This is a genomic window from Phocaeicola sp. RTP21359st1_B8_RTP21360_211022 (genome assembly GCF_040911965.1).
Classification (GTDB): domain Bacteria; phylum Bacteroidota; class Bacteroidia; order Bacteroidales; family Bacteroidaceae; genus Phocaeicola; species Phocaeicola vulgatus.
On record NZ_JBDFXP010000001.1, the window covers coordinates 1 to 115,343 of the forward strand.

The following is a 115,343-nucleotide window of genomic DNA, read 5'->3' on the forward strand; positions in this document are numbered from 1 at the left end:
ATCCTTTTTCAACATGCGCTGTTTGCGAAGTCCGGTAGCTATCTTAACGGCATTCTTCTTCAGGCAAAATCCTATCTTATCCTTAATCTCTTGTGTGAGCCGGCGAGGACGGCGTCTGGAACTGTCATACCTAGGCTGGATGGTAAGCAAATCACTCAAAGCCTCTTCTGGATTGTCCGTGCGGATGGCTGATTCGTACTTTGAAAGAATATTGTCAACGGTATGACGGCTGACATGAAGTTCACGAGAGATACGCCGTTTGCTATAACCGCATACTCTATACATGTGTATTATTGATTGTCTTTCTACCATAGTCTTCATTTTACCTTTGCATTTGGATTATACAAAGGTCATTATACTTATCCTATGGTGGCGCAATTTTCAACTGGAATATTGGCGCACTTTTCAATTAGTATCTACATGAATATAGCTCCCGAATCCTGATACTGGGCGAGGGCAATACTTTTGATATTCAGACGGAAAAGTTTTGCCTGTATACGTTCCCACTCCCAGCGTTTTTGTTGCTCACAGGCACAGAGTTTTATTTCCTGCATACCGGTGACCAATTGTACCACGCTACTCTGATTGGCAGACTGCTGAGCAAAACGCTTGTGGTCCAGTTCCGCCCGTTTCTTCAGGAACAACCATACATAGATAATATAGACAAGACTCCCTATGATGAAAATCAGGAAGATAGTACCGCTATAAAGAGCCAGTACAATCCCAAATATCAATATGTTGAACATAGAGAAGAGAATGTTCAGGCTGCTACCTGTCAAAAAGCTTTGAATACGGGCATGGTCATTGATGCGCTGAAGAATATCCCCTGTCATTTTAGTATCGAAATACCCCATGGGCAGTTTCATCAGTTTGCTCAGAAAGTCGGAGATGAGGGAAATGTTGATTCGTATTCCCAAGTGCAGCAAAATCCAGCCACGGATAAAGTTTACGGTAGAGCTGCTGAAAGTCAGCATCAGTTGTGCCAATAAAACCAGATATACGTAATTTAGGTTTTGGTTACTGATGCCAAAGTCCACTATGGATTGAGTAAGGAAAGGCAGTAATAGCTGGATAAGGCTACCCAGCAACAGACCAAGTAACAATTGCCCCAATAATTGTTTGTATGGGCGCAGATAAGAAAACAGAAATCCCAATCCCTGATAATCTATCGTGTCTTCTTCTTCCACCGCATAGAAATCCGGTGTGGGTTCCAGCAATAAAGCAATACCTGTCGCCTTTCCTTCTTTTTTATTGCTCTGCCAGCAATTACAAAATTCCTCTTGGGTATATTTCACTTTTCCGGCTCCCGGATCGGCCACCCACACTTGTCCTTTCGCCATGCGATACACCACCACAAAGTGTTGCTGGTTCCAATGTACAATACAAGGCAAGGGCGCATCCTCCAGCAATTGTTGAAAGGATATTTGCACACCCATGGTACGGAAACCTATCTTTTCGGCTGCTTCACTGATACCCAGCATGGATACTCCCAGACGGGTAATGAATGACTTTTCCCTCAGCCTTTCCAAAGAATAGTGCTTACCATAGAAAGCGGCTATCATGCGGAGGCAGGTAGGACCGCAGTCCATCTGGTCGTGCTGCTGGTAATGAGGAAAACTTTTCATTATTTTATTTCTGATATTGGGCTTTAATTTTATAGGTTCTTATATATTTAATTTCCGGATAATGACGCTTTATATCAGAAAACCGTTTATAAACCGTATGTAATACTCCTCCTCCATTCTTACTATAAAAACTATTATTGTAATAGAAAGCCATGTGTATCAAAGCCTTATTCTTATCATAACACACGATAAGACTCTTATTCTGTAAAGAATCGGGAAGTCCGATTCCTAAGGAAGTATACGGATCACAGAATTTATTTAATAATAAGTCTGCACTACTATTGTCCGTAATAAGCGTAAATTGGCAACATAATGGAGCTGATTTTATTCCGTTAGATTCAAATAGATTTTCAAAAGCGTATGAAATACAGTTTTGATTGTCCTCCTCTGTACTGCGTTCCTCATTACTGACAGAATACAGGATTGTGTCTCCTAAAATAGATACCTTTAAATCTATGGTCACCTTATCAATAGATACAGTATCTACCTTGCCTAAGAAAAAAGAGCTAATACTATCTTTCATCTTAATGCATGTATAGTCTGGTTTTCCAATCTTGTAGTCTTTAATTCCTACACGCTTGTTTAAAAATAAAGTTGCTCTTCGGTTTATAGAAGAGGCGGAAGCACCCTGTCCAAAACAGCAGATACTTGATAATAAGAGAATTATTATGAAATTTATTTTTCTCATTCTTTTTGTTTTATATTATCAAAAGAAGCATACTCATACCGAGTTGCTTCTTTTGAATAATTAATAAAATCCGTTTGCAATAAAATTTTGTAATTGATAAACTTTGGTACTTTAGGCTTAACAGTGAGCTTGCATCATATCCAAAGCTATTTCTTGCACTTCTTTGGACCATTTAGTGTGATTGTTATTGTAGTTTGTAATTAAGTCGGTACAATAACTACCACCTCCAACTTGCTTCATCTGTTTCTTTTTCAGACTGAATGCCTTCAGATTGTCCAATGTCTTCATAATGATAAGATTTTAGATCATAAATAATTTTGTTGCGATATGTACAGCCCTTATCGCTTGGTTTTTGTTTGCAAACAATATCTTTATAGCACATAGTGCAAATCTTCTATAGTGTAGATTCCGGGCATTTTCCTTTCGTTGATAGTAATAAATGGAGTATGCTGCAAATGAATCTTGTTACAATAAGCCCGTTGTGCCTCTAATACCTGTTCTGCTTGCGGTACAAGTGGATAGTGTATTATCAGTCCGATATCATGATTGTCAAACCATTCTCCAAGCAAATCCATGGCTTGCCGAAATCCGTGTCTGATGTAACAGGAAATAACTGCCAACGCAACTTCTTTATCCTGTCTGTTCCGATCGGAGACAGAAAAAAGCAGACTGACAGAAGTATCCAGCCGTAGCCATTCCTTGTAATGTAGGGCACAATGCTTGCAATGCGGATTTATTATAATTTGTATTTTCCTATCAGCCTGTTTCTCATTATGCAGGACAATAGCAGATTCCGCTTGGGGTATTTCAGTTTCCATAGAGAGCAACGTATCTAGTAAGACGGGATAAGATAGCAGGGCTTCTTTCTGAGTCTTCAACTGTATACTTTGATAATTGGCACTAATCAACTCTTTCAAGGAATACCAAATGCTACAGCAAAGCCCTGCAACAAGCAGCAATAAAACAACCGAGGACGGAGTCAAACCCAATGAATCTGTATGATAAAAACCATATAATATAGCAGCTTGTGCCCAAATAACCATATCCAATAAGGTGCAAAGCATACATAGTTTCTTTGCGATTATAACCTGATAAACTACAGACCATAGGGTGGTTATTAAAGCAATAGCCGTTGACAAGACCCACACCATAAGGCAATCAGCCCCATGGATTGCCGTATAAAGAAATAATGTGGAAAAATAGAGCAACGCCATTTCCCCCAAACTGACTGCTCCCCCTATATTGGCAGCCTTGGAATGGAGACCGTAATTCAAACTGTGTCAATCCTTAACAAGTCTGATTATCTCAAATTTTACTTTCGGATAAATGTCTGAATATCAGATGAATTCAGAGTAGCATTAAACTAAGAAATAATAAACTAAAGGTTTGACACAGTTCTATTTACATAGCCTTGGAATGTAGTATCTCATTACAGTCCACCACAGTACCGATCTTACAAAAGCGTTGCAGAAAATCCTTATCGTATGACTCTTTATAGATGATGCCGATGGCCACAGCCAATCCCACCCATGTCATCAGATTAAAAAGCGTTTCTCCTATATGAGCATGATTTACAAACAAGTATATCATACCTGCCAAAGCAAGAATAATGAGATATCTATATATATAAAGGTAGCTAACAATCTGTTTTATTCTGTAATAAGGTTCTTGCTGAACTGTCTGCAACGGATCTATTATCAACACGGTACCTTTCCATATTGTAAGGAAAAACTCCAGAGAAACAATGCTTTTCTTTCCCTTGTCGGATATCAGCATCACTTCTTTTTCGTTCATATTCTTTACGATACAGAAATGTCCGTTTTGTATAACCGAAATGAAAGGGCACTCCAATTCCTTCAAGTATTCTGCCGGAAGTTGATAAACCTCGTGCACGATATGAAACTCATCTAAAGCGTCACTTATTCCCCGCAAGGTATTTCCCATAGGGGTATCCAGCGACTGCCGGATACTTCCATAGCTTATCTTTACCGACAATTCTTTTAAATATCGGTAAAGTATATAGGTGGTGTGGTCAATTCCTGGCATATTTCTAATCTTTTTTATTCCATAACATCTATTATTATTCACTTCTCTCTTTCAACCTAAAGAGCATGAGCATCAATCCCGCCTCTTCATCTATCTGGTCCGCTATCCTTTTTCCTTCCGGAGTTCCACCCTCGTAAAGTTTCTCCTTCAACTCTTCGCTCCGTATGACTTGTGACATATATTCCCGCCCATTCAGATTGTGATACCCGTTCCATAGGAATCTGATATCAGTATGATATATGTCATCGGTAATCCGGAGAGCACGCCATCCTTTTTTGAGTTTCTTGTCATAGAAACAAATAAGGTCTCCTCCTTGTCGATAGAATACAATATACAAATAATTATTGGTCTCGGCCATAGTATAGATCCGCAGACAGCCCTTGCGGAGAGGGGAAAAGATTTGTGATCCATCCTCATAGGTAAACCGCCAGTCTCCTTTTGCCCATAAATATTCCACTTCATAATGGTTTCCTTTCAAACGATAGATACTGTCATTAAAAAAGTTCCAATAAAGGAGCTGGTTATTATAACTATCGGGAGATGAAGGTGAGTTGGTACGTCCCCAAACCTTATCAGTTGCTACTCTCAGTGATATTTGACCGGAACAGGTATCCAGTGTACCCCATTCGTATTGGGGATAATCCGCCGAGTCAATATTCAAGCCGAAAAGGAAATACAATTTTCCTTGGTCGTATATCATAGACCTAGGCCAGTATCGACGTTTGGAATGTTCCACTTGTTTGGTACCGATATATGTTCCATCAAATAAATAGGTAGACAACCGGAACGTTTCCATCATATACACATAAACTTTTTTCTCTATGGGGTCTACCGCCATACTTGTGAAATCAAGATATTCAGCAGGGCCTTCTCCTATGCGACCTATTTTATTCAGGAATTTTCCTTTAGGGGTGAATCTGGCTATGCCTTCGGTACTATCTATAATAATATTGTCTTCATCCATATAATAGTCTCCGAATCCCCTGAAAAGGAAAGTCGTATCGAATATGATAAAACGGACTTCGTCTACATAGTCTGACAATAACAGTTCCTTTTCTTCAAACGTGGTAGGGTCCAGAATAGTATATTCACCCTTTTCCACATTCGAAGTGCAAGAAAAAAACATGGCAAGCAGACAGAAATGCAGAACTTTCATAACTTTAATAGCAGAATATATGTTTGTAATCCTTACCTACGCCTTGGTCTCTATATACATCTCTCAACCGATCTTGAGCTTCCAGATTATCCCATCCACATACTGCTGCCCCGTTATCTATATCATAACCGTGTCCCCAGTCAGTCATACAATAAAATTCTCTTTGGTTGTCGGCGCACATATAGCCTTTCCCACCTAGGACATTCATTTGTTTCTTGTCCAATTTGAATGCTTCCAATTTTGCTAAGCTTTTCATCATATTAAATGGTTTTGTTGATATTGATGAGCAGTGATTATCGTATAAAATATCCGGTATATTCTGTTCCTTCTAGGTTTACTTTCAGCGTATATATTCCTTCTATCTCATTCTCCAGGTTTATCTGAATATTGTTTATTCCGGCATATATCATGAAATAGACCTGCACGCCCGTTTCTTCATTGACAATGCTGACGGTTACATAAGGAGAGGCATTTGGCAACCAGATACAGATTACAGCATCGGCTTGATATGCTGTTGGTTCAGACATTATTGATAATGGACGAATCTCTACATCGTTTTTTTTCAAATCAATATCTTTTCGCGTTTCCGCCATAACTACACCACTGATGCAGCAAAGCAATAATAATAGTACTTTTCTCATAATCATTGTGTTTTTCGTTTGTACAAATTTAGAGAAAACATCCATTTCCTGTAGCAGTAAAAGCGTTACAAAAACAAGGAAAAGCGTTACAATATGCCTATTACGACTGCCACAATCATCATGTGACAAGGATTCTTATTTACGAAATATCATTTGAAACGTATCTTCAGCCATATTTTTCTTCAATCGGTTCTTACGGATACGAAGTGCACCGCCCGAACTGCTCATGCAATACATAATAGTTCGGGACTTATAATTCTGACTGGACAAAATACAATAATAAACATCCTCCCTGCTCATCTTGGGATAAATCTCAGTAATGCCGGCTATAAATTCCTTGAAAGAGACATCGAGTTCCTGATAGAGTAGTCTTTGTTCGTCCGGCTTTATATAATTACCGGATTTAATTTGTTTCTCTACTTCGTTTAGTTTTTCTTTCCATGGAGAAGCATTAAAAGCATCTGTCCCTCTTTGCAATTTTTCCCTTTTAAAGGCTGTAATTGTTTCCTGTAATGGAATCTCTTTACCCAATTTCTGTTCCAGATAATTACTGATCGTTTGGTTTTGGTCATTTAGAGTTAATATCCTTTTTCTTAAAAGGTATTCCTTGTATTTCTTCTTTAAATATAAGTAGAGACATAAACAGCCTGACAAAAGCATCATAAATATGAAACAGATTATCCAATAAATATTTTCTTCTTTCCTTTTCTCTTCTCCTTTCTGTAGTTCTATGGCATGTTTTATGTGTAGGTTCTGTATTTCTTGGGGTCGTTTTAATATTTCTATAGAATCTCGGTAAAGATTGAATGAATCATTATAGGCGTAAGCATAAAAATGGTTCTGCAATTTCTTTTCTATTTCATATAAGAGATTGTAACAACTGGCTTTGTCATATAAGTCACGAGACTGACAAGCGGCTAACAGTAATCTTTTGGCTGAATCTAGTTCATTCCTATAGTAAAGGAATTTGCTTTTAAGGTATAAACTACCAACAGACTTATTTTTTTCAATGGAAGCCACTATAAGCCGCTCTGCTTTTAGAGTGTCTTTTTTATATAAATAAGTTTGACTCATATCACTTAAAATGGCAGCCTCCCAAAAATCATCATGAATAAGTCTACTGACAACCAATGCTTTTTGATAATATATTAGAGCACTATCATTTTTATCTTCAAATAGATAAGTTCTTGCTATTTCCCGATAAGGGAAAAACAAGAGTGAAGAATCTTTCAACTCCTTAGAAGCCCCCAAACATTTCTGAAACATCTCCATACTGCTGCCATAGAGATTCTGATAACGATATCGCTCTCCCAAGTTGAAATATATCTGCATCCACAATTTATGCGGTTTTCCTTTCGGCATCTTATCCAATGCCTTCAAGTAAGCCTCTATAGCCATTGCATCCTGATTGGCATTCCGATATACGCACCCCAGATAGAAATAACTCTTAGCGGCATTGAGATCTTCATCTTTATCCTCATAGTATCTCACCGCAATCCGTATCAACGAATCATTTGTTATAGAAATCCTATTCTTATCGCAGGCTTGCGAATAAAACAAAGCATAGTCCGCTTGTGCTTTCCCTTTCAAGTCCTCCGGATGGGAAATATGCTGCAATAATGACAGTGCACTATCCGGAAACTCTTCCATACAGTTTTCTGCCTGGTATAATGTTTCATTTACCTTTTGGGACATTTCAACATTACATCCATAAAGGCTAAAAGTAAATAGTAGCATATAAAATGCCCTGTTCATTTTTCTGTTCATCTTATTCTTTCTGCTTGTGTAGCAACAAAGATAGCATTTAATTTTATTGTCTGATATTTTCTTTGGCTTTATTTCTTATATATAGATAATGCTATAGGAAATAATACAAAATGTCTTTGCGTTCACAAAAAGCAACCTTAACAATAATAAATTGTATACCATTATACTCTCATGCCCTCATTGGTATAGTAGCATACTGATTATGAGACACAAACATATAATGATAGCATTTTATACAATCAGGCGTTGCCCTCATGCTCTCATTGGTTATGAAAGATCAACTCAAAATAATCGAACTTTATTATACTGAAGAATCTATTAAAAGTATCATAACTGGGAATAAACCCAAGGTCAGGTGCGACAAAAGATACAATACGTATGCCCTCAAACTTCCGATATTCATTGTTGCTTCACCAGTGTGAAACTACCGTTTCACACTGGTGACAACAGCTCTTCACACAGGTGAAAACCCATCTTCACCTAAGTGAAAATCATATCCTACCGTTCTCCTTACAAGAATTCCAACAGACCTTCATCCTGCATAATGACGCTTTCTGCCAAACTGACTCCGACAGGGAAAACGGATAAACCGTTTCGAGGGGGATACAGGAGGATTCGTCACTATAAATTATTGATTAACAACAATATGCCGTGATGAAACAAAAAAATATTGCAACGCAGAAATATAACTTTTTTATTCATTATAATTGCTCATGTGAACGATTGTAGAAACAGGTAAAAATCGTAAATAGCTGGTAAAGGTATGAATGGTTTCTCAAAATATACTATCTTTGCTTCCCATTACAAACGGATAAACCTCTATAAAGTATGACCTACATGAAAATACTTTTGCTCTTGATGTTCTGTACAGTCCTGCCGATGCAAGCCCAACAGATGAAGAAACTTACTGATTTGAAAGATTTTGAAGCCCGTCTGCTGCAAGAGGCTAAAAATATAGAGTCCATCGAAAGTAATTTCACTCAGATAAAATATCTGGATGTATTCGATGAGAAAATAACCTCGAAAGGAACGTTCTATTATAAAAAGAGCAATAAGATATGCATGGACTACGCCCAGCCCATGAACTACCTTATCGTGATCAACAACAACCAACTGAAAATAGTATCGGACGGAAAGAAAAGCATCATGGACCTTCACTCCAACAAAATGATGAACCAAATGCAGGATATGCTTACCGCCTGCATGGTGGGCGACCTGTCCAACATGTCGCCCGGCTATGCTTTGGAATATTTTGAAGACGCCCATTACTATCTCATTCAAATCAAGCCCGTCAGCAAAGCGATACAGGCATATATCAACCAGATTCAAATTTATTTAGACAAAAAAGACATGTCTGTCCACAAACTACGTTTATCGGAAACCGCAACCAACTATACCGAATACGAATTCTCGGACAAGAAATTCAATTCTTTGAACGATGAGGCAAAGTTTACGATACGCTAGCTGGCTGCTGTTGCTGTTTATACTGCTCTCCTGCTCACACCGGGTGACGGGGGAAGCTACGGCACTGCCTCCCATCCTGCAGGCAGAAGCACAGTCGCAAAAGTACAACCTGCAACTGGATTTCATGAAACACCATTTCAGCGGAATGCTCATTGTCCGCCAAATGCCCGATAACGAAATCCGTATCCTGGGCTCTACCTACTTTGGCCTCAGCCTTTTTGACTTCTCCCTGCACCGCGACACCTTCATAGTGAACAGTTGCATGGAACCGATGAGGAAGAAAAAGATGCTGAAAATACTGGAAACTGATTTCAAAAATCTATTTCTAAAGAGTGAAAAAGCACGTATTAAAAAGAAAAGTAGTACTTTTGAGCAAAGAATCAGTGGCAAAGGATTTGGAAAGACGGTATTCACCTTGTCCGGCTTTGTAAACGGACAGGCGGAGAAAGTACAAATCAAGCATCCGCTGATACGGTTAAGAATCCAATTGGACAAACTGAACATAAACAACCCTTGAAATGCTGCTGGAGAACTTTTATAAAATCATTCATATAAAGGAAAGAGAAGACGGAAAACAGGCAATAGAGATAGAGCTGAATCCCGGCCATGTGCTCTATCAAGGTCATTTCCCCGGACAGCCGGTGGTTCCGGGCGTCTGTACCTTACAGATAATAAAAGAAAGTGCCGAACAGATCGCCAACCAACCTTTGCAGTATGTACAGATTGCTTCTTCCAAATTCCTGTCTGCCATCAATCCGCTTGAAACTCCACTACTGCAACTATTTATCCGACTAGAAGAAACGGAAGAGCATCTTTTCAAGTTGCAGGCAGAAGGCATTTGTAATGGAAAAGAATTTATCAAATTGAAAGCGGTACTGATGGCAAGTAAGTATCAATGAAGCAAGTCCTTCTGTTAAATATCCATAATAGCAAGAACAATAAGTCCATTTATAGTTGTCAACATCTATTAAATATCTTATATTTAGACAATTATAAATCTGACACCTATGAAGACAGGCTGGCAACAGATCGTGCTATACCTTATAGTTCTCACAAGCTATGGATGCCTTTCCAATGAAGACAAATGTATCCGTCAGCTGGTACAGGAGACAGGTATCTGCCTTCCAAACGCATCAGACTCATGTTTCCTAATTATTATTCCCGGCAACGGTTGCGGCAGTTGCATTCAAGGGGCGATGGACCATATCAGGGAAGCAACAGACACTGTGTATGTCTTTATGTGTGATACGGAAAAAGATTTCTTCTTGCTGAGCGGTGGCAAAAAATCAACGGATTTCAACAATCTTTACCTAGATAAAGACAAAGTATCAGCCAGACTGAAAATGGTAACCACTTTTCCTATGGTATACTTCTTAAAAGACGGGAAATATGTAGAACGTTGGCCTTATCAAAGACCTTCGGCAGAGAGCAGGAAACGAATGAGCACTCTGACTGCTGACAAACAGTATATCGACTGGGGAAGTTTCAGACAAGCAGAAATACAGGAAGAGAAAGTGATATTGACCAATATCGGAACAGATACTTTATACATCAGTGCCATAGAGTCATCTTGTGAATGTACCACTGTACAATGGGTGGATTCTCCTGTTACACCCGGCGAGTGTACTACGCTGACAATTCATTTTCGAGCGGAAGAAAAGGGGGAATTTGAAAGATTTATCCATGTTCATTGCAATGTACCGGAATCTCCGATAGAAATTTCCGTAAAAGGAAAAGTACAATAAATCTAACCATTAAAAACGAATGCCTATGAAAACAAAATTCACAATGATGATGGCTGTTATTGCAACATTTGCAATAAGCTTGAACCTCCACTCTTCTAATGAGGAAGTAGTGTTTGGAGCACCTGCCGTGCAAATGCCACGAGGGGGTGAAAAGTACTGTGCTTTTAAGGACGATTGGCCAGACTGTAAAATGGCCATCGAAGGCACAGTGTGTATCAGTGAAGACGGTAAATGCGGTAATGGGGTAGAAATAGGCAGACCCGGTGAGGGCTCAGGAGAAGATGGGAATCATGGTGCTCCTACCAATTAACAACAAACAATTTATGTGGTCGGTTTTTTACTGACCACATAAATTACATACATCATAAAACCGAAAATATTATGAATCGAACACTCCTTTTTATATCACTCTTTTCTATATTTATCCTCGTATCTTGCCAGTCCTCCCCAAAAAACGAAGCTGGCAAACAGAACGAAGTAGAACTGGTAGCAGAAAAACAGCTGGCTTTCCCTTTAGACGAACAGACCTATTACTTAAGCAAATCCATGTTCCAATTCGAAGAAAACGGGAAAGAATACCTTCACTTTGAGAATACACAAAAATCATTATATGACATTGTCATTTTTGATATAGAGAATCAACAGATAGCCAAACGGATACCTCTTCACAAGACAGGTCCCAACGGGCTACCAGCTGTATTCGGCAGTAGACCTTCCCCCGATTCTCAATATATATTAGTTGCACAGAATAATATCAGTCGGCTCAGTTCCATAAACTCTCAAGGGGAAATAATACGAAACTATAATTTCCAAACTCCTGAAGGCAGATTTACACCCTTGTCTTTTGGCAGTTACTACAATGCACCTGCTTTTATCAAAGACTCATGCATATTTCTACGCCAAGAAATTTTAAAACCCGATATGAAAAAGGAAGACTGGCCTAGAACCCATATGTTCGCCTCACAGGATCTGAGAACAGGAGAAGTTAAATGGATTCCTATTTTCTATCCACCCATCTTTAAAGAGGAATATGACAATATCGCAGGAGGATACGGTTTTAGTTATGATTACAACTACAAAGAGAGCCGTTTGGTCTGTGGATTTTTCGGATATGACAGCCTGATGGTTACAGATGACTTGAAACATATCCGATGGTATAACGCCAAAAGCAGATATCTGAAAAGCATGAAGCCCAAACTGGGTAATTCTATGGAAGGCATTAATGCTATTATAAAACTCAATGAAAATCCTAGATATTGGCATATCATGTATGACAAATACCGCAATGTGTACTACCGTTTTGCCGAAATGCCTTACAAACTGGCTCCCAACGAAAGCCCCTATGAAACGCCCAAAGGAAAGGAGTTCTCCGTCATTGTACTGAACGCGGATTTTGAAATCATCGGAGAAACAAAATTCCCCGGAAAGAAATATTTCTATAAAATGAGTTTTGTGGGAAGGGAAGGACTGTATATATCCGAGAACAATCTGGAAAATCCGCAATTCGACGAGAACAAGTTGGTGTTTACCTGCTTTAAAATTAAAAATGTACCTTAACAAGCAATGCCAAAAGAAAACAGTTTGCAACCATGATAAAAACCGGAAATACTATGAACAAAACATATCTTTTTATAACAGCACTTTTTGTTCTGATTTTCATGTCTTGCCAGTCCGCAAAGAAAAACAACACAGAAAGACAGAACGAAGTAGAACTGGTAGCAGAAAAACAGCTGGCCTTCCCTTTAGACGAACAGACCTATTACTTAAGCATATCCATATATCAATTTGAAGAAAACGGGAAGGAATACCTTCACTTTGAAAATACACGAAAATCATTATATGACATCGTCATTTTTGATATCGAAAACAAACAGATAGCCAAACGGATACCTCTTCACAAGACAGGTCCCAACGGATTGCCGGCAGTATATGGAAGCAGGCCTTCCCCCGACTCTAAATACATATTGATCGCACAAAATGATATCAGTCGGCTCAGCTCCATAAACGACAAGGGAGAAGTGATACGAAACTATGATTTCCAAACTCCTGAAGGCAAATTCGCTCCGTTACATTTTGGCAGCTATTACAACACGCCTGCTTTTGTCAAAGACTCATGCCTGTTCATGGAAATGAGTGCCCACAAGCCCAACATGAAGAAAAAAGACTGGTCCGAGACACATATGTTCGCCTCACTGGATTTGAGAACAGGAGAAATTAAATGGATTCCTATTTTCTATCCACCCATCTTTAAAGAGGAATATGACAATATCGCAGGAGGATACGGTTTTAGTTATGATTACAACTACAAAGAAAACCGTTTGGTCTGCGGATTTTTCGGATATGACAGCCTGATGGTTACAGATGACTTGAAACATATCCGATGGTATAACGCCAAGAGCAGATATCTGAAAAGCATGAGACCCAAACTGGAAAATTCTATGGAAGGCATCAATGCCATTATAAAACTCAGAGAAACACCGAAATATTGGCATATCATGTATGACAAATACCGCAATGTGTACTACCGTTTTGCTGAAATGCCTTACAAACTGGCTTCCAACGAAAGCCCCTATGACGAACCCAAAGGAAAGGAGTTCTCCGTCATTGTACTGAACGCGGATTTTGAAATCATCGGAGAAACAAAATTCCCCGGAAAGAAGTATTTCTACAAAATGAGCTTTGTGGGAAAGGAAGGACTGTATATATCCGAAAACAACTTGGCAAATCCGCAATTCGACGAGAACAAGTTGGTGTTTACCTGCTTTAAAATTAAAAATGCATCTCCAAATAAATAATTAACGCCAGAATATCCGCATCCGAAAATATACTATCTTTGTCACCCATTAGAAACCACATAAGTTCAGATACGAAAACATTCATCCCAAACGTATCTGAATAGTTTGACTGAAAAACAAGATGAGTACAAACACAACATCGGTTTGGCGGAAGAAACTAAAGGAACTGGAGATTGTCGTCGTTATTCCCACCTACAACAACGGGAAGACACTGGCGGCAGTCATTGAGGAGGTATGCAGGTATGCAGACGATATCATTGTCGTCAATGACGGCTCTACGGATGATACGGCCAACATTCTGGAACAATATCCGGCTATCCGCACCATTACCCATCCTGTCAATAAAGGAAAAGGAACCGCTTTAAAGCACGGTCTTTCCCAAGCAAAAAAAGAAGGTTTCCGCTATGCCATCACCATCGATTCGGACGGACAGCATTTCGCTTCCGATATTCCCTGTTTTATCGAAGCCATTGAAAAAGAGCCCGACACGCTGCTGGTAGGCGCCCGAAACTTAGCCTCCGACAATATGCCGGGCAAGAATACCTTTGCCAATAAATTCTCTAATTTCTGGTTCAGACTGGAAACCGGGCTGAAACTGGAAGATACACAATCGGGATACCGCCTTTACCCTCTGCGCAAAATGAATGTGCAAAGCTGCTGGTACACCGCCAAATACGAATTTGAGTTGGAAGCCATCGTCTTTGCCGCATGGGGAGATGTAGCGGTGAAGAACATTCCCATCCACGTGTATTATCCCCCGCAAGCAGAACGGGTATCCCATTTCCGGCCGTTCCGGGATTTTACCCGTATCAGTGTGCTGAACACGGTGCTGGTGCTGATTACCTGCCTTTGGATTGTTCCCCGTAACCTGCTCCGCAAACTGTCATGGAGCAACTGCAAGCGATTCTTCACCGACCATGTGCTGAATACACGGGAATCCAACCTGAAGATTGTACTCGCCATCATGCTGGGGATTTTTATGGGTATCGTTCCGTTATGGGGTTATCAGATGCTGATCACCCTCTTTCTTGCGCATCTGTTCAGACTGAATAAAGTGATTGCCCTTGTCGCCGCCAATATCAGTATTCCACCCATGATTCCCCTATTGCTGTACGGCAGTTACCGGACAGGCTGCATGGTACTGGGTAATCCTCCCGATTTGCATCTCGGAGACCTTTCTCTTGAAAATGTCAAATCAGTTTTAGAGCAATATTTAATAGGAAGCATTATCTTTGCAATGGCTTGCAGTCTGCTGTCTGGAGTAATCTCCACCGTGTTGCTGGCTATATGTAGGAGAAAAAACGGATATGACTAAATTCTTTGTTGGATTATATAACTATTTTGAAAGGCATAAAGTCTTGTTTTACCTGTCCCTCAGCGTATGCATCCTCTTTATGGCCCTTTTTGCCGCCCAAGTCAGATTCGAGGAAAACGTAACCAGTTTCTTTCCGGATACCAAGGACTCCCAAAATGCCATCAACGTATTTGAAAATCTGAAGATAAAGGATAAAATTATGATCATGCTGTCCGGCAAGGACGGTGTGGCGGATGCGGATTCCCTGATTGAAGCTGCCGAAACCATTAAACAGGATTTACAGCAACAAGCGGAAGGAACCCTGATTAAAGAGATCTTCTCAAAAGCCGACGAAAACCTGATCAACAGTGTCGGAGATTTTGTTTACGACAACCTGCCCCTGTTCCTTTCCGACGAGGCCTACCAACGGCTGGACACCTTGCTTACCGCCGGAAACATTGCCGCCCTGATGCAGAAGAACTATTCCAACCTGATATCTCCGGCAGGATTCGCCTTGAAGAACTACATTATGCGGGACCCGTTGGGACTGGGCAGCCAGACGCTGAAACATCTGCAAGACTTCCAGTTGGAAGCTAATTACGAACTGATTAATGAACATATCTTCTCACGGGACGGTTCCACCCTGCTGATGTTCATCACCCCGGTATTCAACACCGGAAGCACGGGCAAAAATGACAAACTCATCCGGCTGATTGAAAATGAGCTGCAAAAAGCGGAAAAGGAACATCCCCAATTGGTTGCCGAATATTTCGGAGGTCCTTCCGTAGGAGTGTACAATGCACGACAGATAAAGAAAGATACGCTGGTCACTTCTTCCATCGCGCTGATTATCATCATTGTCTTCATATCTCTGGTATTCAAGCATAAGAAATCCATTCCGCTTATCATCACCCCGGTGCTGTTCGGAGCTTTATTCGCCTTATGCCTCATCTACTTTATCAAAGGCGGCATTTCAGCCATTGCCGTAGGTGCGGGCTCCGCCGTAATGGGCATTGCCTTGAGCTACTCCATACACATGCTGGCGCATCAGAATCATGTATCATCGGTACAACAATTAATCAAAGAAATCGCCTATCCGCTTACCGTAGGCAGTTTTACTACCATCGGCGCCTTTTTCGGCCTCCTCTTTACCAGTTCCAACCTGTTACGGGATTTCGGTCTGTTCGCCTCGCTTGCCTTGATAGGAACCACGCTGTTTTGCCTGGTCTATCTGCCGCATTTCCTGAAAGGGCAGGCGCATGTAAAACAAGGGGCGGTGCTACGCTTTATCGAGAAACTGAACGCTTATCCATACGAAAAGAACAAAGGCTTGGTAGGGGGTATTCTCGTGCTGACCATAATATGTTTATTCACCTCGCAGAACGTGCGTTTCAACGAGGATATGATGAGTCTGAACTATGAGCCTGCCCACTTGAAACAATCGGAAAACAAGCTGGCCGAACTCTTTGACAAGAAAGAAAAGACTGTTCTCTTTGTCAGTACAGGCAAAGATATGGGAGACGCTACCGGACAATACGCCGAAACGAACCGGCTGCTCGCCCAACTGAAAGAAGAAGGAAAAATAAAAGATTACGCCTCTGCCGGACAGTTTCTGATACCGGAAGAGGTGCAGGAAGCACGGTTGAAACAATGGCACAACTACTGGACTCCGGAAAAGAAAGCCCGGTTACGCGAAACCATCCGGACAGAGGCTGCCCGTTATCATTTTCGTGAACATGCATTCGAGCCGTTTTTCCAATGGCTCGACCGTCCGTTCCAGCCTTTGGACTACCAGAATGAAATCACTACCCGGCTTCTGAACGAATGGCAGACTTCCGCCGATTCCCTGACCATGCTGATTACTCAGGTACGGATGAACGAAACCGACAAGGAAGCGGTGTACCCCCTTTTCCAACCAAAAGAGAAGGTGGTTATCTTCGACCGCGGCTATTTCGCCAGCCAATGGGTATCAGCCGTCAATCAGGATTTCTATCTGATTCTTTATATCTCCTCTTTTCTGATTTTCTTTGCCTTATGGATCTCCTACGGACGCATAGAACTGACTCTGATGAGTTTCCTGCCGATGCTGGTCAGCTGGATTATCATTGTGGGGTTAATGGGCATGCTGGGTATTGAATTCAATATCATCAACATCATTCTGTCCACCTTTATTTTTGGAATCGGGGATGATTTCAGCATCTTCATTATGGACGGATTGCAGAATAAGTACCGCACAGGACGGCAGTTGCTGAACTCGCACAAAACAGCCATCTTCTTCTCCGCTTTCACCACCGTGATAGGTATGGGTACGTTGGTCTTCGCACGCCATCCGGCATTGCAGTCCATTTCCCTCATCTCCATTTTGGGAATGATTGCCGTCGTACTGGTAGCCTACACGCTGCAACCCATTCTTTTCCGGTTCTTCATCACAGCACCCGCTTCCAAAGGGTTGCCTCCTTATACATTGACAGGACTGGCAAGAACCGGCGGCCTGTTCCTGCTGTTCTTTATCGGATGCCTGTTCCTGCGCTTGCTGATAGCTGTCATGACCTTGCTTCCTATCCGCAAAGCCTATAAGAAACAAGTACTTTGCCAACTGATACATGTCACCTGCAAAAGCCTGATCCATATAGCCACATTTGTACATAAAGAAAGGATAAACCGGACAGGAGAAACGTTTAAAAAGCCTGCCATCCTGATAGCCAATCATCAGTCTTTCATCGATATACTGGTATTATTGGCACTGACTCCCAAACTGGTCATGGTTACCAATCACTGGGTATGGCACTCTCCTTTCTTCGGAGCCATTATCCGCTATGCCGATTTCTATTACGTAGGAGACGGTTACGAGCTTTACGTGGAACGGATGCGCCAAAAGGTGAAAGAAGGATATTCCATCGCCATTTTCCCCGAAGGAACACGTACCTACGACGGACGGATGAAGCGTTTCCATAAAGGAGCTTTCTATCTGTCGGAAAAACTGCAACTGGATATTATTCCGGTCATCCTTTACGGCAACTGCAAGATCATAGCCAAGGCACAGCCGTTCAATGTACGGAAAGGCATCATGCTGACAGAGATTCTACCGCGTATCCCAGCCAACGATGCTACGTACGGAACCACTTATCAGGAACGTACCAAAAACATCTCCGCGCGGATGAAAAAAGAATATGCCCGTATCTGTCGGGAACAAAGCACAACGGACAATCCCGTCTTCTACGAAAATCTGGTACAGAACTATATCTATAAAGGACCGGTAGAGGAATGGTACATACGCATCAAGGTGAAAATGGAAGATAACTACAGGTTATTCAACCAACTGGTTCCTGTCAAAGGACAGATTACAGATATCGGCTGCGGATTCGGACCGCTTTGCTATATGCTTTCCCAACTTTCCGAGGAACGGGAGATTACAGGGATTGATTATGATGAGGACAAGATAGCAGTAGCGCAACAGGGTTGGCTCCGCACTCCCCACCTGCAATTTGTATACGCCAATGCATTGGAATACCCTTTGCCGGAAAGTGACGCATTCATACTGAATGATATCCTGCATTATATGAACTATGAGCACCAGCGGACCTTATTGCTCAGATGCATGGAGCAGTTGCGCCCGGAAGGAAAGCTGATTGTGCGGGACGGCAATGCCGCCAACACCCGGAAACACCGCCTCACCCGTTTCACGGAACTGCTGTCTACCGGCATTTTCAGTTTCAACAAGACGACAGAACAACTTTGTTTCACATCCGAAGCGCAAATAAGGAGCATCGCGCAAGAAGGTGGGATGCAGCTGGAGATTTTACCTAATGACAGATATACCTCGAATACGATTTATATCTTCCAAAAAAACAAACCGGAACATGAGTAAGTACGATATCATCATCATAGGCAGCGGACTGGGCGGTCTGGAATGCGGAGCCATCTTGAGCAAAGAGGGCTACCACGTCTGTGTGCTGGAGAAGAATGAACTGTTTGGCGGCTGCTTCCAGACTTATCAACGCGGCGGGCACCGGATGGATACCGGCATTCACTATATCGGCAGTCTGGATGAAGGACAAATCATGAATCAGTATTTCCGTTATTTCGGTATCATGGACAAGTTATCCATCAAACGGATGGATGAAGAAGTGTTCGACCGGATTTATTATAAAGACGCTATCTATGATTACGCCATGGGGCATGAACGGTTCATGGAAACCCTGTGCCACTCATTCCCCCATGAACGGGAGAACTTAAAACGGTATGTGGCAGCTATCCGATCGGTGGGAAACCTGATCAGCACAGACCACCTGAAAAAAGGCCGCCTGTCCCAAGAAGGCATGGATTTCTTTGCCACCTCAGCAGCCGGGATGATAGCATCCGTTACCACGAACAGGGATTTACAGAATGTACTTGCCGCAACCTCCCTGCTCTATGGCGGGATCAAAAATAAATCTACCTTCTATGAACACGCCATGATTAACAACTCTTATCTGGAGAGCGCCTATCGTTTCACGGAAGGAAGTATGCAAGTCAGTCTGGAATTAATCCATATCATACGTGCCAACGGCGGCACGGTGCTGAACCGGAAAGAAGTGACCCGTATCCTTGTCAAGGATGAAACCATACAAGGAGTGGAAGTGAACCATGAAGAGATACTGGAAAGTACCTACGTCATATCCAACCTGCATCCGCAACTCACCTTATCCCTGCTGGATAAGAACCATTCCATCAAACCGGCTTTTGTGTCGCGCATCAAGTCACTGGAAAACAGTTACGGGATATTCACGCTCAATCTGATGATGAAAAAAGACTGTTGCCCCTATCAGAACCATAATATATACCTGCACGGCAATGAGGATGTATGGTATGACAAAGAGATGCACAAAGGGAATACCCCCAGTTGCATGATCTCCATGCAAGTACCCCGCGGCAACAGCAAATTCACAGAGGTGGTTTCCATACTGACCCCCATGTATATGGATGAGGTCAGCAAATGGACGGATACGACCCCCGAACACCGTGGCGAGGCATACCGCCAGTTCAAAGAAGAAAAGACGGAACAGATCTTGCAGTTCCTGAGGCGGTTCGGATTTCACTGGAATCATTGCATTGAAAAGATCCATACCACGACTCCGCTGAGCTATCGGGACTATACCGGAACCATAGACGGTTCGGCATACGGCATTGTCAAAAACTACCAGTATCCGCAAATCAGTTTTGTTTCCACACGCACCAAACTGAAGAATCTGTTCCTCACGGGGCAGAATCTGAATGTACACGGCGCTTTGGGCGTGACGCTGACAGCCATGCTCACTTGTTCGGAATTTGTAGGTCAGGAATATTTAGCAAAAAAAGTAGGCAATGCATAAGATTTGGAAGAAAACAATAAAGTACGGGGGGATGGCCCTGTTGATTCTGATAGCGGCGATCATGATAGGCATGAGTTATCTCTATCTATCTGCCGATATGATGACTCCGCAATTTGCGTCTACCCCTGAAACGGATCGTGTGATACGGAAAGACAGCCTCCGGCAGTATGGCGGAAACTACCTGCGGCACAGTGAGAGCGGACTTTGGGAACTGAAAGTCAGCGGACCTGCCTACGAAAGAGGCAAAGCCATCGGCCAACTGACTTCCGACTTACTTTATTTTCAGGAAAAAGTATTTGTGGATCAGATAAAAGAGATAGTCCCCTCTGAAAGTTATCTTAAATTCCTCCGTTTCTTCATTGTCCTTTTCAACCGGAATCTGGGGAAAAATGTGCCGGAAGAGTACCGGGACGAGATTTATGGCATCTCCCTCTCCTGCACCCATGAGTATGATTTCATCGGCACCCCCTACGAGCGTCAGTTGAATTACCACTCCGCCCACGACTTGGGACATGCCATGCAGGACTATATGCTGGTAGGATGCAGTTCATTTGCCTGCTGGGGTGAGAACAGTGCCGATTCTTCCCTTATCATCGGCCGTAATTTCGATTTCTACATGGGTGACGCCTTTGCACGCAACAAGCTCGTTTCGTTTTACCAACCCGAAAACGGATATCGCTTCGCATCCGTGGGATGGGCCGGAATGACCGGTGTCCTTTCCGGCATGAATGAAACGGGGCTGACTGTCACCATCAATGCCGCCAAATCGGATCTGCCTGCCGCATCCGCCACCCCTATTTCCATTCTGACCAGGGAAATATTGCAATATGCTTCTACCATTGAGGAAGCATACGCTATCGCCCGGAAACGGAAAACATTTGTCTCGGAGTCCATACTGGTGGGTTCGGCCAAGGACGGCAGAGCCGCAATTATCGAGAAATCGCCGGAGAAAATAGCCTTATTCACAGGAAACGGGCAGCAGATCATCTGTACCAACCACTACCAGTCGGAAACCTTCGGCCATGACAAACGGAACCTGGAAAACATAGAAACTTCGGACAGCCCCTACCGCTTTGCCCGCTTGCAGGAACTGCTGAAAGAAAACGCACCGATAGATGCCCCCAAAGCCGCCTCTATCCTGCGCAACCGGAAAGGAGTGGGAGAAGCGGAACTGGGCCTTGCCAATGAAATGGCCATCAACCAGTTCATCGCCCATCACTCCGTCATTTTCCAACCCGAGAAAAAACGGATGTGGGTATCCACCGCTCCCTGGCAATGCGGCAAGTACGTGGCATACGACCTGAACAGGATTTTCAGCGACTCCATCGATTTCAACCATGAAATCTATACCGAAAACCTGACAGTGCCTGCGGACTCCTTCCTGCAACAACAGGAATACCAACAGCTGATGACTTACAAAAGACTGGCTCCTGTACTACGGAAGCAGATTAAAAAGAAAGAACGGCTGGACGAACAGACCCTGCATGCCTTCCAACATGCCAACCCTCATTTCTTTTATGTGTACGAGTTGCTGGGAGATTACTATCATGCCACAGGACAGCAGGACAAAGCCCTGCGCAATTGGAAGAAAGCCCTCTTGCTTCCTATCCCCAAGCGAAGTGAATCAGAACGTATAGAACATAAAATAAACAACTAAAATGAATAAGAATCCGGAAATACAATTCCGCTCCCCTGAAGAAATCAAAGCCTATCAGGAAAGCCGGCTGGCTGAGGAACTGCTTTATTTGCAGAATCATTCACGATTCTACCAACGTCTGTTCCAAGCACATCACATCGATATACAACAGATAAAAACCATAGAAGACTTGCAACAAATACCTGTCACGACCAAGACAGACCTGCAACTTCATAATGAAGATTTTATTTGCGTGAGCCGCGATGAAATTATTGACTATGTCACCACTTCGGGAACCTTGGGCGACCCCGTCACTTTCGTATTGACTTCCGAGGACCTTGACCGGCTGGCCTACAACGAATATCTGTCATTCACCACCACCGGATGCAGCAGACAAGACGTACTGCAACTGATGACCACTATCGACAGACGTTTCATGGCGGGTCTAGCCTACTATATGGGAGCCCGTGAGCTGGGCATGGGGGTAGCCCGTGTGGGAAACGGCATTCCCGAACTGCAATGGGACACTATCCGGCGCATCCATCCCACTTGCGGCATGGTAGTCCCTTCCTTTCTGATCAAACTGATTGAATTTGCCGAAAAGAACCATATTGATTACCATCACTGCTCCATGCAGAAATGTGTATGCATAGGCGAAGCACTCCGCAATCCCGATTTCACCCTGAACACACTGGGTAAACGGATACACGAGAAATGGGATTCCCTGCAACTTTACTCCACCTACGCATCTACCGAAATGCAATCCTCGTTTACCGAATGTAATGAATTTCACGGTGGCCACCTCCAGCCGGAACTGATTATCGTAGAGTTTCTGGATGATAACAACCAACCTGTAAAAGAAGGGGAAGCAGGCGAAGTGACCATTACGACTTTGGGAGTAAGAGGAATGCCGCTGCTCCGCTTCAAGACCGGAGATATCTGTTACCATTATACCGAACCTTGTGCCTGCGGACGTAACACCATCCGTCTCAGCTCCATACTGGGCCGTAAAGGACAAATGATAAAATATAAAGGTACGACCCTTTACCCACCCGCTTTATTCGATATTCTGGATAACATCCCCCATATCAAGAATTACATTGTAGAGGTTTATACCAATGAACTGGGAACGGATGAAATACTGATCCGCATCGGAAGTGAAAACCGCAGCGAAGCCTTCGCTAAAGAAATCAAAGACCTGTTCCGTTCCAAAGTACGGGTGGCTCCGAGTATCAATTTTGAATCGGCAGAGTATATCGCGAAAATACAAATGCCGCCCATGAGTCGAAAAATAGTTAAATTTATTGATTTGAGATAATATTTTTCTACCTTTGGCAGCAACAAAACAACACTTAAAAAAGAACTAATATGAAACAGTTACTCGTTTTATTATTCCTTGTAAGCAGCATGGCTTGCTTCGGGCAAAACAAAGACGCATTGAAAGACATCTCTTCCGTGACATTTTATGGCATAGACTTTACCCGTGCCAAAGTGTACGGAGCAAAAGAAGGCCCCATGCAGTTCAAATATACTTTTGATGACATCAACAAGCTTTTCATCACTGAGCCGAAGAAGTATGATATTGGCAAAAGACTGGGTGTCAATGTAGAAGTAACCTCATTGGAGGCAGTAAACGATGCCAACAAGACCATCAATCCCGATGAGATCATGACGACCAACAGCGGATACACCCTGGATGAAAAACAGATAGAAGAAGTCATCAAGACACTTCCTATCCTCTCTCAAGAAGAAAAAACAGGATTGATTATGATTGCCATGCTTTTAAACAAGGCAGATGCAAGAGCGACCTATCAAATTGTATTCTTCAACACGAAAACCCGTGAGATTCTGTATAGTGCACCGACTAACGGCAAAGCACGCGGTTTCGGACTACGCAATTATTGGGCAGGTTCCGTACACAGCGCCATGAAGAAACTAGACTAACATATAATCCCGGTTCACTGTAGGGGTGAAATGCTCCCACCCGATACCACAAAATCAATGTATCCGGATGAACTCAATTCACCCCTACAGCTATAAACCTTTATTAATCAAACCCCTCTACGGTACCAGAATACTACCAGCCATTTCCTGATAAGGATAAGTAAACCAAAAGCAAGAGCCTTCTCCTTCTTCTGACTCCACACCGATAGTTCCACCCATCTGTTCCACCAGACTCTTACAAATAGACAAGCCAAGTCCCGTACCATGAACAAAACTGTTCAGTTTCACAAAACGGTCAAATACTGTTTTTATCTTATTCTTCGGGATTCCCATTCCTGTATCACGAACATAAAACCGCAGATACCCATCTGTCTGCCTATAATATCCTAACGTTATGCTGCCCGAAAAAGTGAACTTCAAAGCGTTATTAATGAAATTGGAAATGACTTGATTCAAACGATTCTTGTCTGCCCATACATGACATCCGGGCAAGCATTCTTCAAACACCAGCTCCACACCGGCCGGCACTTTCATGCGTAAAGAACGGATAATCTCACTGCAAAGCAGATTGACATCCGTATCACTCTTGACAAATTCAAAAGCTCCCGACTCCATCTTCGATAAATCAAGAATATCTGAAATAAGCTGAAGAAGCAACTCCGTATTCTCCTGTACAATAGCCATATACTGCTTGCGGTCCTTCATATCTTCCGTTTCCGTTAAAAGGCTGGAAAACCCCACTATAGCATTCAGCGGAGTGCGGATTTCATGACTCATATTAGCTAGAAAAGCGGATTTCAAACGATCCAGCTCTTCCGCTTTATCTCTTGCCGCTATCAACTTCCGCTCCGTTTCTTTCAGTTCAGTTATGTCATAATTGACACAAACCATATCAATAATCCCGTCTTCCGGACGAAAATCGCGTACCATTACATTGACTCTTGTCCATGTATACGTGCCATCTTCACGTAATATACGCACATCACGCCTCAGATGGCTGGCTTCCCGTATCAATACCTGATCAAAGAAGCGAAGCATCATCCTGCGATCATCCGGATGAAAATGAGAATGCACTTTGATAATCTCATTCAATGGAGTTCCTTCTTTCTCACCTACATTCCGATACCAGCTATTCACAGCATAGCCATCACATTTCAAGGCATTAAAATGGGCATATCCTACTTTGGCATAGTTACCAATCAATGTGAAGAACTCCTCAAAGTCCTGTATTTTGCTATATGCATTTGTTGTTTCCGTATTATCAATATTGATCAACAATATATTTATCAGATTGCCCAAAGCATCATAAAGTGGAGCGAATTTCGAGATCAAACTGATAGTACCGGTACGAGAAGTAGAATAATAGCCGTCCAAACGGTCGAAATCATAATTAAACGACATATCAATAGGTGCTCCTGCTTTCAACTTATCTTTCAATCCCTGCGGCAGCAAAGGATTATCAAATAAATTCAATCCTATCACATCCTCCTTATGCCGGAGACCGAAGATTTCCATCTCCTTGTCATTCAAATCTGTCATAAACCCATCCTTATCATACAACTCGATACCAGCAGGAAGATTCTTATAAATATTCTGCAAATAAGCTTTTTCCAGCCGGGCTTCAGATTCAGAGCGTCTCAATTCCATACAAATACTGATAATATTACCCAAAGAGACAAACCATTGATAATCCTCATTGCACCAATTCCGGTGCTCACGCACCATATCCACCCCTATATACCCCCACACTCCGTCTTTTGAGTTCAAAGGCACCACCATAGTAGATTTCACTCCATATTCCTCTAATCTACGCTTATCCGCCCCGGCTGAATCAGGAAGCAAATTTAATGTAAAAAGAATGATTGGATCACCAGCCAATATCTGTCCTGTCCACCAGGAGGCATAATCAATAGAAGATTCCGACAATAAAACCTTACGTTCTTTTATACCCTCCACTGCTATTTCATAGGTACAGACTTCCGTATGCAATTTCCTGTCCAATTCAAAAATATAAGTACGATCTGCTTGAAATTGGCGCAATACCTCCTTTAAAATCTTATTGATAACCAAGGTAATATCATCAGAATGCAAAAAATCAAGCAATGACTTGGAAATGCCGTTCAAACGAGATAATAAAGAGTTCAACCGGTCTACCGTCTGCTCCTGCATATTCATCCGTTGCCGGGAAATACATTGCAACATACCCATGACGCGGACATGACCTTCTTTGGTAATACGCTTCTCACCGACCTTGGTACTGACCCACATCATCCCATATTTGGAATGTATCGGAAAAACCTGCTCATAAATCTCCATCATCCGGAAAGAGCGAAATTCCTCCAAAATACGCTCCCGATAATTCTCACAAATCAGATTCGCGAAATCTTTAGCAGAAATCTTATTCCCTTCTATTCCTAACAAATCGGCTACAAACTCAGAACAATAGTAAACTCCTTCATCAAAGTCCACCTCCCACCATCCTATGCGTGCCATTGATACAAGCTGCTGCAACCTTGCATCATTCTCTTGAATCTTCCCCATATACAAGCTACCTTTTAATTTATGCACCAAGATAATCATTATCTGTCAATACCAAATACTTAAACATGAAAAAATAAACACCGGCAATAAATAATCAATGCCCGCAATCTATTTTAACGCAGTTCACTTGCAAATAAACAGCGAACTGTGTATTTTCGTAAAAGAACTACATTACAAACCTTACAAATTCGTATAACCATGAAACGTAATATCCTATTATTAATAATTTTGACAGTCATATCCTTAGAAGCATCCGGACAAAAATATACGATTTATGTGGATGACTTCAATAGTGAGATCAAAATACCCAACAGGGCGATCAACCTGATTCGTCTCGCATTTATCGATGGTATCCGCAACACCAACCGCATCAATGTAGTGGACGCCGTTTCGGCTGGAAGTGATCTCAGTCTGAGCCCGCTGGAAGATGCACGCCGCTTCAGAGCAGAGTACCTGTTAAAAGGAAACCTGATACAAAGGGAAGCAACCGATGACGGAAGCTCTCACAGACGTTACCACAGCCGTGAGAACAGTTATAAAGAGAAATTCACCCTGCGCCTTGATTTAATACGGACCAGTGACGGAGTAACTATCAGCACACGCAATTATGAAGAGACAGGCTCAGCATCCGGTAAAGATGCCACCCAATATAGCGCTTTAGAGAATTCATTAATCAATGTGCCATACGAAATGGGACTTTTTGTAGAAAATCACTTCAAAGTATACGGTTCAATACTGAAAGTGGTATCTACCAAAAGAGACAAGGCAAAAACCATTTATATCAACCTGGGATATGATGATCCTATCAAAGAAGGATTACGCTTTGATGTAGTGGAAGATGGCATACTGGAAGGACATAATATAGAAACCAAAATCGGTGAAATACGGATTACCGAAATCATGGGACCGAAAATCTCTTTATGCAAAGTGAACAAAGGGGGTGAAACTATTCTTACTGCATTAAATGAAGGAAAGACCTTGAAACTTATTTCCAGACAGGCCAAACTGTTCGATGAATAACATACCATTCATAATGAATATACAACAACACAACCGCCGACCCGGCATCTGCCAAGGCCCGGCGGTATTACTATATCAAGACAAACCGCTACTTTTCTATAATGGAAGTTAGAGGATGACGGTTCCCCTTTATCTCTCTCAGAAATGCTTTTGCCGAACCAAAATTCAAATATAAATCCAAACGCACCGGCAAATGGTTTTTATCATCAGTTACATAAAAGGTTATTACCTCTTTTTCTTTTCCTTTTTTATACTCTACCAAGGAAAAGACCAAACAACGGTATTTCACACCATTCTCCGCCTTAAAATTCTTCCGGCCACGATAAATCAATGTTTGCTGCTCTACTTTAGTACCTGTAGCCATATCAAACAATATTTTATCGCCGACTTTATAGTCACTTACATCAAATGAACGTGCCCTCATCAATATGCTCAGCATATCAAAGATACACTCATCACTTTGGTCTTTCGATTTCACCGTATCCCGTTCCCTCCTCATACGACGCTGATCGGCAATACATTTCCCGTTTTTATAACTGAACCATACTTCGTCCACCGTATAGCGGTCGCCCTCTTCGGCTCCTTTACGAAAATAAACAGGTTCCAGACGACTGCTGGTAATACAAGTCAATGTATCACGCATCTTAAAAAAGAAATCAACTTGTCTGTTACTGACAGAAATCAAGTTACTACGAAAACAAGGTTTCCCCTGATAAGTAATAGCCTGCATGTCCATTTTTGCCTGTCCGGCAGCAACCCAAATGAATTTCCAGTTAAACTTTAAATCGTACACTAATTCTTCACCTGCCTGGATAGCTTCGTTTTGTGCCGCACATTGCGCTCTGGTTGCCATAATGGCAAACCAGCCGCACAATAATATGAGAATAGTTTTTTTCATCGGCCTAGTTTTCTAGCTCTTTCTTTATTTCTATCTTGCACCTTTTTGGTCTCTTCCGGTTTTTGTTTCTTTATTTCATCCAGCTTTTGCTTGTCTATAGGAATAGCATTCACATCCCAATTCTCTTCAAATTCAAAGTTAGCTTTCATTTCCCAAACTTTCGGGAAATAGAAAACCTCTTCAGGCTGAATCTTCTTATCATAATCTCCCGTATCCCAAACTCCGTTATTATTATGGTCGTTAAACAAACGTATATAATATTTCGTACTCGGATTCAAGAAATAGAAGTCCGCCGTTCCTTCCTCCGTTACCGGTTGTTGGCGCAATACATTTCCATTCGCATCCAACAACTCGGCAACAGCATGGGGAGCAGCTCCTTTTATATTCAACAAGATAGTTCCGTACTCGTCCATTTTTTTCACTTTCACCGTTTGCTGGACTTTGTCCGTATGCAGCCCATAAACACCAATAAACGCCAAAGAATCAATAGTCAACTGATATTCCTGCTCCGGTTGCCAATCTGCCAATATCTGATATTGACGTGGCATCAACGAGTCAGCCATAAAGAAGAAAGGAGCCGGTTGCCACACACTATCCACCTTTACTTCCATATGAATGGCCGCCGTGTCTATGCTTGCCACAGGTTCTTCAAAAGATAGATAGATATTCCTGTATATATCGAATGCTGACGGAGCATCGACGTTCATAGTCAGGAATTTAGTTGGTTTCACCCTGATGGTATCTCCTTTTTTCTCCCTTTTTTTACGTTCCTTCTCCTTTTCCTCATTCGCTTTTTTCTGCAATTTTTCCCGTTGCTCTCTTGTCAGTTTATTAGCCAGATAAATGGTATCGGTTTTGGGAACCAACCGGTTTAGTGTATCCGTATATAAATAATCCAACTGAACCTCCAGCGTATCCATCTGATAAACCAACGAATCCTTGATCCAATAACAAATTGAGTCGTTTCGTGGAGTCGTTTCTATAATAAACGCATCCTTCTCATCAAAGTTCAATCCTTTCAAAACAGGCAACGTATCGGCCGGCGCACTGAAAGATAATATAAAATGATTCTCTTTATCACGCTCGCTCTTGGACAGATACTGGCGGTTATTTATTCCCTTAAATGCTCTTAGAACAATATTATCCGGCAGAAAACGGGTATACCCCACTGTTTTAATCGTATCGATAGTCGCTGTATCCTTCCACAACGTATCCTGACGCACAGCAGCCTCCATGGAAGGAATAATAATAGAATCACAAAAAGCAATCATCTCGGTCTTGGAGTCATACAAATAATTCTGGTTACCATCCATCAAACCAAAGATATGATATTTACCAGGTGCGATACCGCGGATGGTAAAACGCCCTCGGCTATCAGTACGGGATACACGGTCAAACGGTTTCTTGACAAAAGCGCTATCGCTCAGATCTGCATGCAATCCCACCATCATACCTTTGACAGGTTCCAAATCAGCAGCAGCCAATACATTTCCGGAAACTTCCAGTGTATCAATGGCTTCTCCCGTAGAAAAAGAAAAAGCATAATTACCTAGCGGATTACCCTCATTGTTATCCACAATGGCATCCGAAAAATCAATGGTATAAGTGGTATTGGGCTTCAATGAGTCCATGAGGTTAACCAATACTCTTCTGCCGCTTGCCTTAATATCAGGTTGTTCCAATTGAGGAGGAGACACTACCACCTTCTCCGATGTTTTCTCTAATTTGATGAACTCATCAAATTCAATGGCAATCTTCTTATTCTTATTGTTTGTTGCATACGGCTTGGGAGAGCTTCTGATAAACTTGGGCGGCTCCTCATCATACGGACCTCCATCCGGTGTTCCCATGCTTGCGCAGGAATACACCACGATCATCAGCATCAACAAAGCAGGTAATTTATGTTTTTTCCAATTCATGTTCTTATTGGTTCAAGCTTAGCATTTCTTCTATATAATCACGCGTATTGCTCAATCTCGGCACTTTGTGCTGTCCGCCTAATTTGCCTTTTTCTTTCAGCCAATCGTGGAACAGATTAGGTCTCGCCACGATTATTTCCAACGGCTGCAAGGTAATGTTTTTATGGCGTTTAGCTTCGTAATCGGAGTTAATTTGTTGTAAAGAAGTGTCAAGAACCCGACTAAAATTCTCTAAAGAATCCGGCATAACGGCAAATTCTATCAGCCACTGATGACGGCACTTGGCATGTGCATCCATGAAAACAGGAGCAGCAGAATAATCAATAATCTGTGCACCGGTCGCCTCGCAGGCTTTTGCCAACCCTTGTTCCGCATTATCCACCATCAACTCCTCACCAAATGCATTAATAAAGTGCTTGGTACGCCCTGTTATAACAAATTTATAGGGGTGTTTGTTGGTGAACTTCACGGTATCACCAATCATATAACGCCACAATCCGCAGGAAGTACTGATGACCATCGCATAATTTTTATTCAACTCCACATCTGTTAACGGAACAATATGAGGATTTTCAGTACCGACATCTTCCATCGGAATAAATTCATAAAATACCCCATAGTCAATCATCAGTAACATGGAAGGATCACTGAAATCATTTTGTAATCCGAAAAAACCTTCACTGGCATTGTATGTTTCCATATAATGCATCTTGTCGCTACGAATAAGCTGTTTATATTGTTCGCGATAAGGAGTAAAAGCAACCCCTCCATGAAAAAAAACTTCCAAATCAGGCCATACTTCCGCCAAATTATCCGTTCCCTTCACTTCCAGAATATGTTTCAGTACAGCCATCATCCATGACGGCACTCCTGAAAGATTGGTCACATTCTGATTCATTGTGGCACGAGTAATCCTTTCTACTTTTTCCTCGAAATCACTCAGCAACGCAATCTTTTTATCGGGCACCCGAATCAGATTGACCAACGGATTCACATTTTCAATCAATATGGCAGAAAGGTCTCCTACAAGACTTCGTTTCACATTATAGTTTGGTGCATGGCTTCCTCCAAGAATCAGACCTTTTCCAGAGAAAAAACGACTCTCAGGATTTTGTTGGAGATACAGCGCCACTGCATCCATACCACCCGCATAATGAATATCATGAAGTCCCTCCCTGCTGACAGGAATAAACTTACTTTTGTCATTAGTTGTTCCTGAAGATTTGGCAAACCACTGCACTTCTCCACGCCACAGGACATCTTTCTCTCCATGACGCATCCGTTCCACGTATGGCTTGATTTCTTCGTAAGTCTGTATAGGTACACGTTGAAAGTCTTGATATCTCTTTATGTCTTTATAGCCATATTTCAATCCCCACTCCGTATGGGCCGCATCCTTCATCAGCCGGCAAAACACTTTATGTTGGAGCGCCTCAGCCTGAGTTGCATACAAGGCTGTCGCTTTTTGTCTGGGCTTGAATAGCGTACTAATTAATCTGGTAGAATTCATTTGTCTTAGTATACGATTCGTTATATCTTGCAAAAATAGCTTATTTCTATATTATAATGGCTGATAACATTATTTTTTTTATAGTTTTCTACATTACTTTTATTTTTTGTTATCTTTACGGTCGCTTACAACTTAACATCAAAGGCTATGAAGATAGGAATATTGACATCAGGAGGAGACTGTCCAGGAATAAACGCCACAATTAGAGGAGTTTGCAAAACAGCGATAAATCATTACGGTATGGAAGTTTATGGAATTCATAGCGGATTCCGGGGATTGCTGGACAATGACGTAGAACCATTGACAGAAAAATCATTATCGGGCTTGTTAAATCTGGGAGGGACAATACTAGGCACTTCCAGAGAAAAGCCATTCAAGAAACGCCTGTCGGCAGCCTCGGAGGACAAACCGGCTTTGATGTTAAAGAATATCCATGATCTAGGTCTGGACTGTATCGTATGTATCGGCGGAAACGGAACCCAAAAGACCGCAGCCAAACTGGCCCAAGCAGGTGTGAACGTTGTTTCTGTACCTAAAACAATAGATAACGATGTTTGGGGAACAGACGTTTCATTCGGATTCGATTCTGCCGTGACCATTGCTACCGATGCCATTGACCGGCTGCATTCTACAGCCAGTTCACACCAACGTGTCATGGTTATTGAAGTGATGGGACATAAAGCTGGCTGGATTGCACTTTATTCCGGAATGGCGGGAGGCGGTGACGTGATTCTTATTCCGGAACTGTCTTATGATATTCATAATATAGGCAATACCATCATTGAACGCTTGAAAAAAGGGAAGCCCTATTCCATTGTTGTTGTCGCAGAAGGCATCAAAACCATGGACGGCAAAAAAGCCGCCGAATATATAGCCCAAGAAATAGAATATGAAACCGGATTCGAGACCCGTGAAACTGTACTGGGATATATCCAGCGTGGCGGCTCTCCTACTCCCTACGACCGTAATCTGGCCACTCGTATGGGTGGACATGCCACAGAACTGATTGCTTCCGGACAATTCGGACGAATGGTCTCTCTGCAAGGTGCGGAAATTGGCTCCATCCCTCTGAATGAAGTGGCTGGTAAATTAAAACTTGTCAATGAGAACCATGACCTGATTGTACAAGGCAAACGGATGGGAATCTGCTTCGGATAAGAAGCAGATTCAATCCTTTTCCATATACTTGGATGGAGACACTCCGAATTGCTCGGTAAAATGCTTTCGGAGCGTACGTGTATCACTATATCCTACCATTTCGGCTATTTCCTGAATGGAATACCTGTTCTCCATAATAAGGGAGGCAGCCTTGCTCATCCGTACACTCCGAATCATATCAATAGCAGCCAGTTCGCTACGTTGCTTTATTTTTCTATAAAGGGTAGGCTGACTCATATTCAATTGCTCCGCCAACATTTTTACATTAAAGTTCTCATTCGCCAGATTAGCTTCTATGACATGAATAATTTGCTGTATAAAATCATCCGGAGCATTATTCCCATCCGCTTCCGGTTCACTTTCCTGCTGCTTCAACATCAACGTCTTTGTATATATCCTCTTCAGGCGTTCCCGCTGGAGTATCAGGTTCCGGACTTTTGCCTTCAATACCTCCGGATTGAAGGGTTTCATCATATAATCATCCACACCTATTTTTGAAGCCTGCAACACATCCGCATCCTCAGCCTTTGCCGTCAGCATCAAAATAGGGATATGTGCTGTCCGAGGCTGCTCACGCAATTCCCGGCAACAGGTAAACCCATCTTTTACAGGCATCATTATATCAGAAATAATCAAATCCGGAATTTTACTCATTGCCACATCAACCCCCTCTTCACCGTTTGCCGCCTCATATACGGCATAATCTTTACAGAATAAAGAACAGACATAATGCCGGATTTCCTCATTGTCCTCAATAACAAGAAGAGATGTTTTTTTATTCGAAGGCTTGTCTTCCTGCCCTTCCGCCTGCATTACCGGTAACGGAAGAGCATACTCCTCCATCTCCGGAGCACCAACAATCTCATACCGGTCCTCTGCAAAATGTGCATTTCCCTCAGGAATCAATAATGTGAAAGTGCTACCCTTTCCGAGAGTACTGTCCAAATTCACCGTGCCATGATGAAGATCCATCGTATTTTTAACAATACGCAAGCCTATACCTACCTTATTAGAAAACAAAGGTGTATTTTCTCCGGTAATAAATGATTCAAAAATCCTCCCCCGTAACTCTTCCGGTATTCCTTTACCTGTATCCGATATGATTATACTGCAAAATGAATATCCATCTATCTCGATACGGTTCATCTTAAAAATCACCTTTCCATTCGGAGATGTATACTTAAACGCATTAGATAATAAATTACGGATAGCCGAACTTATTTTTTCCACGTCTATCCATAGCAAAAGTGGCTCATTCAGCGATTCAACCGTAAAGTTAATCCCTTCTGTTTCTGCCAGTTCATGAAAAGGATCGGTTATCTGCTTTGCCAATACCACTATATCGACTTTCGAAATCCGGAGTTTAATCATACCTGCTTCAATCTTCTGCACATAAAGCAAATGATCGACCAATGTCTGCAAAGAGGTTCCATTGCGATACATGGCAGCCAGTTTAGTATAGACGGTGTCTGAAGGGCGGACGGTTCCTAACAATTCCTGCAGGGGAGATAAGATTAAAGTTAAAGGTGTACGCAACTCGTGAGCTGCATTCGTAAAGAAATTCTCGCGTTCCATCCGAATCTGCTTCTCCTTGTCACGCTCTACAGTAGCAGCAAATATCTCATGTTCCAAGCGCAACTCGTGCTCCAACCTCTTTTGCCGTAATTTAATACGCTGCATAACCATATAAACTATTATCCCTCCCAGCACCATCATACAGAAGCGGAAAAAGAAAGTTTCACTCCAATGAGGCAAAATCTCTACTCTCAACGAGGTTATTTTACTGTCTCTTTCATCCGGATAAATATTTTTCACCTCAAAAACATATTCCCCGGCAGGAAGGTTAGCATACGAAACTTTTTCCCCTCCGTTGGCCACAAGCCAACCAGGCTGATAAGGACGAAGCCTGTAACTATACTTCTGCTGGCTTTCAGAATAAGAAAGGTTATTGAACGTCAGCGCAAAGTCACGATTCGCATGATTCAACCGGACAAAAGGCGTATAGAAAATACTTTGTGAAAGAATGGTCTGCCCATTGACCTCTCTTCCTATCTCTACAGGTTTATTATTTACCTCCAATCCGGTAATCACGACAGATTCGGAAGTGGTAAACGCTTTAATGTCATCGGGGTTAAAATAAGTAAGATTTTTATTATTTCCCCAAAACAGGACATCCTCCCAATGCAGGACAGAACGGTTACTGCCTGCAATGTAATAATTATAAAACAAATGCTGATGACGGCTATAACGGGAAATACCTGAATTAGAGCCCAACCAGATTTGCCCGTCCGCATCCTCAGTCATGCAACCAATAAAGTTACTGCACAATCCATCCCGGGTAGTATATACATGAGTTATCGCATCCTGTCCGGGAGAGAAAACTGCCAGACCGGCCATGTATCCGACATACAGATTACCATCAGACGAAGCTAATAATGAACGAACGGAATTCTCAGCCATACCATACTTCTTTTCATAGCCGGTCTGCAGTTCTTTTTCATTTATCACTTTACATATACCATAATTCGCAGTGCCCAGCCAAAGCGTATGATCGTCGGTTTCAGCCATAGCACGAATATAAAGAGGAGACAAGTTCTGTAATCCGGATACTTTGAAATGTATCTTCTTACCCCTGTTCGTTTCACGGTCGAATAACCAAAGTCCTTTATGTGTACCAATCCAAAAACGGCCTTTGCTATCAAGAAATAAGGCCCAGACAGATGATTTGTTAAGGTCACCATCTTCCGTGATCAATCGCAATATCTTGAATGAGCGTTCTTTTTTATAATAACAGGTCAATGAACCATCTGAATTCCCAAACCATAAATTCCCTTTCTCATCTTTCAGACTGCACAACACTGTCTGTTGTTTTTTCACATCTTGATCTCCTACTTGAAAGAAGTCTGTTTTTTCCGAAGTACCAAACGCTGTCCGGCTCCGCATAATTCCTTTATGGTATGTTGCCAACCAAAGATAATGATCGTCATCCGCTACAATAGAACAAATCTCATTATGCCTGTCCTGATAAAAACAATTATAAAACTGCATACGCAAATCCGACCAGATAACTCCTCCACCATCCGTACCAATCCACAGAATACCATGTGAATCGTAATAAGCCGCAATCATCCTCGTTTCAAGATTGCGGTACATCAAAGAAGAAGTGTTACTATAAACTTCTGTCAATATCTCGTCCTGATTATTTTTATCTATTGTCATCACCGTATATCCATTCCACGTTACGGCCAGATATTTATTCTCATTTAATCTGATAACACCGAAAACATCTGTATGAGAAAGTCTGTCGGATACCGGAGCCACATGATAAGTCAACTGCTTGATTTTCCCGGTTCGTTCATTGTAATAAATAACCCCATGAGCAATTGTAGAAATCCATATCCGACCATCATCATACAAAACAGAATTTACAGACAGACTACCGGTACGCCCCAGATCAATCACCCGAAAGGAATTCAGGTTTGTCGCATCCAGCAAGATAATTCTACCTTTTTCATCAATCAGACAGATTTTATCCGAAGAATAAGTGATGGCAACCAAAAGATTATCCTGGTTATTCCAGCCTGTATATTTTTCTTAAACCCGGAGCCGAAGCTCACCCTCTTTTGATGCGCACCGCTTCATTAAATGCAGCTCACTCCCGGAAATCACCCAAACCAACGAATCATTCCTCTGCAACATCCCTCGAGATGGAATACCCTGTCCCGAAGAAGAAACCACAGACAAAAACCGTTCTTTTTTCAAATCAAATGCAGAAAAGACACCATTATCCACAAATGCCAGCACCCCGTCAAAAACCTCCTTTAAGTTTGAAATACTAGGATAACTCCTACTCCTTTCAAAATTTGTAATCCGCCTACCGTCATAACGGCTCAACCCGTTTCGGGTTCCAAACCAAACGAAGCCTTCTTTATCCTTATAAACAGCAGATACGGTATTGTCGGCCAATCCGTTTTGCATATTGAGCAGATGCACATCTTTGCTTAAAAAAGCATAGCACACATCCGGCAGCAATATACATACTCCAATTATAACCAGTGATAAGATTTTAAGGTTCATATTTAATTCATTACCTGTAGCAAAGGAATAAAATAAAAAAGAGATAACAACAAAGATTCACCAAAAAATATAGAGATGCATTAAACATGCATGCTGAATGAAATGAACGTGTATTAAGCCACATCACTGATTAACATACATTTGCAATGTATTAACCTAATGTCTAATTAAAAAACAGAGAAGCATGAAAAAAATCTCAATTCTATTTTTGATATTGCTTTGCAACTGTACATTCCTGTACGCCCAGCAATTCAGCATCACCGGTGTAGTCACGGATAAAAAGCTCAAAGAGCCTATTATCGGTGCCAGTGTCATTGTCAAAGGGACAACCAATGGAACGGTGACCGACCTTGATGGAAATTTCACAATCCAAGTTTCAAAAGAAAATGTGTTGGTTATCTCTTTTATCGGATACATCACACAAGAAATTAAAGTCAATGAAAACCAAACTTCGTATAACATTCAAATGTCTGAAGACACACAAACGTTGGATGAGGTTGTCGTAGTCGGTTTCGGTACACAAAGAAAAGCTAATCTGACAGACGCTGTAGCTACAGTAGATACTAAAGTACTCGATTCCCGTCCCGTCACTAACTTAGGCCAATCATTACAAGGTACTGTTCCTGGTTTAAATTTATCTGTTGGAGGCTTAGGAGGACAATTAGGACAAACTATGGATGTGAACATCCGTGGTACAGGTACTATTTCTACAGGTTCTAAAGCTGCTACGTTAGTTTTAATTGACGGTATAGAAGGCAATATGAACAATCTGAATCCGGATGATGTAGAGTCTATCTCCGTATTAAAAGATGCAGCCGCCAGTTCTATTTATGGTTCACGTGCAGCATTCGGCGTGATTTTGATTACTACTAAAAAAGGTAAAGCAGGAAAAGCCAGTATCTCTTATTCCGGAAATGCCCGTTATGCCGGTCCTAACCATTTGCCGAATTTAATGAACTCCTACCAATTCGCTAACTATTTTAACGAAGGTAGTATTAACGGAGGAGGAAAAGCTATTTTTGATGAAGATACCATGGAACGTATCCAGCAATACATGAATGGTGAAATTACAACCAGCACTATTGCCAATGCAAATGGTAACTGGCAATTCCATGAAAAAGCCAATGACAATGTTAACTGGTACAAAACCCACTACAAATGGGCATGGTCTCAAGAGCATAACCTGAATATCAACGGAGGCAGTGATAAAAGCCAATATTATGTATCAACCAACTATCTGGATCAAGACGGTAATCTGCGTTACGGAAATGATTCCTATGAACGTATTTCAACCAATGCAAAATTTAATGCACAACCTTTTAAATGGTTGGATATAGAAGTTAATACTAAATATGTTTATACCAAATTAGACAACCCTCTTTACAGCGACATGAATGGCTTATTCTATCATGATGTGGCACGCCTATGGCCTACAATGCCGTTTAAAGATCCTAACGGCTACTATATGCGCAATGGAAAATTAGGACAACTTACGAATGGAAGTCGTTCCATTACCAGTAATAATAACGTTTATCTGCAAGGACAACTTGTTTTTCATCCTTTGAAAAACTGGAATATATATGCAAATGTAGGGTTACGCTTGATTGATCAAGTACAAAGACAGAATCTGAATAAAGTATATGAACACAATGTAGTCGGAGAAGCATTAGAACTGGCATACGGTGGAGAATACGCAGTAGGACAAACCGGAGCTATGCAATATTGGACTAAAGCCAATCATTTGACAACCAGCTTGTATAGTGATTATTCTTTTTCATTCGACGAACATCAATTCAAAGTAATGGCAGGCGTTAATACAGAAAAATACAACAACCGTTATCTTTCTGTAAAACGTATGGATCTCATTACTGAATCAGTACCCGAAATCGGCACTGCAACAGGCGAAGATAAAATTAATGAAGCCAGTGCTTACACTTGGGCTACAGCGGGTTTCTTTGGACGTATTAACTATGATTATTCCAATAAATATTTTATTGCTGGTAACTTACGCTATGACGGTTCTTCTCGTTTCCTCCGAAAAGACCGTTGGGGACTGTTCGGTTCGTTTTCTTTAGGCTGGAATATGGCGGCCGAAGATTTTTTCCCGGTAGATGAAAATATTATCAACCAATTAAAGCCTCGTGTATCCTGGGGTACACTAGGTAATCAAAATACGAATTCTTATTATCCCATGTATTTATTGCAAACAGTCAAGCCCAATGGAGGAAGCTGGCTAATGGGAGACTCTAAACCAACTGTTGCCGGTATGCCTGGAACAATTAGCAGTTCATTGACTTGGGAAACAGTACAATCCTTAAATATTGGTTTTGATTTAGGAATGTTCAGAAATCGACTTAACATAAATTTCGATTATTTTATCCGTAAGACATTGGATATGGTCGGTCCGGCTTCTGAAGTTGCTTCTATCTATGGCATCGGTATGCCGGCAAGCAATAACACAGACTTACGCACCAAAGGATGGGAAGTAGCCGCCAGTTGGCGTGACAGAATAGGACAAGTTAATTATAATATAGGCTTCAACATGGCAGATTCCCGCTCATTTGTCGACAAGTATCCCAACGAATCCAAATCACTCAACACCTATTATAAAGATCAGGAATTAGGAGCCATTTGGGGATATGTAACTCATGGAATAGCTAAAAGCCAATCGGAAATGGACGAATGGACAAAAGATAACAACCCTTCATGGGGCTCAGGCTGGGGCGAAGGTGATATTATGTTCGAAGACCTTAATGGAGATAAAGTAATCAACGAAGGAGCTAATACAGTAGACGATCCGGGAGACCGCAAAATTATTGGTAACTCCACCCCACGTTTCAGATTTGGCTTAGATTTAGGAGTTGAATGGAAAGGTATCGACTTTAGTATGTTCTGGCAAGGAGTCGCAAAACGCGATTTATGGCTGGATGGTCTCATGTTTTGGGGAATCTCGGGAGGAGAATGGCAATCAACCGGCTTAAAAGAGCATTTGGATTATTATCGCCCAGAAAATACAACTTCTGTATTTGGTCCCAATACCAATGCTTATTTTCCCAAAATGTATATGAGCAAAGATATGAATCAAAAAGTACAAACGCGTTACTTGCAAAACGGCGCCTATGCCCGTTTAAAAAATATCCAACTAGGATATACTTTCCCGACACAAATCATCAACAAACTACATATGCAGAAATTACGTGTATATGTCAGTGCCGAGAATGTATTGACTATCACTAGCCTACCTAGCGGTTTTGACCCAGAAACAACTTATTCAAGTTATTCTGATGGGAATTCCGGAAAAACTTATCCGCTACAAACAACTATATCTTTTGGACTACATGCAACATTCTAAATAATAAAACATATGAAAAAGATTCTATTATATACATTCATAGCCGCTGCAAGTGTTTTTACGACCTCATGCAATGATTATCTGGATTGCGAACCTATCACTTCTGTCAGCACCAATGTCTATCTTTATTCCGAAACAGACCTGGCTGCTTATACTGCCAAATTTTATAATGACAGTGAAGACGAAAAAGATGACGAATATGGCAATATTCTTCCATCTCATGGTTCTGCCACTTATAATTTAGGATTATTCCAAAAAGATAACGGAACAGACGACCAAACCGCAGACTCACCAAGTAAACTTTTCGTAAAAGGACAGTACCATGTCGGTGATGATGACTTATGGCATAAATATTTCCGTAAGATACGTGCAGCTAATTATTTTATTCAAACAGTTACCGAACGATATACCAACAGAGAAATATCCGGTAATGACGCAAATATCAAACACTATATTGGCGAGGTATATTTCTTCCGTGCTTATATTTATCTCACAGCATTGCAGAATCTAGGTGATTTTCCTATTCTGACTGAAATATTACCGGATGATTACAACGCCATACGTGAAGCTTCCAAACGGCGTCCACGCAATGAAGTCGCACGCTTTATCTTATCTGATTTAGATAAAGCCTACGAATATATGCTTCCCACTGCTCCCGTAAGCAATCGGTTAAACAAAGACTGCGCTGCATTAGTAAAAAGTCGCGCTGCCCTGTTTGAAGCAACATGGGAAAAATATCATAAAGGAAGTGCATTTGTTCCTGGTGGTCCCGGATGGCCTGGTGCTTCAATGGATTATTTAAAAGATTTCAGCTTTGACATCGATGCTGAAATTAAATATTTCCTACAGCAAGCAATAGAAGCAGCTGATATCGTAGCTCAAGGACATAGCTTGCACAACAATTATGCCGCACTATTTAATTCTATTGATTTAAGCGGAATAAATGAAATTTTATTATGGCGTAAATATAGTGTCAACTCAGATGCCACTTCTTTCCACTTTGTTGTAAGCTATTTACAACGCAATGGCGGAGGTAACACAGGTTATACGCGCTCCATGGTAGATTCTTATCTGATGGCTGACGGCCTACCTATTTATGCCAGTACCAGTTATCAAGGAGACGATACATACGAACATATCTTTACCGACAGAGACGGACGCATGAGACAGACGATTTTAAAAACCGGAGATCTGTTATCCGACAATCCCAATTTTGCTACTTGGATAAAGAAGAATGATGGATACGGCTACTTTTACCGCCCTGAAATTTTCGAGCCCCAAAAAGAAAATAGTAATCCGACCGGATACTGTCTGCGCAAAGGATTGAATACATCCGGAGATATGCAGTCAACAAAAGAATCCTATACAGGATGCCCAATCTTCCGTGCAGCAGAAGCCTACCTGAATTATATAGAAGCTTACTACGAATTAAACGGTAATCTAGGTGGCAACTGCGATAAATACTGGAAAGCTCTTCGTACACGTGCCGGTATGAGTACAGACTATCAAAAGACCATAAACAATACAGACATAAGTAAAGAAAAGCAAGATTGGGGAAGTTATTCTGCCGGTCAACAAATAAACACAACTCTGTACAACATCCGTCGTGAACGACGTGTCGAGTTGGTATCAGAAGGATTCCGTATGGCAGACTTAAAACGTTGGCGCGCTTTGGATCAAGTAAAAGATGTGCATGTGCAAGGATTTAATTTTTGGGATAGCATGTATCAACTGTATACAAACCCTCAAGCCGAAGACGCTGTAACCCCAATTCCCCAAATAACACTTTTAGAATATGGCGTAACAGACAAGACAGCCAATATTTCAGCAAAATCCGACCCATATGCAGAAGGAAAATATTTATTACCTTATCGTAAAAATGCTGCTAATATTGGTTTCAGTGGACTAAATTGGAATACAAGCAAATACCTGTATCCTATTAGTAACAAGCAATTCCGCCTGACTACCGCTGTTCCGGGTTCTAACGAATATGAAAGTTCTACCATTTATCAGAATCCCGGATGGAGCAGAAATGATGGAACTTTACCTGAAGGTGAATAAGCTTTCAAAACAATAACAAGCATTTATGGGAAGGAAAAGGAAAGTTTCCGAAAAGTTTTCCTACCTTCCCATAACATATTCACATTATATGAATATCTTTGTTTTAATGATGAAGTTTTGCTGATGCTATTTATCAACGCTTAAAATAAGAGCTTTTTAAATTAAGTTTTTGACAATTACACAATAAAACACAATCAGTCAGGAATGATGAAACCTCTATTAACCCTTTGCAGATTATGAAGAAAAGACTTAATATTTTCTTGCTGGCATTCCCTTTGTGTCCAGTATTCCAGATTCAAGCTCAAGAAAAACCTAACCTGGTCTTCATCATGGCAGATCAATGGAGAGGAGATGCTTTAGGTTGTCTCGGAAAAGAACCTGTCAAAACACCTTGCCTGGACCAACTGGCCCGTGAAGGAGTGAATTTCACCAATGCTGTCAGCAGCTATCCCGTATCTTCACCGGCACGAGGCATGTTGATGACAGGCATGTATCCGCATAAGAACAAAGTAACAGGCAATTGCAATTCTGCCAACGCTCCTTATGGAGTAGAACTTCCACAAGATGCACGCTGCTGGAGTGATATACTTAAAGCCAATGGATACCAAACAGGATATATCGGCAAATGGCATCTGGATGCTCCTTATGAACCATACATAGATACTTACAACAACCATGGTGCAGTTGCTTGGAACGAATGGTGTCCAAAAGAACGCCGGCACGGTTTTGACTATTGGACCGCTTATGACACTTACGACTACCATTTAAAACCCATGTACTGGGACACTGATGCTCCCCGGGACAGTTTTTATTATGTCAATCAATGGGGACCGGAGTATGAAGCCGACAAAGCGATTGAGTACCTCAACGGGCATATAGATAAAACGCAGCCATTTGCCTTAGTCGTATCCATGAACCCTCCACACACCGGTTACGAGTTGGTGCCCGATCGATACAAGGAGATGTATAAAAACCTGAATGTAGAGGCATTATGTGCCAACCGTCCCGACATTCCCGCCAAAGGCACTGAAATGGGTGACTATTTCCGAAACAATATCCGCAATTACTATGCCTGCATGACCGGAGTCGATGAAAATATAGGTCGGATAATCAACGAATTGAAACGTTTGGGTTTATTAAAAAATACTATTGTAGTATTCACTTCTGACCACGGCATCTGCATGGGGGCTCATGAACAAGCCGGAAAAGATATCTTTTATGAGGAATCCATGCGAATTCCCGTCCTTATCTCATGGCCGGAAAAAATAAAGCCGAAAACCGACCGAACAACCATGATAGCTTTTGCCGACTTGTATCCGACCCTGCTTTCCATCATGGGCTTTCAGCAACAAATACCGGAAGAAGTACAAACATTCAACCTTGCTTCCGTTCTCCTCTGCGGAAAAGAAAACAACCGCATTGTCCAACCTTATTATTACATACAGTCATCCAATCCGGCAACAGGCTACCGGGGATTACGCACCGCCACACATACGTTTACTATCCATACAACCGATGGAAAGGTAGATAAGATTATTCTATTCGATAGGAGATCAGACCCTTACCAAATGAATAATATAGCTATGCAGCATCCCAAACTGGTAAACCGATTGAAAAGCCAATTAAAAACATGGCTGCAAAAAACAGAAGATCCATTTTTTAATTATTTATAACCCATGAAGATACTATATACATCCCTTCTCTTCCTTATGAACTGTGTACTGAGTGTTGCACAACCGGAAATCATTGTACCCAAACCGCATCAATTGAAATGGCACGAAGCGGAAATGGGAGCCGTATTTCATTATGACCTCCACGTATTCGACGGCATCCGCTACGGACAAGGCAACAACCGTATCAGCCCCATTGAAGATTATAATATATTTAATCCTACCCAACTGGATACTGACCAATGGATTCAGGCAGCTAAAGCCGCAGGCTGCAAATTCGCCGTACTCACAGCCACGCATGAAACCGGCTTCGGATTGTGGCAAAGTGACGTAAACCCATACTGCCTGAAAGCTGTAAAATGGCGTGATGGCAAAGGAGACATTGTCCGCGACTTTGTCAACTCCTGCCGTAAGTATGGTATCCAGCCGGGCATCTATGTAGGCATCCGGTGGAATTCACTTCTGGGTATCCATAATTTCAAGGTAGCCGATGACGGAGAATTTGCCGCCAACCGACAGGCGTGGTATAAACGCTTCTGCGAGAAAATGGTGGAAGAACTTTGTACCCGCTATGGAGATTTATATATGATTTGGTTTGATGGCGGAGCCGATGACCCACGAGGTGACGGTCCTGATGTGGAACCCATCGTCAATAAATACCAACCCAACTGCCTGTTCTACCACAACATAGACCGTGCTGATTTCCGCTGGGGAGGTTCAGAAACCGGCACAGTGGGATACCCCTGCTGGTCCACTTTTCCGGCCCCCTGTTCACATCATAAACGTATTGAAAGCCAAAAAGACCAAATAGCCTTATTAAAACAAGGTGATCCCGAAGGCAAATACTGGGTACCGGCTATGGCAGACAGCCCCCTGCGTGGTGCCAACGGCCGCCACGAATGGTTTTGGGAACCCGATGACGAGAATAATATCTATCCATTGACAACGTTGATGGATATGTACGAAAAATCAGTGGGCCGCAACGCTACGTTAATCATCGGGCTGACCCCCGATCCTGATGGGCTATTGCCGGCAGGTGACGAACAGCGTTTAAAAGAATGGGGAGAAGAAATAAACCGGCGCTTTGGTACACCATTGGCGGAAACCCAAGGCCGGAGGCAACGGCTTACGCTGAATCTGAATGAAAAACAACCGGTCAACTACTGCATCATCCAAGAAGACATTGCCAAAGGCGAAAGAATACGCCAATACAAGATAGAAGCGAAAGTCAACGGAAAATGGCAGACAGTGTGCTCCGGCGAGTCTGTGGGACACAAACGCATTGCACACTTCGAACCGGTAGAAACCACCGCCTTGCGCCTCACCGTAACCCAATCCGTTGCCTTACCCGAAATCAGACATTTCAGTGCCTATAACGTAACCCTCAAATAAAAAATCATGAGAGAATATAAAGCAATATTCATTTGTATCCTGATTTGCAATGTATTTGTTTGTCCGAAATCCTTCGGGCAAACAGATTACACATATGAAAAAGGAAAGTCTTTCAAGAACACAAACGCTTTGTCAATGACAGATACGATTGATTTAACTTCCATTTCTTCTCCCATACCCTATAAGAAATCCATACCCGGACAAACCCAGACTATTGCCTGTCCGGTACGGTTACCCGGGTACGTCCGAGGTATTTTCTTCAGCCGAGACTCCCGTCCGGGAGATTTTGAATGGCCCAACAATACCAACCGGCTCCTACCTTGGGTGTTCAACGATTTAAAAGAATTAACCGACACCCGCTATCCGGGAATACCTTCCAATGCAGCCCCATCTACGTTGGGAGATGCATTACTGCTGGAACTGACAAACGGAGAATACTTGTTTGCCAAAGCCATTGCCGGCCGTAACAGTTTAAGCTGGCTGCAAGTAAACGATAACGGCTCTGTCACCCTATATGTATCCACTTTAGGAAAAGACTATCTGAAACCGGAAGTCCCTCTTCTACTCATCCGACAAGGAAAAGATATTTATTCAACCATTCGGCAAGCCTATCAAGCGCTGATGAAAAATACAGAAGCCGCCGACTTAAAAAGCCGCACAGCCAAGGAATATTTCGAAGCTTTCCGCTATCTCGGTTGGTGTACATGGGAACATTATCATGATGATATAAACGAATCCAAGGTAATAAACGATATGAAAACGATAGAGGCATCCGGTATTCCTATCCGGTATGTACTGATTGACGACGGTCATCTCGCCCACAAGAACAGGCAACTGACCGATTTCATACCGGATAAACAACGTTTCCCGTCGGGATGGAAAAAAATCATGTCATACAAAAAAGAAAATAAAATCAAATGGATCGGACTGTGGTACAGCCTTTCGGGATACTGGATGGGATTATCCCCCGAAAACGGATTTCCACAAGTCGTCCGACAAGCCCTATACCCACACGCCGGCAGCCTTCTGCCAGGAACGGACAGCACCCGCATCCGTTCCTTCTATCGCTACTACGTCAGCACCTTAAAAGAACAAGGATTCGATTTTCTGAAAGTAGATAACCAAGCTTTTACACTACCACTCTACATGGGAGGCCATGAAAGTATCCGCCAGGCAACCGACTGTAACCGAAGCCTAGAAGCCGAGACCCACCGGCAAAATATGGGACTAATGAACTGTATGGCACAGAACGTCATCAATACTGACCATACGTCATACAGTAACAGCACCCGTGTCAGCATAGACTATAAGAAATATGATGAGGATATGGCAAAATCACATCTATTCCAGTCTTATACCAATACCTTGCTACTAGGACAAACCGTATGGCCCGACCATGATATGTTTCATTCCTGCGATACCGTTTGCGGCACCTTGATGGCACGTTCCAAGGCTATTTCCGGAGGTCCGGTCTACCTGTCGGACGCCCCTCGGGACTTTATCAAGGAAAACATTTTCCCCTTAATTGACGAACAAGGCAAACTGTTCCGTCCCGAAGCTCCCGCCGTACCTATGCCAGAATCTATACTGACCAATCCATTATGGAGTGGAAAAGCGTATCGAGTAGCAGCTCCCTCAGGCAACGGAGCAATGACATTAATCTGTTACAACCTGAATGTTTCCCCCCGGCATCAGCAAGTCCAAGCCATTATAAAAAAAGAAGATTATTCTCTTCGGAACAGTTTTGAGAAAATGTCTGCCACCCCCGAAGAACGCGTGCTGCTTTATAATTGGGAATCACAAAAGGCAGAAGAACTATCAGACAGCAGTACATTCGAACTTATCGGATTTACAGACAAACTGTTTCATCTCTGCCCCATACGGAAAGGATGGGCAGTCATTGGCATACAGGAAAAGTATCTGTCCCCGGCCACCGTCCAAACTATCTCTTTAACAGAGAACCGCTTGGTGCTGAACGTACTATGTACAGGTACACTAAAAGTATGGATAGAAAATTCCGGCAAGCAAGAACTGAGAAGTATTTCCATAGATACCCCCAAAAAAATTGTAATCGAAAAATAACTTATAAAACCAGCCGATATGAATAAAAAACTACTTGTATCTTTCGCTCTCGCTTCCTTAACAGGAATCTCGACGCAAGCAAAAGAAAAAATGTCTTCAGAAACAACCCAACAACGTCCCAATATCATCTTATTTATGGTGGACGACATGGGTTGGCAAGATACATCCTTACCTTTCTGGACACAGAAAACACATTATAATGAAGCCTACGAAACTCCCAATATGGAACGTCTGGCCAAGAAAGGGATGATGTTCACACAAGCATACGCCTGCAATATCAGTTCCGCTACCCGTTGCAGTCTGATAACGGGTGCTAACAACACCCGACATCGTGTAACAAACTGGACACTTGAAAAAAACAAAGCTACCGACAGACCAAGCAATACAATACAATTGCCAGACTGGAACTACAACGGAGTCAGCCAAGTAACAGGAACGCCCAATACCTTTGTCGGCACTTCTTTCGTTGAGTTACTCAGACAGAACGGTTATCATACCATCCACTGCGGAAAAGCTCATTTCGGTTCTATTGACACACCGGGAGAGAACCCTACCCATTGGGGGTTTGAAGTAAACATAGCCGGACATGCCGCCGGTGGTCTGGCTACTTATCTGAGCGAACAGAACTACGGGCACACCCGCGATGGGAAGCCCTATTCACTAATGGCCATCCCCGGCTTGGAAGATTATTGGGGAACAGGTATATTTGCAACAGAAGCCCTGACACAAGAAGCTATCAAAGCATTGGACAAAGCAAAAAAGTACAATCAACCTTTTTATCTATATATGGCACATTATGCCATCCACGTTCCTGTTGACAAAGATATGCGCTTCTTCCCCAAGTATATTAAAAAAGGACTTAGTGACAAAGAAGCCGCATATGCATCCTTAATTGAAGGAATGGATAAAAGTCTGGGGGATTTGATGAACTGGTTGGAAAAAAATGATGAAGCAGACAATACCGTTATTATTTTTATGAGTGACAACGGAGGGCTAGCTGCCGAACCCGGATGGCGCGACGGACAAATTCACACTCAAAACGCTCCTCTCAATAGTGGCAAAGGCTCCTTATATGAAGGAGGAATACGCGAACCAATGATTGTAAGCTGGCCCGGAGTAGTCACCCCGGATACTCGTTGTGACAAATATCTTATAATTGAAGATTTTTATCCTACCATACTTGAAATGGCGGGTATCACAAACTATAAGACAGTCAACCCTATAGACGGTATCAGCTTTATGCCCCTGCTGAAAGGTACAGGAGACCCGTCCAAAGGACGCGCACTGGTATGGAATTTCCCTAATATCTGGGGTAATGACGGACCAGGCATCAATCTGGACTGCTCTATCCGCAAAGACGAATGGAAACTGGTCTATTATTATGAAACCGGTAAAAAAGAACTTTTCAACATACCAAATGATATCAGTGAAAAAAATGATGTAGCAAAGCAACATCCCGGCATCGTAAAACGGCTCTCCAAGGAATTAGGGAACTATTTGCGAGCAACAGGAGGACAACGTCCCACATTCAAAGCCACAGGAAAACCCTGCCCATGGCCTGATGAAATCTAATTCCCGTCAGTATATGAAATATGCCCGACTACATTTTCTTGATGTAATCGGGCATATTCCAATGTATTATGTATTCCTGCCGGACATACCCAAAACCACCGGAATAGCTAATTAATAAATTATAAACAATATCGATAAAATCCGCTAAGCGTTTTCCTTAAAAGCCTTTTCTTCCGCTTCACTGATTATCTGCTCGACCACATCCGTTTTCTTAATCTCCTCCAAAGAAAGATCCGGAGTAACGGTCCCACTGTCTGAAGGCTTACTATCAGAAACCGTTACCTCCTCCTGAGGCAACTCACGGGCAGTCTTAGCCGCAAAAATACATTCAATAAAGCCGGAATCATTCTTTATTTTTCCCAAAGCCACACGCGCAGCCATTTGCTGAGACTCTTTTTTAGAATAACCGGTTCCTTTTCCTCCCGAAATACCTTCCACCAGAACTTCACTCTCGAAAGTCGGATTATATCCCTGATCATGTGATTGGGTTATCAGCTCAAAGGTAACCTCAAAACGATTTTTCTGGCTCCATTCTATCAACTTGGATTTAAAGTTTACCTCCTTACGGGAAATCTTCTCCAAATTTATATAAGGCCCAATAATACGATGCTCCATGAAATATTTACAGGCACGATATCCCCTGTCTAGATAAATAGCACCTACCAATGCTTCGAATGCATTGCCGCACATATAGCTGTTATGAGAAGACTGGCGGGCCGTATACTTGATCAGCTTATCCAAACCAATCTCTATAGCCAAACGATTCAATGTTTCACGCTGCACTATTTTAGAGCGGGTATTCGTGAGAAAACCCTCACGCTTTCCTTCAAACCTTTTGTAAACAATATCTGCCACCACAGCATCCAGAATAGCATCCCCCAAGAATTCCAAACGCTCATTATTAAGCAAACGCCCCTTTTCAGACTTCACTGATAAAGATTTGTGAAGCAAAGCCTGTTCGTAGATGCTAATGTCTTTGGGATAGAATCCAAGCATCTTATAAAAACGAAGATAAGACTCCCTATCCTTACGAAAAAGAAGTCTTATCCTATCCTTTATATTGCTAAACACGATTATTCAGCATATTTTTTTACGATTACACATGCATTATGTCCACCAAAACCGAAGGTATTGCTCAATGCAGCGTTTACTGTACGTTTCTGAGCTTCGTTGAACGTGAAGTTCAAGTTATAATCAATGTTTTCATCATTATCACCTTCCTCATGGTTGATAGTGGGCGGAACAATGTCATTCTTCACAGCCAATACACTGGCAATAGCTTCTACCGCACCGGCAGCACCCAACAAGTGTCCTGTCATAGACTTAGTAGAGCTGATATTCAGTTTATAAGCGTGATCTCCAAATACATCCTTGATAGCTTTCACTTCTGAAACATCACCTACAGGAGTTGAAGTTCCATGTACATTGATATAATCAATATCTTCCGGTTTCAATTCCGCATCTTCCAATGCGTTCAACATAACCAGTTTAGCGCCCAATCCTTCCGGATGAGAAGCAGTCAAGTGATAAGCGTCGGCAGAAGCGCCTACACCGGCAAGTTCCGCATAAATCTTGGCACCACGTGCTTTTGCATGTTCCAATTCTTCCAAAATCAGACAGCCTGCGCCTTCACCCATCACAAAGCCATCACGGCTTGCACTAAACGGGCGGGATGCACGTTCCGGATCATCATTACGGGTAGACAAAGCATGCATAGCGTTAAAACCGCCCAAACCAGCTTCAAAAATAGCAGCTTCCGCACCACCTGCCACAATTACATTTGCTTTACCCAAACGGATATAGTTAAATGCATCGGCAATAGCATTTGATGAAGATGCACAGGCAGAAGTTGTTGTGAAGTTAGGACCGTGGAAACCATACATGATAGAGATCTGTCCCGATGCAATATCAGCTATCATTTTGGGGATGAAGAATGGGTTGAATTTCGGTCCGACAGTATCTTTATTCAGTGTATAATTAGCTACTTCCTCTTCAAAAGTATGAATACCTCCGATACCTACACCGTAAATTACACCTATTCTATTCAAATCTTCTTTTTCGAGGTCCATTCCAGAATCCTCCACCGCTTCTTTAGCAGCTGCAATGGCATACTGTGTATACAGATCCATTTTGCGAAGTTCTTTACGGTCAATGTAATCAGTTCCATTGAAATTCTTCACTTCGCATGCAAAATGAGTCTTGAATTTAGACGCATCGAAATGAGTAATAGGTCCTGCCCCGCTTACCCCCTTCACCAGGTTTTCCCATGTTTCTGCAACATTGTTACCTACAGGAGTAAGAGCACCAAGACCTGTTACTACTACTCTTTTTAATTCCATATTATAAAATAAGGATAATTACTTAGCGTTAGCTTCGATATAAGAAACGGCGTCACCTACTGTACCAATTTTCTCAGCCTGATCATCAGGAATAGAAATACCGAATTCTTTTTCGAATTCCATAATCAGCTCTACAGTATCCAGTGAATCTGCGCCCAGATCGTTAGTGAAGCTTGCTTCTGTTGTAACTTCTGATTCTTCTACACCTAATTTATCAACGATAATAGCTTTTACTCTTGATGCAATTTCAGACATAACTTTAATTTTTTAGTTAATAAATTGAATTATTTTATTTTCTTTGCGGTTGCAAAGGAATAAATATTTCTTGGGCTGAGCAAATATTCAGGCAAATAAATGCAGAATTTTGCACATTTTTTTGTTTTATGTGCACCAAAATAGAGAACATCATGAAGAAAATCGCAATTTTAGCTTCAGGAGAAGGCACGAATGCTGAAAGAATTATTCGGTATTTTTTAGAGAAAAGAACAGCTGAAGTAGCATTGGTTATCGTCAACAAAGCACAGGCCGGTGTACTCAAGCGAGCTGAAAGACTGAGTGTTCCGTCACTTATCCTCACAGCCCAAGACTTTGCCGACGGGAAAGCACTGGAAATACTGCACCAATATCATATTGACTTTATTGTACTGGCAGGCTTCCTCTTGAAAGTACCTGATGTCATTTTGCATGATTATCCGAATAAAATAGTAAATATTCATCCGGCCCTCCTTCCCAAGTTCGGTGGTAAAGGTATGTACGGTTCCCGCGTGCACCAAGCTGTCATAGCTTCCCATGAAAAGGAAAGCGGCATCACCATCCATTATATAAATGAACGATATGATGAAGGAAATACCATTTTCCAAGCCACCTGTCCGGTATTGCCCACTGACACGCCAGATACATTGGCAATACGGGTGCACCAGTTGGAATACGAATATTTCCCTCGGGTGATTGAAGCGACTATTCTAGGCAAAAATCTTTCAATCTAATACGAAAAAACTGAAGAGCTTTGCCTATCCGATAATTGACAGTCTGCACCGACACCTCCAGCTTGTCAGCAATTTCTTTATGGGTCAGTTGTTTATACCGACTCATAACATATACTCTTTGCAGTTCTTTAGGAAGAGAATGAAGGGCTTCCATATAGGTATTAAACAACTCCGTGCCATAACAAGAATCCAATGCCGGCAGAGATTTCAACTGTTGGCTCTGATATTCTTCATATACCTGACGGGTAATATGGGAACGGGTGATTGAATTCAAAGCCCTGTTCCTGACACTGGTAAATAAGAAAGATTTCAGCGACAAGTCCTCTACCAGCAACTCACGTTTTTCCCACACATACATCATCAAATCCTGCACTATCTCTTCAGCCTCTTCAAGAGAAACATACGAGGAACAAAACAAACATAGCGGCTTGTAATAAGAAGCATAAACCAGGGAAAATACTTTTTGATCTCCCGACTTCAAGGTTTTAATAATTAAGCGGTTATCATTAAGGTTCATAGGTCATTTTTAATTTAAGGTTACACAAACATAAGTATTTATTTCAAAATAAGAAAACAAGAATGAGATAAAATACAAAAAATATAAGTTTTTGTTTAGTAACCCGGTTATGATATTTGTATTAATAATGTTGACCGACTTAAAGAGAGATTAACAGAAACCTTAATAAATAAACCTTGATAAGTTAACCTTAAACTGAATGCCTATGCGAAAAACTATCAAATCAAACCCATTGGGTAAACATGCCCAATTATCAACAAACCTATTATTTAATCTGAAAACAAAAATCTAATAAAGAACGAACCTCAAAATCTAACCTTATGAGACGAATTTTTACTTTTTTCCTGACATTCCTATTGGGAATGTTTGTAACAGCATTGTATGCACAAACGCATACAGTCAGCGGTACTGTAATAGATAAAGACGCTAACGAACCTCTGATCGGCGCAAACGTATTAATTAAAGGTACAACTATCGGAACAGTGACCGACCTCGACGGAAAGTATACCCTGCAAGCCGGTGACAAAGACATTCTGGTATTCTCCTATTTAAGTATGAAAACCATAGAGGAACCTGTAAACGGACGTACAGTAATTAACGTAAAAATGGCATCGGATACAGAAACACTGGGTGAAGTCGTAGTAACGGCAATGGGTATTAAACGCCAATCCGAAACACTGACCTATTCTGCGCAAACAGTAGGAGGTAAAGACGTTAATGACATCAAGAGCGTCAATATGATTAACTCCCTGCAAGGTAAAAGTGCCGGTATGATGATCACACCGAACTCAACCGGAGCCGGCGGTTCTTCCAAGATTCTGTTCCGTGGCAATAAGTCCATCAGCGGTAACAACCAACCGTTAGTAGTAGTAGACGGAGTTCCTGTCATGATGAATATCACCAACTCACAAGTAGACAGCAACTACGGAGGCCAGCGAGACGGTGGTGACGCCATGTCTACAATCAATCCGGACGACATCGCCCAAATCACTTTGCTGAAAGGTGCATCGGCAGCAGCGCTTTATGGTGCGGTAGCAGCCAATGGCGCCATTATGATTACCACCAAATCAGCACAGTCGGGTAAAGTTTCCGTTAATGTATCCAGCAACACCACGATGGAGAGCCCAATGGTGCTACCCGAATTCCAGACTACTTATGGAATGAGCGACAACGGTACTTTCAGCTGGGGTGAGAAACTAAGCAGCAAAGCTCCAAACTATGCAAAAAAATTCTTCCGTACCGGATTTACAACGAATAACTCCATCTCCTTAAGCGGAGGCAATGAAAATATCCAATCTTATTTTTCCTATGCCAATGTCTATTCACAAGGCATCACTCCCCAGAATGACTACCGAAGCCACAATTTGAATTCAAAAGTAGGTTTCAATATTCTGAAAGACATTCATATTGATTTCACGGCCAAGTTTACCAACCAGCACATCACCAATCAGGCAGCTGCCGGTTACTTATGGAATCCGCTGACCGGTGTTTATCTCTTCCCTAGAGGAGAAGACTGGAATGGCTATAAAGAGAACTTCGAGGTATATGATCCCGCAAGAGGCTGCTATGTCCAAAACTGGACAAATACACAACAACAGCAATTCGGTAATCCATATTGGATGTTGAACAGACAGACCCCTATCACCGACCGTAACCGCTATGAATTCGGCGGAAGCATCAAATGGAACATTACTCCGGATCTGAATATCCAAGGACGTATGCGTTACGAAAGAGGAGAAGAACACTGGGTACACAATGCTTACGCATCCAGCGTAGGAAACCTTTATCCGATGGGACGCATGAAAGACAACCGCTATTTCAGCGACCAACTTTATGGCGATGTTTTAGTAAGCTACAACCATACATTCAATGATTTTTCTCTATCCGCTACCGCAGGTTCCAGTTTTACAAAAACCAAAACCTCTCATGTAGACCTATGGGGCGAGGGTTCCCAGTTCTCACAGCCCGGTTCCGGAAACATTTTTTATCCGAACATCTTTACTCCGAACAACTATTATGGCAATATGTCCACCGTGGGCAAAGATGACAACTGGATGACCCAAAAACGGCTGAACTCAGTATTCGCCACCGCACAACTCGGTTACCGTGAAGGCATATTCCTTGATATATCAGCACGTAATGACTGGTCTTCGGCATTGGCTTTCACAGAAAGCTGTTCATTCTTTTATCCCTCTTTTGGAGGTAGTGTCCTGCTGAACAAATTTGTAGATATGGGTAAGAACATTGATTTGTTCAAATTCCGTGCAAGCTATTCTATCGTAGGTAATGACGTACCTGTATTCATGAGTAATCTGCTCTATTCTCTAGGTTCTCAAGGTGCCATCACTCCCCCCGACAAAGCTCCGTTCAGAACATTGAAGCCGGAAAAAACCCATTCTTTAGAAATTGGTTTTGACGGTACATTCTTACAGAACCGACTGAATATCAACCTGACTTATTATAAAACCAACACTAAAAATCAGTTCTTCTCCGTTGCGGCTCCTTACGAATCAGGCTTGAGAAACCGTTATGTAAACGCCGGTAATGTAGAAAACAAAGGCTTTGAATTCAATATCGGATGGTACGAGCAGTTCACTGACAACTTCAGCTGGAGTACCAACCTGAACTTCTCTTATAATGATAATAAAATCAAAGAATTGGTAGATGACCTTCCCAACGGACTGACATTGACCGATTTCGGAGGTGCAAAAGTTATATTGAAAGAAGGCGGTCACTACGGAGATCTGTATGTACGTCATCTGATGCGTGATGAAAACGGCAAACCCTTGCAAAACGAAAAAGGAGAGCCTATCGTAAGTGGTGATTCTATGGACGAACTGGAATACGCAGGCAATATGAATGCCAAAGTAAATATGGGATGGACAAACACATTCCGCTACAAAGACTTCTCACTATCGTTCCTGATTGATGCTAAATTCGGTGGAAAAGTGATTAGTATGACCGAAGCCGCCTTGGACGGATGGGGCGTATCGAAACGTTCAGGTGAAGCCCGTGATGCCGGCGGTATTACAGTGGACGGAGTAAAATTTGATGCCGACAAGTACTATCGTACCACCGGTAACAACAACTTCAACAGTCCATACGCTGTGGAAAACTATGTTTATGATGCTACCAATATTCGTCTTCGTGAAGTGACTTTCGGTTATACCTTCCGTAACTTGCTGGGTGCAGGCAAGAACCTGACAGCAGCCATCATCGGCCGCAACCTGTTTTTCTTCCATAAAGACGCCCCGATGGATCCGGATGTATCGGCAGGTACAGGTAATGGAATACAAGGTGTAGATATGTTTGCACTGCCTACCTCACGCAGCTTTGGTCTTAATTTAAAACTTAACTTCTAATGCTTGAAACTATGAAACGGAATAAGATATTAACATACGCCTTCTTAATGGCAATCCCCATGACTACAGGAAACATCTTTTCTTCCTGTACAGACGACTTCGAGAAATTGAATACCAGTAACATACAGGTAGATCCGGCAGACCTTCCTTTTGCCGCACAATGTACCGAACCGATGACCTACTGTTATCCTCCTCAGCAAAATATGTTCCAGTTTTGGACCAACCTGACTATTGACCTTTATGGAGGTTATTTTATGACTCCCAACGGTAACTTCACCAATGGTGATATGGGAGAGAACCGGGGACATAGCGGTGGTATGTACGAAAACTATTATCTCCATATTTTCAATAACACCCGCCGCATCATCGCACAATGTGACGCCAGTGGTGAAAGAGGCCTGTCAGGCGTGATGCGTATCGTACAGGCTTACGGAACATTGATGACCACAGATGCCTACGGACCGATACCTTACAGCTCCATCCTATCGGGAGAAAACGAAGTGTATTTCGAGTTCGACAGCCAGAAAGACCTGTATAAAGCCATGCTTGAAGATCTGAGTACAGCCATTACTGACATCAGTGCCATGGGAGCAGATGAAATAGCCAAATTGAAATCCTTTGACTGTTGGTGCAACGGCGACAAAGACCTATGGGTAAAAATAGCCAATACGATGAAACTACGCATGGCGTTACGCCTGTCCAAACGGGAAACCGAAGCCGGCAACGCCGGAATGAACCTTAAGGCAATCGCTACCGAGGCTGCCCAAAACACTTTGGCAACAGTCAACAAGGATATTCTGATCGATAAAAGTCTTGAGAATGAAATGTGGCTGATGTTCAATTGGGGTGATTGTGGATTCAATGCCAATCTGGTAACTATTATGAGTGGAACCAAAGATCCGCGCCAACCGTTATATATGACCCTGAATACCGGAGATATCAAAAACGAAGCCGGTACTACCACAGTAGCTGCCAATAGTCAATACCTGGGTATCCGTTTTGCCAGTGGCCTGCCTGCCAAACCAAACAGTTGGGGTAACTTCTCCGGTTGGATTCAAGGAAACAACGGTTCCTCTTATTCCATGCCACTGCCCATCATGAAAGCAGCGGAAGCCTATTTCCTACTGGCTGAAGCAAAATTAAGATGGGATATTGGCAGTGAAAGTGTAAAGAACCTATATGAAAATGGAATCCGTGTTTCCATGACTAATGAATTAGCTTATCGGGGGGCTTATGCCGGAATCAAAGAATATCCGGAAGGAGCAGTAGATGCCTACATCAACGGAACAAGCACCCAAATAGACTATACAGATCCCATCAAAGCCGAATTAAGCACTCCGGCTGTAAATAAATTAAGTGTAAAATGGGATGAGAGCGCAAGCAACGAAGAAAAGCTGGAAAGAATCATCACCCAAAAATGGCTCGCCCTATTCCCTCTATCCACCGAAGGCTGGGCAGAACAACGCCGCACCGGCTATCCACGCTTCTTCCCTGCATTCGTCAATGAAAGTAATGGAGCCGTAAACACAGAAGAAGGTGTGCGCCGCGTAATTTATAGCAGCCAGGCTTATGATGCCAACGCTAAGGGAGTAGAAGGCGGGATCAAGCTTCTGGACGAAGAAAATTCCAGCAAATTCGGTATTTCCGGCGACAAAGGCGGTACACATCTTTGGTGGGATAATGCTGATAAAGGAAACTTTTAAAGGCAATATTTTAAGGTAAAGACTGTGATTTTTGTTTCAATAGGTATTCCATATTAAAGTTTCGGATAGGGCAGACCGTGAGGTTTGCCCTATTTTATGACTACCTCCGAAAAGCCGATACAATAACCTCCCGCACCCGAATTGTTATCATTACTAAATGAAATTAAAGACTTTTTCATCTCTTGTTGCTTGGCAAATAAAAGAAAAGCCGTAAGTTTGCCTTCCAAAAAAGAATAAAACACAGGATGCAATTATCACCCAAGGAATTTGAATACCAATTTCGCTGTCTTTACCGTCCGCTGAATATGTATGCCCTGCGCTATACTGAAAATCTGGATGACGCAGAAGACATCGTCCAACAAGCCTTCTCTGATGTATGGGAGAAGCTTGTCGGAGGCACATCTATTCAAAACCTGAAAGCTTATATGTACCAAACTGTACGTAACCGCTCACTCACACTGATAACCAACCGACAAACACACTGTGAAACAACCGAACTGACAGACTTGGAAGATCTAACAGAAGAAGAACGCATCATCCGGTCAGAACGTGACGCGCGTTTATGGACAGCCATCGACCACCTTCCTACCGAACGGAAAAAGATCTTTCTGCTTTCCAAACGTGACGGCCTTACTTATCAGGAAATTGCCACCGAACTGGGTATTTCTATAAAAACTGTCGAACATCAAATCAGTAAGGCACTGAAAACATTACGAGAAACAGCCATTAAAATATATACTTTTTTCTTCGGATAAAAAAATCGGCAAGCGAATAGGGGGATTTTGTCTTTTCCCTGTCTTAACAATAAAAAGAAAGAAGATCGCATGGAGAAAGAAGAGAAAGATATTCGTTTTGTAGCCCGGTTCTATCGGGAAAACAGGCTGGACACGACACAAGCCTGGCAAAAACTAGGTATCGGCAAACAAAGAAATAACTCTATCTTATTATATAGACTGATAACTATCGCTGCTGTCACTTTCCTGATAGCCGGATTCAGTTGGTGGTGGATATACGACAGGCAAGACTGGATTGTCATTGCCTCATCCGCACACGCCGTCAAAGAAGTCACGCTTCCGGACAACAGCCATATTACGCTGGCAGAGAATTCGGTCTTACAGTATGACCGCTTGGCATACGGCAAAAAAAACAGGAACGTCACTTTAAATGGAAAAGCATATTTTTCAGTCACACATCAAGAACAATGTCCTTTCAGGGTACAGACCGAACTGGCAAACATACAAGTACTGGGTACACAATTCCAAGTAACGGCAAATGCAAATCAGACTTCGGCAACCGTAGAGTCTGGAAAAGTCCGTTTTTATAACAAAGAACAAAAAGAGGCTATCCTGACAAAAGGCATGTATGCCTTCATTAACCAAAAAGGACAAATGCAAATAAACAAACAAAGTGACCCCAACACTTTTGCATGGAAGACCCACGTGTTTGTTTATAATGAAGCCCCCTTGAAAAAGGTAGTAAAAGAATTAGAAGAAGTCTATAAGGTCCATATCGGCGGAATTCCACAAAAAGAGTACTATCTGACCACGACCTTTGACAATACTCCGATAGAAGACATAATTGAAATCATAAACCAAACACTAGATACGAAACTAGACATAACCCAATGATGCAATTCCATTCTAAATTTTCTTTTCTTCTGCTCCTTTGCCTCATGCACATTTGTATTGAGGCAAAAGGAACAGAACATGATGAGCCCCTCGTAACATTAGATATGAAACAAACCCCCATCCGTAAAGTTTTGGCAGAAATCACCCGGCAGACAGGTGTAACCTTTTCGTATGAGTCCTCCTTAACAAAACATCTGTTACCGATAGATATAACAATAACCGCCCAGCCGTTATCCCACTGTTTGCGCATTCTGTTTCAAAAACTGCCCGTAGAATATATACAATCAGGCAAATACATCATCCTCAAGAAAAAACAGAAAAACATTGTAATCAGCGGCTTCATACGAGACAAATCCTCCTCAGAGTCCCTTATAGGCGCCTCCATCTATGATGCCAAAAGCCATCAAGGAACAACCAGCAACGCCGACGGCTTTTTCAGTCTGACTCTGGAAGCCGGAAACGATGTATACCTGAACATCTCCTATGTAGGTTATGACAGTTTCCACCGTTCATTCACACAATTGGAACAAGACACGCTACTTCCGGTTCTGCTGAACAGCCACCAGCAATTAGCCGAAGTGGTAGTGACCGGAGAATATACCTCTTCTCCATTAGTCCAAACATCCGATATGGGACATACCCGTCTCAACAAAGACCTGATCCAACAAACCCCGGTATTATTCGGAGAAGCTGATATTATAAAAACCCTACAGACCTTGCCGGGTGTATCGGCAGGCACAGCCGGATTGGCAGGAATGTATGTGCGGGGCGGTAATGGAGACGACAATCTTTATATGATAGAAGGGAATCCGTTATACCAGATCAACCATGTGGGCGGTCTGTTTTCCTCCTTCAACGCCGAAGCCGTAAAGGATGTAGAATTCTTTAAGTCCGCCTTCCCCGCCCGTTACGGAGGAAGACTGTCCAGCGTAGTCGATATCCATACAAAGGATGGCAACATGAAAGAATATCACGGAAGCGCCATGCTGGGACTGACCTCAGGCAGCCTGAATCTGGAAGGTCCGTTGGTCAAAGACCGGACCTCATTCAACTTTGCATTACGCCGTTCATGGATTGACGCGCTTTCGGCCCCAACCATCGCCATCTGGAACGCTACCAGAAATAAAGGAGAAACCCAAATAGTGGCACGATACGCTTTTACCGACATGAACTTTAAACTCAACCACCAGTTCAATGACCGCAGCCGCGGATATGCCGGTCTTTACTGGGGAAACGATTTTTTGAAGGGAGGAGAAAAAAGAGAAGGTGACAATGGATATGAAAGCAGAAACACCGGCAGACTGCGATGGGGAAACATCATGGCATTTACCGGCTGGTCATACGTATTCAACAACCAACTCTTCGGTAATGTGAATGCCGCCTTTACCCACTATTCTTCCACCTTGAAAGGAGACTACTACCAAGGAACAGAAGCCAACTACGTATCACAGGAAAGTTCAACCCGGAACCGCATTGACGACCTCAGCATACGAGCCAATTTCGATTTCCGCCCCAATGCTTCCCACCAGTTGCATTTCGGCACTCATTATATTTACCACCGTTTTCATCCCGTAGACGAAAAATCGCATTTTTCCAATGGCATGACCACCCAGACCAGACAAAACAACGACACTGCCCTACCTGCACATGAATTAGGCATATATATGGAAGAAGACTGGAAAATGAACAAAAGAATACGTTTGAACGCTGGGGTTCACCTCGGACTATACACCATTGACGGGAAAACGTACACTTCCCTGGAACCCCGTTTTTCCAGTCGTTTCCTGATCAATCCGCAACTCAGCCTCAAAGCCTCTTATACCCGGATGAGCCAATATGTACATCAAGTCAATGAAAGCTACATCAACCTGCCCACAGACACATGGATACCGGTCAGCCGCAAGCTGAAACCGATGCAGAGCGACCAACTGGCTGTAGGAGCTTATTACACCACCGGCAACAAAATCTACTCTTTCTCCATAGAAGGATATTATAAATGGATGAAACATCTGATGGACTATAAAGACAACTACCAGTTTCTCCCTCCTTCCACCAGCTGGGAAGACAAACTGACTCAAGGAAAAGGACGTTCTTACGGCGTAGAACTTATTGCCCGCAAAGAAAAAGGGAAAATAACCGGATGGGCAGGCTATACTCTAAGCTGGAATGACAGACAGTTCACTGAGATAAATAAAGGCAAGCGTTTTCCTGCCAAATTCGACAACCGGCATAAATTCAATATAATAGCCAATTGGAAAATCAAGCCCAAACTGGAGTTGACCGGAAGCTGGACCTACGCAACCGGTAACCGGCTCACGGTTTCTTTCGAAAACTACCAGGCCGTTTCTCCCCAACATCCGTTTCCGGGAGGCAGCCTGGTTCCTCCTTATATAGATCCAGGCGGATTAGACTATTATACGGAACGTAATAATTTCCAACTTCCCGCCTATCACAGACTCGACTTGGGCATCAATATTTACCGGCCAAAGAAAAAGAACCGGATGGGAATATGGAATATCAGCATCTACAATGTCTATTCCTACATGGCACCCGTCAGCATACGCAAAGGATGGTGGTATAATAACGACTGCTTCTATACCCTGGGCATAGTTCCCATTATACCATCAGTTTCTTACACTTATAAATTTTAAATGATTATGAAACATCTGCTATATACATTACTTCTAGGAGTGTTCCTTACCTCCTGTTATCGAAAAATAGATTTGGACGAATATCGCACTACGCCCAAAATAGTAATAAACAGTGTAGTATCCCCCGACACAGTGGTAATGGCCTCCATCACCCGGACCTGGTTCTATCCAGACAAGAAGCCTTATGTCAATCTCCCTCACGCCCATGTGGAGCTCTATATCAACAATCAATACATAGAAACCATGCAATGGAAAACACTGAATAATCCCCGGAACCCAGACCAGCCGGATACCTTATTCCTTTCAAATACAATCCCGGCAGAAGGAGACCGGATAAAAATTGTTGCATCCACCCCCGAATATGGTACGGTAACGGCAGAAGATATCATACCAAAGAAAGTACCTATAAAAAACGCCAGTCATACAATTAAAAAAGGTAACGGAGTTTATCAAGGAACAATTTCCGACTATTTTGAAATATACTATGAAGTCACGTTTGATGAATTTCCGGAAAAGAACAATTATTATCTGGCCAAAATCACACAAATAAAAACGGGCTATTACGGTTACTACGAAACAGAAATAGATTATATAGATCCTGTATTCAAGGAACAGGATGCCATATTGGACGAAAGTATGGCATTCAACGGATTGGAAAAAAGAGGAGGAGCCCTCTTTACCGACCAAAGCATTAACGGACAAACCTATACTTTACAAATAAAAGAGACAACGGCAGAGTTAGACGAAACAGAACAAAGAATCATTTCCATCTATTCCCTTTCCGAATCCTACTTTTTATACCTGTTGTCCTTACAAAAAATTGCCGGAAGCACGTTAGAAGGAGGCTTGGGTAACATTGGACTAGCCGAACCTCTACGGGTTTACAGCAATGTGGAGGGAGGAACAGGTATTCTGGGCGGCAACCAACATTCGGAAACAACTATAACATTGAATAACCTATCTAAAAAATAATTGATTATGGATACATTACAACAAGCTCCCGCCTTATGGTATTGGAGCGAACCCGCATCGGGATACAGCATTGAAGATTGCGAACAGATTGTAGCAGAAGAGATGCAAACAGCAAAAGCAGACTAAAAGTTCTGGCCACCGTAGGGGTACATTGAAATGTACCCCTACGGTAAAAAAGAAATTTCACGCCTCAATGGATAATTCCCCCGCAAATGTTCAAATTCTTCGGGATGCCGTTTCAATGCATCACTGTCACGAGTCGGATCATACACCTGTAGAAAAGCCTCTTCCGGATCAGAAGAATAATCCATATACGGCAAAGCGGGCGGTACTATTTTAAAATCAGCCTGTATATGGAAGAAGTTACAAAGCTCCTCCAATGCCATCCGTGTAGCATTCGACTTTCCGTCAGCTGAATACCCTGCTATATGAGGGGTTCCCAAAAAAACTTTCTGCAACAAATCCGGGTGAATATCCGGTTCATTTTCCCACGTATCAATAACCGCATCACGTATCCGGCCTGTCTTCAGCGCATCAAGCAAAGCCAATGTCTCTATTACTTCTCCACGAGAAGTATTCACAATAAAAGGTTTCCGTTGCAAACCGGCAAAGAAATCCGCATCCGCCAGATGGAACGTTTTATATTTCCCATTCCTGTTCAGCGGAGTATGAAAGGTTATTATATCACATTCCCTTGCCAGTACAGACAAATCCACAAATCCCGTTTCCCCCCGGTCCGCACGTGGAGGATCATTCAGCAAGACCCGCATCCCCAATGCCTCCGCCATACGTTGGATACGGCTTCCCACATGTCCTACCCCAACAATCCCCAGACAGCTTTCTTCCAATCTCACCCCCTTCCGGCGTTTCAACAATAATAATACCGAATGCAGGTACTGCTCCACACTGCCGGCATTACAACCGGGACAATTTTTCCATACAATTCCCGCCTCATCACAATAGTCCACATCAATATGATCAAAACCGATGGTCGCAGTAGCAATGAATTTCACCTTGCTTCCTTCCAGCAGTTCACGGTTACAACGGGTACGGGTACGGATCACCAATGCGTCAGCATCCCGTACATCCCCGGCGGTAAAACCACTACCGGGCAAATACACCACTTCATCGGCTATCTGTTCGACAGCTTCATGTATATAAGGTATTTTATTATCTACAATTATTTTCATCTTTCAAAAACTTGCTTGGGAACAAAGGTAGACACTTTTACCGAATAATAATTGGCTGATTAGAAAACTTTGCATAGATTTGTACATTCAATAAAACAGCTGTTATGTCCAAGATTCTTGTAATCTGCTTTTCATCCATCAATAATGTGGCAATGGCAATCCCGGTCATTCACTCATTGGCTACGCAATATGCCCAGCATCAAATCATGGTGCTGAGCATAGACACATTCTCCCCCTTATTCGAGAATGTGCCGGACAATGTTATTTTCCGTGGGGCAGATTTCAGAGGAGAACATGCCGGATTAATGGGTCTGGGATGGCTGTACAATGATTTAAAAGAAGAAAAATTTGATGCCGTAGCCGCTTTCCAGCCCACATTCCGCAGCCGTTTTCTTTGCTGGCGTTTTCGTCTGGCAGGCATAAAAGCAGCCCACATCAAGCAGAACAGGCGGGAACTGCAAAAACTGATACGGCGGAAACATAAAATATATACAGAGCAAGACTCCTTTTTTCAGCGCTGTGCCCATACGCTCAGTCAGATAGGTTACCCCATCCGGTTAAGTTTCCTCTCCCTTTTCGGAAAGAATAAAGGCAATATTTCCAGCCTGGCTCCGTTAACCGGTGAGAAGAACCAAGAAACATGGATTGGAATCGCTCCCTTTGCAACACATGTAGGCAAAATCTATCCGTTGTCAAAGCAAGAGCAGATCCTCAAACATCTATCTGCACGCGACCATACAAAAATCTTCTTATTCGGAGGCGGGAAAAAAGAAATCAAAGTATTGGAAGAATGGGCCCAACATTTCCCCAACGTCATCTCAACAGCCGGCAAACTAACCATAAATATGGAATTGGCCCTCATGAGCAATATGGACGTCATGCTGGTAATGGATGCCGCCAATATGCACCTTGCATCATTAGTGAACATCCCGGTTGTATCCATTTGGGGGGCAACGCATCCCTGTGCAGGCTTTGCAGGATGGAATCAGTCTGCGGCAAACACAATACAGATAGACCTGCCCTGCCGTCCTTGTTCCTTATCCGGAGAAAAGCACTGTTATAGAAAAGATTATGCCTGTCTGCAAGGCATAACTCCCGAAATGGTAATAGAACACATAAACAAAGTCATCAGTTAAATGAAACAAATAAATCTCATATATTATTCCGTTTTCTTTTTGTGGTATTTGCTTTCGCTTCTACCCTTGCGATTCTTATATTTCATATCCGATCTTCTTTTTTATCCGCTCTATTATTGCATCCGCTACAGACGTAAAATCATACGCAATAATTTATCGAACTCATTCCCCGAGAAAGATTTAAAAGAGATTGTCCAAATCGAGAAACAATTTTACTCTTTCTTTTGCGACTATATAGTAGAAACGCTCAAGTTATTCTCCATTTCAAAAAAACAACTGATGAGAAGAATGACTTTTGAAGGACTGGACGAGATAGTGGAAAGCATGAACAAAAAGAACAAAGACTTCTGTTTTATCTATTTAGGGCATTATTGCAACTGGGAATGGATTGCATCCTTGCCTTATTGGATTTCCAAAGACATATCCTGCGGACAAATCTATCATCCACTGTACAATCAGGCTTTCGACAAACTATTTCTAAGATTACGCAACCAGTTCGGAGGCGAATGCATCCCCATGAAAACGACTTTGCGCCGCATCATTGAATTGAAACGGACAAAGCAAAAGGCAATTATCGGATTTATTTCGGACCAAGCACCCAAGTGGAACAGCATACATCACTGGACTGAATTTCTAAACCAAGAAACACCGGTTTTCATCGGTACGGAGAAAATAGGCAAGCAAGTGGACGCCTTGATTTATTATGCTGACGTAACACGGGTCAAAAGAGGATACTACCACTGCCGGCTCAAACCATTGTGCGACACCCCCCGGCAAGTACCCGATTTTGAATTGACCGATTTGTTTACCCGAGAATTGGAACAAACAATAAAAGCGCATCCCCAATATTGGCTCTGGAGCCATAACCGCTGGAAAAGAACCAAAGAAGAGTGGCTGCGCAGACAACAGGAAGAAACTAAGTGATTATGGAAAAATATGATTATTTGATAGTAGGTGCCGGTTTGTTCGGCGCCGTTTTTGCCCACGAGGCAAAACGAGTAGGTAAACATTGCCTGGTAATTGACAAGCGCAATCATCGCGGAGGCAATATCTACTGTGAAGATATGGAGGGCATCCATGTACATAAATATGGTGCACATATCTTCCATACCGACAATAAAGAAGTGTGGGACTATGTAAACAGCTTTGTCGAATTCAACCGATACACCAACTCCCCTTTGGCTTACTTTGACGGGAAATTATACAATCTTCCCTTCAACATGAACACTTTTTATCAGCTGTGGGGAGTAAAGACTCCGGCAGAAGCCAAGGCCAAGATAGAAGAGCAACGTAAAGAATTTGACCATATCGCCACCCCCGCCAACCTGGAGGAGCAAGCATTAAAGCTATGTGGAAAAGACATTTACCATCGCCTTATCAAAGGTTATACAGAGAAACAATGGGGACGTTCCGCCAAAGAATTACCGGCATTCATCATCAAACGTATTCCTTTCCGTTTCATTTATGACAACAACTATTTCAATGACAGCTACCAAGGAATCCCCAAAGGCGGATACAACGCCCTTATCGATGCGTTACTGGAAGGAACCGAGGTTCGTCTCAACACCAATTATTTCAGCAACCGCAATGAACTGGACGCATTGGCAGACAATATCCTGTTCACCGGATGCATAGACCAGTTCTTCGATTACCAATGCGGACATCTGGAATACAGAAGCCTGCGCTTTGAACATAAACAGCTGGAAACAGAAGATTTCCAAGGCAACGCAGTAGTCAATTATACAGAACGTGAGGTACCCTATACCCGAATCATTGAGCACAAGCACTTTGAATTCGGCACACAGCCCACCACTGTAATCACGTATGAATATCCCGATGATTTCGCGCCGGGCAAAGAACCTTACTATCCGATAAACGACAAGCGGAACACCGAAATGATGAGCCAATATAAAAAACTGGCCTCTGGGCGGAAAGACGTTTTATTCGGAGGCCGTCTGGCACAATACGCATACGCCGACATGGACGATACCGTAGCCGCCGCCCTCGCCTTATGCAAAAAGACATTTAAATAAAAGGAAATCCTTGGACTCCCCAAGGTTTTCCGCTAAATTTGCATGATATTCCTAAATTGACAAACAACATAGATAACAAACCAATGAAGTGCCTTCATATCATAACACCCGTAAAAGATTCGATTGACTCCACGCTTGAAACCGTAAAAGCAATCATGGAATCGGATATTTTGGTTCCTTTCACTTATACTGTCTATAACGATTTCAGCACGGAAGAAAATACCCATCGGCTGGAAGAGGCCGCCCGTCAATGGAATTTTCGTCTGGTCAACTTATCAGACCTGACCGACCACCCCTCTCCCAACTATCTACTGGTGTTACAAACAGCACAAAAAGAAGCCATCGAAGCAGATGCAGGATTACTGATTGTGGAATCGGATGTTATTGTCAAAAAAAACACATTGCAATCACTATACAATGGAGCATTGCAACAGAAACAATGCGGAATTGCAGCAGCTGTGACAACCGATGAAAAAGGCGTAATCAATTACCCCTACCTACACGCCAAGGGACACGAGAATCAAGTGTACCCGGAAAAAAAGCATTGCAGCTTCTGCTGTTCACTACTCACCCCCGGACTGCTGAAAGCATTTGACTTTCAGACATTAGACCCAAGCAAGAACTGGTATGATGTGACCATCTCGCACGAGTCACTGAAACGAGGTTTCCAAAACTACCTGTTCACCACGTTGCCCGTATGGCACAGGCCCCATAGCAGCCGTCCGTGGAAACAACTGAAATACAAGAATCCTTTAAAATATTACTGGTTGAAATATACCAAAGGACTAGACAAAATTTAACACTATTATAATGATATGAGCAAGACAGAGCGTTTGTTTCATCCCCGCACCTTAGTGATTCACCCTGATTTCAAAAATCTGGAAGAATTTATAGTATCCATTCCCGAACGTTTCCAAAGGAATGAAGGTACTGTTATTCACCAAGGGCGCAATGAATTGCGGAAAATGGAATACAATGGCAAAGAATATGTTATCAAATCCTTTCACAGCCCCCACCTTATCAACCGGTTTGTATATGGCATATTTCGTCCATCCAAGGCAAAACGCTCTTACGACCATGCAGAAATGCTGCTGAAAATAGGTGTAGGCACTCCGCAACCGGTGGGATATATGAATATACGTTCAGGGCTGCTGTTCGATAAAAGTTATTATATCAGCCTCCTCTCCACCTGCCCCTACATTTACGACAACCTGTTCACACAGCAATTCGACTACGCCGAGGAAGTATTCCGCGCCATAGGCAAAGTGACCGCCCGTCTTCACGAACACGGATACGCCCACAAAGACTACGGACGTGCCAACATCCTGTTTCAGAAAACTCCCAATGGCATAACAATAGAAATTGTCGATTTGAACCGGATGTACATCGGCCCCATAGATATGAAGACCGGCTGCAAAAACTTTGAACGCCTGCCGGCAACTCCACAAATGCACCGATGGATGGCAGAAGAATACGCCAAGGCACGGAACTTTGATGTGGAAAAATGCTTTGAGCTCATGAGAGCCTATAGAAGCGTACAGCCGGGAAAAATAGATAACCTTTACTAAAAACTAAATGCATCATGAACATTATAGCCGTAGTTGTAACCTACAACCGAATGGAACTTCTGAAAAGAAATATTCGTTGTCTGCAACAAAACAAGCCGATATCTTCCATTGTAATAGTAAATAACGGAAGCACGGACGGTACAACGGAATGGCTTGCCGCACAGGAAGGGCTGACAGTAATCAATCAGACCAATGTGGGCGGTGCAGGAGGATTCTATACAGGCATACAATACGCTTATCAGGCGGGTGCCGACTGGATTTGGTGCATGGATGACGATGTATTTCCGCGGGCCGACTGTCTGGAACAACTCTTGCCGTATACCGGCAAGAAAGATATCGGCATACTGGCCCCTCGCAGGTTGCTCGAAGGAGAAATATTCACCCATGACTTCCAGGCATACAACCTGAGCAATCCTTTTGTATCCATGTACAGCAAGAAACTGGCAGGACGGCACATCACCTCACCGACAGAAATTACGGGAACAGCTTTCGAAGGTCCGTTCATCCGCCGCGAAGTCGTTGAGAAGATAGGTCTTCCCAATAAAGACCTTTTCATTTTCTGTGATGATACAGATTACTGCCTCCGCACCATACGGGCAGGGTACAAAATACTCTATATACCTGATGCCCTGATGGATAAAGAGAAATTCTTCTCCAACGACACATGGAATGAGCGAAGCAAGAAGAAAAAGTGGAAACGCTTTTATCAGATCCGTAATTCAACTTATTTAAACCATCACTACGGACGCAACATAGCAGTGAAATATCTTCGCGGCTTCAACGGAGTAATGGGATATATTTTCATCGCGTTGTTCACCAGTCCGTTTGCAAAAGCCTATCAATGGAAAGATATACCCCGATTATGGAAAGCCTATTGCGACGGAATACATGAAAAACTTGGAATTATGAGTTAAAAAACGGTAACGCCCTTACCAGTTAATGTTTCATAATAAACTAGCATTTATATACTATATTTACAGAAAAAGAGTAAATTTGTTATATAATTAAATATCAGAATATTATGAGAAAACTAAGGATTACGTTATCTATTATAATGAGTTCAGAATAAAACAAATTCTTTTGACAATAGTATTAATTATCTCTAATATGACAGGTAGAAATCAATAATCATTGGTTATTTATGAGCAATTTATTACTATCCAAAATAGGGCACGTTATATCCGAATTTCCTTTGGCTTTTAAACAAACGAAAGAAGTCAAATTATTCATGACATTGCTGGTAAAAAACGAAGAAGGGATGCTGGAAGAGAATTTACAGTTCCATAAAGCGATGGGAGTGGACGGGTTTATCATTACTGATAATAACTCCACAGACTCAACTCCGGACATTATCCGTAAATACAAACAAAAAGGGTGGATTAAAGAAGTGATAGAAGAAAAGGCTACCAACTATGAACAAAAGGACTGGGTAGACCGTATGATTTGGAAAGCCAAAACCATTTATAAGGCCGACTGGATTATCAATGCCGATGCCGACGAATTATGGTATGCCCCTACCGGCAATTTGAAAGATGAATTATATGCCACCAATGCCAATGTGCTGAATTGTGAAATGAGAAGTGTCTATCCTGAAGAAGAAAAACCCTTTTGGCAATGGGATAAGACTGTAAAAGCGGTAACCGAACCTGAAAAATATGACTTGTCACTCTATTCACTGTTTGAGCGTCAGAACAAAAAAGTCATTCACCGGACTGCCGGTTACCTGCAAATTTCAATGGGAAACCATAAAGTAACCATGTTCCCACAAAACTCTGCCGACAGCCATATCCATGTATATCATTACAATATACGCGGCAAGCAGCAGTTTATGGAAAAGATGATAAATGGCGGCAAGCAACTGGAGCAACACAAGGGCAGACACGGAGGTCGCCACTGGCGCTACTTCTATCAGTTACATAAAGAAGGAAAACTAGAGGCTGAATATGAACGTGTTATCGGCAGTGCTTATTTTGAAGCACTTCGCAAAGACGGATTCATTATTCCGGATGTAACGATTCCTAATTTCTTTAAAAATATAAACTCATAAGCTAATGATGCATATTGCACTTACTATAGATTCCAAATTTGTTCGTTATTGCGCAGTCACAATAGTTTCAATATTAGAAAATAATGATCCTAAAGATATCATGCTACATATTGTATCAGGGCATCTACCCAAAGAAGATGTTCTTACTTTGTCACAAGTAGCAGAAAAATATGGAACTTCCATAGCTTTTTACTATATTCCACATGAAAAACTTCAAAATTATGAAGTTAAGTGGCAAAAACAACGTCTTTCCATGGTTGTCTTCTATCGATGTGTGTTGGCTTCGATATTACCTTCTACAATCTCACGAGTGATTTATCTAGATAGTGATACACTTGTTTTAGGATCCTTAAAAGAATTATGGGATACCAATCTAAACCAATTAGCACTAGCAGGGGTACAAGATACTGTCAGCCCTAATCCTAGTTACTTTGAAAGATTACAATATGCTCCCTCATACAACTACATAAACGGAGGTGTTTTACTATTAAACTTAGCATATTGGCGCAAACATAATATCGAGCAACAATGTATAAAATATTATCAACAATATCCCGATCGCATTATTCTAAATGATCAAGACATATTAAATGCTCTATTATACGACCAAAAGGTACTAATAGATATAAAGTGGAATGTTCAAGACGACTTCTATAGAAATAACAGATATACATCCCCTGCGTGGAAACCATCATACACAGATGCCATTTTACATCCAATCATCTTACACTATAGTGGACGTAAACCGTGGGCATACCATGCTATGCATCCTTTGCGGCATCTATTTTTCCATTACCAAAGGCTGACTCCATACGATGATTCAGCGAAACAAAAGAAAATAAGTACACGTATCTATAGATTCATTCATTTACTGCCATATATATTAGGCCTTAAACCAAAGAAATATGTAAACCTTAAAAAAATAAGAGAAAATTCCCAAATCACTAAATTATAATATATTCTTGTGGGAAGAATTTAATAAACCGGTAATGCTAGCCATTCCTATTCAAGAAATATACCAATGAAACAGATTACAATAAACAAAACTATTTTACAGGGACATTCATTAAATATTACAAAATCAGCCAACTAATTCATACACAAAGTATTGCGAATTAGTTGGCTTTTTTGTATCTTTAGGTATTCCCCCGAAAATAAGGTTTGACGGCCAAAACGGGGGAAATATCCAAACTAATAAGATATGGCAAAGATAGTGAATATTTCAGAAATTCACCCTACTTTGGGTTTTACAGAATTTGATATTCTGGAAAAATACCGCAAGAGTTTTAATGAGAGTGAGCTTGGCAAGCTTCATTCGGTCTTTCCGTTTGAATGTATGGCAAAAGCCGCCGGCCTGTCGGACCGGCGCCTGGGACGCAGGAACAGATTCAGTCCTTCCGCAAAGATCGCCCTTATGGTCCTGAAGGCATACACCGGATTCTCCGACAGGCAACTGGTGGAACATCTGAACGGGAACATACACTACCAGATTTTCTGTGGAATTATGATTCCCCCGTCCCTTCCCATAACCAACTTCAAGATAGTCAGTGCCATCCGTAATGAGATAGCATCCCGCCTTGACATTGATTCTTTCCAGGAGCTCCTGGCTTCACACTGGAAACCTTATCTTGATAACCTTCACGTATGCATGACCGATGCCACATGCTATGAAAGCCACATGCGTTTTCCTACGGACATGAAACTCCTTTGGGAAAGCCTCGAATGGCTCTACAGGCATATATGCCGGCATTGCAGGGAGCTGGGCATAAGGCGTCCGCGCAACAAATACAGGAATGTGGCGGAATCCTATCTGTCCTACTGCAAGAAAAGAAAGAGGAGAGCTTCAAGGACAAGAATGCTTAAGCGCCGTATGATCAAGCTTCTTGAAAAGCTCCTCAGTCAAAGGGATGGGATCCATAGCGAGTACGGTGCTTTACTCCGATATACCCAGGATTATCATAAGCGTCTTTCCATCATCAGAAAGGTGCTTGTACAAGAAAAGGAAATGTTTGAAGGGCGGAAAGTCAGTGACCGCATCGTCAGCATTGACCGTCATTATGTACGTCCCATCGTCAGAGGCAAGGAAACCAAGTCCGTCGAGTTCGGTGCAAAGGTCAATAATATACAGATAGACGGCATATCGTTCATCGAACACCTCTCGTTCAAGGCATTCAATGAGGGTATACGCTTGAAGGACTGTATCCGTATGCAGCAGAAGCTTATGAATGTAAGGGTAAGATGTGTGGCTGCCGATTCCATATATGCCAATAATGCCAACAGAAAGTTCTGTACAAAATATGGGATATCCACATCCTTTGTGCGCAAGGGAAGGGCGGCCAAAGATGAGCCTTTGAGGAAGGTGCTTAGAAGCGAACTCTCAAAAGAAAGGGCAACACGGCTTGAAGGAAGCTTCGGCACTCAAAAGCAACATTACTCGCTCTCAAGGATAAAGGCCAGAAACAGGAAGACGGAAATACTGTGGATTTTCTTTGGAATACATACGGCAAATGCCATACTGATAATAGAAAAAATCAGAAACAAAACAGCTAAAGCAGCATGATATGATTTTACTCACAGAATCAGAAGAGGTCATCAGACTTCTTCCGGAACGTCATGTCCTGTCGGATAGAAGTATGTGAGAAAGCACGGAAAAATGACAATAAGAATGGCATATGAAATGGTCATGCCCTATCATCTTCATATGCCATCTTATTTTTTAGAGACATTTACTGAATATCCCTTTACAAATAATAGTATTCGCTTTCTTTGGATCTCGAGCGAACACTATTATTTGAACAAGAAAAAAAATCTACCTATATCTTTTTAAAACCGACAATATTTATGGATAAACATATCCTAAAATACCACCATACTGATCACCTCTCTCCCTTATAAATCGATCTACTTCTGCCTTATCTGTTAAATAATGACTATCTCGACCTTTAGGATAATATAAACTATAAACAGGAATAGTATTAACTTCATTCCATGTATAAATATAGCCAACTATACCTTGGTATTCATGACCTTCATTTTGGAATTTACGTACTTCAGCCCATGAAGTAATATAATGTGAATTCCTCCCTTTAGACCAATACATTCTATAAAGAGGCAGAGTACCAGGTTCCTCTTCAGCACATATATACCCAAAAACACCGGAATATTCATGCCCTTCATTCTTATACCGAAGAACTTCTGACCAAGAAGTACACCAGTGACAATTTACACCCTTAGGCCAATATAATTGATATAATGTAACCAACTTAATAACTGATATTTTTTTACTATTTATATATTTCTCTACTGCTAGCTTTAAATCAGCCTTCTTTACTGGGTCTGAAACCAAATCATAAATAGGATAAGTAGCATTCCAATCAACATCAACCAACCGCGAATGAGTATCGTCTACAGATTGTGACCATGCACCTATATTGATAGTAGTCGTGGGACCTTGATTAGGAGACAAAGTTATAGTAGTACCAGAAGTAGTGCCTCCTACACATTGAATAGTACATGTCCAATCTGAATTCTTTTTATTAGCCTCGGTTATTGTAGTTGTGCTCCAAGTCCCATCAAAATCAAGACCGACTTTAGACATATTATATTTCGCCCCAGCACTTACTGTCTGTTTTTTCTCTGTACCTGTATTTTCTTCTATAATAGCCGATTTATAATAAGCTATATAAGAACCTCCTACTGTAATATTAGTAAGTACATGGGTCCCATATTTTGCAACAATTTGATCTGCTGAGTATTTACCTAAATCAGACACAAAGTTAGAAGATAAATATCGAGATAAAAGCTCAACATCTGCATCTACAAAATATTTTCTTTGTTTCTTTGTCACTTCTGCTTTAGCAAAAGAATATTTAGAAGAATATGAATATTTAGAGGCAGACTTAAATCCAGCGGAAAGAGTGCCAGAAAAGAATCCTTCAGCATCTTTTTTAATATCCATGGCTGCTACAGATCCCTTAAAATTTGAATCAGTTATCACATTCTGAAGAAAAGATTGGGCATCTTCACCTGCAACAATTTTTTGGTCTATGGTTCCAATGAAAGGATTATAAAACCGATCACCATTATCTCTTATTAATGCTTTGACATCAATAACTTGTAAACGAGTAGAGTTCTCCCCTAAATAATCCTCTGTTATATCATATCCAAACCCCAGTACATCATAGACACCATCTCCTGCCATACGGGAACTCATATCTTCTGTTTCATTCCTTTGCATTTCACAAACGTCATAAGTATTTGTACAAGAAACCAGCACTCCTACAAATAAAAAATAACACAAATTTATTTTCCTCATAACAGTACATTTTAAAAAGTTAATAAATCAAGTTTTAATAAGCATTGTTCATATCACATACCTGTGCTAGAAGCTATTTTATAAGAAAAAGAATATTGATATTTTTTATCTCCAACATGAATCAATCTTCAAAAGGAAATACATATCCTACAATTTTTTGAAAATCATCCGTATTAAAATGAAGTCCTTTCCATTGAACAGAATAACTATGATTTATATGTTTTGCACTATAATATTCATATAAAGGTACTGTTCCTAAAACCTGCGATTTATAAATATAACCTGTTATTCTTTGGTATACATCTGTATTACTCTGATTACCTCTCCATACAGAACTTAAACTTTGATTTATATATTTTGCACTATAATATTCATATAAAGGAACAGTTCCCTCCACTTGACTCGCACAGAGATAGCATGTTACACCTTGATAATCATCCGTATTAAAATGCGTTCCTTTCCACTCTGTAAAATAACTACTATTTATATGTTTGGAGCTATAATAATTATATAAAGGCAACAATTCCAATATCTCCAGTTTAAAACTATCAATGTATTTTTCTACTGCATTTTTTAATGCTACTTTTTTTGCAGGATCTGAAACTAAATCATAAATAGGATAAGTAGCATTCCAATCAACATCAACCAAACGGGAATGAGTATCATCAACTGATTGTGTCCATGCACCTAAATTGATAGTAGTCGTAGGTCCCTGATTAGGAGACAAAGTTATAGTAGTACCAGAAGTTGTTCCTCCTAGACATTTAATATCACACGTCCAATTAGAATTTTTCTTATTCGTTTCAGTAATAGTTGTAGTATTCCAACTTCCATTTGCATCGAGCCCCACCTTTTTCATATTATATTTAGCACCAGCTGTTACAGTCTTCATTTTCTCTGTGCGATTGGCTTCTTCTACAATAACAGATTTATAATAGGCCCTATAGGAACCACCCACTGTTATTTTAGTCAGTACATGAGTTCCATACATTCTAACTATCTCATCAGCTGAGTATTTATTTAAATCCGCTATAAAATTTGAAGATAAATACCGTGATAAGGTTTCAGCATTAGTATATAAAAGATATTGTCTCTGTTTCTTTATAACTTCCGCTCGCGCAAAAGAATATTTGGAAGAATATGAATATTTAGAATCAGACTTAAATCCTGTAGTAATACTCCCGGAGAAAAATCCTTTTGATGTATCAGACTTACCCATTGCAGCTACAGAACCAGAAAAATTTGTATTACTTATTGTTTGCTGAAGAAAAGACCATGCATCCTCACCAGCAGTAACTTTTTGTTCTATAGTTCCAATAAAAGGATTATCAAAACGTCCCTTATTATCTCTAATAAATGCTTCTACATCTAAAACCGGTTGACGAACAGAAGCTTCTCCCAAGTAGTCTGATGTTATATCATATCCATAACCTAACACATCATAAATTCCGTCACCTGCCGCACGTGGCATAACCTCTTTTTCCGAGAAATTCTGTAAATCCTCAAAACCACTACTGTCTGTACAAGCAGCAATGAATAAACCTAAACAAAGGCTTAATAAACTAATTCGTTTTTTCATAATTATCACATTTAAAGTTAGTATACTTTTCTCATTTTCACAATGAACAATCTTATAATTCCATCATGTCATTTTCCACTAAATGCCAAACAATTAAACGCCAAACTATTTTAGTATTCATTCCATAAACAAAGATATCTCAAACAGAGATTATAAGAATTAGATCGGTAATATACAAAAAAATATTGAATTTGCAAGCGAAATTGTGATATTTTTGCAGAAAAAAAAGACAATCAATAATACAGGCTCTCTATCTATAAATTTTTCCAATAATAAGGGAGTGAATGAATATGTATAGCAGTCAGTCCTATTGCATAAGCTTTTTCTATCTCCAGATTAAACCTTTTTATATGGATGTATTCTATCTCCATAGCCTTTGGAGTTATCTCCATAAGCTTTGGAGTTAACTCCAAAGGCTTGCGGAGATAGAACAAACAGGAAAAAACCCTTTAACCATACAGCAAGAAATGTTTAGGGATGCGGATAAGATATTTTAAGGATGAATCTGATTTTAAAACCACACAATTCCTTACGGATGAAAAAACTCCCCAATGTCCTTCTTTAAAAAAGTGAAACAATATATGACAGGAAGATATACATCTGACTATACATACAGGACAGAAATATGAAGTGAGGGCATATATGCACCCAAACTTTTTATGAAAATACAGGCACTCTTGAGAAATCGCAAGCGGCTGCATAAATGAAATTAAGAGAACAACCTAAAATTCCTGAAAAACGTAGTAAAGGCCGCCCTTTTATTAAATCTTCCCAAAGCCATAGATACCCCCCACAAACCACATATATTATAATGTTTATGCAATGAAATACGAAGGATGGTATGGATATAGCATTGCAATGCACTAATCAGCTCCGGATCATCCACATAATCGGAAAACATATTCCTCATCCATCTCAAGAAAAGAATAGTAGCGTGCAATTTATCTTTGTCATGACCGGCAGAGTTACTGATGTTTGCACCTTCAACATTCCTCCAACATACAGGCTGCCCCGGCAAAGAAATAACACCCCCCGCATGACGGGCAAAAGCAGCCCACGTAGCATCATCCGAACACCAAGCCATAGGAAAATGAACAAAACCACCTGCCGACTGCCATATCTCCCGACTGAACACGTACTCTACGGCAGCCGAATCTATCTTTCCCTGTAACTTATCTAGCAGCAGCCGGTAACAAGACACACTTCCTTCTTCCAAAGGACGATTGGCACGTATCCGCTTGTTTTCACCATCAATGACAGCTAATGGAAAACGAAAGAAATATCCTCGCTGATGGTGTGGGCGCGACAAAGCCTCCATGACACGTTCCACACCATCAGCCGGCATCAAATCATCATCCGAGAAAAGCCAGATAAACGGCTCTGCAGACAGCTGGATACACCTCTCCCAATGGGCCACCAAATCTTTGCCCCCCATATTTTCGCTAAAGCGATGATACACCAGATTTACCTTATTCTGATAAGATTCCACAATCTTATCCAATCTTTCAGGACTTGCATCATCACCTATATATAACACGAACTCATCTTTATGGGCCTGAACTGCAATTGAGTCGAGCGTTTCCTTAAGGAAACGCCCCTTGTAGGCGGGAATAACAATTGCCAATTTCTTTATTTGCTCCACTTTACAAAGACTGCATATCGTTCAACTTCTTGTAATATCCATTTAAGGCTATCAGTTCATCGTGAGTTCCTCTTTCTACGATATCGCCTTCATAAAGTACACAAATTTCATCGGCATTCTTAATGGTACTCAATCTATGTGCGATAGCGATAGTAGTACGCGATTTCATCAAACGCTCCAACGCTTCCTGAACCAAACGCTCGGACTCTGTGTCAAGAGCCGAAGTAGCCTCATCTAATATAAGGATAGGAGGATTTTTCAAAATTGCACGGGCTATACTGACACGCTGACGCTGACCACCGGACAAACGCCCTCCACGATCACCAATCATCGTGTCATATCCTTTTTCCGTTTCCATAATGAAATCATGTGCATTCGCTATCTTGGCAGCTTCTATTACTTGCTCCATAGTGGCATTCTCTACACCAAAAGTAATATTGTTATAGAAAGTGTCATTAAACAGAATAGCTTCCTGATTTACATTACCAATCAGAGAACGTAAACTGTGGATGGATACATCTTTCACATTCTTGCCGTCAATCAGCAATGCACCCTCCGATACATCGTGATAACGCGGTACCAAGTCCACTAAAGTAGACTTTCCGGAACCGGACTGGCCCACCAGTGCAATCGTTTTTCCTTTAGGAACAGTCAGATTGATATGGTTCAAGACCGGACGCCCTTCTACATAGCTGAAACTTACATTTTTAAACTCTAACTTATCTGTGAAAGCGTCCAATGGCAAAGGCTGCTCCGGCTCTACGATATGATTTTCCGCTTTCAATATCATATCAATTCGCTCCATACTGGCCAATCCCTGCGGAATATTATAAAATGCTCTTGAAAATTCTTTCAAAGGATTGATGATACTATAAAGGATAATCAGATAAAATATGAAAGTAGCCGCATCCATCGGAGCATAGTTTGTATTTAAGATTAAAGCACCGCCAAACAACAGCACGGTCACAATCACACAAGTGCCTAAAAACTCACTCATGGGGTGGGCTGAACTTTGCCGGATAATCATCTCGTTCATTGCATCGCGGAAGTCATTGTTTGTTTTAGAGAACCGGGCAGACATTTTGCTTTCGGCTATAAACGCTTTGATAACCCTTAAACCTCCTAATGTTTCATCCAATTGGGACATAATATCTCCCCATTGCGCCTGTGCTGTAGAGGACTGTCTTTTCAGCTTCCGGCTGACAACCCCCATTATCCAACCTGTCAGAGGTAAAATAAAGATAACAAAAAGCGTCATTTGCCAACTTACCGAAAACAGAGTGACAAAACAAACCAAAAGAGCGATAGGATTACGGATAAGCATATCGATGGAACTGGTCAACGAGTTCTCCACCACCGTAACATCCGCACTCATACGGGCTATGATATCTCCTTTACGTTCTTCTGAGAAAAAACTCAAAGGAAGACTTAACACTTTATTATAAACCTGAATACGGATATCCCGGACAATACCTGTACGCAAAGGTACCATGACAGCCGCAGAAGCAAAATAACCGGCAGTTTTCAACATAGTCATAAAGATAAGTATTCCTCCCATCATGGCAAGTGTATAGAACGCACCATTTGTCGCCACAAAATTGCTCACAAAGTAATAGGCATTATTTATGAGTACATCCTTATCCAAATTATGAATATCCATAGGAATGTACTCATAAGACTTGGTATCAATTTTGAACAGAATGTTCAAAATTGGCACAATCGCCATGAACGAAAACACATTAAGCCATTGCGACAGAAAGTTCAGTATCAATGCCCATGTCAAATATTTGCGGTATGGAAGAATATACCGCTTCAACAAACTAAAGAACTGTTTCAGCATAATTATCAATTATATATAATGCCGCAAAGGTAACAAAAAAGAAATAATCACCCAAGATTACCCCACTTTATCCCCTAATATTTGTTCATACACGGCAAGCCTTCTTTCCTGCATCTGTCCGGGGTTATATACTTGCCGCAAACTGTCTTCCGCATGGGTAACCAACTGTCTCTGCAACTGCGGATTACTTGACAAGGCTATGACAGCTTCTGCAAATCCGGCAGGGTCATCAACAATCAAGCAATCTTCACCATCCTTAAAATCAATGCCTTCCACACCCTTTGCCGTCGTTACAAAAGGTACTTTTGACAATACAGCATCTAATATTTTCATACGCATACCACTACCGATACGTATTGGAACAACAGCAACACTGCCTTTTAAAAAAGAGCCCAGATCTTCCACATAGCCTACCAGCTTCAATTCCGGGTATTCGGACTGCAAACGATTGATACACTCTCCACGCCATTTACCAATTACTTGCAATGTAAACGAAAAATGACGTTTACGCAGATGCGGAATCACTTCGTGACAGAACCATGCCACGGCATCCAGATTGGGAAAATGATCCTCACTTCCCACAAAAGTCAGGCGTCCGCTTTGGACCGGAACAAAAGGCTGTTCCAGCCTGTCACCCACTTGCACCACAGCCGGAGAAGTGTAGATATGGTCTTTCCGTCCTATGAAGTCCTCCATAATTTTACGGTCTACTTCAGTCAGAACAATAACATCTTTATATTTCAATAATGCACTGCGCTCAAAATCCTTTGCTATATGAAACAACATCCTGTCACCGGCAGTCTGTTCCCTGAACAAAGCAATCTCCTTTTCATTACGGATGTAGCGGAGTTCATGATGCACAAAAATAGTCTGTACATTTTCAGGCAACAAGAATCCCAATGACAACAGTTCATAAAACTCTACTTGAATAATATCAAAACCTGAATGAGCCACCTGAGAAACATACTCCACATACCCCTGGTCTAGCGGCTGGAAACAAGAGCTGAACAAAGTACTCTTTCCCCGTACTAAATCCACAACTTCGCCCGTTTCATCCGTCCATATCTGTTGCCGGTTCATTTTACGGGTTACAGACGCATGTATCTTTTGCAGCCATTTATAATAAAAAGGATGTTTAATTCTGGGTAATCTGACAGTTTGAGGTTTAGGAGTATAAATAAAGAAATCCACATTATCCCAAATTTTCTTCAATGACTCTACATCTTGCATACGCTTCTCCGTTTCAGGATAAAGCAATACAGATACGGACATCTTATGACGCAAATACTCCACCATATTAAAGAAAGCTTGATTACCGCCCGAATCCAGCGGATAAGGAATGTACGGAATAATAAAAAGAATTTTCTTTCTCATACTAATTGAATTTAAACAATAGTCTAATGTCTAATTTAATTTTTAGTTTAATACAGCAAATGCTATGTAGTGTATAATGCAAAGGTACAAGAAAGACTGCATACTAAAATGTTAATTATCGTTTCTTTTTAAAAGTTCAACACAATTCCTGTTTCTTGAAAGAAAAAACAAAGAAGCAACTTGTTTATTTAACTATATAACGTTATATTTGTAAAATTAAAAAGGAACTAACTTAACAATAGAGCATGAATGCACTTCCCTTGGTCAGTGTAGTGGTACCTAATTATAATTATAAACGATACCTCAATCTACGAATTCAGAGTATTCTGCAACAGACCTATCAGAATATCGAACTGATTTTACTTGATGATGCCTCAACAGACGGTAGCGAAGAGGTATTATCGGACTATCAAAACCATGCCAAAGTGAGCCATATTCTATTAAACGAGCACAACACCGGAAATCCATTTAAACAATGGTTTAAAGGCATGCAATTAGCCAAAGGAAAATATATATGGATAGCCGAAGCCGATGACTTGTGTGAGCTTACTTTTTTAGAGAAAGTAGTTCCTTTAATGGAGAAATACCAACAAGCCGCCGTATGCTTTGCCGGTTCCAAGTATATTGACAAAGACGGTAATGTGCTGAGTTGCGACATGAACAAATGGAAATCTGCCATACCTCCATACGCCGTGTTCAATGGGAAAACTTATGCCGAACATAACCTTTACTGGCGTGGTTACATAGCCAATGCAAGCTCGGCCATTTTCAGAAAAAGCATGGTAAATGCCCAAAATATGGAACAATGCCTGCAAATGCGCTACAGCGGCGACTGGCTGTTCTGGTTTTATATGGCAATGCAAGGAGACATTATAGAAAGATATGAAGTACTGAACTACTTCAGACAACATACCCAGAAAGTTACCGTCAAAGCTGAAAACAACGGAGGGGGTAAGAGCGAAGATATTGAGATAGTACGCATTATGGAACAACACCTTACCCACCTGAGCAGATACAAACGGTGCATACGAAGGGGAATGCTTTACAACCGCATTGCCAAACTAAGCACAACAGAGCAAGTAAAACTGCAATTATGGGAACTCCTCCGGCAGAAATTAAACGGAACGCGGAAAGACGGACGTCTGGAGCGCCTCAACCGGATAGCACGGCTATTCTGTCCTTTTGTTCTGACTATGAAAAGAGACCGCCTTACTCCTTCCCGAAAATAGAATAAGAAACGGAAACTGCTTGCCCATATTTTCGGGCGGACTCACATGTCTGCCCCTAAAGTGAACAAATTGGCAGCCAATTTTACTTTTGGCATACCCTCTTTTGATATTTCTAAAATTCTGTTTACCTTTGTTGTCAATCATCCGGATTGATTCAAACAAATGAAAACTTTACTAAAACAAATGAAATATCTCCGTTCACTCATGCAGCAATCTGTAACAGCATGTAAGAATCAGGCTAAGCTTATCCAACAGTTTACTCTTTCTTTACTTTACTTATTAATCATACATATAGTTGCTTTACTTTTTTTCTTCCTGTTCCGGCTTGTCCTGTTCACCTCAATAGATTATCAGTTTCCTCCCGATATACAAAACAACTTTCTCATGCAAGCCACTGCATTTATAAAAGGGCTATGGTTTGACAATGTTATAGCTTGCTACATATTGCTGTTACCATTAGTCATTTTATGGATAACCGCTCTCTGCAACTATCACTCCAAGTGGGTATTCAGATTTATCTCTATCTTTTTCATTCTATTTTATTCACTGTCGTTCATTATTTCGGCAGCCAACATCCCTTATTTCTCCTATTTTTTTAAGACAATCAATTCTTCCATTTACAATTGGTTCGGATATGGAGCCACTACTGCCGGAATGGTATTGGGTGAGACATCGTTCTATTTCCCTATTTTTCTAGGACTGATATCTATTCTTCTGCTGTCAGGAAGTGTACTACGGTTATCTTCTTATTTCTATCATCTCATCAATTCGAAATCTACTTCCATCAGCCCGATAAACCGCCTATGTATATTCGCCGCCGGTGCTGTTTGTATAGGACTTTGTCTATTCGGAATACGGGGACGCATGGGATATAACCCCATCAGGGTAAGTCAAGCATACTATTGCACCGATCCATTCCTGAATCAGCTAGGGGTTAATCCTGTCTTTAATCTACTTACCAGCACACTGGATGATAACCGTAAGGAAAACCGCTATCTTCACCTGATGCCGGAACAGGAGGCAATAACCAATATGCAAAGTATATTGCAAAGAAAAGGAATAGAAGGCATCTCCCCCATTGCACGTGAAGTGAAATGCGCAGCCGTCCCTACACAAAAGAATGTTGTTCTTATTTTCATGGAATCAATGTCGGCCAACTTGATGGAGCATTTCGGATCTACCAAAAAACTGACTCCTTTCCTAGACAGCCTTTATCTGGAATCTCTCAGTTTTGACCATTTTTATTCAGCGGGCATACATACCAACCACGGAATGTATGCCACCCTCTACTCTTTCCCTGCCATTATGAAACGGAATGCCATGAAAGGAGCAGTGGTACCTGTCTATTCGGGATTGCCCACCGTATTAAAGGATAATGGCTATCGGAACCTGTTCTTCATGACGCACGAATCACAATACGATAATATGAACGCTTTTCTCCGCACTAACGGATTTGATGAAATATATGCACAAGAAAACTACCCAAAGGATAAAGTCGTTAACAGCTTTGGTGTACAAGACGATTTCCTATATCAATATGCCTTGCCCATTCTGAACAAAAGAGCAGAAGAAAGACAACCTTTCTTTACCGTATTGCTTTCTATCAGCAACCATCCCTCGTATGTGATACCTAACTATTTCAAACCACACAGCACAAAGCTTGAAGATCAGATTGTGGAATACGCGGACTGGGCCATCCGGCAATTCATGCAAGAAGCACGCAAACAACCCTGGTTTGAAAATACAATCTTTGTTTTGCTGGGTGACCATGGGAAATTGGTAGGAAGTCCGGACTGTGAAATACCACAATCCTACAACCATGTCCCACTAATGATTTACGGAAAAGGCATCAAGCCCGAAATCAGACAAGAGCCAGGCGGCCAGACTGATGTGGCACCGACTTTACTCGGACTGCTGAACATGAGTTATACCCAAAACGACTTCGGCATAAATTTGTTAACAGAACAACGCCCGTATGTCTATTTCTCCGCCGATAATTTGATAGCGGCTACAGATACAACCCACCTATATATTTATTCTCCACATGACCGGCAGGAATTCAAATATAAGAAGCAAGGAAATGCCTTGCAACTTGTAACAGGGGAGGACAGTACATTCTACGTGATGAAAAAATACTGTTTCTCCACATTGCAGAGTGCGGAGTATCTGGTAAAAGAGCACAAGACTGTCAATAAAGCTAACGGACAATAAGGTGGGACGGGTTTCACCGTCTTGCCTTCCTTAACGGTCATACCCCAACTTCTCCTCGTTATAATCAGAGGCTATGTAGGTAGGACGGCCTTTGGTCTCCTTGAAAATGCGCCCCACGTACTCTCCTATAATTCCCAAAGAGAAAAGCTGGATGCCACCTAAAAAGAGCATGACAATGATCAAAGTGGGGAAGCCGGCCGTTTCATCACCATAAAGCACGGTCTTTATCAGAAAATAAATGGCATAAATAAAACTGGAGATTGAACAGAGCACTCCGCATACCGTGGCAATACGCAAAGGGGCGATAGAGAAAGAGGTTATCCCTTCGACAGCCAGATTCAACAGCTTGAGAAAGTTCCAGGAGGAATGGCCCATCAGCCTGTCTCCGCGATCAAATTCAATGCTTTTCTTCTGATAGCCTATCCAGCAAAACAATCCTTTTGTATAACGCTCGCATTCGCGCAGACGACGCAACGTGAGCACACAACGACGGTCCAGAAGTCTGAAATCGCCCACATTGGGCAAAATATCAATACGGCTCATCCGCTGAAGTATACCATAAAAAGCCAGAGAGAACTGACGACGCAACCAGCTTTCCTCGCCATGGGTACGCCGTTTGGCATAAATGTCATCATATCCTTCTTCCCAATATTCCAGCATCTGGTCTACCAGTTCCGGAGGGTCCTGCAAATCAGCATCCATCACAACGCAGCAATCGCCGGTGGCGTAATCAAAACCCGCCAGCATGGCTACCTCTTTACCAAAGTTACGCGAAAGGTTGACATAATTCACCCGCTTGTCCTGCTGCCTCAGCCGGCGGAGGCATTCCAGCGTAGTGTCGCTGCTGCCATCATTGACAAACAGGATTTCCCACTCATAAACGGCATTGCGGTTGACAAGCTCTATCAAACGTTGATACAGAGTGGGCAGCATCGCTTCCTCATTATATACCGGAATCAAAAGAGTCACTTTCTTCATATCATTCTTCACTATCATAAAGACTCCTCAAAGATATTACTTTTGTTTGAAAACAAACCTCACTAATAAAAAATTTACCGGAATGGCAATGAGAAACACTGGGATGGGAGCCAACGGACGGGAAAAACCCAACCGCAGAAAGAGATTCAACAATCCGATATGTATCAGATAATTTGTCAGATGTGCCCCCCCGAAGCCAAAAGCTTTCTTCCAGGAAGGAGGCTGCCCGAAAGTAAAATAAGCCGTAAGATAAAAGTTGGCAACAAAACTCAGCACATATCCCAAGGTATAGGCTACATTGACCTGAATGAATTTTTGCAAGACAAAATAAATGCCATAGTGCAGCCCTGTAGCAAAAAGGCCTACCATTACAAATCGCAGGAACTCGGGTATCTGTTTCAGTTTATTCATTTTCATTGATTTAAAATGCAAAGTTAGGTATTACTAAAGAATTATTCGTACTTTTGCGACAGTAAATATAAAAGACCGAAAAATATATGTCAGACAAGAAAAAAGCATTTTGGTTCATAGCCTTACTAAGCACACTTGTAATAATCCCCTTTTTGGGAGAAACTATTTTTTACTCTAAAGGGGAACCGCGCGAAGCAATTGTGGCATACTCGATGTTGGAAAGCGGCAACTGGATATTGCCTTTGAACTACGGAACAGACATCGCCTATAAACCTCCTTTCCTGTATTGGTCTATTGCAGCTATTTCCGCCATTTTCGGAGGGGTGAGCGAATTCTCGTCCCGTCTGCCGTCCGCTATCGCTTTTCTAGCTATGCAGTTCGTGTTTTTCGGATTCGTAGCCCGCTATAAGGATACAAAGACAGCAGTCATTACCTCCCTTTTACTGCTCACTTCATTCGAAGTGCACCGGGCGGCGGTGGCTTGCAGGCTGGATATGCTACAGGTTTCCTTCATCGTCATCTCACTTTGCTTACTATTTCGCTGGGACGAAAAAGGCTGCAAGGGAATACCTTGGACGGCTGTCGTGCTGATGGCATGCGGCACGCTGACCAAAGGACCTGTGGGTTCTATATTCCCCTGTATGTGTATCGGTATTTACCAGCTGATACGGGGACGCTCATTCGGCAAGACTTTCCTTTCCTTATTCGGAATCGGGCTGCTTTCCCTTATTCCATTGGGAATCTGGTTTTATGCGGCCTGGCTACAGGGAGGACAGCCGTTTATGGACCTGATGCTGGAGGAAAACACCGGACGCTTTGTCGGCAAAATGTCATACCCGTCGCATCACAACCCTTTATGGTATAACTTCCTGACCATTATATGGGGGTGGACACCTTGGACATTGGTCTTGCTTATCTCACTATTCGGACTGAAATGGAATGAAATGCACCTGCTGCCCGCAGGAAACTCTTTCACCGGACGCATCAGGAAGGTTTGGGATAACATCCGCTCACAATCCCCCATACAGCTGTTTATCTGGATAGTGATTATCGCTATTTTTGTCTTCTATTGTATTCCTAAAAGCAAACGCAGCGTCTATTTGTTGCCTATCTATCCATTTATGGCTGTACTGATTGCCCAGTATCTGGAGGCGTTAATGCAAAAAGGGGCGAAAGTGTTCAAAATATCGGCTTATATCTTCGCCTCGCTCTGTTTGTTACTCACCGCGGTGTTTTTTGCTGTACGCTGTCAGATGATACCGGACAGCATATGGGGCAACGGACGTCATGCTGCCGAAAACATAGCGTTTATGCAAGCTTTGGAAAGCACGTCCTTTTCTATTTCCAAATGGCTGATTATAGTATTGCCGGTAGTGGCTGCCATCTGTACATTAAGGCTGGTTATCAAAAAAAGTAGTACGGGGTCACTCCTCTATGGAATCACCGGTTGTGTTCTTTGCCTGTTTGTCGCTTTAGACGGGGTATATCAGCCAACAATACTAGCTGTAAAATCCGATAAGCATCTGGCAGAGGATATCAGAAAACAGGTGCCTGAAGGAGTCGTTTATTCATATACAGACAGAATGATACGGTTTTATTGTACAAATTATTATATGAATAACCAAATGCGGAATTTCACACTGGAAAATCCGCAAGAAGGGTATGTCATACTTTCTGCAAATGCACAAGAGGAGTTTTTAAAGAATTACAATGCAAAGTATCAGCTGGAAGAGGTCTTCCATACAGATTACAGAAGTTGCGACTTACGCAATACGGTAATCATGTACAAGTTCAACGAGAAACGGAAATAGTTATATCCGGCAGATTCTGCACCGATTGGGACGCGGACTATATGAATTCCATACTGATTCATATAGTCCGCGTCCAAGTTTTACTATCTGTTCCCTAAATCATCATAAACGGTTTGCAATATCGCCTTACCCTTATCCAGACGGGATTCGTCAGCTTCAGGCTCATCAAAAAGAATACTGCCGGAATTATTATCAAACACCGTCACCCCTGTACTGTCTCTGAATGAGAACCCATTATTGAAACTATAAAAGGCAAAAGGATACTTATAATCACTTCCCAATACATTACGGCTAAACGTAAATGCAGTATGTTCCAGCCCAAGCTGCCCCAACAAAGTGGCTGCCAAATCGGTCTGATTCATAATCTTGTCCACCTGCATAGGCTGTTTTACCGCTCCACCTAACCATAACAAGGGAATATGATAAAAACGAGGCATCGCATTAGACCCCTCACGCGGGTAATAGAAACCATGATCGGGAAGGCAGATAACTAAAAGATCTTTCCATGCGGGAGTCTGCTTCAACCGGTCAATAAACTTACCCAGACATTCATCTGTATAAGCAAAGGCATTGGGAATTTTATCTTCCAGCCGGTGATAAGGAACTTCGAAAGGTTCATGACTGCTAAGTGTCAGAAACGCAGTATGCCAAGGCCCTTCTTCCTTCCGGTTTCTTAACTGATTATATAAATATTCAAAAGTAATATCATCATTCACTCCCCAGGCATTACTGGTCTGTTCGGCCAATGAAAAATCTGTATTGGCTGTAAGACGCTGATAACCGGTACTCAGCAGATAACTCTTCATATTGGTAAAGTTGATATCACCTCCATACAGGAAATCTGTTTTATAACCCGCCTTGGACAATCCTTCAGCTATAGCAGGCAGCGTACGGCTCTTGGCAGGAATTTTCATTACCGATGCCGTAGGCAATCCAAGGTAACCGCTGAAAGTACAGACTGTTCCACGGTCGGTACGGAAACTATTGGCATAACAGTTTGTAAAAAAGATCCCTTCCTTTGACAGACGGTTAAAGTGGGGTGTCACATCAGGAAGACCGCCTAAAGGTTCTACAAAAGCACCTCCAAAACCTTCCATCAAAATAATAAGAATATTGGGACGCTTGGTATTCAGGACTTGAATAATACTATCCCCATCTGTTGTAGGATAAAGTCCGTCAAACAATGCAGCCCGCTTCTCTTCATCAAAGAAATTGAACTCTGATGCAAAATCCTGGGATTTACCCATAGAAGACAACAAACTGAAATCGGGATTGACCGCCGAATGATTCAAGAAAGGTTCGTTGCTGAAATATACTTGCCCTATATTAGAAGTGGATTCCGTTACACCACCACGTATAATGATGAAAAGCACACCTCCTAATAACAGCATTCCCGCAGTTCCCGCTATCCGTTTCCGGGTGGCGGTCAAAACGGAAGGCGTGATTTTCAGCAAGACCCAACTATTCAGGGCTATGAGTAACAAGATGGCAAGAACCCTCAGCAAGATAAATCCGACGGAAACACTCGCCAAAGCTTCCTTCGGTGAATCGATATAAAGAAAAACAGATGCGTCCAGTTTAAATCCCCAGAATGTGTATAATGCCATATCTACCACAAAAATGATAGAAATAAGCGCGGCAGCCAAAATATAATACCCGTAAAGTATTTTTTTCAAAGGGAATTTCCTAAACCAAATACTTATCAGTACCAACAAGAATGGAAATGCAGTAAGATATCCCGCCGTAGCAGCATCAAGACTGGCGCCATGAACCATTACCTGCATATAATCGGCAAACCCGAATCCTTTTTCAATGGAACCATTATAGAGCATGAATAATGGTTTCTGTAGAATAAATATCAGTAAGACCGTAAAAAAGTACAAGCTGATATAAGCAATCCTCTTTTTCATATCTTCAGTTCTTTATTATTTCCGTCCGAAATCAGCCGGGACCTCTCCCCATCGGTCGGTTTCCCACTTCAATAAAGGTGTGGTATATTTATTTTCTTTCAGCCAAATTTCGGCCCGTTCTATCATTTGAAAAAGTTTCTCCGTCTGAGGAGTCCGCTCTAGTTTAGTTTTACATTTCTTCTGTTTCACCCAGCTCAACGCATTACGGCTGTCCGAGTAAACAGGCATACTGATATTCTTCTGCTTCATCAATGCCAAGGCATGGACAATGGCAAGAAACTCTCCAATATTATTCGTTCCATAAACAGGACCGAAATGAAAAACCTCCTGTCCCGTAAGCAAATAAACGCCCCGATATTCCATCGGTCCGGGATTTCCACTGCAAGCGGCATCCACAGCCAGGCAGTTCATATCAAAGTTCTCGGGAAGTTGTTTAGGAGTATCTTCTTTTTTAACAGCATTCTTGCCTATATAATGAAAAGCGGAAGAAGCCAAGGCGTGTTCCGCCTCCTCTTTGGTCTCGAATGACTTGTATTGTGCGCCATCATAACCTTTTATCTGTAGCTGGCAGTCAGTCCAGGAGTCATAAACTCCCGGATTGACACCTTTCCATACTACATAATATTTCTGTTTCTTTGCCATTTACATACGTTCAGGCACTTCAATACCCAGCAAGCCCATTGCTGTCTTCACAATCTTGCCCACATTGGCACTCAATGCCAGACGGAAGACTTTCAACGCTTCGTTTTCTTCACGCAGAATACTGAAATCATGATAGAACTGGTTGTATTCTTTCACCAAATCGTATGCATAGTTTGCTATAATGGAAGGATTATAGTCTGAGCCTGCCTGCTTGACAACCGATTTAAAATCAGCCAGCATCTGAATCAAACCTTCTTCTTTTGCGCTCAGTTCCAAACCCGCTGGAATGATTTCGGGAATAACGATACCTGCTTCAGCCGCTTTGCGTAATACAGACTGGATACGGGCATACGTATACTGAATGAAAGGTCCTGTATTGCCATTGAAATCTATCGATTCTTTCGGGTTGAAAGTCATATTCTTACGTGCGTCCACCTTCAGGATAAAATATTTCAAAGCACCCAAACCAACAATACGGGCAATATTGTCGGCTTCTTCTTGGGTCAGACCGTCCAATTTACCTAATTCAGCAGAAGTTTCCTTAGCAGTTTCAATCATTGCTTCCATCAAATCATCCGCATCCACTACTGTACCTTCACGACTTTTCATTTTGCCCTCGGGCAGCTCTACCATACCGTATGAGAAATGAACCAATCCTTTGCCCCATTCAAAACCCAATTTGTCGAGCAAGATAGAAAGTACCTGGAAATGATAGTTTTGTTCATTACCCACTACATAAATCATCTTGTTGATGGGGTAATCCTGAAAACGTAATTTGGCAGTACCGATATCCTGGGTCATATAAACAGAAGTACCGTCACCGCGAAGAAGCAACTTATGGTCCAGTCCTTCGGCAGTCAAATCAGCCCATACAGAGTTATCCTCTTTCCGGTAGAAGAAACCTTTTTCCAGTCCTTCCATCACTTTCTCCTTACCTTCCAGATAGGTATTCGATTCATAATAAATTTTATCGAAACTAACTCCCATCATCTTATACGTTTCATCGAATCCGGCATATACCCAGTCATTCATCTTCTTCCACAAGGCACGGATCTCAGGGTCATTCGCCTCCCACTTACGGAGCATCTCGCGAGCTTCCAGCATCAGAGGAGAGTTTGCCTCTGCCTTAGCCTTAGCTTCTTCTTCATTCAAGCCTTCAGCCTGGTACTGAGCTGTCAGTTCCTTTACCTCAGCCTTGTAATGCTTGTCAAAAGCTACATAATAGTCACCAATCAAATGGTCCCCCTTCTTACCCGATGATTCAGGTGTTTCACCGTTACCATATTTCAACCAGGCCAGCATGGACTTACAGATATGGATACCACGGTCATTCACAATATTGGTCTTGACCACCTTATTGCCATTTGCCGTCATGACATTTGCCAAGGCATTTCCCAACAGGTTGTTACGGACGTGACCCAGATGAAGCGGCTTGTTTGTATTGGGAGAAGAATACTCAATCATCACCAACGGAGAGTTTTCCGTAGCCTTTTCAATACCGTATTCGGGAGCAGCCTGAATAGAATTCAAAAGTTCAATCCAACAATCCGAAGCAATTGTCAAATTAAGAAAGCCCTTCACTGCATTGTAGGCTGAAACCAATTCGGGAGCATGCTCTTTCAGGTATCCGCCTATTTCCTGTGCGGTCTGTTCAGGCCCCTTCTTAGACATTTTCAGAAAAGGGAAAACAACCAAAGTAAGATGTCCTTCAAACTCTTTCTTAGTCTTTTGCAGTTGTACCATTTTTCCGGGTACATCCTGTCCGTACAACGTTTTGATAGCGCTGATAATGGACGTGGTGAGTTTTTCTTCTATATTCATAATATGTACGTACACTTATTTGTTATTGGATTGCAAAGATAGACATTTTAGGCGAAATCCTTCCTATCTTACCTTAATTTACTATATCTCCTCTCTGCAAACGATACTTTTCCGACTGAAAAACGAATAGCCCACAAACGAATAAACATACAACAAGCAATAAAATATGTCTAAAAAATATTTTTATTCATTTTGATATTCAAGTAGATTTACTGTTGAAATCAAATTAAACAAATCAACACACAGGAATGCGATAAACAAATAGATTTGATCTATCCGCCCAATATTTAAATAAGACAATTCCTATTTTAACTACGTTAATAAAATTCCGTATAGTTTTGACTTTCAACAGGTTCACCATGAAAAAAAATATTAAAATATATTATCCTATTTAAATCAAAATACATATATTTGCGATTGTTATTGAATATCACAATTATAAAATACACAAGCAAAAAGAGACCCTAATGAGGTTTGGATGGCCATAAAACCACTATTAGGAAATATGATAATGATAAAAAAGGTAGCATCACAATTTTAGAAAGAGAGTTCAATATATAATGCCTGAAAAATGGCAATGTACAAACCCCTAATAAAAGCCAAGTTTATATGAGCAGATTTTCTTCATTATTATGTAGCTTGCTATTCTGCATGATTACATATGCACAGGAAATTACAGTAACTGGTAAAGTCACCGCAGGAGGCGAAGAAATGCCTGGTGTCACAGTAGCTGTAAAAGGACAAACTCGCGGTACCATCACTTCTATCGATGGCAGCTACCAGATTCAGGTTAACGGCAATGAAAGCCTGATCTTCTCTTTTGTAGGTTACGAAACAGTAACTATACCGGTAAACAGACGCAAAGTGATTAACGTAGAATTAAAGGAAGCAGCCCAAATGGTAGATGAGGTAGTGATAACTGTTCCTTACGGTACTGCCAAAAAATCCACATTTACAGGGTCTGCAAGCTATATTGCCGCCGGTACTATTGAAAAAGCACAGGTCAGTAGTGTATCAAAAGCACTGCAAGGAACTGTAGCTGGTTTACAGTCTTTTTCCTCCAGCGGTCAACCCGGATCAGACGCAACTATCCTGATTCGTGGAGTTGGTTCTGTAAACGCTTCAACCAATCCCCTCTATGTGGTTGATGGTGTTCCTTACGATGGTGCTCTTTCCTCCATAGCATCTTCAGATATTGCGTCAATCACTGTATTGAAAGATGCAGCTTCCGCTGCATTGTATGGCTCACGTGCAGCAAACGGCGTAATTATGATCACCACCAAACAAGGAAATAAAGATAGCGCACCCACCGTTGAATTATCTGCCAAATATGGTTTTTCAAGCCGTGCACGGGCAGACTACGACCAGTTGAATACAAACCAATATTATGAATTATATTGGGAAGCCATGCGTAACTATCGTATGGACAACGGTTACTCTGCCGAAGAAGCTGCTGTATGGGCATCAAGCAATGTTACAGGCAATCTAGGCATCAATCCTTATGGCAGTGCTTATCCTGAACCAATCGGCCATGACGGAAAACTGGTAGCAGGCGCCAAACCATTATGGGACGACAGCTGGGACGACGCCCTTTCACAAGATGCGCACTATACAGATTTAAATGTACGCGTAAGTGGTGGTAGCAAAACCTCCAAGTACTTTGTTTCAGCAGGTTACATGGATGACCAAGGTGCTTATATCTGCTCTGGTTTCAAACGCTATACTCTCCGCGCCAACGTGACTTCAGATATCCGCAAATGGTTACAGATCGGATTGAATGTATCAGGAACTCATTCTGTTCAAGACTATCCCAAGCAAGATGACTCAACAATCTCCAATGTGGTCATGTTTGCCCGTTCATTACCATCATTCTATCCAGTGTATCAACGTGACTTGACAACTGGAGCATATTTATTGGACGAAAATGGTAACCGTATGTTCGATTATGGTGAGTATCGCCCTAACTCGTATGCAAAATATAATCTGCTGGCTTCCATGCCACACGATAAAAGCGAGATAAAACGCGATGCTGCTTCTTTACGTGGCTTTATCCAAATAACTCCTATCGAAGGACTTTCTTACAAAATGTCTTTGAATATTGACTATAACAACAAAACAAATCATGACTACACCAATCCTACTTACGGTACAGGTTCTATCAGTGGTGGCAGCGTAAGCAAATACAACTACCGCACTACAGGCATGACTTTTAATAATGTCATTAATTATCAACACACGTTCAATGATGTACATGATATCCGTATGATGGCCGGTCAGGAGTACTATGAATATAACACTTCCAATTTCGGCGGAAGCCGCAGCAAAGTCATCATGGATGGATTTTATGAGCCCGACGCAGCTTCCTCTTTAGGTGATTTTGGCGGAAACAGCGACCAATACAAGCTGTTAAGCTTCTTTGGAAGTGCTGAATACTCGTACAATCAAAAATACTTCTTATCGGCTTCTGTCCGTTCTGACGGTTCTTCCCGTTTCCATCCGGATCATCGTTGGGGTACTTTCTGGTCAGTAGGCGCATCTTGGAAAATCATGCAGGAAGAGTTTATGAAGGACACATCAGACTGGCTATCTAATTTATCATTGCGTGCCAGCTACGGAGCGCAAGGCAATGACCAGGTAGGTTATTATGCGTATCAGGCGCTCTATTCCATACGTAATAACCTCGGTGAATCCGGTTTGCACGCTTATCGTCTGGCAACTCCTAATTTATCATGGGAAACCAATCTAAATACTAATATCGGCTTGGATTTTGGTTTCTGGAACAATCGTCTAAATGGTACAATAGAATATTTTGAACGTCGTTCCAAAGATTTATTATTCTCTAAAGACTTAGTTCCATCTTCAGGTTTCTCAAGTATGGACGAAAATATTGGTGCCATCAAAAATTATGGATGGGAATTCCAAATCTCAGGATATCCTATCATGACTAAAGATTGGAAATGGAAACTTTCTTTTAATGCTACTACCTATAAAAACAAAATAACCTCATTACCTGCCGAAGAAATGTGGAGTGGCAACAAGAAATGGGTAAAAGGAGGATCGTTATATGACTTCTATTTAGTAGAATGGGCTGGTGTCAATCCTGAAAATGGTAATCCTATGTGGTATCGTTACAATACCAACGGAGAAAAAGTAACCACAGAAGACTATTCATCAACCACACCGGACGACAAAGTAAAATGTGGCAATTCACTACCAGACTGGACTGGCGGTCTTCAATCAGATCTTTCATTCAAAGATTTTACATTATCATTCTTATTCTCTTATTCCATTGGTGGTAAAATCTATAATGGGGATAAAGTTTCATTGATGAGCCAAGGACCTACAGGTACCAGTTGGAGCGTAGATATGTTAGACCGTTGGACTCCTGAAAATCCCTATACCGATGTACCGCGTCTGACTACTTCTCCCAAAAGCTCATGGACAAACTCTTCAAACCGGTTCTTAGTTGACCGTTCATACTTACGTCTGAAGAATATTACATTCTCTTACAATCTGCCGAAGTCATTGCTGAACACATTGACACTGAAAGATGCAAGCATATTTTTTCAAGCAGAAAATATGCTGACATTAGCCAAACAACAAGGTCTAGACCCAGAGCAAACTTTCGGAGGCTCTACTTACTATCGCTATCCGGCAATGAAAACTATTTCATTCGGTATCAATGTGAAACTTTAATACAGAAAGAAGAATATGAAAACTATTTTTAAATATATATTTTCAGTCGCACTGGGAAGTATAATGCTCACTTCCTGCGATTTGGATACAATTCCTACAACTTATGTAGATGCCGGTTCTGTTTTCGGTAAAACAGGAGATGCCGAAAAAGTACTTAATGGTGGTTGGAACTACCTGATGGAAACTTTCAATTCCTACGCCAACCCTGGCTATGGAGCAATGTTACGTGCAAATGATGCAATGGGTTCTGACGTAGTACTAAACACCAAATATGGTTTTAGAGCACACAATGAATTTACCGCTATTTATGGAAAAGGGGGCACAAACACCCTAAGCTGGCTTTTAGCATACCGTGTTATTAATGACTGCAATGGTATATTAGATAATATTGACGCTGCTGAAGGTACACAAATTGACAGAAATCGAATCAAGGGACAAGCGTTAGCCTTACGTGGTTTTCTATATTTACATCTAGCTTCTTGTTATTCTTTTGCCATTGATAAAGATCCAGATGCTGTATGTGCACCTATCTATACACAATCAACAGATGAAACAATTGCAGCTGAAGGAAAACCTGCATCAAGTGTCAGTGAAGTATATGCGCAATCTATCAATGACTTGGAAGAAGCATTAGAACTTATTCCCGAAACTTATGTACGTGACGCCAAACACAAAATTGACAATGAAGTTGTCCTAGGTATTCTCTCACGTGCCTGTCTTTATGCTCGTCAATGGGAGAAAGCTAAAACTTACTCAGACAAATTGTTAGCTAAAAACAATTATCTAATGACCGAGAGTGAATATAAAGCCGGATTCAATTCTGTAGACAATAAAGAATGGATTTGGGGGCATGCTCAAACCAACGATCAAAGTAATGCCAGTTATCAGTTTCATTATTTAGATACTACAACTAAAGGATCATACTATTATAGCTTCAATGTAGACCCTTACTTCCGTGATTTGTTCGAAGATGGTGATTATCGTAAAGAAATGCTGTTCTGGGCTACAGATCCGGGAGCTGACGTTGAATCAGCAGCCTATGTATGGATGCGTAACTCTAAATTCAGATTCCGCGATATCGAAAACCAACTTGGTGATATCGTATTGATGCGCGTTGCCGAAATTTATTTGATAAATGCAGAGGCAAAGGCACATCTGAATGACCCAGATGCTATTAACAAATTAAATGATTTAAAAACAGCCAGAGGAGCAAAAACCATTAATACAAATCTTTCACAACAAGACCTATTGGAAACAATTTGGTTAGAACGCCGTAAAGAATTATGGGGTGAAGGATTCAGTTTGATAGACATTATCCGCAACCAACAGGCTGTAGTTCGAAAAGCATATCCCGAAGGTCCCATTGACTATATTTACACTGATGAAAACGGACAAACTCACACCCTGAAGAAAAAGACTCAAGGACATCGTTTCTTCAATTTCCCCGATAAAAGTGCATTCTGTCCAAACAGTAAATATTATTTGTACCGAATTACGGATTCGGAAGAGCTGGCGAACAAAAACCTTTACAAGGATCATCCTAAACTCTCAATTTATACCAAATAACAGCAAACTCTAACAAAGTAAAAACCCGTAGCAAAATGAACTGTTACGGGTTTTTTATTGTTCTCAAACAAATCAAAAGAGAGTATTCATTAATAAATTTATAGTTCCAAAGGATAACTCAAAATAGATTAATGAAACAGCTTTATAATAATCTGTATCATCATGATATCCTACCCTTTCTTACTTTATTCATTGCTACATAAAATAAGAAAAGGGAGCTTCTCTTCGGATTTTAATCATAAGAGATTTAAATTTCAATATCTCTTTAGAAACACATTCTTTCTGTTTTATTTCTTCTTCAAATCCTCAGGAGAAACCAACTTATAAAGCTTGTCACTAGGACGTACCTTATCGGGTACTTTAAAGGATACATGTTGACCTTTTCTTACCACATCCACCGGTTTCAAATCCACACGCGCCTCATCCAACGTCAGAAATACTGCTCCTGTAGTAGGTCCTGTGATCAGAAGCTTATCCCCTACTTTCATCTCAGCAGCTTCCACCAGAAACTCTGCAACGCCAATATTAGAAAAGTACTTGATTCCCTTACCCACATACACCTTACGCTCAGTAGCCTCCGAACCATAGTTCTTACTCCATTCACCCAAACGCTGTCCTAAATAATACCCATTCCAGAATCCCCGATTGAATACGGTCTTCAGCCGTTCATCCCAAGCCTGCTTCTTCTCCTCGGTAAAAGTGCCCTCCAGATAAGAACAAATAGCTTCTTTGTAACATTCCACCACGGTACGTACATACTCAGGTCCTCGGGCACGCCCTTCGATCTTGAAGACACGCACGCCAGCCTCTATCATCTCATCCATAAAATGAATAGTTTTCAAATCTTTAGGAGACATGATGTATTTATTGTCCACCTCCAGTTCAATATCACTCTCTTTATCCTTCACATCGTATGCACGGCGACATATCTGCATACAAGCCCCCCGGTTAGCAGAAGCATTCATCTCATGCAAACTGAGATAACACTTGCCCGACACTGCCATACAGAGTGCCCCGTGGCAGAACATCTCAATACGGACCAATTCTCCATTCGGACCTTTAATTTGTTCCTTCTGGATAGTATCATAAATCACCCGCACCTGCTTCAAATTCAATTCACGTGCCAATACCACTACATCGGCAAAGCGAGCATAAAATTTCAACGCTCCGGCATTACTGATATTTAATTGGGTGGAAAGGTGTACTTCCTGCCCCACCTCGCAACAATAAGCCATTACCGCCACATCCGCAGCAATCACGGCACTGATGCCTGCCTCCTTAGCCGCATCCACAATGGTACGCATCAAAGCAATATCTTCATCATAAATAATGGTATTGATCGTAAGATAGCTCTTGATGCCATGTTTATCACAGATCTGTGCTATCTCGCGTAAATCATTGACAGTAAATGTACTGGCAGAACGTGCACGCATATTCAGACTCTCAATTCCGAAGTAAATAGAATCCGCACCTGCCTGTATGGCTGCCGCCAGCGACTCACGTGAACCTACAGGAGCCATTATTTCAAAGTCTTTTATAGAAGCTTTCATTATTCTTTTGATTAATATATGTGCAAAGGTAGGCTTTTTTCCGTATTTTTGCAGCCTGATTTCACCACAGATTACACAGATTCACACAGATTATAAATTAATACTCAAATGAATCTGACTTTTCTGTAACCCAAAGATAAACATACAACAATGAAGATTAGAAATATAGACCTGGGCAGATACCCTATTTTCCTGGCTCCGATGGAAGATGTAACAGACCCCGCTTTTCGCCTGATGTGCAAGAAGTTCGGTGCTGATATGGTATATACCGAATTTGTATCGGCAGATGCATTGATACGCTCGGTAGGTAAAACGATGCAGAAGCTGAATATCAACGATGAGGAACGCCCCGTAGCCATCCAGATTTACGGCAGAGACACGGAAACAATGGTAGAAGCGGCGAAAATAGTGGAAGAGGCGCATCCTGACATCCTGGATATTAATTTTGGCTGTCCTGTAAAACGCGTTGCCGGTAAAGGAGCCGGTGCAGGTATGCTGCAAAATATCCCGCTGATGTTGGAAATTACCCGTGCTGTTGTGGACACTGTAAAAATTCCCGTTACTGTAAAAACACGTCTAGGCTGGGACAATGAGCATAAAATTATAGTAGATTTGGCAGAACAATTACAAGATTGCGGCATTGAAGCACTGACCATTCATGGACGCACCCGTGCACAAATGTACACTGGTGAAGCGGACTGGAGTTTAATAGGTGAAGTAAAAAAGAATCCCCGTATGCATATACCTATCATTGGAAACGGGGATATAACTACGCCACAACGTGCCAAAGAGTGTTTTGACCAGTATGGAGTAGACGCTATTATGATTGGCCGAGCCAGCTTTGGACGCCCGTGGATATTCAAGGAAGTAAAACATTATATAGAAACCGGTAAGGAACTCCCTGCCCTTTCTTTTGAGTGGCGGCTGAATGTACTCCGTCAGGAAGTGTTGGACAGTGTGAATCTGCTTGACGAACGCCGCGGTATTCTTCATGTACGCCGCCATCTGGCTGCTTCTCCCTTATTTAAAGGCATCCCCAACTTTAAAGAGACACGTATCGCCATGCTCCGTGCCGAAACCGTGAAAGAACTTTTCAGTATCTTGGATTATATCAGGGGGAATTACGGAATGAATTCTTAATGCTACAATGTGCTAATATGCTAATGTGCCAATTGCCATGCGGAATACAGCACAGCCAATTGGCACATTAATATATTGTAGCATTAACACATTATCTATTCCATTTTACGCAAACCTCTTTTGGGAGAGAAATCAATATCTTTAGGATTGCCTTTATAAGCCACCTCACCACTACTGGATGCTTTCGCAGTCAGCGAACCGGTCACATAACATTCCACATCACCAGAGGAACTGGCACTGGCAGTTACATTGACCGCCTTCATACCTTTTGCCTTTACATCCCCACTACTACTGGCTCTGTAAGAAGCGTTCTCACAAATACCTGCCAAAATCACATCTCCGGAAGAGCTGGCATCAGCAGATACATCAGCAGCGTTCAGATTCTTGACAGATACATCACCCGAACTACTGGCATCAGCAGAGAAATTCGTACAAGATACCTTTTCCAGAATCACATCACCCGAACTATTAGCGGTAGCCGCAAAATCATCACAAGAAATAGTGCTTCCTGTTACATCACCGCTACTGCTAGCCTTAACAGTAACTTTCCCACTCGTTTTCAGTCCATTCTTTATAATAATATCACCGGAACTGGAAGCTTTCAAGCTGTTCACAGCCGGAGCAGAAACTCTTACTTCCTTTTTATGTTTTCCGTTTATTGAAAAATTGTTTCTTGGTGATTTAAAACCAACCTTAAGTACTCCACCCTCTACACGGACATCAATATAGTCCACCAAATTGTCCGGAGCATATATTTCCACATCCTGTCCACCGGAACTTTGAGTATAGATTACATCCACCGAAGAACTGGTAGAGATAGCATTAAAACTACCCACATTCACTTTTTTGGTAACATAGTTCTTACTAGGAGTTATTCTCTCTGCACATGCTGTGGCAGACACTAACATAAGGGTCACCGCCATTAAAGTTGATACTAATTTTCTCATACTATTTTTGTTTTATTCATTAGACGTTATTTCTATGCCAAACGTTGCAACGTTTAGCCATTATTTTTAAAGCAATATTCATGCCAGCAACATTTATCACTGAAAATCAACAAGGTATAAACAAAACAGGGTGTCCGAAAATGGACACCCTGTACGCTTTTATATACTTTTTAAAACTATTTCAGCACAAGTTGGAAGACTACAGAAGCAAACCAACGCTTATACATATAAGTAGCCACAATATAAATACATACCGCCGAAATCCAGCCGGCAATAACATCCACCAAATAATGCGCCTGAATATAGACCGTAGCACAGCATAGAAGTACGTAGAACGGTGCCAAGAAATAACATAGTTTCTTATTAACGCGATAGGCCATAATCATCACAATGGTAGATATACCGACATGCGAACTAGGAAAAGCAGCAGTAGGGCGTTCCCCCACTTCCTGTGAGGCCTCTACCAAATTAAAGAAGAAACCATGATCAAAACCGGGACCGGGCAGCAGAATATCATTATTATTGAAATAATCACCGATAGCAGGGAAATGCTGCGCCATCACATTGTCCATTCCGATAGCAGGGAAATAGAATTGCGGACCGGCAACCGGAACCAATATATAAATAAGATAATAGATAAAAAACGAAGTGACCAGCACAAAAGAAACCTTTTCAAACCACTCAAAACGAAACAAGAAATAATAAATAGTCACAATCCCAATCATTGGATAATAAGCGAAATACCCCATATTAAATGGTTCACTGAACCACATGGAAGGAAAATGTTCACTAAATTCTACCGAAGGCTGGCAACGGAACAAAAACTGCTCCGCCGAAGCGAAGAAGTTATCCAGATTGGGAAAAAGACGATTAAATTCAAAGGTATCGGGATACCAATACGCTAAAAATGCCATCTGCACAGCCATTCGTATAAATGCCGTAAGTTTACACGGATACTTGCGATACAAATATATTAATGCAAACGTAATGGCCACAATGCCTGCACGCTCCAAAAGCATAATTACAGGGTGGTCCATACGAGGAAATAATATTAAAACCATTATGGTCGTGAGGGCATTATATATCAGACTAATGCTCTCAACGGCAAACAATCCTTTCACACTGTCTACCCGTTTGAATAAATTTAAAGCCATCCTTCTTTCTTATACCATGCAATGATTTCCTTTACTCCCTTGTCTAAAGGGTACTCAGGACGATATCCCAGTTCTTCCACCAAGGGTGAAATATCGCATTGCCAATTACGTTGTTTCATTATTTTATATTTGTCAGCATTCAGCGTACTTACCTTTCCCAGGCAACGCGCTGAAAATTCAGCGAGCAAAGATACAACTTTTAAAATAAATAATGGGCATTTAATGTGTATAACCCACGGATTACCAAGTTCTTTTTGTATCAAATCAGAAAAAGTACGGCTGGAATAGACATTTCCGTCACTAACAAAATAGGCGCGCTGCCGCACTCCATGTTCTATTGCCAAATAAACAGCTTGTACCAAATCCCTCACATAAATAAAAGTAAGATCCTGTCTTTTAAAACCAGGAGCAAAGTCTATATGCTGCTTGATAGACTTCGCCATCAGAAAATAATCGCGTTCACGAGGACCATAAACTCCAGTAGGACGGAAAATCACTGTCGGAAAATCATTCAATGATTGCAGGTAATGTTCCGACTTTAGCTTACTGACCCCATATGCCGTATTGGGCATTGCCGTATCACGCTCACTGATGGGTGCATAATTATCTTCATGAATAGGACCGAAAATACTAAGTGAACTGATATAGACAAATTGCCGGGGAACCATGTCCAAGGTTCTCAAAGCTTCTACAAAATTACGGGTATAGACATAATTGCCTTTGTCAAATTCGTCCTTATGGCGGCATTTAGTTACACCGGCACAATGAATGATATAATCCCATCCCCCATGCAATTGTTTATGAACAGCCAATTGCTCCGTCAATCTTCCGGGATGAGCAAAATCCAATTCGGCAAATTGAATGCGAGGATCTTTCAAATAGGTACGGCTACTGCTTTTACGTACACCAGCCCATACCTGCATCTCTCTCTCCAATCCTCCTTCCACCAGGAAACTGCCAATAAATCCGCTTGCTCCGGTTACCAATACTTTCTTTAAGCAGCAAGTGTTCTTTTGTGCAAATTCTTCGTTATTCATTCTTCGTATGTTATTTCACCGGTTCCACATGAATACCCACATGAGTATCCTCTCCAAACTTTTCTTTCAATCTATGTTCAATACCAGTTGCCGTCTCGTGCGCTTTATGCAGAGAAATGTTCCCATCCATGCGTATATGAATCTCTATAGCATAATTGTTTCCGATGCGCCGCGTGCGTAAATGATGCGGTTCGCTGACTCCATCAAAAGATAACACAATCCCCTCTATCTCACGTTCCACACTATCCGGCAAAGACTTTTCCAGCAATTCATCTAGGCAAGGAACCAGCAGCCTGATGGAAACCCGCATAATAAAGAAACTGACTGTCACAGCGGCAATAGGATCGAGTACCGCCCAATGAGGACCAAGTAAAATCGCTCCGCCAATACCGGCAGCCGTACCAATGGATGATAATGCATCACTCCTATGATGCCACGCATTCGCCACAACAGCCTGTGAGTGGCATCTTTTCCCCACTCTGACTGTATATTGATAAAGTATTTCCTTCAACAGAATAGAAATAATGGCAGCAACCAATGCCAACATTCCCGGTTGACGAAGTTCCCCACCTCGTAGGAAAACCAATATATCTGTTGCTCCATTCCACAATATTCCAAATCCTACCCCCAATAATGCCATACCAATGAAAGCAGTAGCCAATGTTTCATATTTCCCATGACCATAATCATGGCTCTTGTCCACTGGTTTATTGGATATACGTACAAAAAGAATCACTACTACGTCCGTAATGAAGTCAGATAGAGAATGAACTGCATCTGCCAACATAGCAGCACTATGCCCTGCAATTCCGGCAAGGAATTTAAAAATAACCAGCAAGAAATTAACGAAACTCCCCACTAATGTAACTCTATAAATTTCTTTTTCCCTGATTTTCTTATCAAGTTCAGTCATAACAATTGTTTTAGAACGGACAAAGATAGCACGTTTCATTTAGATTCAACCAAATTTAATGTATCTATTGAACCGCTATTCCAATTATTTTGTTTACTTTGTAGCACATAATACATAAATATATCCCCTTATGGCTAAAAAGAAAGAAAAAAAAGCAGGGAAACGCATGAAAAAAAGCGAAATGTCTGAACGACTGATAAGCTTATTCCACACAAAACCGAACGAAACATTCAGTCTGAAACAATTATCAAGCAGTCTGAACCTTACTACACATCCTCTTAAAATGCTTTGTGCCGACATCATTACTGAAATGATTGAGGATGATTTTCTGCAAGAAGTAGAAAAAGGACACTACAAACTGAACGACCACGGCCTGATTATGACTGGTGTCTTTCAGCGTAAAAGCAATGGCAAGAACTCCTTCATCCCCGATGATGGTGGAGAAACCATTTTCATAGCCGAACGTAATTCGGCACATGCCATGAATAATGACAAAGTAAAAATAGCCCTCTTTGCCAAACGTAAGAACCGGAACCCGGAAGGTGAAGTGATAGAGATTCTGGAACGTGCCAACGATACTTTTGTCGGCACACTGAAAGTAGAGAAATTCTACGCCTTTCTGCTGACCGAGAACCGCACTCTGGCAAATGATATTTTTATCCCGAAAGATAAGCTGAAAGGTGGAAAGAATGGGGACAAAGCGGTCGTGAAAATTGTAGAATGGCCCGAAGAGGCAAAAAACCCGATAGGACAAGTCATTGATATTTTGGGAAAAGCAGGAGAAAACACAACTGAAATGCATGCCATTCTGGCCGAATTCGGCTTACCTTACGTATATCCCAAGAATGTAGAAACCGCTGCCGAAAAGATTCCGGCAGAGATTTCCGAGGCGGACTATGCAGAACGTGAAGATTTCCGCAATGTAACAACTTTCACCATTGACCCTAAAGATGCAAAGGACTTTGATGACGCGCTCTCCATCCGTCTCATCAAACCGGGACTATGGGAAGTAGGCGTACACATTGCCGATGTTACTCATTATGTAAAAGAAGGAGGCGTTATCGACAAAGAAGCTGAAAAACGCGCTACTTCCGTTTATCTGGTAGACCGTACCATCCCCATGTTGCCCGAACGGCTGTGCAACTTCATCTGTTCCCTCCGCCCCGACGAAGAGAAACTGGCATTCTCCGTCATTTTCAATATGAATGAAAAGGGAGAGGTGAAAGACTCGCGCATCGTGCACACCATTATAAAGAGCGACCGCCGTTTCACCTATGAGGAGGCGCAAAAAGTGATTGAAACGGGTGAAGGCGACTACAAAGAAGAAATTCTGGAACTGAACAAACTGGCACAAATCCTGCGTAAACAAAGATTGGCTGCCGGTGCTATTGACTTTGACCGCGTAGAAGTGAAATTTGAGATAGACGAAACCGGCAAACCGCTCAGTGTCTACTTCAAAGAATCCAAAGAGGCCAATAAGTTGATAGAGGAATTTATGTTGTTGGCCAACCGCACGGTTGCCGAAAAAATCGGTAAAGTACCTAAAAACAAGAAAGCCAAAGTATTCCCTTATCGTATCCACGACCTTCCGGACCCCGATAAACTGGAGAACTTGAATTGGTTTATCAATCGCTTCGGATATAAGATACGTACATCGGGTAGCAAAACTGAGATATCCAAATCCATCAATCGTTTACTGGACGACATAAAGAACAAGAAAGAACAAAATCTGGTGGAAACCGTATCCTTGCGTGCCATGCAAAAGGCCCGTTATTCCACACATAATATTGGCCACTATGGTCTGGCATTTGACTATTATACTCACTTTACCTCACCTATCCGCCGTTTTCCGGATATGATGGTTCATCGTCTGCTCACCCGCTATCTGGCAGGAGGACGTACGGTACAGGAAGCGAAATACGAAGAATTGTGTGACCATAGCTCTGAAATGGAACAAATCGCCGCCAATGCGGAACGTGCCTCTGTAAAATACAAACAAGTAGAGTTTATGGGTGAACGCCTAGGCATGGAGTTCGATGGAGTCATTTCCGGAGTTACCGAATGGGGACTTTATGTGGAACTGAACGAAAACAAGTGCGAAGGTATGATTCCCATGCGTGACCTTGGTGATGACTATTATGATTTCGATGAAAAGAACTATTGTCTGACGGGACGCCGGCATCACAAAAAATTCAGTTTGGGAGATCCGGTTACCATTAAAGTGGCCCGCGCCAATCTGGAGAAAAAGCAACTTGATTTCGCTTTGGTCGAGAAATAAAGATTAACATCCTGTTGTAGGGGCAGACTGGTTCTTCCCCTACAACAAGACAATAGTTTCATTTACTTCACTCTTCTATTCAACTGATTATTCGCTTTATCCGGCTTCGATTTGCCGATCCGTTTACCACCAGACTTCTTTTTAGTTTCCTGTTTTGCCTTAAAAGCAAATGGATTTTTCTTATTTACCATAAATATTCCCTTTTTTCTGCAAAAATAAAGGATTAACATCAATATTCATTCTATTTATTGGCAATAATATAGAATTTACTTACTTTTGTCCTTCTAAAGCATTCAGTTCATGACTACATTCAATTACACGAAAATATTAACGCAGGCAGTAGATGAATTATCTGAAAGCCAGTCCTATAAAGGATTATTCCACCAACACAAAGATGGAGATCCTTTACCATCTGCCAAATCCCTATACAAGATAGTAGAATTGGCACGCGCCATTATCTTCCCCGGCTACTTTGGTAATTCCACCGTTAACAGCCATACCATCAACTACCATATCGGTGTAAATGTAGAAACCCTGTTCGGTCTGCTGACCGAACAAATTCTGGCAGGACTTTGCTTCGGACAGGAAAACAGTAAAAATGCAACCGATGACAATGAACCGTGCAGAGAAACAGCCTCTTTGCTGGCAGCTCGTTTCATCAGTAAACTGCCCGAACTCCGCCGCATTCTGGCTACCGATGTAGAAGCCGCATATTATGGTGATCCCGCCGCCACATGCTTTGGTGAAATCATCAGTTGCTATCCGGCTATCCGCGCTATCAGCAATTACCGCATCGCACATGAGCTGTTAATACTGGGTGTACCTTTAATCCCCCGCTTCATTACAGAAATGGCACATTCGGAAACCGGTATCGATATTCATCCGGGGGCACAAATAGGACACCATTTCACTATCGACCACGGTACAGGTGTAGTAATCGGAGCGACCAGCATCATCGGAAATAATGTGAAACTCTATCAAGGGGTAACATTAGGAGCTAAAAGCTTTCCGCTAGACAATAATGGAAATCCCATTAAAGGCATTCCACGCCATCCTATTTTAGAAGACGATGTCATTGTATATTCCAATGCAACCATTTTAGGGCGTGTTACTATTGGCAAGGGTGCTACCGTAGGAGGTAATATTTGGGTAACAGAAAATGTACCTGCCGGATCACGTATCGTACAGCGAAAAAACAAAGACGAATAAAACCCCTTTGCCATCATAGAAATGCTGACATCACAAAATGGTCTAAAAAGTAGTATGGCAGCAAACTTTTTAATAAAACAGTAACTTCCTGTACACCTTCTTGTAACAGATAAACAAGATATTTGCAGTACGATAAAAAAGGAGGTATATATGGAACTTAAAAGCAATGAATATCAGATAGAATGTACACCCTACGGGGAATATTACGCCTTTTTAACAGACTACCACCAATGCTGCACTTACGGCGAAACTGCCGAAGAAGCATTGGAAACCCTGTCAGATATCGCCGATGAGTTTTTCTGCGAAATAAACGAAGTCTATCTGGCAGAAGAATTCGCATAAAAGTCACTCAACCTATTAATCATAGAATTTCTCTTACAGAAACCATACCTGTGTGATACAGATATGGTTTCATTTTGTCCTAAGCATGCCCCATACGGTAGAGACTGTACCCCAAATAAACCAAATACAAACAAGAGACCAGTATCATTAAAGCACAAACCACATATCCCTTACGTTTCTCATCCGTCAATTCCATTTTCATTCTGATTTCTATTTAAGTTTCTTGATTCAGCAAAAATGGCAAATTCCTGTGTAGAATTTATTTCTATAGGATAACAATTACATTGCCGGATACATATTTTGTCAATTTATTCCACAGATATACCCAATTCCGTTTTCAAAGAATTTTTATAATCAAAGGTAAATAAAGACCCCGGCAAGGAGCGTGGACGCCCCGATTTCATCCTCTTTTTTGCTTCATCAAACAGATTAATTCTCTAAATAATTGATTAGCAAACAGAAAATCATTAAATTTGTCCCATCAATTGAAATTACGTAATTATCATTTAAGATGAAGGAAGAATTCGAGCTAATCGCCAAGACTTTCCAGGGACTGGAAGAAGTACTGGCAAAAGAACTCACCGAGCTGGGAGCCAGCAATATAGAAGTAGGAAGACGCATGGTAGCCTTTACGGGCGATAAAGAAATGATGTATAGGGCAAACTTCTGCCTGCGTACTGCCATCCGCATCCTGAAACCCATCAAACATTTTGAGGCGAAGAATGCCGATGAAGTTTACGAAGCTATCAAGGCCATTGCGTGGGAAGACTTCTTGGATAAAGATAAAAGTTTTGCCGTAGACGCTGTGGTTTTCTCGAACGAGTTCCGTCACTCCAAGTTCGTAGCCTACAAAGTAAAAGACGCCATTGTGGACTATTTCCGTGAAAAGACAGGAGAGCGCCCCTCGGTACGCATCAACCATCCCGATGTGGCACTGAACATCCATATAGCCGAAAATAAATGCACTCTGTCACTGGATAGTTCGGGCGAGTCACTCCACCGCCGGGGTTATCGCCAGGAAGCTGTAGAAGCTCCTTTGAATGAGGTACTGGCAGCCGGTATGATCCTGATGACCGGATGGAAAGGCGAATGTGATTTGATAGACCCGATGTGCGGTTCAGGAACAATACCTATCGAAGCCGCCCTGATAGCACGTAACATCGCTCCCGGCGTATTCCGTAAGGAGTTCGCTTTTGAAAAGTGGAACGATTTTGATCAGGAACTATTTGACCGCATCTACAATGACGACTCACAGGAACGTGAGTTCACACATAAGATTTTTGGATATGACAATAATCCGAAAGCAAATGAAATTGCCACTCACAATGTGAAAGCAGCCGGACTGAGCAAGGAGATTATCTTAAAAATCCAACCGTTCCAGCAATTTGAGCAACCCAAAGAAAAAAGCATCATCATCACCAACCCTCCTTATGGAGAACGTATCTCAACCAATGATTTGCTGGGCCTGTATCAAATGATAGGCGAACGTCTGAAACACTCTTTCACCGGCAATGATGCATGGGTACTAAGTTACCGTGAAGAATGTTTCGACCAGATTGGTTTAAAGCCTTCTATAAAAATCCCCCTGTTCAACGGTTCGTTGGAATGTGAATTCCGCAAATACCAATTATTCAACGGCAAATTCAAAGAATTCCGTAGTGAGAACGCCGATCAGGAATTCAAGCCCCGCCGGGAAGAAATCCGCCCGCGCCGTAACACGGAAAAGGTAGAATATGGAGAACGCAGAGAACGTCGTAGTTTTGACAACAGACGTGAAGGACACGGAGAGTACAAAGGAGGAGAGCGCAGAGAAAGACGCTCTTTTGATGACAAACGTGAGGGACGTGGCGATTTCAAAAGAGGAGAACACCGCAACTTTGGTGACAGACGTGAAGGCCGCGACAATTTCAAAAGCAGTCCCCGTAAATTTGACGACAATAAGGAAAAGACAGAAGAATAAACAGTTATGAGAAAATTAATCAATCTGATTGCCTTATTAATCATGGCTTCATCTGTAACATGGGCACAAGACAAGAAAAGTTTCACACTGGAAGACTTGATGCCGGGAGGAAACAATTATTATAACCTGCTTCCACAAAACCTGTATGGTTTGCAATGGTGGGGAGATGTATGCATCAACGCCGACATAGAAGAGGTAAAAACCATCCAGCCGGCAAATGGGAAGGAAAACGTACTTATCACTTTGCAGGAAGTGAATGAACTGTTGGCAAACAAGGAATTAGGGAAAATCAACCACTTCAGGAATGCATCTTTCCCATACGCTGAAAAGATGATGCTGGTAAATACCACATCCAATAAAGTGCTGATCGATTTAACTAAAAAGGAAATAATATGGAGTCAGCCTCTCTCTCCTAAAGCCGCCAACCAGGACTGGAACAAGGAAAGCCGTTCATTGGCTTATACCCTTGACAACAATCTGTTTGTAACGACTGCCGACGGGAAAACGCAACAAGTCACCGACGAACCGAAAGGCATCGTATGCGGACAAAGTGTACACCGTCAGGAATTTGGTATCTCGAAAGGTACTTTCTGGAGTCCGAAAGGAAATCTGCTTGCTTTCTACCGCATGGACGAAAGCATGGTAACCGATTATCCACAAGTAAATACCTCCACCCGCATAGCGACACTGGAGCCGGACAAGTATCCGATGGCAGGAATGACCAGCCACAAAGTGACTGTCGGCATCTACAATCCGGCGACCCAAAAAACAGTTTATCTGAAAGCCGGCGACCCTACCGACCGTTATTTTACCAATATCAGCTGGAGTCCTGACGAAAAAAGCGTTTATGTCATTGAACTGAACCGTGACCAGAACCATGCCCTGCTATGCTGCTATGACGCGGAAACAGGAGAGCCACTGAAAAGCAATCCCCTTTACGAAGAGAAGCATACTAAATATGTAGAGCCCCAACATCCCATCGTCTTTCTGCCGTGGGACCACACGAAGTTCATCTATCAGAGCCAGCGCGACGGCTACAACCATCTTTACCTGATGGACACCAAGACTTCCATATATCCGGAATCACATGGAGCCGCGGCCGGAGGTTCTTACCGGGAAAGCTACAAGACCAGACAGCTTACCCAAGGCAACTGGGTAGTACAAAACATCCTCGGATTCAATGAAAAGACCAAGGAAGTCATCATCATGAGCACAGAGGTTTCCCCTTTGCAGAGCAACGCATACGCTGTGAATGTAAAGACAGGCAAACGCCGCCTCATCGGCAATAAAGACGGTATGCATCATGTACAACTGTCCGGTAGCGGCAACTATGTGATAGACAATTATACTTCTTTCACCATTCCCCGGAATATCGAGATCGTTCCCACTTCCGGAAAGGGAAAGACTATCAGCCTGTTGACCGCCACCAATCCGTTGGAAGCATACAATATGCCCGAAATCACTGTCGGTACCCTCAAGGCAGCCGACGGCAAGACCGACTTATACTACCGCCTGATAAAGCCGGTGAATTTTGACCCCAACAAAAAATACCCGGCCGTAATCTACGTGTATGGCGGACCACATGCCCAACTAATCCACAACAACCGCAACTATGACGCCCGCGGATGGGATATTTACATGGCACAACTGGGTTACGTCATGCTGACCGTTGACAACCGGGGCAGTGACAACCGGGGACTGGAATTTGAGAACTGTACGTTCCGCCAATTGGGAACCGAAGAGATGAAAGACCAGGTAAAAGGAGTGGATTTCTTAAAATCATTGGGTTATGTGGACAATAACCGCATTGGCGTACATGGTTGGAGCTTCGGTGGTTTCATGACCACCAACTTGATGCTGACTTACCCCGAACTATTCAAAGTAGGAGTAGCCGGCGGTCCTGTCATCGACTGGGCTTACTACGAAGTAATGTACGGCGAACGCTACATGGATACTCCGCAAACCAACCCCGAAGGCTACAAGAACGCCAACCTGAAGCTGAGAGCCGGAAACCTGAAAGGACGCTTGGAAGTGATCATTGGCGCCAATGACCCCACTTGTGTTCCCCAGCACAGCATCAGTTTCCTCCGTGCCTGCATTGATGCCGGAACCCAACCCGATTTCTTTATGTATCCGGGCGACGGTCATAATATGTTCGGACGCGACCGTGTGCACTTGTATGAACGCATTACACGCTATTTTGAAGACCACTTAAAATAAACAAAAGATAAGATTATGAAACTGTTGCTATTAGGCTCAGGCGGACGTGAACACGCCCTGGCATGGAAGATTGCTCAAAGTCCCAAAATCGAGAAACTCTATATCGCCCCGGGAAATGCCGGCACAAGTAATGTAGGCGAGAATGTAGCGATTAAAGCAGATGACTTTACAGCAATCAGAGAGTTTGTAGTAAAGAATAATATAGATATGGTAGTGGTAGGTCCCGAAGACCCGTTAGTCAAAGGAATCTATGACTATTTCAAAAAAGATGAAGCGCTGAAAAACATTCCTGTTATCGGGCCTTCAAAAGCGGGTGCGGTACTGGAAGGCAGCAAGGAGTTCGCCAAAGGCTTCATGCAACGCCATAATATCCCGACAGCCGGTTACAAAAGTATCACTGCCGCAAATCTGGAAGAAGGATTAGCCTTTCTGGAAACATTGGAAGCTCCATACGTACTGAAAGCCGACGGTCTTTGCGCCGGAAAAGGCGTACTGATTCTGCCCACCCTGGAAGAAGCCAAGAAAGAATTGAAAGAAATGCTGAGCGGAATGTTCGGTGACGCTTCCGCCACCGTAGTGATTGAAGAATTCCTGAGCGGTATAGAATGTTCCGTATTCGTTCTGACCGATGGAAAGAACTACAAGATTCTGCCCGAAGCAAAAGACTACAAACGCATCGGCGAAGGCGACAAAGGGCTGAACACCGGTGGTATGGGTAGTGTATCTCCTGTTCCGTTTGCCGACAAAGCATGGATGGAAAAAGTGGAAGAACGTATCATCCGCCCCACAGTAGAAGGACTGGCAGCAGAAGGCATCGACTATAAAGGCTTTATCTTCTTCGGCCTGATTAATGTAAAAGGCGAACCGATGGTCATTGAATACAATGTACGCATGGGCGACCCGGAAACGGAAAGTGTCATGCTGCGCATCAAGAGTGACTTGGTGGAACTGCTTGAAGGAGTGGCAACAGGCAATCTGAAGGAAAAAGTCCTGGAGATAGACCCCCGTTCGGCAGTATGCGTCATGCTGGTATCCGGCGGATATCCGGAACATTATGACAAGGGATTTGCCATCAGCGGAGTAGAAGAGATTGAAAACAGCATTGTATTCCATGCAGGAACAGCACTGAAAGACGGACAGGTAGTCACTAGCGGCGGACGTGTCATTGCAGTCAGCTCCTACGGTGCCAATAAAGAAGAAGCCTTGGCACAATCATTCGCCAATGCGAAGAAAATCAATTTCGACAAGAAATATTTCCGTTCAGATATTGGATTCGACCTGTAATCAGCGGACTATCACCCCATGGCAGGCTATGACAAATTCCAAATAGATATGGCAAAGGGAAGATTCACCTTCCCTGTTGCCATCCTTATATGCCTGCTTCTCCGGATCATCACGGGCAATGAATGGCAGGATGTAATCAATTTGCTGGTCTGTGCTTTGACTGCCTATCTGCTGATCGAGATAAACACCGCCTTCACGCTGATACGGACACGCAGTACCTTGCATGTCAGCTTTTACGTATTCCTGTCCACGGCCTGCCTGTTTCTGCATTCCTTCCAGTATGCCGTTTTTGCGCCACTCACTTTTCTGATCGCTATTTCCCAATTATTCAGCAGCTACGAATCTCCCTATCCGGCGGGAAGTATATTCCACGCTTTCTTTTTCATCGGACTGGGAAGCCTGTTGTTTCCACAGTTGCTTTACTTTGTACCTCTGTTCTATTTGGGGATGATCAGTTTCAGATCCCTGTCACTCAAAAGTTTCTTTGCCGGACTTACAGGACTCTGTGTGCCCTACTGGCTCTTTTTCGGCTATGCGTTCTATTACGACAAAATGAATCTCTTCTATCACCCTTTACAGGAGCTTATTCATTTTCAACCCATCAGTTATGGGACATTAGGGATGGACAGAATCATATCCTGTGGAATCATCACCTTGATATCACTGGTCAGCAGCGTGCATTATTTCCATGTTTCTTATTTAGACAAGGTACGCACGCGTATATTCCTTTTTTTCCTGATCGCCGTTG

Annotated in this window: 86 protein-coding genes and 1 pseudogene (1 of these 87 running past the window's edge); 50 read left to right on the forward strand and 37 right to left on the reverse strand. The window is 42.0% G+C overall.

The window, feature by feature from the left end; translation table 11 throughout:
- From AB5062_RS00005 to AB5062_RS00050, 10 genes are all read right to left on the reverse strand, one after another.
- The coding region (locus AB5062_RS00005) for a helix-turn-helix domain-containing protein (protein WP_185113173.1) at nucleotides 1–321 on the reverse strand (321 nt) is incomplete at its 3' end.
- Between the two features lie 95 nt (nucleotides 322–416).
- Entirely contained in the window at nucleotides 417–1,625 is a 1,209-nt protein-coding gene (locus tag AB5062_RS00010) for a cysteine peptidase family C39 domain-containing protein (RefSeq protein WP_368326886.1), read from the reverse strand.
- 4 nt (nucleotides 1,626–1,629) lie between these two features.
- Entirely contained in the window at nucleotides 1,630–2,313 is a 684-nt protein-coding gene (locus AB5062_RS00015; protein WP_147394715.1) for a hypothetical protein, read from the reverse strand.
- A gap of 117 nt (nucleotides 2,314–2,430) precedes the next feature.
- Nucleotides 2,431–2,601 (reverse strand): hypothetical protein, encoded by a 171-nt coding sequence (locus tag AB5062_RS00020; RefSeq protein ID WP_153868476.1) that lies wholly within the window; start codon nucleotides 2,599–2,601, stop codon nucleotides 2,431–2,433.
- An 83-nt stretch (nucleotides 2,602–2,684) separates the two neighbouring features.
- Nucleotides 2,685–3,587, reverse strand: coding sequence for a vitamin K epoxide reductase family protein (locus AB5062_RS00025; protein ID WP_182431280.1), 903 nt, complete (start codon nucleotides 3,585–3,587; stop codon nucleotides 2,685–2,687).
- A gap of 127 nt (nucleotides 3,588–3,714) precedes the next feature.
- Entirely contained in the window at nucleotides 3,715–4,359 is a 645-nt protein-coding gene (locus tag AB5062_RS00030) for a cysteine peptidase family C39 domain-containing protein (protein WP_228680481.1), read from the reverse strand.
- A gap of 34 nt (nucleotides 4,360–4,393) precedes the next feature.
- Nucleotides 4,394–5,515, reverse strand: a complete 1,122-nt coding sequence (locus tag AB5062_RS00035; RefSeq protein WP_032952974.1) for a 6-bladed beta-propeller — start codon at nucleotides 5,513–5,515, stop codon at nucleotides 4,394–4,396.
- Nucleotides 5,516–5,519: 4 nt separating this feature from the next.
- Nucleotides 5,520–5,774 carry a hypothetical protein gene (locus AB5062_RS00040; protein ID WP_032952973.1) on the reverse strand — a complete coding sequence of 85 codons (255 nt, stop codon included), beginning with the start codon at nucleotides 5,772–5,774 and terminating at the stop codon, nucleotides 5,520–5,522.
- Nucleotides 5,775–5,808: 34 nt separating this feature from the next.
- Entirely contained in the window at nucleotides 5,809–6,156 is a 348-nt protein-coding gene (locus tag AB5062_RS00045) for a DUF3244 domain-containing protein (protein ID WP_172685071.1), read from the reverse strand.
- A gap of 135 nt (nucleotides 6,157–6,291) precedes the next feature.
- Nucleotides 6,292–7,806, reverse strand: coding sequence for a lipopolysaccharide assembly protein LapB (locus AB5062_RS00050; RefSeq protein WP_080705350.1), 1,515 nt, complete (start codon nucleotides 7,804–7,806; stop codon nucleotides 6,292–6,294).
- A gap of 945 nt (nucleotides 7,807–8,751) precedes the next feature.
- On the opposite strand from AB5062_RS00050, the gene AB5062_RS00055 reads away from it, so the two are divergent.
- The 13 genes from AB5062_RS00055 to AB5062_RS00115 all read left to right on the forward strand — a co-directional run bounded on the left by AB5062_RS00055 (nucleotide 8,752) and on the right by AB5062_RS00115 (nucleotide 24,152).
- Nucleotides 8,752–9,387, forward strand: a complete 636-nt coding sequence (locus AB5062_RS00055) for an outer membrane lipoprotein carrier protein LolA (protein WP_032952972.1) — start codon at nucleotides 8,752–8,754, stop codon at nucleotides 9,385–9,387.
- Entirely contained in the window at nucleotides 9,362–9,904 is a 543-nt protein-coding gene (locus AB5062_RS00060; RefSeq protein WP_011965010.1) for a hypothetical protein, read from the forward strand. Before AB5062_RS00055 ends, AB5062_RS00060 begins: the two co-directional genes overlap by 26 nt.
- 1 nt (nucleotide 9,905) lies before the next feature.
- On the forward strand, nucleotides 9,906–10,286 hold the full coding sequence (locus AB5062_RS00065) for a hydroxymyristoyl-ACP dehydratase (protein ID WP_032952971.1): 381 nt from the start codon (nucleotides 9,906–9,908) through the stop codon (nucleotides 10,284–10,286).
- A gap of 108 nt (nucleotides 10,287–10,394) precedes the next feature.
- Entirely contained in the window at nucleotides 10,395–11,132 is a 738-nt protein-coding gene (locus AB5062_RS00070; RefSeq protein ID WP_005850171.1) for a DUF1573 domain-containing protein, read from the forward strand.
- 25 nt (nucleotides 11,133–11,157) lie between these two features.
- A complete protein-coding gene (locus AB5062_RS00075) occupies nucleotides 11,158–11,442 on the forward strand; it encodes a hypothetical protein (protein ID WP_007841414.1) in 285 nt (94 codons plus the stop codon).
- A 71-nt stretch (nucleotides 11,443–11,513) separates the two neighbouring features.
- Nucleotides 11,514–12,689 (forward strand): DUF4221 domain-containing protein, encoded by a 1,176-nt coding sequence (locus tag AB5062_RS00080; protein ID WP_032952970.1) that lies wholly within the window; start codon nucleotides 11,514–11,516, stop codon nucleotides 12,687–12,689.
- Nucleotides 12,690–12,742: 53 nt separating this feature from the next.
- A complete protein-coding gene (locus AB5062_RS00085) occupies nucleotides 12,743–13,927 on the forward strand; it encodes a DUF4221 domain-containing protein (RefSeq protein ID WP_032953008.1) in 1,185 nt (394 codons plus the stop codon).
- A 121-nt stretch (nucleotides 13,928–14,048) separates the two neighbouring features.
- Nucleotides 14,049–15,242 carry a DUF2062 domain-containing protein gene (locus AB5062_RS00090; protein WP_005844317.1) on the forward strand — a complete coding sequence of 398 codons (1,194 nt, stop codon included), beginning with the start codon at nucleotides 14,049–14,051 and terminating at the stop codon, nucleotides 15,240–15,242.
- On the forward strand, nucleotides 15,235–19,089 hold the full coding sequence (locus AB5062_RS00095; RefSeq protein WP_032952969.1) for a trifunctional MMPL family transporter/lysophospholipid acyltransferase/class I SAM-dependent methyltransferase: 3,855 nt from the start codon (nucleotides 15,235–15,237) through the stop codon (nucleotides 19,087–19,089). The genes AB5062_RS00090 and AB5062_RS00095 overlap by 8 nt, the downstream gene beginning before the upstream one ends.
- A complete protein-coding gene (locus tag AB5062_RS00100) occupies nucleotides 19,082–20,572 on the forward strand; it encodes an NAD(P)/FAD-dependent oxidoreductase (protein ID WP_115649018.1) in 1,491 nt (496 codons plus the stop codon). The genes AB5062_RS00095 and AB5062_RS00100 overlap by 8 nt, the downstream gene beginning before the upstream one ends.
- The gene (locus AB5062_RS00105; protein ID WP_005844311.1) at nucleotides 20,565–22,229 is read left to right on the forward strand and encodes a C45 family peptidase; all 1,665 of its coding nucleotides are present in this window, start codon (nucleotides 20,565–20,567) and stop codon (nucleotides 22,227–22,229) included. Before AB5062_RS00100 ends, AB5062_RS00105 begins: the two co-directional genes overlap by 8 nt.
- A gap of 1 nt (nucleotide 22,230) precedes the next feature.
- The gene (locus tag AB5062_RS00110) at nucleotides 22,231–23,526 is read left to right on the forward strand and encodes a phenylacetate--CoA ligase family protein (protein ID WP_005844309.1); all 1,296 of its coding nucleotides are present in this window, start codon (nucleotides 22,231–22,233) and stop codon (nucleotides 23,524–23,526) included.
- A gap of 50 nt (nucleotides 23,527–23,576) precedes the next feature.
- The gene (locus AB5062_RS00115) at nucleotides 23,577–24,152 is read left to right on the forward strand and encodes a hypothetical protein (protein WP_005844307.1); all 576 of its coding nucleotides are present in this window, start codon (nucleotides 23,577–23,579) and stop codon (nucleotides 24,150–24,152) included.
- A gap of 117 nt (nucleotides 24,153–24,269) precedes the next feature.
- Here the strand turns inward: AB5062_RS00115 and AB5062_RS00120 are convergent, their stop codons facing one another.
- Nucleotides 24,270–26,693, reverse strand: coding sequence for an ATP-binding protein (locus tag AB5062_RS00120; protein ID WP_005844306.1), 2,424 nt, complete (start codon nucleotides 26,691–26,693; stop codon nucleotides 24,270–24,272).
- A gap of 198 nt (nucleotides 26,694–26,891) precedes the next feature.
- On the opposite strand from AB5062_RS00120, the gene AB5062_RS00125 reads away from it, so the two are divergent.
- Nucleotides 26,892–27,713, forward strand: coding sequence for a hypothetical protein (locus AB5062_RS00125; protein ID WP_008666620.1), 822 nt, complete (start codon nucleotides 26,892–26,894; stop codon nucleotides 27,711–27,713).
- Between the two features lie 88 nt (nucleotides 27,714–27,801).
- Here AB5062_RS00125 and AB5062_RS00130 read toward each other — a convergent pair whose 3' ends face one another.
- The 3 genes from AB5062_RS00130 to AB5062_RS00140 are packed head-to-tail and all read right to left on the reverse strand — an operon-like array spanning nucleotide 27,802 to nucleotide 32,040.
- Nucleotides 27,802–28,611 (reverse strand): DUF3108 domain-containing protein, encoded by an 810-nt coding sequence (locus AB5062_RS00130; protein ID WP_005844302.1) that lies wholly within the window; start codon nucleotides 28,609–28,611, stop codon nucleotides 27,802–27,804.
- Nucleotides 28,608–30,530: an Ig-like domain-containing domain gene (locus AB5062_RS00135; RefSeq protein ID WP_005844300.1), complete on the reverse strand. Its 1,923-nt coding sequence runs from the start codon at nucleotides 30,528–30,530 to the stop codon at nucleotides 28,608–28,610. The genes AB5062_RS00130 and AB5062_RS00135 overlap by 4 nt, the downstream gene beginning before the upstream one ends.
- Before the next feature lie 4 nt (nucleotides 30,531–30,534).
- A complete protein-coding gene (locus tag AB5062_RS00140; protein WP_008781347.1) occupies nucleotides 30,535–32,040 on the reverse strand; it encodes a GH3 auxin-responsive promoter family protein in 1,506 nt (501 codons plus the stop codon).
- 147 nt (nucleotides 32,041–32,187) lie between these two features.
- Here AB5062_RS00140 and AB5062_RS00145 point away from each other — a divergent pair, with 147 nt between their 5' ends.
- A complete protein-coding gene (locus AB5062_RS00145; protein WP_005844296.1) occupies nucleotides 32,188–33,198 on the forward strand; it encodes an ATP-dependent 6-phosphofructokinase in 1,011 nt (336 codons plus the stop codon).
- 9 nt (nucleotides 33,199–33,207) lie between these two features.
- Here AB5062_RS00145 and AB5062_RS00150 read toward each other — a convergent pair.
- Nucleotides 33,208–37,275, reverse strand: a pseudogene (locus AB5062_RS00150) (two-component regulator propeller domain-containing protein).
- A gap of 184 nt (nucleotides 37,276–37,459) precedes the next feature.
- On the opposite strand from AB5062_RS00150, the gene AB5062_RS00155 reads away from it, so the two are divergent.
- The 6 genes from AB5062_RS00155 to AB5062_RS00180 all read left to right on the forward strand — a co-directional run bounded on the left by AB5062_RS00155 (nucleotide 37,460) and on the right by AB5062_RS00180 (nucleotide 49,404).
- Nucleotides 37,460–40,627, forward strand: coding sequence for a TonB-dependent receptor (locus tag AB5062_RS00155; protein ID WP_032952964.1), 3,168 nt, complete (start codon nucleotides 37,460–37,462; stop codon nucleotides 40,625–40,627).
- A 12-nt stretch (nucleotides 40,628–40,639) separates the two neighbouring features.
- Nucleotides 40,640–42,688, forward strand: a complete 2,049-nt coding sequence (locus AB5062_RS00160) for a RagB/SusD family nutrient uptake outer membrane protein (RefSeq protein ID WP_032952963.1) — start codon at nucleotides 40,640–40,642, stop codon at nucleotides 42,686–42,688.
- Between the two features lie 236 nt (nucleotides 42,689–42,924).
- Nucleotides 42,925–44,361, forward strand: a complete 1,437-nt coding sequence (locus tag AB5062_RS00165) for a sulfatase-like hydrolase/transferase (protein WP_032952962.1) — start codon at nucleotides 42,925–42,927, stop codon at nucleotides 44,359–44,361.
- A 36-nt stretch (nucleotides 44,362–44,397) separates the two neighbouring features.
- Nucleotides 44,398–45,750: an alpha-L-fucosidase gene (locus tag AB5062_RS00170; protein WP_005844286.1), complete on the forward strand. Its 1,353-nt coding sequence runs from the start codon at nucleotides 44,398–44,400 to the stop codon at nucleotides 45,748–45,750.
- A gap of 6 nt (nucleotides 45,751–45,756) precedes the next feature.
- Nucleotides 45,757–47,832, forward strand: a complete 2,076-nt coding sequence (locus AB5062_RS00175; RefSeq protein WP_032952961.1) for a Sip1-related alpha-galactosidase — start codon at nucleotides 45,757–45,759, stop codon at nucleotides 47,830–47,832.
- Between the two features lie 18 nt (nucleotides 47,833–47,850).
- Entirely contained in the window at nucleotides 47,851–49,404 is a 1,554-nt protein-coding gene (locus tag AB5062_RS00180) for a sulfatase (protein WP_032952960.1), read from the forward strand.
- A 144-nt stretch (nucleotides 49,405–49,548) separates the two neighbouring features.
- Here AB5062_RS00180 and rnc read toward each other — a convergent pair whose 3' ends face one another.
- Genes rnc through AB5062_RS00195 form a run of 3 tightly spaced genes read right to left on the reverse strand, consistent with a single transcriptional unit; the run spans nucleotide 49,549 to nucleotide 51,998 of the window.
- The gene (gene rnc / locus AB5062_RS00185; RefSeq protein WP_005844280.1) at nucleotides 49,549–50,475 is read right to left on the reverse strand and encodes a ribonuclease III; all 927 of its coding nucleotides are present in this window, start codon (nucleotides 50,473–50,475) and stop codon (nucleotides 49,549–49,551) included.
- A gap of 2 nt (nucleotides 50,476–50,477) precedes the next feature.
- Nucleotides 50,478–51,743: a beta-ketoacyl-ACP synthase II gene (gene fabF / locus AB5062_RS00190; RefSeq protein ID WP_005850136.1), complete on the reverse strand. Its 1,266-nt coding sequence runs from the start codon at nucleotides 51,741–51,743 to the stop codon at nucleotides 50,478–50,480.
- An 18-nt stretch (nucleotides 51,744–51,761) separates the two neighbouring features.
- A complete protein-coding gene (locus AB5062_RS00195) occupies nucleotides 51,762–51,998 on the reverse strand; it encodes an acyl carrier protein (protein ID WP_005844276.1) in 237 nt (78 codons plus the stop codon).
- A 152-nt stretch (nucleotides 51,999–52,150) separates the two neighbouring features.
- On the opposite strand from AB5062_RS00195, the gene purN reads away from it, so the two are divergent.
- Nucleotides 52,151–52,729, forward strand: coding sequence for a phosphoribosylglycinamide formyltransferase (gene purN / locus AB5062_RS00200; RefSeq protein WP_032953007.1), 579 nt, complete (start codon nucleotides 52,151–52,153; stop codon nucleotides 52,727–52,729).
- Here the strand turns inward: purN and AB5062_RS00205 are convergent.
- Complete coding sequence (locus AB5062_RS00205; protein ID WP_005844272.1) at nucleotides 52,701–53,246, reverse strand: RNA polymerase sigma-70 factor; 546 nt, start codon at nucleotides 53,244–53,246, stop codon at nucleotides 52,701–52,703. The two genes, purN and AB5062_RS00205, sit on opposite strands and share 29 nt — an antisense overlap.
- 320 nt (nucleotides 53,247–53,566) lie before the next feature.
- On the opposite strand from AB5062_RS00205, the gene AB5062_RS00210 reads away from it, so the two are divergent.
- From AB5062_RS00210 to AB5062_RS00235, 6 genes are all read left to right on the forward strand, one after another.
- On the forward strand, nucleotides 53,567–56,608 hold the full coding sequence (locus AB5062_RS00210; RefSeq protein WP_032952959.1) for a SusC/RagA family TonB-linked outer membrane protein: 3,042 nt from the start codon (nucleotides 53,567–53,569) through the stop codon (nucleotides 56,606–56,608).
- Nucleotides 56,608–58,311: a SusD/RagB family nutrient-binding outer membrane lipoprotein gene (locus tag AB5062_RS00215; RefSeq protein ID WP_005844268.1), complete on the forward strand. Its 1,704-nt coding sequence runs from the start codon at nucleotides 56,608–56,610 to the stop codon at nucleotides 58,309–58,311. The genes AB5062_RS00210 and AB5062_RS00215 overlap by 1 nt, the downstream gene beginning before the upstream one ends.
- A gap of 245 nt (nucleotides 58,312–58,556) precedes the next feature.
- Nucleotides 58,557–59,066, forward strand: a complete 510-nt coding sequence (locus tag AB5062_RS00220) for an RNA polymerase sigma-70 factor (protein ID WP_005844266.1) — start codon at nucleotides 58,557–58,559, stop codon at nucleotides 59,064–59,066.
- Between the two features lie 69 nt (nucleotides 59,067–59,135).
- Complete coding sequence (locus tag AB5062_RS00225; protein WP_032952958.1) at nucleotides 59,136–59,939, forward strand: FecR family protein; 804 nt, start codon at nucleotides 59,136–59,138, stop codon at nucleotides 59,937–59,939.
- The gene (locus AB5062_RS00230; protein ID WP_005850126.1) at nucleotides 59,936–62,590 is read left to right on the forward strand and encodes a TonB-dependent receptor; all 2,655 of its coding nucleotides are present in this window, start codon (nucleotides 59,936–59,938) and stop codon (nucleotides 62,588–62,590) included. Before AB5062_RS00225 ends, AB5062_RS00230 begins: the two co-directional genes overlap by 4 nt.
- 6 nt (nucleotides 62,591–62,596) lie before the next feature.
- Nucleotides 62,597–63,562: a DUF4249 domain-containing protein gene (locus AB5062_RS00235; RefSeq protein ID WP_057099561.1), complete on the forward strand. Its 966-nt coding sequence runs from the start codon at nucleotides 62,597–62,599 to the stop codon at nucleotides 63,560–63,562.
- A 164-nt stretch (nucleotides 63,563–63,726) separates the two neighbouring features.
- Here AB5062_RS00235 and pdxB read toward each other — a convergent pair whose 3' ends face one another.
- Nucleotides 63,727–64,752 (reverse strand): 4-phosphoerythronate dehydrogenase PdxB, encoded by a 1,026-nt coding sequence (gene pdxB / locus AB5062_RS00240; protein ID WP_005850122.1) that lies wholly within the window; start codon nucleotides 64,750–64,752, stop codon nucleotides 63,727–63,729.
- A gap of 104 nt (nucleotides 64,753–64,856) precedes the next feature.
- Here pdxB and AB5062_RS00245 point away from each other — a divergent pair, with 104 nt between their 5' ends.
- The 9 genes from AB5062_RS00245 (at nucleotide 64,857) to AB5062_RS00285 (ending at nucleotide 74,096) form a co-directional block, all read left to right on the forward strand.
- Entirely contained in the window at nucleotides 64,857–65,888 is a 1,032-nt protein-coding gene (locus AB5062_RS00245; RefSeq protein WP_005850120.1) for a glycosyltransferase family 9 protein, read from the forward strand.
- Nucleotides 65,889–66,812 carry a lysophospholipid acyltransferase family protein gene (locus AB5062_RS00250; protein WP_005844253.1) on the forward strand — a complete coding sequence of 308 codons (924 nt, stop codon included), beginning with the start codon at nucleotides 65,889–65,891 and terminating at the stop codon, nucleotides 66,810–66,812.
- A gap of 2 nt (nucleotides 66,813–66,814) precedes the next feature.
- Nucleotides 66,815–67,921 carry a UDP-galactopyranose mutase gene (glf, locus tag AB5062_RS00255; RefSeq protein WP_057098706.1) on the forward strand — a complete coding sequence of 369 codons (1,107 nt, stop codon included), beginning with the start codon at nucleotides 66,815–66,817 and terminating at the stop codon, nucleotides 67,919–67,921.
- Between the two features lie 83 nt (nucleotides 67,922–68,004).
- Nucleotides 68,005–68,721, forward strand: a complete 717-nt coding sequence (locus tag AB5062_RS00260; protein ID WP_008666588.1) for a hypothetical protein — start codon at nucleotides 68,005–68,007, stop codon at nucleotides 68,719–68,721.
- A gap of 15 nt (nucleotides 68,722–68,736) precedes the next feature.
- Nucleotides 68,737–69,489 (forward strand): lipopolysaccharide kinase InaA family protein, encoded by a 753-nt coding sequence (locus AB5062_RS00265; protein WP_005844246.1) that lies wholly within the window; start codon nucleotides 68,737–68,739, stop codon nucleotides 69,487–69,489.
- A gap of 14 nt (nucleotides 69,490–69,503) precedes the next feature.
- On the forward strand, nucleotides 69,504–70,403 hold the full coding sequence (locus AB5062_RS00270) for a glycosyltransferase family 2 protein (protein WP_005850113.1): 900 nt from the start codon (nucleotides 69,504–69,506) through the stop codon (nucleotides 70,401–70,403).
- A gap of 227 nt (nucleotides 70,404–70,630) precedes the next feature.
- Nucleotides 70,631–71,536 carry a glycosyltransferase family 2 protein gene (locus tag AB5062_RS00275; protein WP_005850111.1) on the forward strand — a complete coding sequence of 302 codons (906 nt, stop codon included), beginning with the start codon at nucleotides 70,631–70,633 and terminating at the stop codon, nucleotides 71,534–71,536.
- Between the two features lie 4 nt (nucleotides 71,537–71,540).
- Nucleotides 71,541–72,491, forward strand: a complete 951-nt coding sequence (locus AB5062_RS00280) for a glycosyltransferase family 8 protein (RefSeq protein WP_032933435.1) — start codon at nucleotides 71,541–71,543, stop codon at nucleotides 72,489–72,491.
- Between the two features lie 246 nt (nucleotides 72,492–72,737).
- Nucleotides 72,738–74,096, forward strand: coding sequence for a transposase (locus tag AB5062_RS00285; protein ID WP_117870579.1), 1,359 nt, complete (start codon nucleotides 72,738–72,740; stop codon nucleotides 74,094–74,096).
- A 279-nt stretch (nucleotides 74,097–74,375) separates the two neighbouring features.
- On the opposite strand, the gene AB5062_RS00290 is transcribed toward AB5062_RS00285, so the two are convergent.
- The 5 genes from AB5062_RS00290 to AB5062_RS00310 all read right to left on the reverse strand — a co-directional run bounded on the left by AB5062_RS00290 (nucleotide 74,376) and on the right by AB5062_RS00310 (nucleotide 82,286).
- Complete coding sequence (locus tag AB5062_RS00290; protein ID WP_117597059.1) at nucleotides 74,376–75,851, reverse strand: MAC/perforin domain-containing protein; 1,476 nt, start codon at nucleotides 75,849–75,851, stop codon at nucleotides 74,376–74,378.
- 121 nt (nucleotides 75,852–75,972) lie between these two features.
- On the reverse strand, nucleotides 75,973–77,430 hold the full coding sequence (locus AB5062_RS00295; protein WP_005850105.1) for an MAC/perforin domain-containing protein: 1,458 nt from the start codon (nucleotides 77,428–77,430) through the stop codon (nucleotides 75,973–75,975).
- A 709-nt stretch (nucleotides 77,431–78,139) separates the two neighbouring features.
- Nucleotides 78,140–79,072: a glycosyltransferase gene (locus AB5062_RS00300; RefSeq protein WP_016271746.1), complete on the reverse strand. Its 933-nt coding sequence runs from the start codon at nucleotides 79,070–79,072 to the stop codon at nucleotides 78,140–78,142.
- A 1-nt stretch (nucleotide 79,073) separates the two neighbouring features.
- A complete protein-coding gene (locus AB5062_RS00305) occupies nucleotides 79,074–80,912 on the reverse strand; it encodes an ABC transporter ATP-binding protein (protein ID WP_005844224.1) in 1,839 nt (612 codons plus the stop codon).
- A 57-nt stretch (nucleotides 80,913–80,969) separates the two neighbouring features.
- The gene (locus AB5062_RS00310; RefSeq protein WP_117597057.1) at nucleotides 80,970–82,286 is read right to left on the reverse strand and encodes a glycosyltransferase; all 1,317 of its coding nucleotides are present in this window, start codon (nucleotides 82,284–82,286) and stop codon (nucleotides 80,970–80,972) included.
- Nucleotides 82,287–82,531: 245 nt separating this feature from the next.
- On the opposite strand from AB5062_RS00310, the gene AB5062_RS00315 reads away from it, so the two are divergent.
- Nucleotides 82,532–83,515, forward strand: a complete 984-nt coding sequence (locus AB5062_RS00315; RefSeq protein ID WP_117597055.1) for a glycosyltransferase family 2 protein — start codon at nucleotides 82,532–82,534, stop codon at nucleotides 83,513–83,515.
- A 183-nt stretch (nucleotides 83,516–83,698) separates the two neighbouring features.
- Nucleotides 83,699–85,726 carry an LTA synthase family protein gene (locus tag AB5062_RS00320; protein WP_117697294.1) on the forward strand — a complete coding sequence of 676 codons (2,028 nt, stop codon included), beginning with the start codon at nucleotides 83,699–83,701 and terminating at the stop codon, nucleotides 85,724–85,726.
- Between the two features lie 30 nt (nucleotides 85,727–85,756).
- Here the strand turns inward: AB5062_RS00320 and AB5062_RS00325 are convergent, their stop codons facing one another.
- Both AB5062_RS00325 and AB5062_RS00330 read right to left on the reverse strand, forming a co-directional pair.
- The gene (locus AB5062_RS00325) at nucleotides 85,757–86,704 is read right to left on the reverse strand and encodes a glycosyltransferase family 2 protein (RefSeq protein WP_368326888.1); all 948 of its coding nucleotides are present in this window, start codon (nucleotides 86,702–86,704) and stop codon (nucleotides 85,757–85,759) included.
- Nucleotides 86,705–86,740: 36 nt separating this feature from the next.
- Nucleotides 86,741–87,115, reverse strand: a complete 375-nt coding sequence (locus tag AB5062_RS00330) for a GtrA family protein (protein ID WP_005850093.1) — start codon at nucleotides 87,113–87,115, stop codon at nucleotides 86,741–86,743.
- Nucleotides 87,116–87,201: 86 nt separating this feature from the next.
- Here AB5062_RS00330 and AB5062_RS00335 point away from each other — a divergent pair, with 86 nt between their 5' ends.
- A complete protein-coding gene (locus tag AB5062_RS00335) occupies nucleotides 87,202–88,926 on the forward strand; it encodes a glycosyltransferase family 39 protein (protein WP_016271748.1) in 1,725 nt (574 codons plus the stop codon).
- Nucleotides 88,927–89,009: 83 nt separating this feature from the next.
- On the opposite strand, the gene AB5062_RS00340 is transcribed toward AB5062_RS00335, so the two are convergent.
- From AB5062_RS00340 to argS, 3 genes are read right to left on the reverse strand one after another with little or no spacing between them, the layout of a single operon-like run.
- A complete protein-coding gene (locus tag AB5062_RS00340; protein WP_032938903.1) occupies nucleotides 89,010–90,836 on the reverse strand; it encodes an LTA synthase family protein in 1,827 nt (608 codons plus the stop codon).
- Nucleotides 90,837–90,851: 15 nt separating this feature from the next.
- A complete protein-coding gene (locus tag AB5062_RS00345) occupies nucleotides 90,852–91,478 on the reverse strand; it encodes a viroplasmin family protein (RefSeq protein WP_005844205.1) in 627 nt (208 codons plus the stop codon).
- Nucleotides 91,479–93,299, reverse strand: a complete 1,821-nt coding sequence (gene argS / locus AB5062_RS00350; RefSeq protein WP_005844203.1) for an arginine--tRNA ligase — start codon at nucleotides 93,297–93,299, stop codon at nucleotides 91,479–91,481.
- 609 nt (nucleotides 93,300–93,908) lie between these two features.
- Between argS and AB5062_RS00355 the strand changes: the two genes are divergently transcribed.
- Entirely contained in the window at nucleotides 93,909–96,995 is a 3,087-nt protein-coding gene (locus AB5062_RS00355; RefSeq protein ID WP_032952953.1) for a TonB-dependent receptor, read from the forward strand.
- Nucleotides 96,996–97,010: 15 nt separating this feature from the next.
- The gene (locus tag AB5062_RS00360) at nucleotides 97,011–98,561 is read left to right on the forward strand and encodes a RagB/SusD family nutrient uptake outer membrane protein (protein ID WP_032952952.1); all 1,551 of its coding nucleotides are present in this window, start codon (nucleotides 97,011–97,013) and stop codon (nucleotides 98,559–98,561) included.
- A 287-nt stretch (nucleotides 98,562–98,848) separates the two neighbouring features.
- Here AB5062_RS00360 and AB5062_RS00365 read toward each other — a convergent pair whose 3' ends face one another.
- Nucleotides 98,849–100,111: a peptidase U32 family protein gene (locus tag AB5062_RS00365; protein WP_005844184.1), complete on the reverse strand. Its 1,263-nt coding sequence runs from the start codon at nucleotides 100,109–100,111 to the stop codon at nucleotides 98,849–98,851.
- Nucleotides 100,112–100,261: 150 nt separating this feature from the next.
- On the opposite strand from AB5062_RS00365, the gene dusB reads away from it, so the two are divergent.
- Nucleotides 100,262–101,251 carry a tRNA dihydrouridine synthase DusB gene (dusB, locus tag AB5062_RS00370; RefSeq protein WP_005844183.1) on the forward strand — a complete coding sequence of 330 codons (990 nt, stop codon included), beginning with the start codon at nucleotides 100,262–100,264 and terminating at the stop codon, nucleotides 101,249–101,251.
- 95 nt (nucleotides 101,252–101,346) lie between these two features.
- Here the strand turns inward: dusB and AB5062_RS00375 are convergent, their stop codons facing one another.
- From AB5062_RS00375 to AB5062_RS00390, 4 genes are all read right to left on the reverse strand, one after another.
- Nucleotides 101,347–102,198, reverse strand: coding sequence for a head GIN domain-containing protein (locus AB5062_RS00375; protein ID WP_005844181.1), 852 nt, complete (start codon nucleotides 102,196–102,198; stop codon nucleotides 101,347–101,349).
- A gap of 176 nt (nucleotides 102,199–102,374) precedes the next feature.
- Nucleotides 102,375–103,352 carry a phosphatase PAP2 family protein gene (locus AB5062_RS00380; RefSeq protein WP_005844178.1) on the reverse strand — a complete coding sequence of 326 codons (978 nt, stop codon included), beginning with the start codon at nucleotides 103,350–103,352 and terminating at the stop codon, nucleotides 102,375–102,377.
- Nucleotides 103,343–104,389 (reverse strand): NAD(P)-dependent oxidoreductase, encoded by a 1,047-nt coding sequence (locus AB5062_RS00385; protein ID WP_005844176.1) that lies wholly within the window; start codon nucleotides 104,387–104,389, stop codon nucleotides 103,343–103,345. The genes AB5062_RS00380 and AB5062_RS00385 overlap by 10 nt, the downstream gene beginning before the upstream one ends.
- 10 nt (nucleotides 104,390–104,399) lie before the next feature.
- Nucleotides 104,400–105,341: a cation diffusion facilitator family transporter gene (locus AB5062_RS00390; RefSeq protein ID WP_005850066.1), complete on the reverse strand. Its 942-nt coding sequence runs from the start codon at nucleotides 105,339–105,341 to the stop codon at nucleotides 104,400–104,402.
- A gap of 91 nt (nucleotides 105,342–105,432) precedes the next feature.
- On the opposite strand from AB5062_RS00390, the gene rnr reads away from it, so the two are divergent.
- Nucleotides 105,433–107,580, forward strand: a complete 2,148-nt coding sequence (rnr, locus tag AB5062_RS00395) for a ribonuclease R (RefSeq protein ID WP_005844173.1) — start codon at nucleotides 105,433–105,435, stop codon at nucleotides 107,578–107,580.
- Between the two features lie 62 nt (nucleotides 107,581–107,642).
- Here rnr and AB5062_RS00400 read toward each other — a convergent pair whose 3' ends face one another.
- Nucleotides 107,643–107,771 (reverse strand): hypothetical protein, encoded by a 129-nt coding sequence (locus AB5062_RS00400; RefSeq protein ID WP_005844171.1) that lies wholly within the window; start codon nucleotides 107,769–107,771, stop codon nucleotides 107,643–107,645.
- A 109-nt stretch (nucleotides 107,772–107,880) separates the two neighbouring features.
- Between AB5062_RS00400 and AB5062_RS00405 the strand changes: the two genes are divergently transcribed.
- Together AB5062_RS00405 and AB5062_RS00410 are read left to right on the forward strand one after the other, a co-directional pair.
- Nucleotides 107,881–108,789, forward strand: coding sequence for a serine O-acetyltransferase (locus AB5062_RS00405; RefSeq protein WP_032946233.1), 909 nt, complete (start codon nucleotides 107,881–107,883; stop codon nucleotides 108,787–108,789).
- 150 nt (nucleotides 108,790–108,939) lie between these two features.
- Complete coding sequence (locus AB5062_RS00410) at nucleotides 108,940–109,131, forward strand: hypothetical protein (protein ID WP_005850060.1); 192 nt, start codon at nucleotides 108,940–108,942, stop codon at nucleotides 109,129–109,131.
- Between the two features lie 79 nt (nucleotides 109,132–109,210).
- On the opposite strand, the gene AB5062_RS00415 is transcribed toward AB5062_RS00410, so the two are convergent.
- On the reverse strand, nucleotides 109,211–109,333 hold the full coding sequence (locus AB5062_RS00415) for a hypothetical protein (protein ID WP_005850059.1): 123 nt from the start codon (nucleotides 109,331–109,333) through the stop codon (nucleotides 109,211–109,213).
- Nucleotides 109,334–109,642: 309 nt separating this feature from the next.
- On the opposite strand from AB5062_RS00415, the gene AB5062_RS00420 reads away from it, so the two are divergent.
- The 4 genes in view from AB5062_RS00420 to AB5062_RS00435 are tightly spaced (at most 18 nt apart) and all read left to right on the forward strand, a layout consistent with a single transcriptional unit that may run on beyond the window.
- The gene (locus tag AB5062_RS00420) at nucleotides 109,643–111,091 is read left to right on the forward strand and encodes a THUMP domain-containing protein (RefSeq protein ID WP_005844163.1); all 1,449 of its coding nucleotides are present in this window, start codon (nucleotides 109,643–109,645) and stop codon (nucleotides 111,089–111,091) included.
- A 6-nt stretch (nucleotides 111,092–111,097) separates the two neighbouring features.
- Nucleotides 111,098–113,311, forward strand: coding sequence for a S9 family peptidase (locus AB5062_RS00425; protein ID WP_032946235.1), 2,214 nt, complete (start codon nucleotides 111,098–111,100; stop codon nucleotides 113,309–113,311).
- A 15-nt stretch (nucleotides 113,312–113,326) separates the two neighbouring features.
- Nucleotides 113,327–114,595, forward strand: a complete 1,269-nt coding sequence (gene purD / locus AB5062_RS00430; protein WP_005844159.1) for a phosphoribosylamine--glycine ligase — start codon at nucleotides 113,327–113,329, stop codon at nucleotides 114,593–114,595.
- A gap of 18 nt (nucleotides 114,596–114,613) precedes the next feature.
- On the forward strand, nucleotides 114,614–115,343 hold the 5' portion of the coding sequence (locus AB5062_RS00435) for a hypothetical protein (protein ID WP_032952951.1). The gene runs 206 nt beyond the window's last position; 730 of the gene's 936 nt are visible here — the first part of the coding sequence; the start codon lies at nucleotides 114,614–114,616; its stop codon lies beyond the right edge, outside the window.

Coding starts and splice junctions, on each gene's coding strand:
- AB5062_RS00015 (WP_147394715.1), bottom strand. CDS start 2,313: ATGAGAAAAATAAATTTCATAATAATTCTCTTATTATCAAGTATCTGC.
- AB5062_RS00070 (WP_005850171.1), top strand. CDS start 10,395: ATGAAGACAGGCTGGCAACAGATCGTGCTATACCTTATAGTTCTCACA.
- AB5062_RS00110 (WP_005844309.1), top strand. CDS start 22,231: ATGAATAAGAATCCGGAAATACAATTCCGCTCCCCTGAAGAAATCAAA.
- AB5062_RS00235 (WP_057099561.1), top strand. CDS start 62,597: ATGAAACATCTGCTATATACATTACTTCTAGGAGTGTTCCTTACCTCC.
- AB5062_RS00160 (WP_032952963.1), top strand. CDS start 40,640: ATGAAAAAGATTCTATTATATACATTCATAGCCGCTGCAAGTGTTTTT.
- AB5062_RS00280 (WP_032933435.1), top strand. CDS start 71,541: ATGATGCATATTGCACTTACTATAGATTCCAAATTTGTTCGTTATTGC.
- AB5062_RS00410 (WP_005850060.1), top strand. CDS start 108,940: ATGGAACTTAAAAGCAATGAATATCAGATAGAATGTACACCCTACGGG.
- AB5062_RS00035 (WP_032952974.1), bottom strand. CDS start 5,515: ATGAAAGTTCTGCATTTCTGTCTGCTTGCCATGTTTTTTTCTTGCACT.
- AB5062_RS00175 (WP_032952961.1), top strand. CDS start 45,757: ATGAGAGAATATAAAGCAATATTCATTTGTATCCTGATTTGCAATGTA.
- AB5062_RS00310 (WP_117597057.1), bottom strand. CDS start 82,286: ATGAGAAAGAAAATTCTTTTTATTATTCCGTACATTCCTTATCCGCTG.
- AB5062_RS00125 (WP_008666620.1), top strand. CDS start 26,892: ATGAAACGTAATATCCTATTATTAATAATTTTGACAGTCATATCCTTA.
- AB5062_RS00425 (WP_032946235.1), top strand. CDS start 111,098: ATGAGAAAATTAATCAATCTGATTGCCTTATTAATCATGGCTTCATCT.
- AB5062_RS00095 (WP_032952969.1), top strand. CDS start 15,235: ATGACTAAATTCTTTGTTGGATTATATAACTATTTTGAAAGGCATAAA.
- AB5062_RS00335 (WP_016271748.1), top strand. CDS start 87,202: ATGTCAGACAAGAAAAAAGCATTTTGGTTCATAGCCTTACTAAGCACA.
- AB5062_RS00285 (WP_117870579.1), top strand. CDS start 72,738: ATGGCAAAGATAGTGAATATTTCAGAAATTCACCCTACTTTGGGTTTT.
- rnr (WP_005844173.1), top strand. CDS start 105,433: ATGGCTAAAAAGAAAGAAAAAAAAGCAGGGAAACGCATGAAAAAAAGC.
- glf (WP_057098706.1), top strand. CDS start 66,815: ATGGAAAAATATGATTATTTGATAGTAGGTGCCGGTTTGTTCGGCGCC.
- purD (WP_005844159.1), top strand. CDS start 113,327: ATGAAACTGTTGCTATTAGGCTCAGGCGGACGTGAACACGCCCTGGCA.
- AB5062_RS00355 (WP_032952953.1), top strand. CDS start 93,909: ATGAGCAGATTTTCTTCATTATTATGTAGCTTGCTATTCTGCATGATT.
- AB5062_RS00065 (WP_032952971.1), top strand. CDS start 9,906: ATGCTGCTGGAGAACTTTTATAAAATCATTCATATAAAGGAAAGAGAA.
- AB5062_RS00390 (WP_005850066.1), bottom strand. CDS start 105,341: ATGAAACGTGCTATCTTTGTCCGTTCTAAAACAATTGTTATGACTGAA.
- argS (WP_005844203.1), bottom strand. CDS start 93,299: ATGAATATAGAAGAAAAACTCACCACGTCCATTATCAGCGCTATCAAA.
- AB5062_RS00290 (WP_117597059.1), bottom strand. CDS start 75,851: ATGAGGAAAATAAATTTGTGTTATTTTTTATTTGTAGGAGTGCTGGTT.
- AB5062_RS00010 (WP_368326886.1), bottom strand. CDS start 1,625: ATGAAAAGTTTTCCTCATTACCAGCAGCACGACCAGATGGACTGCGGT.
- AB5062_RS00330 (WP_005850093.1), bottom strand. CDS start 87,115: ATGAATAAACTGAAACAGATACCCGAGTTCCTGCGATTTGTAATGGTA.
- AB5062_RS00315 (WP_117597055.1), top strand. CDS start 82,532: ATGAATGCACTTCCCTTGGTCAGTGTAGTGGTACCTAATTATAATTAT.
- AB5062_RS00085 (WP_032953008.1), top strand. CDS start 12,743: ATGAACAAAACATATCTTTTTATAACAGCACTTTTTGTTCTGATTTTC.
- AB5062_RS00100 (WP_115649018.1), top strand. CDS start 19,082: ATGAGTAAGTACGATATCATCATCATAGGCAGCGGACTGGGCGGTCTG.
- fabF (WP_005850136.1), bottom strand. CDS start 51,743: ATGGAATTAAAAAGAGTAGTAGTAACAGGTCTTGGTGCTCTTACTCCT.
- AB5062_RS00115 (WP_005844307.1), top strand. CDS start 23,577: ATGAAACAGTTACTCGTTTTATTATTCCTTGTAAGCAGCATGGCTTGC.
- AB5062_RS00230 (WP_005850126.1), top strand. CDS start 59,936: ATGATGCAATTCCATTCTAAATTTTCTTTTCTTCTGCTCCTTTGCCTC.
- AB5062_RS00365 (WP_005844184.1), bottom strand. CDS start 100,111: ATGAAAGCTTCTATAAAAGACTTTGAAATAATGGCTCCTGTAGGTTCA.
- AB5062_RS00075 (WP_007841414.1), top strand. CDS start 11,158: ATGAAAACAAAATTCACAATGATGATGGCTGTTATTGCAACATTTGCA.
- AB5062_RS00210 (WP_032952959.1), top strand. CDS start 53,567: ATGAGACGAATTTTTACTTTTTTCCTGACATTCCTATTGGGAATGTTT.
- AB5062_RS00415 (WP_005850059.1), bottom strand. CDS start 109,333: ATGAAAATGGAATTGACGGATGAGAAACGTAAGGGATATGTGGTTTGT.
- AB5062_RS00380 (WP_005844178.1), bottom strand. CDS start 103,352: ATGGCTTTAAATTTATTCAAACGGGTAGACAGTGTGAAAGGATTGTTT.
- AB5062_RS00245 (WP_005850120.1), top strand. CDS start 64,857: ATGTCCAAGATTCTTGTAATCTGCTTTTCATCCATCAATAATGTGGCA.
- AB5062_RS00205 (WP_005844272.1), bottom strand. CDS start 53,246: ATGAACCTTAATGATAACCGCTTAATTATTAAAACCTTGAAGTCGGGA.
- AB5062_RS00060 (WP_011965010.1), top strand. CDS start 9,362: ATGAGGCAAAGTTTACGATACGCTAGCTGGCTGCTGTTGCTGTTTATA.
- AB5062_RS00215 (WP_005844268.1), top strand. CDS start 56,608: ATGCTTGAAACTATGAAACGGAATAAGATATTAACATACGCCTTCTTA.
- AB5062_RS00345 (WP_005844205.1), bottom strand. CDS start 91,478: ATGGCAAAGAAACAGAAATATTATGTAGTATGGAAAGGTGTCAATCCG.
- AB5062_RS00385 (WP_005844176.1), bottom strand. CDS start 104,389: ATGAATAACGAAGAATTTGCACAAAAGAACACTTGCTGCTTAAAGAAA.
- AB5062_RS00375 (WP_005844181.1), bottom strand. CDS start 102,198: ATGAGAAAATTAGTATCAACTTTAATGGCGGTGACCCTTATGTTAGTG.
- AB5062_RS00305 (WP_005844224.1), bottom strand. CDS start 80,912: ATGCTGAAACAGTTCTTTAGTTTGTTGAAGCGGTATATTCTTCCATAC.
- AB5062_RS00270 (WP_005850113.1), top strand. CDS start 69,504: ATGAACATTATAGCCGTAGTTGTAACCTACAACCGAATGGAACTTCTG.
- AB5062_RS00220 (WP_005844266.1), top strand. CDS start 58,557: ATGCAATTATCACCCAAGGAATTTGAATACCAATTTCGCTGTCTTTAC.
- AB5062_RS00275 (WP_005850111.1), top strand. CDS start 70,631: ATGAGCAATTTATTACTATCCAAAATAGGGCACGTTATATCCGAATTT.
- AB5062_RS00195 (WP_005844276.1), bottom strand. CDS start 51,998: ATGTCTGAAATTGCATCAAGAGTAAAAGCTATTATCGTTGATAAATTA.
- AB5062_RS00130 (WP_005844302.1), bottom strand. CDS start 28,611: ATGAAAAAAACTATTCTCATATTATTGTGCGGCTGGTTTGCCATTATG.
- AB5062_RS00340 (WP_032938903.1), bottom strand. CDS start 90,836: ATGAAAAAGAGGATTGCTTATATCAGCTTGTACTTTTTTACGGTCTTA.
- AB5062_RS00045 (WP_172685071.1), bottom strand. CDS start 6,156: ATGAGAAAAGTACTATTATTATTGCTTTGCTGCATCAGTGGTGTAGTT.
- AB5062_RS00040 (WP_032952973.1), bottom strand. CDS start 5,774: ATGATGAAAAGCTTAGCAAAATTGGAAGCATTCAAATTGGACAAGAAA.
- AB5062_RS00295 (WP_005850105.1), bottom strand. CDS start 77,430: ATGAAAAAACGAATTAGTTTATTAAGCCTTTGTTTAGGTTTATTCATT.
- AB5062_RS00405 (WP_032946233.1), top strand. CDS start 107,881: ATGACTACATTCAATTACACGAAAATATTAACGCAGGCAGTAGATGAA.
- AB5062_RS00265 (WP_005844246.1), top strand. CDS start 68,737: ATGAGCAAGACAGAGCGTTTGTTTCATCCCCGCACCTTAGTGATTCAC.
- AB5062_RS00420 (WP_005844163.1), top strand. CDS start 109,643: ATGAAGGAAGAATTCGAGCTAATCGCCAAGACTTTCCAGGGACTGGAA.
- AB5062_RS00180 (WP_032952960.1), top strand. CDS start 47,851: ATGAATAAAAAACTACTTGTATCTTTCGCTCTCGCTTCCTTAACAGGA.
- AB5062_RS00225 (WP_032952958.1), top strand. CDS start 59,136: ATGGAGAAAGAAGAGAAAGATATTCGTTTTGTAGCCCGGTTCTATCGG.
- AB5062_RS00050 (WP_080705350.1), bottom strand. CDS start 7,806: ATGGAAGAGTTTCCGGATAGTGCACTGTCATTATTGCAGCATATTTCC.
- AB5062_RS00250 (WP_005844253.1), top strand. CDS start 65,889: ATGAAACAAATAAATCTCATATATTATTCCGTTTTCTTTTTGTGGTAT.
- AB5062_RS00325 (WP_368326888.1), bottom strand. CDS start 86,704: ATGAAGAAAGTGACTCTTTTGATTCCGGTATATAATGAGGAAGCGATG.
- AB5062_RS00165 (WP_032952962.1), top strand. CDS start 42,925: ATGAAGAAAAGACTTAATATTTTCTTGCTGGCATTCCCTTTGTGTCCA.
- purN (WP_032953007.1), top strand. CDS start 52,151: ATGAAGAAAATCGCAATTTTAGCTTCAGGAGAAGGCACGAATGCTGAA.
- AB5062_RS00120 (WP_005844306.1), bottom strand. CDS start 26,693: ATGGGGAAGATTCAAGAGAATGATGCAAGGTTGCAGCAGCTTGTATCA.
- AB5062_RS00320 (WP_117697294.1), top strand. CDS start 83,699: ATGAAATATCTCCGTTCACTCATGCAGCAATCTGTAACAGCATGTAAG.
- AB5062_RS00055 (WP_032952972.1), top strand. CDS start 8,752: ATGACCTACATGAAAATACTTTTGCTCTTGATGTTCTGTACAGTCCTG.
- AB5062_RS00140 (WP_008781347.1), bottom strand. CDS start 32,040: ATGAATTCTACCAGATTAATTAGTACGCTATTCAAGCCCAGACAAAAA.
- AB5062_RS00090 (WP_005844317.1), top strand. CDS start 14,049: ATGAGTACAAACACAACATCGGTTTGGCGGAAGAAACTAAAGGAACTG.
- dusB (WP_005844183.1), top strand. CDS start 100,262: ATGAAGATTAGAAATATAGACCTGGGCAGATACCCTATTTTCCTGGCT.
- AB5062_RS00145 (WP_005844296.1), top strand. CDS start 32,188: ATGAAGATAGGAATATTGACATCAGGAGGAGACTGTCCAGGAATAAAC.
- AB5062_RS00400 (WP_005844171.1), bottom strand. CDS start 107,771: ATGGTAAATAAGAAAAATCCATTTGCTTTTAAGGCAAAACAGGAAACT.
- AB5062_RS00020 (WP_153868476.1), bottom strand. CDS start 2,601: ATGAAGACATTGGACAATCTGAAGGCATTCAGTCTGAAAAAGAAACAG.
- AB5062_RS00135 (WP_005844300.1), bottom strand. CDS start 30,530: ATGAATTGGAAAAAACATAAATTACCTGCTTTGTTGATGCTGATGATC.
- AB5062_RS00155 (WP_032952964.1), top strand. CDS start 37,460: ATGAAAAAAATCTCAATTCTATTTTTGATATTGCTTTGCAACTGTACA.
- AB5062_RS00360 (WP_032952952.1), top strand. CDS start 97,011: ATGAAAACTATTTTTAAATATATATTTTCAGTCGCACTGGGAAGTATA.
- AB5062_RS00030 (WP_228680481.1), bottom strand. CDS start 4,359: ATGCCAGGAATTGACCACACCACCTATATACTTTACCGATATTTAAAA.
- AB5062_RS00260 (WP_008666588.1), top strand. CDS start 68,005: ATGAAGTGCCTTCATATCATAACACCCGTAAAAGATTCGATTGACTCC.
- AB5062_RS00170 (WP_005844286.1), top strand. CDS start 44,398: ATGAACTGTGTACTGAGTGTTGCACAACCGGAAATCATTGTACCCAAA.
- AB5062_RS00080 (WP_032952970.1), top strand. CDS start 11,514: ATGAATCGAACACTCCTTTTTATATCACTCTTTTCTATATTTATCCTC.
- pdxB (WP_005850122.1), bottom strand. CDS start 64,752: ATGAAAATAATTGTAGATAATAAAATACCTTATATACATGAAGCTGTC.
- AB5062_RS00105 (WP_005844311.1), top strand. CDS start 20,565: ATGCATAAGATTTGGAAGAAAACAATAAAGTACGGGGGGATGGCCCTG.